General features: G+C 68.8%; 105 protein-coding genes and 8 tRNA genes (2 of these 113 running past the window's edge). 56 read left to right on the forward strand and 57 right to left on the reverse strand.

Annotated features, from left to right (window positions below; translation table 11 throughout):
• Window positions 1-155: the 5' portion of an aldehyde dehydrogenase gene (locus K0H49_RS03225; protein WP_219209702.1), read on the reverse strand. It extends 1,300 nt beyond the left edge of the window; only the first 155 of its 1,455 coding nucleotides appear in the window; it begins with the start codon at window positions 153-155; its stop codon lies beyond the left edge, outside the window.
• A gap of 283 nt (window positions 156-438) precedes the next feature.
• Between K0H49_RS03225 and K0H49_RS03230 the strand changes: the two genes are divergently transcribed.
• Window positions 439-1,284: an oxidoreductase gene (locus K0H49_RS03230; RefSeq protein WP_219209703.1), complete on the forward strand. Its 846-nt coding sequence runs from the start codon at window positions 439-441 to the stop codon at window positions 1,282-1,284.
• 76 nt (window positions 1,285-1,360) lie between these two features.
• On the forward strand, window positions 1,361-2,311 hold the full coding sequence (locus tag K0H49_RS03235; RefSeq protein WP_219209704.1) for a LysR family transcriptional regulator: 951 nt from the start codon (window positions 1,361-1,363) through the stop codon (window positions 2,309-2,311).
• Window positions 2,312-2,335: 24 nt separating this feature from the next.
• On the opposite strand, the gene K0H49_RS03240 is transcribed toward K0H49_RS03235, so the two are convergent.
• A complete protein-coding gene (locus K0H49_RS03240; RefSeq protein WP_219209705.1) occupies window positions 2,336-3,724 on the reverse strand; it encodes an L-serine ammonia-lyase in 1,389 nt (462 codons plus the stop codon).
• A 120-nt stretch (window positions 3,725-3,844) separates the two neighbouring features.
• On the opposite strand from K0H49_RS03240, the gene K0H49_RS03245 reads away from it, so the two are divergent.
• The gene (locus K0H49_RS03245; protein ID WP_219209706.1) at window positions 3,845-4,747 is read left to right on the forward strand and encodes a LysR family transcriptional regulator; all 903 of its coding nucleotides are present in this window, start codon (window positions 3,845-3,847) and stop codon (window positions 4,745-4,747) included.
• A 16-nt stretch (window positions 4,748-4,763) separates the two neighbouring features.
• Here the strand turns inward: K0H49_RS03245 and K0H49_RS03250 are convergent, their stop codons facing one another.
• The 5 genes from K0H49_RS03250 to hglS form a co-directional block, all read right to left on the reverse strand.
• The gene (locus K0H49_RS03250; RefSeq protein WP_219209707.1) at window positions 4,764-5,444 is read right to left on the reverse strand and encodes a Crp/Fnr family transcriptional regulator; all 681 of its coding nucleotides are present in this window, start codon (window positions 5,442-5,444) and stop codon (window positions 4,764-4,766) included.
• 87 nt (window positions 5,445-5,531) lie between these two features.
• Window positions 5,532-7,886, reverse strand: coding sequence for a DUF6351 family protein (locus tag K0H49_RS03255; RefSeq protein WP_219209708.1), 2,355 nt, complete (start codon window positions 7,884-7,886; stop codon window positions 5,532-5,534).
• A gap of 106 nt (window positions 7,887-7,992) precedes the next feature.
• Window positions 7,993-8,586 carry an amino acid synthesis family protein gene (locus tag K0H49_RS03260; RefSeq protein WP_374122300.1) on the reverse strand — a complete coding sequence of 198 codons (594 nt, stop codon included), beginning with the start codon at window positions 8,584-8,586 and terminating at the stop codon, window positions 7,993-7,995.
• 348 nt (window positions 8,587-8,934) lie between these two features.
• Window positions 8,935-10,143 (reverse strand): aminotransferase-like domain-containing protein, encoded by a 1,209-nt coding sequence (locus K0H49_RS03265; RefSeq protein ID WP_219209709.1) that lies wholly within the window; start codon window positions 10,141-10,143, stop codon window positions 8,935-8,937.
• A 5-nt stretch (window positions 10,144-10,148) separates the two neighbouring features.
• Window positions 10,149-11,501, reverse strand: coding sequence for a 2-oxoadipate dioxygenase/decarboxylase HglS (hglS, locus tag K0H49_RS03270; protein ID WP_219209710.1), 1,353 nt, complete (start codon window positions 11,499-11,501; stop codon window positions 10,149-10,151).
• A gap of 153 nt (window positions 11,502-11,654) precedes the next feature.
• On the opposite strand from hglS, the gene K0H49_RS03275 reads away from it, so the two are divergent.
• From K0H49_RS03275 to K0H49_RS03285, 3 genes are all read left to right on the forward strand, one after another.
• A complete protein-coding gene (locus tag K0H49_RS03275) occupies window positions 11,655-12,320 on the forward strand; it encodes an HAD family hydrolase (RefSeq protein WP_219209711.1) in 666 nt (221 codons plus the stop codon).
• A 365-nt stretch (window positions 12,321-12,685) separates the two neighbouring features.
• Entirely contained in the window at window positions 12,686-13,273 is a 588-nt protein-coding gene (locus K0H49_RS03280; RefSeq protein ID WP_219209712.1) for a phosphatase PAP2 family protein, read from the forward strand.
• Window positions 13,274-13,390: 117 nt separating this feature from the next.
• Window positions 13,391-13,855 (forward strand): winged helix-turn-helix transcriptional regulator, encoded by a 465-nt coding sequence (locus K0H49_RS03285; protein ID WP_219209713.1) that lies wholly within the window; start codon window positions 13,391-13,393, stop codon window positions 13,853-13,855.
• Window positions 13,856-13,876: 21 nt separating this feature from the next.
• Here K0H49_RS03285 and K0H49_RS03290 read toward each other — a convergent pair whose 3' ends face one another.
• Window positions 13,877-15,229 carry an aspartate aminotransferase family protein gene (locus K0H49_RS03290; protein ID WP_219209714.1) on the reverse strand — a complete coding sequence of 451 codons (1,353 nt, stop codon included), beginning with the start codon at window positions 15,227-15,229 and terminating at the stop codon, window positions 13,877-13,879.
• A 106-nt stretch (window positions 15,230-15,335) separates the two neighbouring features.
• On the opposite strand from K0H49_RS03290, the gene K0H49_RS03295 reads away from it, so the two are divergent.
• The gene (locus K0H49_RS03295) at window positions 15,336-16,277 is read left to right on the forward strand and encodes a LysR family transcriptional regulator (RefSeq protein WP_219209715.1); all 942 of its coding nucleotides are present in this window, start codon (window positions 15,336-15,338) and stop codon (window positions 16,275-16,277) included.
• Between the two features lie 18 nt (window positions 16,278-16,295).
• Here the strand turns inward: K0H49_RS03295 and alr are convergent, their stop codons facing one another.
• From alr to K0H49_RS03310, 3 genes are all read right to left on the reverse strand, one after another.
• Complete coding sequence (alr, locus tag K0H49_RS03300) at window positions 16,296-17,381, reverse strand: alanine racemase (protein ID WP_219209716.1); 1,086 nt, start codon at window positions 17,379-17,381, stop codon at window positions 16,296-16,298.
• The gene (locus tag K0H49_RS03305) at window positions 17,378-18,688 is read right to left on the reverse strand and encodes a D-amino acid dehydrogenase (RefSeq protein ID WP_219209717.1); all 1,311 of its coding nucleotides are present in this window, start codon (window positions 18,686-18,688) and stop codon (window positions 17,378-17,380) included. The genes alr and K0H49_RS03305 overlap by 4 nt, the downstream gene beginning before the upstream one ends.
• A 195-nt stretch (window positions 18,689-18,883) precedes the next feature.
• Window positions 18,884-19,813, reverse strand: coding sequence for a LysR family transcriptional regulator (locus K0H49_RS03310; RefSeq protein ID WP_219209718.1), 930 nt, complete (start codon window positions 19,811-19,813; stop codon window positions 18,884-18,886).
• A 108-nt stretch (window positions 19,814-19,921) separates the two neighbouring features.
• Here K0H49_RS03310 and mhpD point away from each other — a divergent pair, with 108 nt between their 5' ends.
• Genes mhpD through dmpG form a run of 8 tightly spaced genes read left to right on the forward strand, consistent with a single transcriptional unit; the run spans window position 19,922 to window position 26,185 of the window.
• Complete coding sequence (gene mhpD, locus K0H49_RS03315; RefSeq protein ID WP_219209719.1) at window positions 19,922-20,731, forward strand: 2-keto-4-pentenoate hydratase; 810 nt, start codon at window positions 19,922-19,924, stop codon at window positions 20,729-20,731.
• Entirely contained in the window at window positions 20,728-21,513 is a 786-nt protein-coding gene (locus K0H49_RS03320; RefSeq protein WP_219209720.1) for a 2-keto-4-pentenoate hydratase, read from the forward strand. Before mhpD ends, K0H49_RS03320 begins: the two co-directional genes overlap by 4 nt.
• A 42-nt stretch (window positions 21,514-21,555) precedes the next feature.
• Complete coding sequence (locus K0H49_RS03325; protein WP_219209721.1) at window positions 21,556-22,020, forward strand: carboxymuconolactone decarboxylase family protein; 465 nt, start codon at window positions 21,556-21,558, stop codon at window positions 22,018-22,020.
• Window positions 22,017-22,913 carry an amidohydrolase family protein gene (locus tag K0H49_RS03330; RefSeq protein WP_219209722.1) on the forward strand — a complete coding sequence of 299 codons (897 nt, stop codon included), beginning with the start codon at window positions 22,017-22,019 and terminating at the stop codon, window positions 22,911-22,913. Before K0H49_RS03325 ends, K0H49_RS03330 begins: the two co-directional genes overlap by 4 nt.
• 31 nt (window positions 22,914-22,944) lie before the next feature.
• Window positions 22,945-23,925 carry a Bug family tripartite tricarboxylate transporter substrate binding protein gene (locus K0H49_RS03335; protein WP_257624572.1) on the forward strand — a complete coding sequence of 327 codons (981 nt, stop codon included), beginning with the start codon at window positions 22,945-22,947 and terminating at the stop codon, window positions 23,923-23,925.
• Window positions 23,926-23,979: 54 nt separating this feature from the next.
• Window positions 23,980-24,204, forward strand: a complete 225-nt coding sequence (locus K0H49_RS03340) for a tautomerase family protein (protein ID WP_219209723.1) — start codon at window positions 23,980-23,982, stop codon at window positions 24,202-24,204.
• Window positions 24,201-25,160 (forward strand): acetaldehyde dehydrogenase (acetylating), encoded by a 960-nt coding sequence (locus K0H49_RS03345; protein ID WP_219209724.1) that lies wholly within the window; start codon window positions 24,201-24,203, stop codon window positions 25,158-25,160. Before K0H49_RS03340 ends, K0H49_RS03345 begins: the two co-directional genes overlap by 4 nt.
• Window positions 25,157-26,185, forward strand: coding sequence for a 4-hydroxy-2-oxovalerate aldolase (gene dmpG / locus K0H49_RS03350; RefSeq protein ID WP_219209725.1), 1,029 nt, complete (start codon window positions 25,157-25,159; stop codon window positions 26,183-26,185). Before K0H49_RS03345 ends, dmpG begins: the two co-directional genes overlap by 4 nt.
• Window positions 26,186-26,206: 21 nt before the next feature.
• Here the strand turns inward: dmpG and K0H49_RS03355 are convergent, their stop codons facing one another.
• On the reverse strand, window positions 26,207-26,860 hold the full coding sequence (locus K0H49_RS03355; RefSeq protein WP_219209726.1) for a GntR family transcriptional regulator: 654 nt from the start codon (window positions 26,858-26,860) through the stop codon (window positions 26,207-26,209).
• Between the two features lie 163 nt (window positions 26,861-27,023).
• Between K0H49_RS03355 and K0H49_RS03360 the strand changes: the two genes are divergently transcribed.
• From K0H49_RS03360 to K0H49_RS03410, 11 genes are all read left to right on the forward strand, one after another.
• Window positions 27,024-27,911, forward strand: coding sequence for an alpha/beta hydrolase (locus K0H49_RS03360; RefSeq protein ID WP_219209727.1), 888 nt, complete (start codon window positions 27,024-27,026; stop codon window positions 27,909-27,911).
• A gap of 33 nt (window positions 27,912-27,944) precedes the next feature.
• Window positions 27,945-29,495 carry an ABC transporter substrate-binding protein gene (locus tag K0H49_RS03365; RefSeq protein ID WP_219209728.1) on the forward strand — a complete coding sequence of 517 codons (1,551 nt, stop codon included), beginning with the start codon at window positions 27,945-27,947 and terminating at the stop codon, window positions 29,493-29,495.
• Window positions 29,496-29,526: 31 nt separating this feature from the next.
• A complete protein-coding gene (locus tag K0H49_RS03370; protein WP_183023807.1) occupies window positions 29,527-30,471 on the forward strand; it encodes an ABC transporter permease in 945 nt (314 codons plus the stop codon).
• Window positions 30,468-31,283, forward strand: coding sequence for an ABC transporter permease (locus tag K0H49_RS03375; RefSeq protein ID WP_219209729.1), 816 nt, complete (start codon window positions 30,468-30,470; stop codon window positions 31,281-31,283). Before K0H49_RS03370 ends, K0H49_RS03375 begins: the two co-directional genes overlap by 4 nt.
• Before the next feature lie 3 nt (window positions 31,284-31,286).
• Entirely contained in the window at window positions 31,287-32,912 is a 1,626-nt protein-coding gene (locus tag K0H49_RS03380; RefSeq protein WP_219209730.1) for an ABC transporter ATP-binding protein, read from the forward strand.
• Between the two features lie 27 nt (window positions 32,913-32,939).
• Window positions 32,940-33,377, forward strand: a complete 438-nt coding sequence (locus K0H49_RS03385; RefSeq protein ID WP_219209731.1) for a cytidine deaminase — start codon at window positions 32,940-32,942, stop codon at window positions 33,375-33,377.
• Window positions 33,378-33,408: 31 nt separating this feature from the next.
• Complete coding sequence (gene deoC, locus K0H49_RS03390; protein ID WP_219209732.1) at window positions 33,409-34,185, forward strand: deoxyribose-phosphate aldolase; 777 nt, start codon at window positions 33,409-33,411, stop codon at window positions 34,183-34,185.
• Complete coding sequence (gene deoA, locus K0H49_RS03395) at window positions 34,185-35,531, forward strand: thymidine phosphorylase (protein ID WP_219209733.1); 1,347 nt, start codon at window positions 34,185-34,187, stop codon at window positions 35,529-35,531. The genes deoC and deoA overlap by 1 nt, the downstream gene beginning before the upstream one ends.
• 4 nt (window positions 35,532-35,535) lie before the next feature.
• Entirely contained in the window at window positions 35,536-36,744 is a 1,209-nt protein-coding gene (locus K0H49_RS03400; protein WP_219209734.1) for a phosphopentomutase, read from the forward strand.
• Between the two features lie 117 nt (window positions 36,745-36,861).
• Window positions 36,862-37,095, forward strand: a complete 234-nt coding sequence (locus K0H49_RS03405) for a hypothetical protein (protein ID WP_219209735.1) — start codon at window positions 36,862-36,864, stop codon at window positions 37,093-37,095.
• A 7-nt stretch (window positions 37,096-37,102) separates the two neighbouring features.
• The gene (locus tag K0H49_RS03410) at window positions 37,103-37,825 is read left to right on the forward strand and encodes a GAF domain-containing protein (protein WP_219209736.1); all 723 of its coding nucleotides are present in this window, start codon (window positions 37,103-37,105) and stop codon (window positions 37,823-37,825) included.
• A 7-nt stretch (window positions 37,826-37,832) separates the two neighbouring features.
• Here the strand turns inward: K0H49_RS03410 and K0H49_RS03415 are convergent, their stop codons facing one another.
• The 3 genes from K0H49_RS03415 to K0H49_RS03425 all read right to left on the reverse strand — a co-directional run bounded on the left by K0H49_RS03415 (window position 37,833) and on the right by K0H49_RS03425 (window position 42,144).
• A complete protein-coding gene (locus tag K0H49_RS03415; protein WP_219209737.1) occupies window positions 37,833-39,425 on the reverse strand; it encodes an aldehyde dehydrogenase (NADP(+)) in 1,593 nt (530 codons plus the stop codon).
• A gap of 121 nt (window positions 39,426-39,546) precedes the next feature.
• Window positions 39,547-40,881: an MFS transporter gene (locus tag K0H49_RS03420; RefSeq protein WP_219209738.1), complete on the reverse strand. Its 1,335-nt coding sequence runs from the start codon at window positions 40,879-40,881 to the stop codon at window positions 39,547-39,549.
• 126 nt (window positions 40,882-41,007) lie between these two features.
• Complete coding sequence (locus K0H49_RS03425) at window positions 41,008-42,144, reverse strand: iron-containing alcohol dehydrogenase (protein ID WP_219209739.1); 1,137 nt, start codon at window positions 42,142-42,144, stop codon at window positions 41,008-41,010.
• A 140-nt stretch (window positions 42,145-42,284) separates the two neighbouring features.
• On the opposite strand from K0H49_RS03425, the gene K0H49_RS03430 reads away from it, so the two are divergent.
• Complete coding sequence (locus K0H49_RS03430; RefSeq protein ID WP_219209740.1) at window positions 42,285-43,214, forward strand: LysR family transcriptional regulator; 930 nt, start codon at window positions 42,285-42,287, stop codon at window positions 43,212-43,214.
• 124 nt (window positions 43,215-43,338) lie between these two features.
• Here the strand turns inward: K0H49_RS03430 and K0H49_RS03435 are convergent.
• The 11 genes from K0H49_RS03435 to K0H49_RS03485 all read right to left on the reverse strand — a co-directional run bounded on the left by K0H49_RS03435 (window position 43,339) and on the right by K0H49_RS03485 (window position 51,036).
• Window positions 43,339-43,415, reverse strand: a tRNA-Asp gene (locus K0H49_RS03435).
• Window positions 43,416-43,484: 69 nt separating this feature from the next.
• Window positions 43,485-43,560, reverse strand: a tRNA-Glu gene (locus tag K0H49_RS03440).
• A gap of 117 nt (window positions 43,561-43,677) precedes the next feature.
• Window positions 43,678-43,754 (reverse strand) — tRNA-Asp (locus K0H49_RS03445).
• A gap of 70 nt (window positions 43,755-43,824) precedes the next feature.
• Window positions 43,825-43,900: transfer RNA gene (locus K0H49_RS03450), tRNA-Glu, on the reverse strand.
• 62 nt (window positions 43,901-43,962) lie between these two features.
• A tRNA-Ala gene (locus K0H49_RS03455) sits at window positions 43,963-44,038 on the reverse strand.
• A gap of 36 nt (window positions 44,039-44,074) precedes the next feature.
• On the reverse strand, window positions 44,075-45,463 hold the full coding sequence (gene gltX / locus K0H49_RS03460) for a glutamate--tRNA ligase (protein ID WP_219209741.1): 1,389 nt from the start codon (window positions 45,461-45,463) through the stop codon (window positions 44,075-44,077).
• A gap of 7 nt (window positions 45,464-45,470) precedes the next feature.
• Window positions 45,471-46,688 carry an O-succinylhomoserine sulfhydrylase gene (locus tag K0H49_RS03465; protein ID WP_219209742.1) on the reverse strand — a complete coding sequence of 406 codons (1,218 nt, stop codon included), beginning with the start codon at window positions 46,686-46,688 and terminating at the stop codon, window positions 45,471-45,473.
• Window positions 46,689-46,702: 14 nt separating this feature from the next.
• The gene (gene purF / locus K0H49_RS03470) at window positions 46,703-48,205 is read right to left on the reverse strand and encodes an amidophosphoribosyltransferase (protein WP_219209743.1); all 1,503 of its coding nucleotides are present in this window, start codon (window positions 48,203-48,205) and stop codon (window positions 46,703-46,705) included.
• 15 nt (window positions 48,206-48,220) lie between these two features.
• Window positions 48,221-48,709, reverse strand: coding sequence for a CvpA family protein (locus K0H49_RS03475; RefSeq protein ID WP_219209744.1), 489 nt, complete (start codon window positions 48,707-48,709; stop codon window positions 48,221-48,223).
• Between the two features lie 15 nt (window positions 48,710-48,724).
• Window positions 48,725-49,597 carry an SPOR domain-containing protein gene (locus K0H49_RS03480; protein ID WP_219209745.1) on the reverse strand — a complete coding sequence of 291 codons (873 nt, stop codon included), beginning with the start codon at window positions 49,595-49,597 and terminating at the stop codon, window positions 48,725-48,727.
• A 62-nt stretch (window positions 49,598-49,659) separates the two neighbouring features.
• Complete coding sequence (locus K0H49_RS03485; RefSeq protein WP_257624573.1) at window positions 49,660-51,036, reverse strand: bifunctional folylpolyglutamate synthase/dihydrofolate synthase; 1,377 nt, start codon at window positions 51,034-51,036, stop codon at window positions 49,660-49,662.
• A 46-nt stretch (window positions 51,037-51,082) separates the two neighbouring features.
• On the opposite strand from K0H49_RS03485, the gene K0H49_RS03490 reads away from it, so the two are divergent.
• The 4 genes from K0H49_RS03490 to argG all read left to right on the forward strand — a co-directional run bounded on the left by K0H49_RS03490 (window position 51,083) and on the right by argG (window position 53,922).
• Complete coding sequence (locus K0H49_RS03490) at window positions 51,083-51,448, forward strand: ArsC family reductase (RefSeq protein WP_219209747.1); 366 nt, start codon at window positions 51,083-51,085, stop codon at window positions 51,446-51,448.
• A 71-nt stretch (window positions 51,449-51,519) separates the two neighbouring features.
• On the forward strand, window positions 51,520-52,113 hold the full coding sequence (locus K0H49_RS03495) for a hypothetical protein (RefSeq protein WP_219209748.1): 594 nt from the start codon (window positions 51,520-51,522) through the stop codon (window positions 52,111-52,113).
• 130 nt (window positions 52,114-52,243) lie between these two features.
• The gene (gene ppnP, locus K0H49_RS03500) at window positions 52,244-52,567 is read left to right on the forward strand and encodes a pyrimidine/purine nucleoside phosphorylase (RefSeq protein ID WP_219209749.1); all 324 of its coding nucleotides are present in this window, start codon (window positions 52,244-52,246) and stop codon (window positions 52,565-52,567) included.
• A 17-nt stretch (window positions 52,568-52,584) separates the two neighbouring features.
• Window positions 52,585-53,922, forward strand: a complete 1,338-nt coding sequence (gene argG, locus K0H49_RS03505; protein ID WP_219209750.1) for an argininosuccinate synthase — start codon at window positions 52,585-52,587, stop codon at window positions 53,920-53,922.
• A 59-nt stretch (window positions 53,923-53,981) separates the two neighbouring features.
• On the opposite strand, the gene K0H49_RS03510 is transcribed toward argG, so the two are convergent.
• The 3 genes from K0H49_RS03510 to murB are packed head-to-tail and all read right to left on the reverse strand — an operon-like array spanning window position 53,982 to window position 56,330.
• Complete coding sequence (locus K0H49_RS03510) at window positions 53,982-54,371, reverse strand: thiol-disulfide oxidoreductase DCC family protein (protein WP_219209751.1); 390 nt, start codon at window positions 54,369-54,371, stop codon at window positions 53,982-53,984.
• 47 nt (window positions 54,372-54,418) lie between these two features.
• Window positions 54,419-55,273, reverse strand: a complete 855-nt coding sequence (locus tag K0H49_RS03515; RefSeq protein ID WP_219209752.1) for a glycine-rich domain-containing protein — start codon at window positions 55,271-55,273, stop codon at window positions 54,419-54,421.
• A 4-nt stretch (window positions 55,274-55,277) separates the two neighbouring features.
• A complete protein-coding gene (gene murB, locus K0H49_RS03520; RefSeq protein ID WP_219209753.1) occupies window positions 55,278-56,330 on the reverse strand; it encodes a UDP-N-acetylmuramate dehydrogenase in 1,053 nt (350 codons plus the stop codon).
• Window positions 56,331-56,373: 43 nt separating this feature from the next.
• Here murB and K0H49_RS03525 point away from each other — a divergent pair, with 43 nt between their 5' ends.
• The gene (locus K0H49_RS03525) at window positions 56,374-56,859 is read left to right on the forward strand and encodes a YajQ family cyclic di-GMP-binding protein (protein WP_219209754.1); all 486 of its coding nucleotides are present in this window, start codon (window positions 56,374-56,376) and stop codon (window positions 56,857-56,859) included.
• 2 nt (window positions 56,860-56,861) lie between these two features.
• Window positions 56,862-57,515 (forward strand): retropepsin-like aspartic protease family protein, encoded by a 654-nt coding sequence (locus K0H49_RS03530; protein WP_219209755.1) that lies wholly within the window; start codon window positions 56,862-56,864, stop codon window positions 57,513-57,515.
• Here K0H49_RS03530 and K0H49_RS03535 read toward each other — a convergent pair.
• Window positions 57,512-58,474, reverse strand: a complete 963-nt coding sequence (locus tag K0H49_RS03535; RefSeq protein ID WP_219212996.1) for a LysR family transcriptional regulator — start codon at window positions 58,472-58,474, stop codon at window positions 57,512-57,514. The two genes, K0H49_RS03530 and K0H49_RS03535, sit on opposite strands and share 4 nt — an antisense overlap.
• A gap of 132 nt (window positions 58,475-58,606) precedes the next feature.
• On the opposite strand from K0H49_RS03535, the gene K0H49_RS03540 reads away from it, so the two are divergent.
• On the forward strand, window positions 58,607-59,953 hold the full coding sequence (locus K0H49_RS03540) for a DUF3100 domain-containing protein (RefSeq protein WP_219209756.1): 1,347 nt from the start codon (window positions 58,607-58,609) through the stop codon (window positions 59,951-59,953).
• A 19-nt stretch (window positions 59,954-59,972) separates the two neighbouring features.
• Window positions 59,973-61,151 carry a M20 aminoacylase family protein gene (locus K0H49_RS03545; RefSeq protein WP_219209757.1) on the forward strand — a complete coding sequence of 393 codons (1,179 nt, stop codon included), beginning with the start codon at window positions 59,973-59,975 and terminating at the stop codon, window positions 61,149-61,151.
• Between the two features lie 19 nt (window positions 61,152-61,170).
• Here the strand turns inward: K0H49_RS03545 and K0H49_RS03550 are convergent, their stop codons facing one another.
• Genes K0H49_RS03550 through K0H49_RS03565 form a run of 4 tightly spaced genes read right to left on the reverse strand, consistent with a single transcriptional unit; the run spans window position 61,171 to window position 63,778 of the window.
• Window positions 61,171-61,524: a RidA family protein gene (locus K0H49_RS03550; protein WP_307886026.1), complete on the reverse strand. Its 354-nt coding sequence runs from the start codon at window positions 61,522-61,524 to the stop codon at window positions 61,171-61,173.
• Between the two features lie 11 nt (window positions 61,525-61,535).
• A complete protein-coding gene (gene plsY / locus K0H49_RS03555; RefSeq protein ID WP_219209759.1) occupies window positions 61,536-62,165 on the reverse strand; it encodes a glycerol-3-phosphate 1-O-acyltransferase PlsY in 630 nt (209 codons plus the stop codon).
• A 51-nt stretch (window positions 62,166-62,216) separates the two neighbouring features.
• A complete protein-coding gene (locus K0H49_RS03560; RefSeq protein WP_219209760.1) occupies window positions 62,217-62,708 on the reverse strand; it encodes an aminoacyl-tRNA deacylase in 492 nt (163 codons plus the stop codon).
• Between the two features lie 2 nt (window positions 62,709-62,710).
• Window positions 62,711-63,778 (reverse strand): aldo/keto reductase, encoded by a 1,068-nt coding sequence (locus K0H49_RS03565; protein WP_219209761.1) that lies wholly within the window; start codon window positions 63,776-63,778, stop codon window positions 62,711-62,713.
• A gap of 121 nt (window positions 63,779-63,899) precedes the next feature.
• Between K0H49_RS03565 and K0H49_RS03570 the strand changes: the two genes are divergently transcribed.
• The gene (locus tag K0H49_RS03570) at window positions 63,900-64,238 is read left to right on the forward strand and encodes a hypothetical protein (RefSeq protein ID WP_219209762.1); all 339 of its coding nucleotides are present in this window, start codon (window positions 63,900-63,902) and stop codon (window positions 64,236-64,238) included.
• A gap of 24 nt (window positions 64,239-64,262) precedes the next feature.
• Here K0H49_RS03570 and K0H49_RS03575 read toward each other — a convergent pair whose 3' ends face one another.
• The 6 genes from K0H49_RS03575 to msuE all read right to left on the reverse strand — a co-directional run bounded on the left by K0H49_RS03575 (window position 64,263) and on the right by msuE (window position 71,322).
• On the reverse strand, window positions 64,263-65,351 hold the full coding sequence (locus K0H49_RS03575; protein WP_219209763.1) for an ABC transporter ATP-binding protein: 1,089 nt from the start codon (window positions 65,349-65,351) through the stop codon (window positions 64,263-64,265).
• On the reverse strand, window positions 65,348-67,069 hold the full coding sequence (locus K0H49_RS03580; protein WP_219212998.1) for an ABC transporter permease: 1,722 nt from the start codon (window positions 67,067-67,069) through the stop codon (window positions 65,348-65,350). The genes K0H49_RS03575 and K0H49_RS03580 overlap by 4 nt, the downstream gene beginning before the upstream one ends.
• A gap of 8 nt (window positions 67,070-67,077) precedes the next feature.
• Entirely contained in the window at window positions 67,078-68,406 is a 1,329-nt protein-coding gene (locus tag K0H49_RS03585) for an ABC transporter substrate-binding protein (protein WP_219209764.1), read from the reverse strand.
• 114 nt (window positions 68,407-68,520) lie between these two features.
• Window positions 68,521-69,558 carry a methionine synthase gene (locus K0H49_RS03590; protein ID WP_219209765.1) on the reverse strand — a complete coding sequence of 346 codons (1,038 nt, stop codon included), beginning with the start codon at window positions 69,556-69,558 and terminating at the stop codon, window positions 68,521-68,523.
• Window positions 69,559-69,711: 153 nt separating this feature from the next.
• Entirely contained in the window at window positions 69,712-70,695 is a 984-nt protein-coding gene (locus tag K0H49_RS03595; RefSeq protein WP_219209766.1) for a DUF1852 domain-containing protein, read from the reverse strand.
• Window positions 70,696-70,740: 45 nt separating this feature from the next.
• Window positions 70,741-71,322 carry an FMN reductase gene (gene msuE / locus K0H49_RS03600; RefSeq protein WP_219209767.1) on the reverse strand — a complete coding sequence of 194 codons (582 nt, stop codon included), beginning with the start codon at window positions 71,320-71,322 and terminating at the stop codon, window positions 70,741-70,743.
• Window positions 71,323-71,547: 225 nt separating this feature from the next.
• Here msuE and K0H49_RS03605 point away from each other — a divergent pair, with 225 nt between their 5' ends.
• From K0H49_RS03605 to K0H49_RS03665, 13 genes are all read left to right on the forward strand, one after another.
• The gene (locus K0H49_RS03605; RefSeq protein WP_219209768.1) at window positions 71,548-72,459 is read left to right on the forward strand and encodes an alpha/beta fold hydrolase; all 912 of its coding nucleotides are present in this window, start codon (window positions 71,548-71,550) and stop codon (window positions 72,457-72,459) included.
• A 112-nt stretch (window positions 72,460-72,571) separates the two neighbouring features.
• Window positions 72,572-76,078 carry a response regulator gene (locus tag K0H49_RS03610; protein WP_219209769.1) on the forward strand — a complete coding sequence of 1,169 codons (3,507 nt, stop codon included), beginning with the start codon at window positions 72,572-72,574 and terminating at the stop codon, window positions 76,076-76,078.
• A gap of 83 nt (window positions 76,079-76,161) precedes the next feature.
• A complete protein-coding gene (locus K0H49_RS03615; RefSeq protein ID WP_219213000.1) occupies window positions 76,162-76,944 on the forward strand; it encodes a CheR family methyltransferase in 783 nt (260 codons plus the stop codon).
• The gene (locus tag K0H49_RS03620) at window positions 76,941-77,540 is read left to right on the forward strand and encodes a chemotaxis protein CheB (protein ID WP_219209770.1); all 600 of its coding nucleotides are present in this window, start codon (window positions 76,941-76,943) and stop codon (window positions 77,538-77,540) included. Before K0H49_RS03615 ends, K0H49_RS03620 begins: the two co-directional genes overlap by 4 nt.
• Entirely contained in the window at window positions 77,530-78,735 is a 1,206-nt protein-coding gene (locus K0H49_RS03625) for a hybrid sensor histidine kinase/response regulator (protein WP_219209771.1), read from the forward strand. The genes K0H49_RS03620 and K0H49_RS03625 overlap by 11 nt, the downstream gene beginning before the upstream one ends.
• Before the next feature lie 68 nt (window positions 78,736-78,803).
• Complete coding sequence (locus tag K0H49_RS03630; protein WP_219209772.1) at window positions 78,804-79,313, forward strand: hypothetical protein; 510 nt, start codon at window positions 78,804-78,806, stop codon at window positions 79,311-79,313.
• 93 nt (window positions 79,314-79,406) lie between these two features.
• Window positions 79,407-80,511, forward strand: a protein-coding gene (prfB, locus tag K0H49_RS03635) for a peptide chain release factor 2 (RefSeq protein WP_219209773.1) whose coding sequence is annotated in 2 segments (ribosomal slippage) — window positions 79,407-79,487 and window positions 79,489-80,511 — 1,104 coding nt in all. Because the reading frame shifts where the segments join, the coding sequence is not laid out codon by codon here.
• Window positions 80,511-81,188, forward strand: a complete 678-nt coding sequence (locus K0H49_RS03640) for an HAD family hydrolase (RefSeq protein ID WP_219209774.1) — start codon at window positions 80,511-80,513, stop codon at window positions 81,186-81,188. The genes prfB and K0H49_RS03640 overlap by 1 nt, the downstream gene beginning before the upstream one ends.
• Window positions 81,172-83,865, forward strand: a complete 2,694-nt coding sequence (pepN, locus tag K0H49_RS03645) for an aminopeptidase N (RefSeq protein ID WP_219209775.1) — start codon at window positions 81,172-81,174, stop codon at window positions 83,863-83,865. The genes K0H49_RS03640 and pepN overlap by 17 nt, the downstream gene beginning before the upstream one ends.
• Window positions 83,866-83,881: 16 nt before the next feature.
• Window positions 83,882-84,892, forward strand: a complete 1,011-nt coding sequence (locus tag K0H49_RS03650) for a class 1 fructose-bisphosphatase (protein ID WP_219209776.1) — start codon at window positions 83,882-83,884, stop codon at window positions 84,890-84,892.
• A gap of 11 nt (window positions 84,893-84,903) precedes the next feature.
• Window positions 84,904-84,979: transfer RNA gene (locus K0H49_RS03655), tRNA-Thr, on the forward strand.
• A 301-nt stretch (window positions 84,980-85,280) separates the two neighbouring features.
• The gene (locus tag K0H49_RS03660; protein WP_219209777.1) at window positions 85,281-85,406 is read left to right on the forward strand and encodes a YHYH domain-containing protein; all 126 of its coding nucleotides are present in this window, start codon (window positions 85,281-85,283) and stop codon (window positions 85,404-85,406) included.
• A gap of 13 nt (window positions 85,407-85,419) precedes the next feature.
• Window positions 85,420-85,626 (forward strand): hypothetical protein, encoded by a 207-nt coding sequence (locus tag K0H49_RS03665; protein ID WP_219209778.1) that lies wholly within the window; start codon window positions 85,420-85,422, stop codon window positions 85,624-85,626.
• Window positions 85,627-85,829: 203 nt separating this feature from the next.
• Here K0H49_RS03665 and K0H49_RS03670 read toward each other — a convergent pair.
• The 6 genes from K0H49_RS03670 to K0H49_RS03695 form a co-directional block, all read right to left on the reverse strand.
• Window positions 85,830-85,905: transfer RNA gene (locus K0H49_RS03670), tRNA-His, on the reverse strand.
• A gap of 28 nt (window positions 85,906-85,933) precedes the next feature.
• Window positions 85,934-87,838 (reverse strand): SurA N-terminal domain-containing protein, encoded by a 1,905-nt coding sequence (locus tag K0H49_RS03675; RefSeq protein ID WP_219209779.1) that lies wholly within the window; start codon window positions 87,836-87,838, stop codon window positions 85,934-85,936.
• A 378-nt stretch (window positions 87,839-88,216) separates the two neighbouring features.
• Window positions 88,217-88,292, reverse strand: a tRNA-Val gene (locus K0H49_RS03680).
• A 25-nt stretch (window positions 88,293-88,317) separates the two neighbouring features.
• Window positions 88,318-88,590, reverse strand: coding sequence for an HU family DNA-binding protein (locus K0H49_RS03685; protein ID WP_183023946.1), 273 nt, complete (start codon window positions 88,588-88,590; stop codon window positions 88,318-88,320).
• 312 nt (window positions 88,591-88,902) lie between these two features.
• Entirely contained in the window at window positions 88,903-89,988 is a 1,086-nt protein-coding gene (locus tag K0H49_RS03690) for a tartrate dehydrogenase (protein ID WP_219209780.1), read from the reverse strand.
• 2 nt (window positions 89,989-89,990) lie between these two features.
• On the reverse strand, window positions 89,991-90,905 hold the full coding sequence (locus K0H49_RS03695; protein WP_219209781.1) for an alpha/beta fold hydrolase: 915 nt from the start codon (window positions 90,903-90,905) through the stop codon (window positions 89,991-89,993).
• 74 nt (window positions 90,906-90,979) lie between these two features.
• On the opposite strand from K0H49_RS03695, the gene K0H49_RS03700 reads away from it, so the two are divergent.
• Window positions 90,980-91,906 (forward strand): LysR family transcriptional regulator, encoded by a 927-nt coding sequence (locus tag K0H49_RS03700; protein ID WP_219209782.1) that lies wholly within the window; start codon window positions 90,980-90,982, stop codon window positions 91,904-91,906.
• Here K0H49_RS03700 and K0H49_RS03705 read toward each other — a convergent pair whose 3' ends face one another.
• The 3 genes from K0H49_RS03705 to uvrC are packed head-to-tail and all read right to left on the reverse strand — an operon-like array spanning window position 91,907 to window position 95,365.
• On the reverse strand, window positions 91,907-92,806 hold the full coding sequence (locus K0H49_RS03705; protein ID WP_219209783.1) for a DMT family transporter: 900 nt from the start codon (window positions 92,804-92,806) through the stop codon (window positions 91,907-91,909).
• Complete coding sequence (pgsA, locus tag K0H49_RS03710; RefSeq protein ID WP_219209784.1) at window positions 92,803-93,369, reverse strand: CDP-diacylglycerol--glycerol-3-phosphate 3-phosphatidyltransferase; 567 nt, start codon at window positions 93,367-93,369, stop codon at window positions 92,803-92,805. Before pgsA ends, K0H49_RS03705 begins: the two co-directional genes overlap by 4 nt.
• 46 nt (window positions 93,370-93,415) lie before the next feature.
• The gene (gene uvrC, locus K0H49_RS03715; protein ID WP_219209785.1) at window positions 93,416-95,365 is read right to left on the reverse strand and encodes an excinuclease ABC subunit UvrC; all 1,950 of its coding nucleotides are present in this window, start codon (window positions 95,363-95,365) and stop codon (window positions 93,416-93,418) included.
• A gap of 170 nt (window positions 95,366-95,535) precedes the next feature.
• Here uvrC and K0H49_RS03720 point away from each other — a divergent pair, with 170 nt between their 5' ends.
• The gene (locus K0H49_RS03720) at window positions 95,536-97,560 is read left to right on the forward strand and encodes a gamma-glutamyltransferase family protein (RefSeq protein ID WP_219209786.1); all 2,025 of its coding nucleotides are present in this window, start codon (window positions 95,536-95,538) and stop codon (window positions 97,558-97,560) included.
• Between the two features lie 85 nt (window positions 97,561-97,645).
• The gene (gene earP / locus K0H49_RS03725) at window positions 97,646-98,746 is read left to right on the forward strand and encodes an elongation factor P maturation arginine rhamnosyltransferase EarP (RefSeq protein WP_219209787.1); all 1,101 of its coding nucleotides are present in this window, start codon (window positions 97,646-97,648) and stop codon (window positions 98,744-98,746) included.
• On the opposite strand, the gene K0H49_RS03730 is transcribed toward earP, so the two are convergent.
• Window positions 98,743-99,519 carry a fumarylacetoacetate hydrolase family protein gene (locus tag K0H49_RS03730; protein WP_219209788.1) on the reverse strand — a complete coding sequence of 259 codons (777 nt, stop codon included), beginning with the start codon at window positions 99,517-99,519 and terminating at the stop codon, window positions 98,743-98,745. The two genes, earP and K0H49_RS03730, sit on opposite strands and share 4 nt — an antisense overlap.
• Window positions 99,520-99,695: 176 nt before the next feature.
• On the opposite strand from K0H49_RS03730, the gene efp reads away from it, so the two are divergent.
• From efp to K0H49_RS03750, 4 genes are all read left to right on the forward strand, one after another.
• Window positions 99,696-100,250, forward strand: coding sequence for an elongation factor P (gene efp, locus K0H49_RS03735; protein WP_219209789.1), 555 nt, complete (start codon window positions 99,696-99,698; stop codon window positions 100,248-100,250).
• Between the two features lie 319 nt (window positions 100,251-100,569).
• Window positions 100,570-101,697, forward strand: coding sequence for a YncE family protein (locus K0H49_RS03740; protein WP_257624575.1), 1,128 nt, complete (start codon window positions 100,570-100,572; stop codon window positions 101,695-101,697).
• 38 nt (window positions 101,698-101,735) lie between these two features.
• A complete protein-coding gene (locus K0H49_RS03745; protein WP_219209790.1) occupies window positions 101,736-102,833 on the forward strand; it encodes a YncE family protein in 1,098 nt (365 codons plus the stop codon).
• Window positions 102,834-102,929: 96 nt separating this feature from the next.
• A complete protein-coding gene (locus K0H49_RS03750) occupies window positions 102,930-103,796 on the forward strand; it encodes an LOG family protein (protein ID WP_219209791.1) in 867 nt (288 codons plus the stop codon).
• 12 nt (window positions 103,797-103,808) lie between these two features.
• Here K0H49_RS03750 and K0H49_RS03755 read toward each other — a convergent pair whose 3' ends face one another.
• The 7 genes from K0H49_RS03755 to K0H49_RS03785 form a co-directional block, all read right to left on the reverse strand.
• Complete coding sequence (locus tag K0H49_RS03755; RefSeq protein ID WP_257624576.1) at window positions 103,809-104,456, reverse strand: TetR/AcrR family transcriptional regulator; 648 nt, start codon at window positions 104,454-104,456, stop codon at window positions 103,809-103,811.
• 31 nt (window positions 104,457-104,487) lie between these two features.
• On the reverse strand, window positions 104,488-104,943 hold the full coding sequence (locus K0H49_RS03760; protein ID WP_219209792.1) for a hypothetical protein: 456 nt from the start codon (window positions 104,941-104,943) through the stop codon (window positions 104,488-104,490).
• Between the two features lie 82 nt (window positions 104,944-105,025).
• Window positions 105,026-106,555, reverse strand: coding sequence for an MFS transporter (locus K0H49_RS03765; protein WP_219209793.1), 1,530 nt, complete (start codon window positions 106,553-106,555; stop codon window positions 105,026-105,028).
• Between the two features lie 109 nt (window positions 106,556-106,664).
• Window positions 106,665-107,828, reverse strand: a complete 1,164-nt coding sequence (locus K0H49_RS03770; protein WP_219209794.1) for an MFS transporter — start codon at window positions 107,826-107,828, stop codon at window positions 106,665-106,667.
• On the reverse strand, window positions 107,825-109,156 hold the full coding sequence (gene rmuC / locus K0H49_RS03775) for a DNA recombination protein RmuC (protein WP_219213005.1): 1,332 nt from the start codon (window positions 109,154-109,156) through the stop codon (window positions 107,825-107,827). Before rmuC ends, K0H49_RS03770 begins: the two co-directional genes overlap by 4 nt.
• Window positions 109,157-109,201: 45 nt before the next feature.
• Window positions 109,202-110,197 (reverse strand): 2-hydroxyacid dehydrogenase, encoded by a 996-nt coding sequence (locus K0H49_RS03780; protein WP_219209795.1) that lies wholly within the window; start codon window positions 110,195-110,197, stop codon window positions 109,202-109,204.
• Between the two features lie 20 nt (window positions 110,198-110,217).
• On the reverse strand, window positions 110,218-111,345 hold the 3' portion of the coding sequence (locus K0H49_RS03785; RefSeq protein ID WP_374122347.1) for a sodium:proton antiporter. 267 nt of this gene lie beyond the right edge of the window; only the last 1,128 of its 1,395 coding nucleotides appear in the window; the start codon falls outside the window, past its right edge — the gene reads right to left on this strand; its stop codon occupies window positions 110,218-110,220.

Raw genomic sequence — 111,345 nt, forward strand, 5'->3', positions numbered from 1 at the left:
TGCACCGCACGGTCGACGTCGGCCCGGCTCGCGCCACCGATCATCCCGTTGGAACGGCCGGTGGCCGGGTTGATGGATTCGAAGGCCTGGCCCTCGCCCACGGTCCAGGTCGAACCGATCAGGAAGGGCCGCACCGGCCCGTTGTCTCCGCGCATGGAATCTCTCCTTTGAAGGTGTGGAATCGGGGTTCGGTCGCATCCGATGTCGGCCCGATGCTAAGGACTTCACCGTGCATCCGGCAGCCATCGATTCCAAGGAGTGGAATCGTTTCGAAGCCGATCCGGCACTGCGGCGACCGAGGCACAGCAGAACACGGGGGGTTGCCCGGCACTTGTTAGCGCGGCTGCAAACCCTTGTGCCCGCCATGCGCTTCCCCGGGGCGCGCGACCGGCCTAAGCTCGCCTCTCCGGTTCCCTGCCCCCCGCCAAAGGCCCCTCCATGAACGCCCCCCTCTCCAAGCTCTTCTTCATCACCGGCGTCTCGTCCGGCTTCGGCCGCGCCTTCGCCGAGGCCGCGCTCGGCGCCGGCCACCGCGTCGTCGGCACCGTGCGCAACGACGCGGCGCGCACGCCCTTCGAGGCCCTGGGCCCGGGCCGCGCGTTCGCCCGGATCCTCGACGTGACCGATGCCGCCGCGGTCGGCACGGTGGTCGCCGAGGTCGAGCGCGACATCGGCGCGATCGACGTGCTGATCAACAACGCGGGCTACGGCCACGAGGGCCTGATCGAGGAGTCGACGCTCGACCAGCTGCGCGACCAGTTCGAGGTCAACGTGTTCGGCGCCGTGGCCATGATCCAGGCCGTGCTGCCCGGCATGCGCCAGCGCCGCGCGGGCCACATCCTCAACGTGACCTCGATGGGCGGCATCATCACGATGCCCGGCCTCGGCATCTACCACGGCAGCAAGTTCGCGCTCGAAGGCATCTCCGAGGCGCTGGGCAAGGAGGTCAAGGACTTCGGCATCCACGTGACGGCGGTGGAACCGGGCGGCTTCCGCACCGACTGGGCCGGGCGTTCGATGGTCCGGGTCGAGCGCTCGATCCCCGACTACGACGCGGTCTTCGAGCCGGTCCGCGCGACTCGCCAGGCGCGCAGCGGCAAGCAGGCGGGCGACCCGGCCAAGGCCGCGCAGGCAATCCTCCAGCTGGTCGCCGCCGAGCACCCTCCCGCCCACCTGCTGCTGGGCACCGACGCGCTGCGCATGGTGCGCGAGAAGCTCGCCAGCCTGAACGCCGAGATCGACGCCTGGGAATCGGTCTCGGCCTCGACCGACTTCACGTCCTGAGCGGGGCGGCCGGCGCCGCCTGCCGCTGTGCCGTTGCAGCGGCCCTTAAACTGGCCTGCGCCCCACAGGAGCCGCCATGCGCCAGGAAGACCTCGACGGATTGATCGCCTTTGTCACGGCGGCGGAAGAGCAAGGCTTTTCCGCCGCCGCCGTGCGCCTGGGCGTCACGCCCTCGGCGGTCAGCCAGGCGATCCGCAACCTCGAGCAGCGCCTGGGGCTGACGCTGTTCAACCGCACCACCCGCAGCGTGCGCCTGACCGAGATCGGCGCGCGCTACCTCGAGCGCGTGCGGCCGGCGATCGCGGACCTGACGGCCGCCTCGGTCGAGCTGGGCCAGGAAGCCGAGCACCCCAGCGGCCTGCTGCGCCTGAACGTGCCGCGCGCGGCCTACACCATCGTGCTGCAGCCGATCCTGCGGCGCTTCCTCGAACGCTATCCGCAGGTGCGCATCGAGATCCGCATCGAGAGCCAGCTGGTGGACGTGATCGGCCAGGGCTTCGACGCCGGCATCCGCTTCGGCGACCTGGTGGAGAAGGACATGATCGCGCTGAAGATCGGCCCGCCCATCGTGGCCCATGTGATCGCCTCGCCCGAGTACCTCGCGCGGCGCGGCACGCCGGCGCATCCGCAGGACCTGCTCGACCACGACTGCATCTGCTTTCGCCACGTGACGACCGGGCAGATCGAACGCTGGCTGTTCGAGCAGGACGGCGAGGCGATCGCGCTCGCCGTGAGCGGGCGCCTGACCCTCAACGATTCGTCGGCCCTGGTGCAGGCCGCGCTCGACGGCAACGGCATCGCCTACATGATCAACGGCTACATCGAGCCGCTGATCGCGCAGGGCCGGCTGGTCCGGCTGCTGGCCGACTGGAGCCCGCCGCTGGCCGGACTCGCGCTCTATTACCCGGACCGCCGCCGCGTGCCCGCCAAGCTGCGTGCGCTGATCGACTTCCTGCGCACCGAGCTGGCGCAGGCCGAGGTTCAGCCGCCGCCGGAGACGCTGCGGGCCCTGCCTGTGCCCGGATGACGCCGGCGGCATCGGCAACGAAGCTCAGCACTCCACGATGTTCACCGCCAGCCCGCCGCGCGAGGTTTCCTTGTACTTGGTCATCATGTCGGCGCCGGTCTCGCGCATGGTCTTGATCACCTGGTCGAGGCTCACGTGGTGCACGCCGTCGCCGTGCAGCGCCATGCGCGCCGCATTGATGGCCTTGACCGAGGCCACGGCGTTGCGCTCGATGCAGGGGATCTGCACCAGCCCGCCCACCGGGTCGCAGGTCAGGCCCAGGTGGTGCTCCATGCCGATCTCGGCGGCGTTCTCCACCTGCTCGGGGCTGCCACCCAGCACAGCGCACAAGCCGGCCGCGGCCATCGAACAGGCCACGCCGACCTCGCCCTGGCACCCCACCTCGGCGCCGGAGATCGAGGCGTTCTCCTTGTAGAGCAGGCCGATGGCCGCGGCGGTCAGCAGGAAGTCGACGACGCCGCGCTCGCTGGCACCGGGCACGAAGCGCATGTAGTAGTGCAGCACCGCGGGCACGATGCCGGCCGCGCCGTTGGTGGGCGCGGTCACCACGCGTCCGCCCGCGGCGTTCTCCTCGTTCACCGCCAATGCGAAGACGTTGACCCAGTCGATGACCGTGAGCGGGTCCACCATCGCCGCGCGGATGTCGCCGAGCCGCCGCGTCAACGCTGCGGCCCGGCGCCGGACGCGGAAGGGCCCAGGCAGCACGCCGTCGGTGCGGCAGCCGCGTTCGACGCAGGCCTGCATCACCTGCCAGATCCGCAGCAGGCCGGCCTCGGTCTCGGCGTCGGTGCGCCAATGGCGCTCGTTGCGCCGCATCACGTCGCCGATGCTGCAGCCGTGCTGCGCGGTCAGCCGGAGCAGGTCGGCACCACTGTGAAAAGGCATCTCGAGGATCTCCGTGTCCGGCGCGATCACCTTCTGCCGCGAGCCGTCGCCGGCCACCGTCTCGCTCACGACGAAGCCGCCGCCCACCGAGTAGTAGGTCTTCTCCAGCAGGCATTGCCCGTCGCCGTCGAAGGCCGTGAAGCGCATGCCGTTGGGATGGAAGGGCAGCGCCTTCAGGCCATAGAGCAGCAGGTCGGTCGTCTCGTCGAGCGCGATCGCATGGACGCCACCCAGGCGCAGTGACCCGCAGGTACGGATGTCGGCCAGCAAGGCGGGCACCGCATCCACGTCGATGGTGTCGGGCTCGTGGCCGGCCAGGCCCAGCAGCACGGCCACGTCGGTGCCGTGGCCCTTGCCGGTAGCGCCCAGCGAGCCGAACATCTCCGACACCACGCGGCGCGCAGCGCCCAGCAGGTGCGCGTCTTCCAGCGCCTTGGTGAACAGTCGCGCGGCCCGCATCGGTCCCACGGTGTGCGAGCTCGAAGGCCCGATGCCGATCTTGAAGAGGTCGAAGACGCTGACGGCCAAGGAGGGATCCTTTCTGGGGAGGTGTTGAAACGACGCGATCCTAGGGCGGCTTTCAGATCAGCACCATTGATCATTTCTTTGGATATATTCAATAAATTCTTAACGATTGACAGGCACGCCATGGACCTCGCACGACTCAAGGCGCTTCGGGAGCTCTCGACCCGCCACACCATGACGGCGGTGGCCGATGTGCTGTGCCTGACGCCGTCCGCGGTCTCGCAGCAGCTGGCCCAGCTCGAGGCCGAGGTCGGCGTGCCGCTGACCGAGCGGCGTGGCCGGGGCGTGAAGCTCACGCACGCGGGCGAGGTGCTGGTGGGCCATGTCGAACGCGTGCTCACCGTGCTGGACGAGGCGAAGTCCGAGCTGGCGCAGATCCGCCAGGAGATCGCGGGCACCTTGCGCGTGGCGGCCTTCGCCACGGCCGCGGCCGCACTGCTGCCGCCCGTGATCCAGGCGCTGCGCGCGGCCTACCCGCGGCTGCAGATCACGCTGGTCGAGATGGAGCCCGCCGAAGGGCTTGCCGCGTTGGGTTCGTGGAGCACCGACATCGCGATCGTCGACGACCTCGGCGGTCGCCTGGCCCGCGGCGGCCAGACGGTGAAGCACGTGCCGCTGATCGACGACGAGCTGCACGTCATCCTGGCCACCGGGCACCGGCTGGCGCGCAAGAAGACGCTGGGGCTGGCCGAACTCAGGGACGAGGAATGGGCGCTCGATTCGGCGAGCAGCGTGTACGGCGAGTTCGTGCTGGGCCTGTGCCGCCGCGCGGGCTACACGCCGCGCGTGAGCGCCGAGTGCCTGGGCTCCGAGATCATCGCGGCCATGGTGAGTTCGGGCTGCGCCATCTCCATCATTCCGGGCCTGCGCCTGGGCCAGATGCGCGGCAGCTTCGCCGCGGTGCCCTTGCGACCCCGCATCCACCGCCACATCTCGGTGGCGTTCCGCCAGGGCGAGCGCACCCACCCGGCGATCCGCGTGTTCGTCGAGCAGCTGCTGCGCACGGCGAAGTCCTTGCCGCCCTGAACGGGGCCGCAGCGCGTCAGGGGTAGCGGGCCAGCGCCTGCCGGTCGGTCACGGTGATGTAGCCGTAGCCGCGCTGGATCAGCCCCGCCGATGCCAGCTCGGTCAGCGCGGTGTTCACGCGCTGGCGCGACACGCCGACCAGCAGGCCCAGCTCTTCCTGGTTGATGCGCAGGGTGGCGTCGGTGTTGGGATAGAGCACGGGATGGAACAGGCTGGAGATGCCGCGGGCCACGCGCGCCGTGGGTTCGAGCAGCCGGTCGAACTTCACCATCGCGATGAACTGGCCGAGGCGCTCGTTCAAGTGCGACAGCATGAAGTGATTGAAGGGGATGCTGCGCTCGAGCAGCCAGGAGAAGGTGCCGCGCGGCAGGTGCACCGTGACCGTCGGGCGCGTGGCCATGATCTCGTACTTGCGGTGCTCGGGCTTGAGCAGCGAGCCCTCCCCGATCCAGCCGCCGGCCGCCACGCCGGTGAACATCACCAGCCGGCCGTCGGCGGTGGTGTCCTGCACGCGCAGGAAGCCTTCGAGCACGCCGATCCAGCTGTCGGCGATCTCGTCGCGCTGGCACACCGAAGCGTGCGTCTCGTGGTGCTTGACGTAGAGCGAGTCGAAGGCCTTGCTGCACTCCGCGTGGGTCAGCGCGCGCGGCCAGATGCAGCGTTCGAAGAAAGGACGGAGTTCCCGGGGAGGCGGCATGGGACAACGTGTTCGACGTGGGGTGGGCGGCGGACCGCGATCGGCTGAATGTAGAGCACCGGCGCTTGCGCGCCGATGCTCACCTTCTCAGAACGATGTCGAGGTCGGCACCGCGGGCAACGGCTGCCCGCCCGGCCCGGCGCGGAAGCTCGTGGGTGCCCAGGCGGTCTGGCCCACGCCCGGCTTGTTCCAGTCGCACACGCCGTCGGTGAACACCGCGCGCAGTCGCGTCTGCTGCCCGGACGTGAAGGGGGCGCCGCCGTAATCGGCGGAGGCGAAGTCCAGCGGCTTGAGCTGGCACTTGAAGACGTCCTCCGACAGCGGGCCGCCCGACACGATGCGCGGCGATTCGTAGGGCTTGACTGCGCAGGCCGCACTGCCGAAGCCCACGTCCACCAGTTCGGCATCGGTCGTCCCGGCCGTCGCGATGCAGAAGTCCACCGCATCGCGGGGCTTGTTGCGCAGCACCTTGGCCGGCCTGGCGTCTGCCGACTTGTCCTGCTCGATGGCCGCGAGCCAGCGGTCCATGGCGCGGAAAGCCTTGCGGCCCAGGGCCGTCCCGTCGCCGTAGTAGGACGCACTGCCGAACATCACGTGGTTGCCGTGGCCACCATTGGCCGCATCGAGCCGCGCACGCTGCGAGTACGAGCGCCAGGCCATGTGGATGTCGGGTCCCATCTCCGGGCGCAGGTCGATGATCGGCACCTGCGCGAGGTTCTGGCCGACGCTCACCAGGCCGCTTTTGTAGAAGGGAACCATCGCCGTCGGCGACACCCGGGCCCGCGGCGCGGGGATCGTCGGCGCGAGGGCCGAGCCGCCCGACCAGACCATGTCGAGGTCGTAGCTGCCCACACCTTCGTTGAGCGCGACGAATTCCTCGGGCGTGATCGCGCCGGCCTGCAGCGCCTTCAAGCCGTACTGGACGCCCGCGTTGTCGTAGGGCAGGTTGGGCTTCACGGTGCGGTCGGTGTCGGTGACGGTGCCGATCACCGGCGTCAGCACGTCGTGGATCGAGCAGCGCACGCCGGTCGGCCGCAGGCGGGGGTCGTAGACGATGCCCGCGGGGAAGCCGCTGCCGCAGTTGTCGGGCAGCTTCGGATCCTGCGGATTGATGAAGCTCAGGGACCAGATGAAGCAATGGACGGGGCTCGGGTGGCCGTTCACCGCGGCGCGCGCCGTGTCGCTCAAGGCCGAGCCCGCGGGCGTGGTGTAGTAGTGGGTGAGCATGCCGCACTCGCGCGTCTCCATCCAGGTGCTCACCGCATCGGGATAGCTGACGCCGGTCTGCAGGCCGTCGAGCAGGCCGGGCATCACCGAGGCCGGCACGGTCTGCATCATCGAGCCGCCCGAGCCGCCGTCGCTCATGGTGTAGCGCACCTCGCCGTAGGTGTCGATCAGGTGCTCCTTCACCATCATGATGTTCTCGGTCGCGAGCACTTCGTTGTTGTTGTCCTGGTGGTTGGTGAGCTGCGAGTTCACCGTCGCGAAGCCCGCGCGCAATGCGTTGTCGTCGAAGATCGCATTGCCCGGCTGCTGCTGGAAGCGGTTGCCCGAGGCCGAGGCGCCCATCTTCCAGAGCAGCTTGCCGTTCCAGCCCTTCTGCGGCGCCCAGGGTGTCCAGGGCTGCGCCGGATCGAACCAGGTCGCGATCTGGTACATGCCGCGGCCCATGGTGCCGAGTTCCACGCGCAGCAGCGCCTTGACGGTGTCGCCGCGGTCGTTGGTGAAGTCGGCGATGTCGGCGTCCTTGGGCCGCGCGTTGGCGGCATAGGGCAGCAGGCAGGCATTGGGGTCGCCGACCGTGAAGGTGCAGGCCGAGCCTTCCTTGGCCTTGGGCTGGTAGTAGTAGCTGTATTGGGTCGGTGCATTGCAGTCCGCATCGACAGCGTCGGCGTCCAGCCCGCTCAAGCGCGTGGTGGCGGTGCCCGAGAGGTTGGTGCCCGCCGGCGAGACCGTGGCGGGGCTGCCCGTGCGCGTGGCGCACACCCAGGGCTGGATCGGCGCACCGGCGAAGATGTTGCCGCCGCGCGAGAAGTTGGTGATCGTCAGGCGCGCACCAGCGGCCTTGCCCTTGACCGTGGCGGTCAGCAGGTTCTCGCCGCTGCGCAGGCCGGTCAGCAGACCCATCACGCGGCCGTTGTCGCGCGCGGCGAAGGCGCCGGTCACGTCCGAGCCGTTGAGGTCGAGCCGCACATCGGCCGCCGCCAAGCCCGTGGGCAGCACGACCTCCACCAGCGCGTCGCCGTCGCTGATCATGTCGGCGCGGTTCGACAAGGTCTTGAGCACCAGCGGCCCGCTCGCGACCGGCGGCGTGCCGCCACCACCACCCGTGGTCGGAGGCGGCGCGGTATCGCCGCCTCCGCTGCCGCCGCAACCGACCAACAGTCCCGCGGCGACGGCCGCGGCCGTCGCATGGAAGATGAATCTCGACTGAACTCGCATGGCTTGTCTCCGTTTTTTTGTGAAAGCCAGCGAATGCTAGGACTGCACCTCCGATGAGTTTGTGGCGGTGACGACAATTGGCAGGACGCCTTCGTCGGGACTAACCCTAGCGCTGTCCATCCCCTACTGAAATCTCCTCCGCCCTCAATCCGCCCACGCGTGCATGGATGCGCCCGCCATCCGACATCACCAGCGCGAACAGGATCTCGTCGGGCCGCGGCGCGTCCTGGATGCCGATCTCGGCCGAGGAAAAATGGCTGCGCACATAGGCCGCATGCACGTGGTGCAGCGGGACCATCAGGCGATAGCCCGTGCCCGCCACGGCCTTGACCGAAGGCACGATGGCCTGGGGCGCGCCCAGCGCTTCGCGCATCGCCCAGCCGCCCGCTTCGTGCCAGACCGCGCCGTGCTCCATCTCGCCGTTGACGCCCACGATCGCGGCCTTGCCGTAGGCCTCGACCCGGTCCTTGCCCAGCGTGGCGGCCAGTTCCTGCGCCAGACTGGCGCCCAATGGCTTGAGCGCCTCCATGAACGCGAGCAGTTCGGGCTCGAAGCGGCCTGCATAGGGATTGCGCACCACTGCACAGGCCGCCGCGACCCGGACCGGACGGCCCGCGGGCGGCCCGCCTTCATGGAAGATGGTTTCGATCTGAAGGCTGCGCTTGCGCAGTTGGATGGTGGGCAGGAGGGTCGAAGACATGGCATCGAGCCTAGGCCGGCGACACCCGTGCGAACAGCATCAGTGGCCGCGCCAAAAACCGACGCAGAACCAACCGCCGGGCGTCTTCATTCCAGTTTTCTCGAATTAACCCAACGACATTCAACTTTTGTGTATAATTCGGGTTGCCCAAGGTTGCATTGGGCTTGCCCTGCAGGCAGCGCCGAATCTCACGGCGGTACGTCGATACAGAACGCTCACGACGAGAAAAACTACAGAGTGTTCCTGCATGTGAATGTGCCGTAACGTGGGTCGCGTAAGAGCCCACGACCAATCTCCCGCAAAAAAGCCGCCCCTCGAGGCGGCTTTTTCGTGGGCGCTGCAGAAGGCTCAGCGGCCGGCGCGGTCGAAGGCCTGGGCCAGGCGCGCGACGCCTTCGGAGATCTGCGGCACGTCCGGCGCGGCATAGGTCAGGCGCATGCAGTGCGGATCGGCCTCGGCCGCGAAGAAGGCCCGGCCCGGCACGAACAGCACACCCGCCTCGACCGCGGCCTCGAACAGGCGCTGGGGATCGATCGACGGCGCGGTGCGCAACCACACGAACATGCCGCCCGCCGGCTCGACGAAGGTCACGCGCGAACCGAGCCGCTCGCGCAGCGCGCCGACCATGTGCCGCATGCGCCGTCCGTACTCGGCACGCATGGCGGCGATGGCCGCATCGGCGCTGCCGCCGGCCAGGTACTCGGCGGCGATGGCCTGCGCCAGCGACGAGGTGCAAAGGTCGGCGGTCTGCTTGGCGATCGCGCAGCGGCGCAGCACCTCGGGCGGCGCGACCATCCAGCCGATGCGCAGGGCCGGCGCCACGGTCTTCGACAGGCTCGACAGGTACAGCACCGGGTTGCGCGCGGGCGCCAGCGCACGCGCGGTCTCGAACAGCGTGGCCGGCGTGCCGGCGCCGAAGTCGAGCGCGCCGTAGGGGTCGTCTTCCACGATCAGGAAGCCGTGGCGGATGGCCAGCTGCACCAGCGCCTCGCGCCGCGCGGCCGGCAGCAGCGTGCCGCCGGGGTTCGAGAAGTTGGGCACGGTGTAGAGCAGCTTCGGGCGGCGCGCCGGCGGCGTGTCGGCCAGCAAGGCTTCGAGTGCATCGACCTGCAGGCCCTGTTCGTCGGCGGGCACCTGCACGATGCGCGCCTGCGCGAGCTTCAGCGCCTGCAGCGTGGCCGGGTAGGTGGGCGACTCGACGTACACCGCATCGCCGGGCTCGATCAGCACGCGCACGAGCAGGTCGAAGGCCTGCTGCGAGCCCGTGGTCACGATCAGTTCCTCGCTGGCGCAATGGACGCCGCGCGCCGCGCTCAGCTGCTGCAGCGCTTCGCGCAACGCCGGCAGACCCTCGGTCGCGCTGTACTGCAACGATGCGCCGGGCCGGGCCAACGCGCGCAGGCTGGCGTCCTGCAAGCCGGCCTGGTCGAACAGGCCGGCCGACGGGTAGCCGCCGGCCAGCGAGATCATCCCGGGCCGGCTCAGGTACGGAAAGAGCTCGCGGATCGGAGAGCCGGCCGGATCGGCGAAGGGCACGGCAAAGGGAATGGGGCGCATGGGCGTCACGCGACCAGCGCCGCGCGCACGTTGGCGATGGAGCGCTGCTCGGCTTCTTCGTAGAGCGCGATCTCGTCGTGCACCGCGCAGCCCAGCGCGCGCTCGAACTCGGCCCGGCTGCCGGGTGCGTCGTAGGTCGGGCCGCTGGCATCGCCGAGGTTCGAGCGGAAGATGCCGGCCGCGCTCACGGGCAGGAAGTCCTCGTAGGTGATCGGCTCGGCCTGCACGATGCCGCGCGCCATCAGTTCATCGATCGACTGCGACGCCGCATCCGCATCGCCCGCGGCCACGGCCCGGTAGCGGAAGAAGGCCAGGCCCGTGCGCCGCATCGCATCGAGATCGTCGGGAAAGGCCTCGAAGGCGCGCACCAGCCGCTCGGCGTAGGGCGCGGCGACATCGCCGTCGCGCGCCTCGTTGAGCAGCCGGTTGTAGAGCGCGCGGCCGGCGCGGGTGAGCGCGGCGCCGCGCTGCTCGATCTCGCCGAAGCGCGCGGTGTGGGCGCCGCTGGCGCCCTCGGCACCCGCGAAGGCGATCGGTTCCTCCAGCGCCTTGAAGCTGGTCTGGCGCAGCAGGATCGGATGGCGCCGCGTCGGCGGCCCCTCGATCAGCGCCTTGGCACCGATGCCGCGGCGCGGCATCTCGGCCTGCGCCGCATCGATGTCGAGCGTGCGCGGCGTCAGGTGGTTGATGTGCGGACCGCGGAAGCACACGACGTCGGCCACCAGGCGGTGCGAGGCGAGCAGGTGCTCGTAGGTCGCGGCGTCCACCGTCGCGTCGCCGTGCCAGCGGAAGGTGTCGAGCAACGCCGGCACGAAGGCCGCGGCCTGCTCGGCATCCAGGCCGCCCTGGGCCTCGGCCCGCTGCAGCAGTTCCAGCGCCCGCGGCGTGAAGATGCGCCGGCGCCCGAGGATGGCCGCGGCCGCTTCACGCAAGGCCGGGTCCTCGATCAGCGGCAGGCGCAGCAGCGAGGTGAAGACACGAAAGGGATTGGCCGCGAGCGCGGCGTCGGACACGGGCCGGAAGGCCGTCGAATGCACCGGCACGCCGGCTTCGGCCAGGTCGTAGTAGCCCACGGGCGCCATGCCCATCACGGCGAACATGCGGGCGATCAGCGCCAGCTCTTCTTCGGTGCCCACGCGGATCGCGCCGTGGCGCTCCTGGTCGAGGCGCGCGATCTGGTCGCCGGCCGCCAGCGCCTCGCGCAGTGCCGGATCGGCCGCCAGCGCCTTGGCATTGATGTCGGCCACCAGCTCCATGAGCACGCCGTACTGCGGCACCTCGAGACGGTACATCGCCGACAGCGCGGCGGAGAAATCGGAGCGGATCGCGTCCGGGGAGAGCAGGGTTCGGGCTTGCATCGAAGGGGCTTGGTTCGGGGGGCCGTCCGGGCGCCGGCCATTCCGTGCGCTCATGATCGGATGGGATGGCTGGGCCAGGGAGAAGAAGGCATCGTAGGTAGCTACACGCAGACGCGCAAACGACAATATGGAAGGACTTCATCTGATTTCAGAATGACCTTCGCGCCCTCCCCTACCCCGCTCCACACGCCTGTGCACGCGCCGCAGCGCATCGTCGCCGCCTTCGATTTCGACGGCACCATCACCACCACCGACAGCCTGCGCGACTTCGTGCGCCAGACCGTGGGCGATGCGCGCTTTGCCCTCGCGGTGCTTCGCGCATTGCCGTGGCTTGCCGGCCTGAAGCTGGGCCTGTGCGACCGGGCCCAGGCGAAGGCGCGCTTCCTGGGCGCCGCGATGGGCGAGGTCTCGAGGGATGAACTGCAACGCGCTGCCCGACGCTACGCCGGTGCCGAGCTGCGCGCGCTGGTCCGCCCCGAAATGGTCGAACGGATCCGGGCCCATCAGCGCCTGGGCCACACGCTGGTACTCGTCAGTGCATCGCCTGCGCTCTATCTCGCGCACTGGGCCGCGGACATGGGTTTCGACGCCGTGCTCGCCACCGAGCTGGCATTTCCGGACGGCCGCTTCAGAGGCCAGCTGGCATCGCCCAACTGCTGGGGGCCGGAGAAGGTGCGGCGCCTGCAGCAATGGCTAGGAGACGATCGGCCCGCACGGCTGTTCGCGTACGGCGACAGCCGGGGCGACCAGGAGATGCTCGCGCTCGCCGACCACCGGTGGCTGCGCGGAGACGGCCCGATGCCGCCCCTGGAAGCCTGATGGCGTCCGGGGGGATGTGCGCAGGCGCACCAAGACAAAGCCCTAACCTGAACGACTCGTTCATGCAAGACAAACAGGCCTCTTCTAGAATTCGCCTGTGAAAATTTCAAACTTTCGTCGCCATCCCGCAACGCTTTTCTGCAGTGCTGGCCGGAAAGACGAATCCACCGACCTCGGCATCCCTCGGAAGCCTAACGCCACACGCCGCCGCCTGCGCCTCGTGTACGACTCCTGACGATCCCTGCGACGCCACGGCCCCACCTGACTCCCGCTCCCAAGGCTTCCATCGTGATTTCCCTCCCCAGGCGCGCCCGCCGCGCGGGGCGCTTGTGCGCGCACGGCGCCCGCCCGACGACCACCGCGTCATGAGCGCGCTCAACATCCAATGCCTGCAATGGATGGCGGCCGGCGACGAGCCCGCCGCCTGGCCGCTCTTCATCGCCTGGCTGTCGGCCCTCTGGGGCGCCTGGGCCTGCGCCGCGGCGCTGGCCTGGGTCGCATGGAAGCGCCGTCCCGAGCGCGGCTATCTCGCCACCGTCGTGGCCGGTGCGATCCTGGCCTCACTGCTGTCCCATGCGATCGCGGCCCACTTCGACGTGCCGCGCCCCTTCGTGGCGGGATGGGTCCCGGCGTACATCAGCCACCGTGCCAGCGCGGCCACGCCGAGCACGCATGCGACGGTGATGTTCTTCATCGCCTTCGCCCTGCTCTTTCGCGAGGGCCTGCGCCGACTGGGCGGCGCCATGCTCGCACTGGCCTGCATCGTGGGCTGGGCCCGCATCTACGTCGGGGTGCACTTCCCGCTGGACATCCTGGCGGGCATCACGCTCGCCGCGGCGCAGGCCGGATTGCTGTCGCTGGCCTGGAAGCAGTTCCTGCCCGCGTCCGAGGCCGTGGAGTCGCAGCCCGGACAGCGGCGGCACATCGCATCGACCTTTGCGGCATTGCCCTGATCGCCCATCAATCAGCTTAGTAAATTCGCAAAAAACCAGTCGATTTCATTGTGCTTTCGGTCTTTTGCGTGAAGAATTCCTGTCGCGCCATTCAGGGCGTTCAACCAGGCGACAACGATGGAACTGGACCGCACCGACCGGAAGATTCTCGACATCCTCCAGCGCGAGGGCCGCATCGCGATGACCGAGCTCGCGCAACGCATCGGCCTGTCGACCTCGCCCTGCTCCGAGCGCGTCAAGCGCATGGAACGCGAGGGCGTGATCACCGGCTACCACGCGCAGCTGTCGCCGCAGGCGCTGGGCAAGACGCTGCTGGTGTTCGTCGAGATCAAGCTGGCCTCGAAGTCGGGCGAGGTCTTCGACAAGGTGCGCCAGGAACTGCTGCACGTGCCCGACGTGCAGGAGTGCCACCTGGTCTCTGGCGATTTCGACTACCTGGTCAAGGCGCGGCTGGGCGGCATGGACGAGTACCGCAGCCTGCTCGGCGACATCCTCAAGAAGCTGCCGGTCGCGGCCCAGTCGCACTCCTACGTGGTGATGGAAGAGATCAAGGAAAGCATGGCACTGCGCATGGACCGCTGAGCGGCCCGCACGCAGCCCTGTTCAGGCCGTCTCGGCCAACGCCTCGCCCAGGGCGTTGACCAGCCGGTCGATCTCGGCCTTCTCGGTGACGAAGGCCGGCGCCAGCTGGACCGTGTCGCCGCCGCTGCGCACATAGAAGCCCTTGCGCCAGCACGCCATCGCGACCTCGAAGGGCCGGCGCGCGGGTTCGCCCGGCAGCGCCGCCAGCGTGATGCCCGCGGCCAGGCCGTAGTTGCGGATGTCCGTCACGTGCCGCAGACCCTTGAGGCTGTGGACCGCTTCCTCGAAGTACGGTGCCAGCGTCTTCACGCGGCCGATCATGTCCTCGGACTTCAGCACCTCGAGCGCCGCCACACCGGCCGCGCAGGCCACCGGGTGCGCCGAGTAGGTGTAGCCGTGCGCGAACTCGACCATGTAGTCGGGGCCGCCCGCGTCCATGAAGGTCTGGTAGATCTCGTCCTTGGCGACCACCGCGCCCAGCGGCTGCGCGCCGTTGGTGACCTGCTTGGCGATGTTCATGATGTCGGGCACCACGCCGAAGGCCTCGGCGCCCGTCATCGCGCCGCAGCGGCCGAAGCCGGTGATGACTTCGTCGAAGATCAGCAGGATGTCGTGCGCCGTGCAGATGTCGCGCAGGCGCTGCAGGTAGCCCTGCGGCGGCACCACCACGCCGGCCGAGCCGGACATCGGCTCGACGATCACCGCCGCGATGTTCGAGGCGTCGTGCAGCGCGATCAGGTCGAGCAGGCGGTCGGCGAGTTCGGCCCCCTGCGTGGGCATGCCGCGCGTGAAGGCCTGGCCGGGCAGCAGCGTGTGCGGCAGGTGGTCGGCCTCGATGCCGGCGCCGAAGACCTTGCGGTTGCCGCCGATACCGCCCACCGACAGGCCGCCGTAGTTCACGCCGTGGTAGCCCTTCTCGCGGCCGATCAGCCGCGTCTTGCTGGCCTTGCCCTTGGCGCGCCAGTAGGCGCGTGCCATCTTGAGCGAGGTGTCGGCCGCGTCGGAGCCGGAGTTGGTGAAGAACACGCGGTCCAGCCCGGCCGGCGTGAGCTCCTTGATCCTGTTGGCCAGCTCGAAAGCCAGCGGATGGCCGAACTGGAAGGCCGGCGCGTAGTCGAGCTTGGCGATCTGCCGGCTCACGGCCTCGGTGATCTCGGGACGGCCATGGCCCAGGCCGGTGCACCACAGGCCCGACAGGCCGTCGAACACCTTGCGGCCGTCGCTGTCGGTGAAGTAGGTGCCCTTGGCCTCCACGATCATCCGCGGGTCGGCCTTGAAGTGGCGGTTGCCGGTGTAGGGCATCCAGTAGGCGTCGAGCGAGGCGGCATCGGTGCGCTGCGGCGAGGCGGAGGAAGCGACAGTGGAAATGGACATCGGACGACCCGCGGCGCACGCGGCTCAGGTGGGTGGAGAGACCGCGATTCTTGGTCTTCGCATCACCGGTGAAAATGACGCGATATCCACGTTTACTTGCCGATCCATGAAAGTAAGTACCCAACCCAAATCGCGCGCCCTGCTCGGCCAATTGAGCGACATGGACCTGCGCCTGCTGCGGGTGTTCAAGACCGTCGTCGAATGCGGCGGCATGACCGCGGCCGAGCTAGAGCTCAACATCGGCGCCTCCACCGTGAGCCGCCACGTCAAGGACCTCGAGACGCGGCTGGCGATGGTGCTGTGCCGGCGCGGCCGGGCCGGCTTCGCACTCACCTCCGAGGGCCAGCAGGTCTACGAGCAGACGCTGCGGCTGCTGGCCTCGGTCGATGCCTTCCGCAACAGCATCGACGACATCCACCAGCGCCTGGGCGGCCAGCTCGACGTGGCGGTGTTCGACAAGACCGCGACCAACCCGCAGGCCCGGCTGGGCGAGGCCGTGGCGCGCTTCCGCGCGGCCGCGCCGGGCGTGCGCCTGTCGCTGCACGTGGCGAGCATCAACGCCATCGAGCGCGGCGTGATCGACGGCCGCTTCCAGGTCGGCGTCATCCCCTCGCACCGCAGTTCCGAGAGCCTGGCCTATGCCGACCTGTTCGGCGAGACCATGCTGCTCTATTGCGGACAACAGCATCCGCTGTTCACCGCGTCACACACCGGCCTGACCTGGGCCAAGTTGAGGACCCACGCCTTTGCGGGCCTGGGCTACCACTCGCCCAACATGGAACTCAGCCACCGCGCCGAGCTGCCACGCAAGGCCACGGGCTTCGACCAGGAGTCGATCGCCACACTGATCCTCTCGGGCGAGTTCCTGGGCTTCCTGCCCAACCACTATGCCGAGGCCTTCGAGCAGCGCGGCCTGATGCGCGCGATCGCGCCCAAGCGCTTCCACTACGCCTGCCAGTTCGTCAGCCTGGTGCGCAAGTCACCCGCACCCTCGCGCGCCACGCAGATGTTCGCCGAGTGCCTGGTCGCGGCGCATGCGCCGGCCTGAGGGCCGGCGCTGCTTCTTCTATTCGTAGGCGACCGGCACGCGCTTGAGGTTGCACAGCAGCTCGTAGGCGATGGTGCCCGCGCGCCGCGCCACCTCGTTGATCTCGACCTGCGCGCCCCACAGCTCGACCCGGCTGCCGATGCCGGCCTCGGGCCGTGTGCTCAGGTCGACCGTCAGCATGTCCATCGAGACCCGGCCGATGAGCCGCGTGACGATGCCGTCGACCGCCACCGGCGTGCCGGTGCCGGCCAGGCGCGGATAGCCGTCGGCATAGCCCGCGGCCACCAGGCCCACGCGCGTGGGTGCGTCGGCCACGAAGGTGGCGCCGTAGCCCAGCGCGTCGCCGGGTTGCAGCGTGCGCACCGCGAAGACCTGGCTCTCGAAGTGCATCACCGGCCGCAGCGGCTGCGCGCGCCCGTCCCCCTCTGCGCGCCAGGCCGGCGGCATCGGGTCCGCGCCGTAGAGGCAGATGCCGGGCCGCGCCCAGTCGCGCCGGGCCCCGGGCCAGCCGAGGATGCCGGCCGAGTTGCTCAGGCTGCGATCGCCGGGCAGATCGCGGGTCGCGGCATCGAAGGCCGAGAGCTGGCGCGCCGTCATGTCGCGGCCCGGCTCGTCGGCCTGCGCCAGGTGCGTCATCAGCACGATGTCCGAGACCTTCCCACTGGCGCGCAAGCGCGCATGGGCGGCCGGCATGTCGACCAGCGCGAAGCCGGCCCGGCCCATGCCGGAGTCGGCCTTGAGCCAGACCTGCAGCGTGCCCGGATGCGGATCGGCCTCGATCATGCGCAGCTGGGCCTCGTGGTGCACGACGGTCCAGAGGTCCAGCGCATGCGCCGCCGCCAGCTCGTCGGCGTCGAACAGACCCTCGAGCACGAGGATCGGTGCACGGATGCCGGCCGAACGCAGGGTCACGGCCTCTTCGAGGAAGGCGACCGCGAAGCCGTCGGCCTGCCCTTCCAGCGCCTGCGCGCAGCGCACGGACCCATGGCCATAGGCGTTGGCCTTGACCACCGCCAGCGCGCGCCCGCCATGCAGCCGGCGCACCAGCGCGTAGTTGTGGCGCAGCGCACCGAGGTCGATGCGCGCACGGGACGGCCGAGTCATGCCGACGCCGGGGTCGAGGCGGCCGAGGGCTGCAGTGCGCGATGGCGCGCGCCTTCGCTCGCGTAGCGGTCGATGCCCAGGCCGCTGCTGCTGATCTCGGGGCGCCGGCCGGTCACCATGTCGGCGATCAGCCTGGCCGAGCCGCAAGCCATGGTCCAGCCCAGGGTGCCGTGGCCGGTGTTGAGGAACAGGTTCGGGTATTTCGTCGCGCCGATCACCGGCGTGCTGTCGGGCGTCATGGGCCGCAGGCCGGTCCAGAAGCTCGCCGCCGCCACGTCGCCGCCGGGGAACAGGTCCTTGACCACCAGCTCGAGCGTTGCACGGCGCCGCGGATCGAGCCGCAGGTCGAAGCCGCCGAGCTCGGCCATGCCGCCCACGCGGATGCGGTCGTCGAAGCGCGTGACCGCGATCTTGTAGGTCTCGTCCAGCACGGTCGACTGCGGCGCGAAGGCCGGATCGACCAGCGGCACGGTCAGCGAATAGCCCTTGACCGGGTAGACCGGCAGGTCGATGTCGACCGACTGCAGAAAGCTGCGCGAGTAGCTGCCGAAGGCCAGCACGAAGCGGTCGGCCCTCAACACCTCGGCGCCCACGCGCACGCCGGTGATGCGGCCGCCTTCGGTGACCAGCCCGTCGACCGACTGGCCGAAACGGAAGTCCACGCCCAGGTCGCGCGAGAGTTCGCACAGCGCGGTGGTGAAGCGGTGGCAGTCGCCGGTTTCGTCCTTGGGCAGGCGCAGCCCGCCCGCGAGCCGGTCGCGCGCCTGGGCCAGGCTGGGCTCGACCGCTGCGAGCTGGTCGGCGCGCAGCAACTCGTAGGGCACATTGCATTCCTCGAGCACCGCGATGTCGCGCTGCACCGCATCGACCTGCGCCTGCGTGCGGAACAGCTGCAGCGTGCCGCCGGTGCGCTGCTCGTACTGGATGCCGGTGTCGGCGCGCAGCTGCTGCAGGCAGGCCCGGCTGTACTCGGCCACGCGCATCATGCGTTCCTTGTTGACCGCATAGCGCTCGGGCGAACAGTGGCGCAGCATCTGCGCCATCCACTGCAGCTGGAACAGGCTGCCGTCGAGCCGGATCGCGAGCGGCGCATGCTTCTGGAACATCCACTTCATGGCTTTCAGCGGGATGCCCGGCGCGGCCCAGGGTGTGGAGTAGCCGGGCGAGACCTGGCCCGCGTTGGCGAAGCTGGTTTCCAGCGCCGGCCCCGGCTGCCGGTCGAGCAGCGTGACTTCGGCGCCCGACTTCGCGAGGTAGTAGGCGCTGCTGATTCCAATGACGCCGCCGCCGAGGACGATGACTTTCATGACGAGACCCTGTGTGTGATCGGTGAAGTGATCCCACAAATTTAGGGCGGGAGGCCCCGCAAGTTCGATCGAACTTCGGGCCTCTTGCAGTGAATCTTGCTGGCGCGCCCCGGCAAATTCGTCGCCGGGAGTGAAAGACCCGGCGCCGGCCTCAGAGCGCCTACGGGATGACGAACGGCAGGCAACCGCGGCCCGTCAACGCGTCGCCGACGCGCGCGGCGCAACGGACCGCTGCATGCTGCTCTTGCGGTACACATCGACCACATCGAGAAAAGCCAGCAGCACCGGCGAGCGGTCGTCGCGGCGGTAGAGGCAGCTCAGTTCCACGTCGTTGAGGTCGCTGGCGCGCAGCGGCCGGTACACCATGTTGGGCAGGCGCAGGTTCATCGCGGGCTCGGTCGTGATGCAGACGCCGAAGCCGGCCGAGACCAGCGCCACGCAGGTCAGCACGTCCTCCACCTCCTGCTCCACCCGCAGGCGCAGCTTGGCGCGCTGGAAGGCCGCGGTGACGGCCTGCGCCAGGCCCGCGATGGGCAGGTTGGGGTAGAGGATCATGGGCTGGTCCTCGAGGTCGCGCAGCGACACGGTCTTGCGCGCGCACAGCGGATGGCCCTCGTAGAGGCCGACCACCAGCTTCTCGCGCCGCACCGGCTCGACCGCGATGTCGGGGGCCTCGGGCACCAGCCGGTTGAAGCCCACCGTGATGCGCCGCTCGCGCAGCGCCTCGAGCTGCTCGATCTTGCTCATGGTGTGCAGGCCGATCTGCACGTCGGGCCGCTGCGCATGGAAGCGCGCGAGCAGCTGTGGAATCACGCTGAGCACGCTGGCGGTGAAGATGCCGATCTCGATCTTGCCGCCCAGGCCGCGGGCCGCGCGCAGGGTGCGCTCCTCGGCCAGGCGGGCCAGCGACAGCACGTTGGGCACCTCCTCCAGCAGCGCTTGGCCGGCGACGGTCAGGTCCACGCCCTTGGGGGTGCGCACGAACAGCGCAACGCCCATGCCCTCCTCCAGCGCGCGGATCTGGCGCGTGAGCGGCGGCTGGGTCATGTGCAGCTTCTCGGCCGCGCGCGAGAAGTTCCGCTCTTCGGCGAGCGCGAGGAAAAGGCGCATCTGTCGCAGGTCCATGGGTTCTCCTGTTCAATACCCAAAGGGTATCAAACTCGAAAAAATCGGTATTTGACCGTATCGAAGGTGCTGCGGATGATCAGTCCCCAACAAGGAGACCTCGATCCCATGACACCCCAGCAACACCTGCAGGCCGCGGCCGCGCTGCGCGACGCGGCGCGCACCGGCCGCTTCATCGCGCCGCTGCGCGAACAGTTCACCGACATCACCGGGGACGATGCCTACGCCATCCAGAAGATCAACACCGAACTGCGCGTGCAGCAGGAAGGCCGGCGCGTCGTCGGCTGCAAGATCGGCCTGACCTCGCGCGTGGTGCAGCAGCAGCTCGGCGTCGACCAGCCCGACTTCGGCGTGCTGTTCGACGACATGGTCTATGGCGACGGCGAACCGGTGCCCGCCGAGGTGCTGCACCAGCCCAAGGTCGAGGCCGAGATCGCCTTCGTGCTCGGCCGCGACCTCGACATGGCGCTGCCCGGCCACACCGACCTGATCCGCGCCATCGACTACGCGCTGCCTGCCATCGAGATCGTCGGCAGCCGCATCGCGGCCTGGAACATCAAGTTCGTCGACACCGTCGCGGACAACGCCTCGGCCGGCGCCTACGTGCTCGGCACCACGCCGCGCAAGCTGGCCGACTTCGACCTGCGCCTGGCCGGCATGGCCATGCTGCGGCGCGGCGAGCCGGTGTCGACCGGCGCCGGCGCGGCCTGCCTGGGCCATCCCCTCAATGCCGTGGTGTGGCTGGCCCGCACCATGGCCCGGCTGGGCGCACCGCTGCGCGCGGGCGACCTGGTGCTTTCGGGCGCGCTCGGCCCGATGGTGGCCGTGGCGCCAGGCGACATCTTCGAGACCCACATCAACGGCCTGGGCAGCGTGCGCGCGGCCTTCGCGGCAGCCCCTGGCGGAGACAAGGCATGAACGACACCACGACCCCTTCCATCGAACACTTCGCCGAGCTGCTCGACAGCTGCGCGCGCGAGGCCCGAGAGCTGCCGCAGATCGATCCCGAGAACCGCCTGGGCCTGGAAGAGGCCTATGCCATCCAGGCCGCGTCGATCCGGCGCCGCATCGCGCGCGGCGAACGCCGCGTGGGCGTGAAGATGGGCTTCACCAGCCGCGCCAAGATGCTCCAGATGGGGCTGTCGGACGTGATCTGGGGCCGGCTCACCTCCAGCATGCAGGTGGAGGAAGGCACGGCCATCGACTTCTCGCGCTTCGTGCATCCGCGCTGCGAACCCGAGCTGGCCTTCGTGCTCAAGAAGCCGCTGGCAGGCGACGTCACGGGGCCGGAGGCACTGGCCGCGGTCGAGGCCATCGCACCCGCGCTGGAGATCATCGATTCGCGCTACCAGGACTTCAAGTTCACGCTGCCCGAGGTGATCGCCGACAACGCCTCGTCGAGCGCCTTCGTGATCGGCCCCTGGAGCGATCCGCGCCGGGTGGACTTCGGCAACCTCGGCCTCACGCTGAACATCGACGGCCGCGTGGCGCAGGTGGGCTCCACCGCCGCGCTGCTGGGCCACCCGCTGCGTTCGCTGGTGGCGGCCGCGCGGCTCTCGGCCGCGGCCGGCGAGCCGCTGCAGGCCGGCTGGATCGTGATGGCCGGCGGCGCCACGCCGGCCGAATGGATCCACCCGGGACAGTACGTCTCGATCGAGATGGAGCGGCTCGGCCAGGCCGGCTTCCACCTGAAGGGCTGAGGCCGCCTTTCTTTCGCCCCACAACACCAGGAGACAGACACCATGAGTTCCACCCCCGCCAAGCCCTTCGACCCTTCGGTGATCGAGCGCGTCATCGGCCCCTACCTCGAGGGCCAGCAAAGCCCCGAGGAACGCGGCCAGGTCTACCGCGACCTGCTGGGCTACGTGCCGCCGCGCATCCAGTCGCGCTTCCATGTCACGGGCGCGCTGGACCCGAAGATGCTCGACCTGCAGGAGCAGATGCGCACGCACGCGATGTACACCGACGTGCTCGACCCCAAGACCGTGCAGCTGATGCTGTTCGGCATGCTGCTGATGGACATGAACGACGCGGCCACCACGCACGGCCTGGCGGCACGCCGCGCCGGCGCGGGCTGGGCCGAACTGCAGGCGGTCATCAGCCTGTGCTTCCTGTTCCGCGGCCTGCCCGCGGCCAACCGCGGCGCCGACATCCTGGCCGATCTCGCCCAGCGCGAGGACGCCGCCTCGAAGGCCGCCGCAGCGTGAGCACGCCCACCACCGCGGGCGTTGCGGCACCGCCGTGCCCGGGCCCGGACCGCAACCTCCGCCAGCCGCGCTTCACGCTGCCGCGCGGCGCCGTCGACACGCATGCGCATGTCTTCGGTCCGCAGGCGCGCTACCCCTTCTCGCCCGAGCGCAGCTACACGCCGGAAGACTGCACGGTCGACCAGTACCGGACGCTGCTCGACACGCTGGGCATCGACCGCTGCGTGCTGGTGCAGGGCGGCGCGCACGGCACCGACAACCGCGCCACGCTCGATGCGATCGAGGCGCTCGGCGTGCGCGCCCGCGGCGTGGCGGTGATCCGGCCCGGCCTCTCGCCCGCGGCGCTGCAGGCGCTGCACGACGGCGGCATGCGCGGCTGCCGCATCTCGACCGTGGTGCGCGGCGGCGCGAACTTCGAGCATCTCGAAGCGCTGGCCGAGGCCACACACGCACTGGGGTGGCACCTGGTGCTGCACCTGCGGCACTCGGCCGAGCTGACGGCGCTCGCCCCGCGCCTGCGCGCCCTGCCCAACCCCTTCGTGCTCGACCACCTGGGCCATGTGCTGGGCAGCGAGGGCACGCAGAGCGAAGGCTTCGCGGCCGTGATGGACCTGCTGGCCACAGACCGCTGCTGGGTCAAGCTGGCCAGCCTCTACCGCTCGTCCTCGCTGCCCTACCCGCACCCCGACATGCTGCCGATGGTGCACGCGGTCGCGCGGGCCCGGCCCGACCGGCTGCTGTGGGGCACCAACTGGCCGCACCCGATCCATGCAGGGCCGATGCCCAACGACGCCGACACCGTCGACCTGATCCCGCTCTGGGTCCCCGATCCCGAGGTGCAGCAGCAGATGCTGGTGCGCAACCCGGCACGGCTGTACGGCTTCGACGACTGACCCCCCAACAGAAGACAACTGGAACAGAACAATGAAGACAAACCCGATTCGACACCTCGCCCGCCTGCTGGCCTGCGGCACGCTGATGGCCTTCGCCACGGCCGGCATGGCACAGAACTTCCCGAGCCGCCCGATCACCATCGTGGTCCCGTTCCCGCCGGGCGGCACGACCGACATCCTGGCGCGCGCCGTGGCCGAAGGCATGGGCCGCGAGCTCAAGCAGACGGTGATCGTCGACAACCGGCCCGGCGCCGGCGGCAACGTGGGCACCGAGGTGGTGGTGCGCGCCAAGCCCGACGGCTACACGCTGCTGGTCAGCACCGCGGGCCCGCTGAGCATCAACCAGCATCTCTACAAGCGCCAGGGCTACGACCCGGTCAAGGACCTGTCGCCGATCGGCATGCTGGCCTCGGTGCCGATCGTGCTGGTAACGAACCCCGCGCAGCCCTACAAGACGGTGGCCGAGTTCATCGCCTACGCCAAGTCGCATCCGGGCAAGCTCTCGTACGGCTCGCAGGGCAACGGCACCACCAGCCACCTCACGATGGAACTGCTCAAGTCGCAGGCCGGCCTCGACCTGGTGCACGTGCCCTACCGCGGCAGTTCGCCGGCGGCCAACGACCTCATGGGCGGCGCGATCCAGGTGATGTTCGACAACTCGCCCTCGACCCTGCCCTTCGTCGAGTCGGGCCGCATGCGCGGCCTGGGCGTGGCGACGGCGCAGCCGGTGGCGGCGATCAAGGGCCTGCCGGCCATCGCCGAGACCGTGAAGGGCTTCGAGTCCGTCGCCTGGTTCGCCATCGTCGGCCCGGCCGCCCTGCCCGCCGACGTGCTGCACAAGCTCAATGCGGCGGTCAACACCACGCTCAAGCGGCCCGACCTGGTGCAGCGCTTCGCGGCCACCGGCGTGGAACTGACCGGCGGCGAGCCCAAGGCACTGGCCAGCTTCATGCAGGCCGAGAGCATCAAGTGGGGCAAGGTGGTGCAGTCCGCCGGCGTGAGCCTCGACTGACCCGCCTCGCCTTCCCCGCCCCAGAAATTTCATCACCATCCACAAGGGAAACCCATGCCCATCGTCCACATCCAGATGCTCGAGGGGCGCGACGCCGCCACCGTGAGCCAATGCCTGCGGGAGGTCGCGCGCGTCGTGCACCAGACGCTCAGCGCGCCGCTGGAGACCATCCGCGTCGTCGCCACCGAGGTGCCGCGCACCCACTGGGCCATCGGCGACCGCACACGCAGCGACATCGAGGCCGAGAAGAAGGCGGCCAAAGCGGAGCCCGCATCGTGAGCGCCCGGCTCAAGGTCGCGATCATCGGCCCCGGCAACATCGGGACCGACCTGATGATCAAGGTGATGCGCAACAGCCAGCACCTGGAGATGGGCGCGATGGTCGGCGTGGACCCGGCCTCGGAAGGCCTGCAGCGCGCTGCCCGCCTGGGCGTGGCGACCACGGCTCAGGGCCTGGACGGCCTGCTCGCGCTCGACATCTTCCCCGACATCGACATCGTCTTCGACGCCACCTCGGCCGGCGCGCATGCCCGCCACAACGAGGTGCTGCAGCAGCACGGCGTGCAGGTGATCGACCTGACGCCCGCGGCCATCGGCCCCTACGTGATCCCGGCCATCAACCTCGAGGCCGAGAACGCCAGCAACATGAACATGGTGACCTGCGGCGGGCAGGCGACGATCCCGATCGTGGCGGCCGTCTCGCGCGTGGCCAAGGTCTACTACGGCGAGATCGTGGCCTCGATCTCCAGCAAGTCCGCCGGCCCGGGCACGCGCGCCAACATCGACGAGTTCACCGAGACCACGCGCGCCGCGATCGAGAAGCTGGGCGGCGCACAGCGCGGCAAGGCCATCATCGTGCTGAACCCGGCCGAGCCGCCGTTGATCATGCGCGACACGGTGTTCGTTCTCTCGGAGCCCGCCGACCAAGCCGCGGTGGAACGCAGCATCGAACAGATGGTGGCGAGCGTGCAGGCCTATGTGCCGGGCTACCGCCTGAAGCAGCGCGTGCAGTTCGATGTGGTGCCGCCCGAGGCGCCGCTCAACATCCCCGGCCTGGGCCTGCGCCACGGCCTCAAGACCTCGGTGTTCCTCGAAGTCGAGGGCGCCGCCCACTACCTGCCCGCGTACGCCGGCAACCTCGACATCATGACCTCGGCCGCTCTGGCCTGCGCCGACATGATGGCCCGGCGCCGCATCGCCGCCGGCATCGCGCGCGGCCTGAAGGAAGCAGCATGACCGCCAAGAAACTCTACATCTCCGACGTGACGCTGCGCGACGGCAGCCACGCCATCCGCCACCAGTACAGCCTGGCCAATGTGCGCGCCATCGCGGCCGCGCTCGACGCCGCCGGCGTCGACAGCCTCGAGGTCGCGCACGGCGACGGCCTGGAAGGCTCCAGCTTCAACTACGGCTTCGGCGCCCACACCGACGTGGAGTGGATCGCCGCCGCGGCCGAGAGCGTGCAGCACGCGAAGATCGCGACCCTGCTGCTGCCCGGCATCGGCACCACGCACGACCTGCGCAATGCCTACGACGCCGGCGCGCGCGTGGTGCGCGTGGCGACCCACTGCACCGAAGCCGACGTCTCGCGCCAGCACCTGGAGTACGCGCGCGAACTGGGCATGGACCCGGTGGGCTTCCTGATGATGAGCCACATGACCACGCCGCAGAAGCTGGCCGAGCAGGCCAGGCTGATGGAAAGCTACGGCGCCACCTGCGTCTACGTGGTCGACTCCGGCGGCGCGCTGGGCATGCAGGACGTGCGGGAGCGCTTCCGCGCCTTCAAGGAGGTGCTCAAGCCCGAGACCGCCACCGGCATCCATGCGCACCATAACCTGAGCCTGGGCGTGGCCAATTCCATCGTGGCCGTCGAGGAAGGCTGCGACCGCATCGATGCCAGCCTGGCCGGCATGGGCGCGGGCGCGGGCAACGCGCCGCTGGAGGTCTTCATCGCCGCGGCCGCGCGCCTGGGCTGGAACCACGGCTGCGATCTCTACCGCCTGATGGACGCGGCCGACGACCTGGTGCGCCCGCTGCAGGACCGTCCGGTGCGCGTGGACCGCGAGACGCTGGCGCTGGGCTATGCCGGCGTGTACTCGAGCTTCCTGCGCCATGCGGAGGCCGCGGCGCAGAAGTACGGCCTCAAGACCGTGGACATCCTGGTCGAGTTGGGCCGGCGCAAGATGGTCGGCGGCCAGGAGGACATGATCGTCGACGTGGCGCTGGACCTGCTCAAGCCGCAGGCCGCAGCACACGCCTGACACGGGGCGCCGCCGGCGCCCTCACCCCGCGCGCTTCGAATCGGGCTGCAGGATGTGCAGCCCGATCAGCCGCGTGAGTTCCGCGGCATCGCGTGCCGCGATCGCGTCGACCATCTGGAAATGCTCCTCGGCCGAGCGTTCGATGCGCGCCTGGGTCCACCACTGGACCACCGGCGTGGTCGGGATGTTGCCGCGCACGTCCAGCGCCAGCTTCGCCAGTTCGCGGTTCGGGCAGAGCTCCGTGAGCCGCACATGGAAGTCGCGGTTGGCCGTGAACTTCTGCGCCGCGTCGCCGTCGCGGATGCAGGCCGCGAAGCGCGTCGCCAGCGCGCGCAGGTCGGCGATGTCGGCCTCGGTCGCGGCCGCGACGATGCCGGGCGCGGTCGCGCTCTCCAGCACCACGCGCACCTCCACCAGTTCGCGGTGGCGTGCTTCGTCGATCACCGCCACATAGAAACCGCGGTCGGGAATGCGCTGCACCACCCCCTTGACCGCCAGCTTCTCCAGCGCCCGGCGCACGTCCGCGCGCGAGCAGCCGTAGCGCTGCTCGAGGTCCACCTGCTTGAGCCAGGTGCCGTTCGTGAGCCGCCCCGCGGCGATGTCCGAGGTGATGGCGTCGGCGACGGCGTCCGCCCCCTTGGGCGCTTCCTTGATGTCTTGGGTCTGGGTGTTCATGGCCATTCGTGGTGCACGCGCGCGGCGGCCGGCGCGCCAAGCATAGCGGCGCGGCATGGCACCGTTCCTGCGTCACGATCTGCGTGGCGTGCCGGCGCCGAAACAGGTTGCGGAGCCCGATTCAAGTCCATAGAATTCGCTCCATCAATTTTTGGATCTAATTTTGGATCACCAATTCTATCCCCCCGCCCGCGGCGATGCAGCGCCCCTGGTCTTCGGCTACTACGACCTGGGCGCCACCACGGTGTATGCGGCCTCGGCCGATCCCCGCTTCCACTACTGCCTCTACGTGCCGCCGGGCTACCAGGCGGGCGCGACGCCGGCCGAGATCCTGGTCGTGGTCCATGGCAGCCCGCGCACCTTCATGGACTTCCGGGACCAGTTCGCCGACTTCGCCGAGGCGCAGCAGGTGGTGGTGGTCTGCCCGCTGTTCCCCGTGGGGCTGGGCGACGACGCCAAGGGCGACGACTACAAGTACCTGAGCCAGGGCGGCATCCGCTACGACGAGGTGCTGCTGGGCATCGTCGAGGACGTGCGGCGGCGCTACGCGCTGGCCGCGCCGACCTTCGGCCTGTTCGGCTTCTCGGGCGGCGCGCAGTTCGCCAACCGCTTCCTGCTGCTGCAGCCGCAACACCTGTGGGCCGCGTCGCTGGGCGCGCCGGGCTCGGTCACGCTGGTCGACGACGGCCAGGACTGGTGGGTCGGCACGCGCGACATCGCCGCCTGCTTCGGCCGCCCGCTGGACCGCGCGGCCCTGCGCCAGGTGCCGGTGCAGCTGCTGGTGGGCGCCGAGGACCTCGACGGCCGCGAGATCACGCACCGCGAGGGCGGCCGCTTCTGGATGGCCGGCGCCAACCAGGCCGGCGCCTCGCGGCCCGAGCGGCTGGAGACGCTGCGGCGCTCGCTGGTGGCGGCCGGCCTCGCGGTGGCGCACGAGGTCATCGCAGGCGCGGGCCACGATGCGGCACCGGCCATCCGGCATGCCAAGCCCTACCTGGCCGAACAGCTCGCGCGGCACCGCGCGGCGACCCTGGCCACGACGACGCCCTGAAGCCATGCCCCTCACCCCTTCAACGGACCGACGATGAAACCCCTGCTCCTCACCACTGCGTTGCTGCTCGCGCTGCCGGCCGTCGGCACGGCCGTCGCCGCCACCCGCATCACCGTCGCGCTGCCGGCGGACATCCGCAGCACCAACCCCGGCGTCAACCGCGATGACAACACCGACGGCGTGATCGCGAACGTCGTCGAGGGCCTGGTCGGCTACGGCGAGGGCGGCGACGTCAAGCCGCTGCTGGCGCGCTCGGTCACGGTCTCGCCCGACGGCCTGAGCTACACCTTCAAGCTGCGCACCGACGTGCGCTTCCACAACGGCGAGAAGCTCACGTCGGCCGATGCGCTGTGGAGCTGGCAGCGCTACATGGACCCGAAGACCGAGTGGCGCTGCCTGGCCGAGTTCGACGGCCGCAACGACCTCAAGGTGACATCGGCCGAAGCGCCCGACGCGCAGACCTTCGTGCTGCGCATCAACCGCCGCAGCGCGCTGCTGCTCGACACGCTGGCGCGCACCGACTGCGGCATGACCGCCATCCTGCACAAGGCCTCGGTCAAGCCCGACGGCAGCTGGGACCGCCCGATCGGCACCGGCCCCTACCAGCTCACCGACTGGAAGCGCGGCCGCGGCGTGACGCTCACGCGCTTCGAGGGCTACACCTCGCCCGAAGGAACCAAGGCCGACGGCTACGTGGGCCTCAAGACGCCCAGCGTCGACCAGGTCGAGTTCCAGGTGATCCCCGATGCGGCCACGGTCAAGCTGGCGGTGGCGGCGCGCTCGATCGACATCGCGCAGCTGCTGTCCTCCGACGTGGCCGAGACCCGCGGCAACCCGCTGCTGGTGACCATGCCCGAGCCCGACTCGTCCAAGCACGTGCTGCTGTTTCAGACCCGCGACCCGCTGATGTCGGACCCGAAGTTCCGCCGTGCGGTGGCCGCCGCGCTCGACTACAAGCAGCTGGTCGACGTCGCCAGCGACGGGCTGTCCAAGCCCAACAACTCGGCGGTGTTCGAGCGCTCGGTCTACATGGATGCGGTGCAGCGCAAGGGCTTCAAGACCGACCTCGCGCTGGCCAAGGCGCTGCTCAAGGAGAGCAGCTACAAGGGCCAGACGATCAAGCTGGTGGCCAACAAGCGCGCGCCGATGCCCAGCTTCCAGGTCGCGCTCGTGACCCAGGCCATGCTGCAGGCCGTGGGCATCAAGGTCGAGATCGAGGTGCTCGAATGGGCCACCCAGCTCGACCGCTACAACGCGGGCAACTACCAGATGATGTCCTTCTCCTACTCCGGCCGGCTGGACCCGGCGCTGAGCTACGAGCAGTTCGTGGGCGACAAGGCGCGCCAGCCGCGCAAGGTCTGGGACAACCCCGAGGCGCTGGCGATGATCGAGGGCGCCAAGGTGGTGAGCGACCCGGCCGAGCGGCGCAAGATCTTCGACCGGCTGCACGAGCTCTCGCTGGTCGACGTGCCGCTGATCACGCTCTACAACGGCCTGACGGTCTGGGTCCGCGCCAAGCGCGTGAGCGGCTTCAGCCCGTGGGAAGGCAAGCCGCGGCTGTGGACCGCGCGCGTGGGGACCTGAGCATGCGGCCCCGTACCGAGGACCCCTCAAGATGATGCGTTTCGTCTCCCGCCGGCTCGCCACCGCGCTGCCCACGCTGTTCATCAGCGCGGTCGCGGTGTTCTTCCTGATCCGCCTGATCCCGGGCGACCCGGCCGCGCTGATGCTCGGCGACCAGGCCGACGCCGCCAGCCTGGCCGACCTGCGCCATCGCCTGGGCCTGGACCTGGGCCTGGCCGCGCAGTTCGGGCGCTGGCTGCTGCAGGTGCTGCAGGGCGACCTCGGCGCCTCCATCCGCACCGGCGAGCCGGTGCTGCCGCTGGTGCTCGAGCATTTCGTGGTGAGCGCGCGCATCGTGTTCATCGCGGTCGCGCTGGCGGCCGCGATCGCCGTGCCCGCGGGCATGCTCGCGGCCTGGCGCCAGAACGGCAAGCTCGACATCGGGCTGGTCGGCACCGCCACCGTGCTGCTGTCCATCCCCAGCTTCTGGCTCGGCCTGATGCTGCTCTACGTCTTCGGCCTCAAGCTGGGCTGGCTGCCGGTGGTGGGCTACGTGGCCTTCGCCGAAGACCCGGTGGCCGCGGCGGTCTACATCGTGCTGCCCATCGCCACGCTGGTGCTGCACGAGACCGGCATCCTGATCCGCATGGCGCGCGCCAGCACGCTCGAGGTGCTGCGCCTCGACTACATCACGCATGCCCGCGCCAAGGGCCTGTCCGAATCGGTGGTGCTCTGGCGCCATGCCTTCCGCAATGCCTTCGGCCCGACCTGGACCCTGATCGGCCTGGTGCTGGGCAACCTGCTCGGCGGCATCGCGGTGGTGGAAACCGTCTTCACCATCCCCGGCCTGGGCCGCCTGCTCGTCGACTCGATCTTCGGGCGCGACTACCCCGTGATCCAGGGCTGCCTTCTGTTCGTTGCCTTCGTCTACATCATGATCAATCTCGTGGTCGACCTCTGCTATCCCTTCTTCGACCCGCGGGTGGGCGAGGAATGAAAGCCGTCCCCCTCAACGCCGCGATCGGCGCCACGCTCGTGGGCCTGCTGGTCGCCACCGCCGTGACCGGGCTCTTCTGGACCCCCTTCGATCCGCTGGCCATCGGCTACACCGGCCGCCTCGCCGCGCCCGGCGCCGCGCACTGGCTGGGCACCGACGAGTTCGGGCGCGACGTGCTCAGCCGGCTGATGACGGCCGCCGCCACCAGCACCCGCATCAGCCTGCTCACCGTGATGCTGGCCGTGTGCCTGGGCACGGTGGCGGGCGTGCTCGCCGGCTACCTGCGCGGCTGGACCGACCGCGTGCTGATGGCCTTCAACGATGCGCTGCTGGCCTTCCCCGGCATCCTGCTCGCGCTCGGACTGCTGGCCGTGTTCGGCGCCAGCGAATACGGCATCGTGGTCGCGCTGGGCATCGCCTACGCGCCCTCGGTGGCGCGCATCGTGCGCGGCGCGGTGCTGTCGCTGCGCGAGCGCGACTACGTGGCCGCCTCGCGCGTGATGGGCAACTCGGAGCTCTACACCGTGGCGCGCCACATCCTGCCGAACTGCATCGCGCCGCTGATCGTGCTCGCGACCTCGATGTTCGGCTGGGCGCTGCTGGCCGAGAGCGCACTGAGCTTCCTCGGCCTGGGCGTGCCGCCGCCCGCGCCGACCTGGGGCAACATGCTGGCCGCGAGCCGGCCCTTCATCGCCAACGCCGCCTGGCTCGCCGTGCTGCCGGGCCTGTGCATCTCGCTCACCCTGCTGGGCATCAATCTGCTGGGAGACGCGGTGCGCGACCGACTCGATCCCCACATGCGGGGCGCCTGAGCCATGAACAGCCCCGCATTGCTCGAGGTCCGCGACCTCGCCCTCGCCCTGCGCAACGGCACGCCGCTGGTGCACGGGATCGGCTTCGAGGTCCGGCCCGGCGAGATCGTCGGCATCGTCGGCGAATCCGGCAGCGGCAAGACGCTGGCGGCGCGCTCCGTCATGGGCCTGGCGCCGCCGGCCATCCAGCGCACCGGCGGCGCGATCCGCTTCGAAGGCCAGGACATCACGCAGCTCGCGCCCGCGGCGCTGCGCAAGCTGCGCGGCGCGCGCATGGGCATGGTGTTCCAGGAACCCATGACCTCGCTCAACCCGTCGATGCCCATCGGCCGGCAGCTCGACGAGGGCCTGGCGCTGCACACGCGGCTCACGCCGGCCGAGCGCCGGGCGCGCATCCTGGAGATGCTGGCGCGCGTGCGCATCGACGACCCGGTCGGCGCGCTCGCAGCCTACCCGCACCGCTTCTCCGGCGGCATGCGCCAGCGCATCATGCTGGCCTCGGCCATGCTGCTGCGCCCCGCGCTGCTGATCGCCGACGAGCCGACCACCGCGCTCGACGCCATCGTGCAGCGCGACGTGCTGGAGCTGATGGTCGGGCTCACGCGCGAGCACGGCACCGCCGTGCTGATGATCAGCCACGACCTGCCGATGATCGCGCGCTACACCGACCGCATCGTCGTGATGCACCACGGCCGCATCGTCGAGCAGGGGCCGACGGCCGCGCTGGTGACGGCGCCGCAGGAGCCCTACACGCGCAAGCTGCTGGCCGCCATGCCGCAGCGCGGCGCCACCCGCGCGCCCAGTGCCGCGCCGCCGGTCCTCGAGGTCGACGGCCTGGTCGTGGACTACCCCGGCAGCGGCGGCCTGTTCACGAAACGCGAGCCGCGCCGCGCGCTGCACGGCATCGACCTGCGCGTGGGCGCGGGCGAGGTGGTGGCGCTGGTCGGCGGCTCGGGCTCGGGCAAGACCACGCTGGGCCGGACCATCGCCGGCCTGATCCGGCCGACCGCCGGCAGCCTGCGCTTCGAGGGCAAGCCGATCGTGCCGGGCGGCGACGGCTGGGCGCGCTACCGCGCGCAGTGCCAGATGGTGTTCCAGGACCCGGTCTCCTCGCTCGACCCGCGCATGACGGTGGCGGCGCTGATCGGCGAGGCGCTGCGCACGGTGCCGGGCCTGACGCCCGCCGCAAAACAGGCGCGCATCGCCGAGGTGCTGGACGAGGTCGCGCTGTCCGCCGACGTCGCGCAGCGCTATGCGCACGAGCTCTCGGGCGGCCAGCGCCAGCGCGTGGCGATCGCGCGCGCGGTGGTGCGCCGGCCGGCCTTCATCGTGGCCGACGAGCCGGTCTCGGCGCTCGACGTCACGGTGCGCGCCCAGATCCTCACGCTGTTCGCGCAGCTGCAGTCGCGCCACGGCTTCTCCTGCCTGTTCATCAGCCACGACCTGGGCGTGGTCGAGCAGATCGCCGACCGCGTGGTCGTGATGCGCCAGGGCGCGATCGTAGAGGCCGGCCTGCGCGACCAGGTCTTCGACCGCCCCGCCGACGCCTACACGCAGGAACTGCTCGGCGCCGTGCCGCGGCTGCACACCGCGCTGGCCCAGCGCGTGCTGGCCGACCAAGCGGCCTGACCCCGATCCTCCCTTCCGCCTACGCCCATGCCCGACATCCCTTCCTTCCTGACCGAAGACCTGCAGGCGCAACTGCAGGCCGCGGCCCGCGACGCCCAGGCCCGCGCCTACGCGCCCTATTCACGCTTCCAGGTCGGTGCCGCCGTGCTCGACGAGCAGGGCTGCATCCATGCGGGCTGCAACGTCGAGAACGCGGCCTATCCCGAAGGCACCTGTGCCGAAGCCGGCGCGATCGCCGCGATGGTGCTGGCCGGCGGCACGCGCGTGCGGGCCGTGCTGGTGCTGGGCGAGGGCGCGGCGCCGGTCACGCCCTGCGGCGGCTGCCGCCAGAAGCTGCGCGAATTCGCCGACGGCGCGACGCCGGTGCTGGTGGCCGATCGCCAGCGCCTGCGCGCGCACTTCACGCTGTCCGAACTGCTGCCCGCCAGCTTCGGCCCCGACCACCTGGCTCGGCCCGACGCCTGAGCGCGCGCCCTCTTCCCACCTCAAGGATTCCATGACCCCGCCACTCGACCCGGGCACCGCCGCGCGCATCGCGCTGGCCTGCCTCGACCTCACCAGCCTCAACGACGCCGACACCGAGGCCGACATCGAGCGCCTCTGCCGCCGCGCCCAGGGGCCGCACGGCCCCACGGCCGCGGTCTGCGTCTGGCCGCGCTTCGTGGCGCAGGCGCGGCGCCTGCTGCCTGAGCACATCGCCGTGGCGGCGGTGGCCAACTTCCCGGCCGGCGGCACCGACCTCGCGCGCGCGGTCGAGGACACGCGGGCCGTCGTCGCGGCCGGCGGCAACGAGGTCGACGTCGTGCTGCCCTACGCCGCGCTGCGCGCGGGCGACGAAGCCGCCGTGCGCGCGCTGCTGGACGCGGTGCGCGCGGCCGCGCCGTCGCTCACGCTCAAGGTGATCCTCGAGACCGGTGTGCTGGCCGACGAAGCGCTGATCGCCCGCGCCTCGACGCTGTCGATCGCGGCCGGCGCCGACTTCCTCAAGACCAGCACCGGCAAGACGCCGGTGAGCGCCACGCCGGCGGCCGCCCAGGCCATGCTGGCCTGCATCGCCTCGACACCCGCGGCACGCCCGGTCGGCTTCAAGGCCTCGGGCGGCGTGCGCACCGTGGCCGACGCCGCGATCTACATCGCGCTGCAGTCGCAGCTGCTGGGCGCCGAGAGCCTGGTGCCGCGGCGCTTGCGCATCGGCGCCAGCAGCCTGCTCGACGACATCGAGGCGGTGCTGGACGGCCGCGGCAGCGCGGTGATGCCGAAGGGCGGCTACTGATGGGCGCGCAGGCCACCCCGCCGCCCGCGCTGGCGCAGGAGATCATCCGCATCAAGCGCGACGGCCAGGCGCTGGCACAGGCCGAGATCGAGGCCTTTGTCCAGGGCCTGGTCGATGCCTCGTGGAGCGAATCGCAGGCGGCGGCGCTGGCGATGGCGATCTACCTCAAGGGCATGACGCCGGCGGAGACAGTCGCGCTGACGCACGCGATGGCGCGCTCGGGCGAGATGCTGAGCTGGGCCGATGCGCAGCTGCCCGGGCCGATCCTCGACAAGCATTCCACCGGCGGCGTGGGCGACAAGGTCAGCCTGCCGCTGGCACCGATCGTCGCGGCCTGCGGCGGCTACGTGCCGATGATCTCCGGGCGTGGCCTGGGCCACACCGGCGGCACGCTGGACAAGCTCGACAGCATCCCGGGCTACCGCAGCACGCCGCCGGTCGAGCAGCTGCGCGCGGCCCTGCAATCGGCCGGCTGCGCGATCGTCGGGCAGACGGCCAGGCTGGCACCGGCCGATCGCACGCTCTATGCGATCCGCGACGTGACCGCGACGGTCGAGTCGCTGCCGCTGATCACCGCCAGCATCCTCTCGAAGAAGCTGGCGGCCGGCCTGCACGGGCTGGTGATGGACGTGAAGACCGGCAACGGCGCCTTCGCTGCCGAGCGCGCGCAGGCCCAGGCGCTCGCGCAGTCGCTGGTCGGCGTGGCCCAGGGCGCGGGCCTGCCGACGCGGGCCTGGATCACCGACATGAACCAGGTGCTGGGCCACAGCTGCGGCAATGCGCTGGAAGTGCACGAGGCCGTGGCCCTGCTGCGCGGCGAGCCCTGCGAGCCGCGCCTGCGGGAGATCACGCGCATGCTGGGCGCGGAGATGCTGCTGCTCGGCCGGCTCGCGTCAAGCACCGACGAGGCGCTCGCGCGCATCGACGCCGCCCTGGCCAGCGGCCAGGCGCTGGAGCGCTTCGCGCGCATGGTGCGCGCGCTCGGCGGGCCGGCCGACTTCGTCGAACGGCCCGGCCACTACCTGCCCGCCGCGCCCGAACAGCAGGTGGTGCGGGCCGCGCACGACGGCTGGGTGGCGCGCATGCACACGCGCGAGATCGGCCTGCGGGTGATCGACCTGGGCGGCGGCCGGCGCCAGGCTTCGGACCGCGTCGATCCGCGCGTCGGCTTCTCCGAGATCGCGCCGATCGGCCGCCAGGTCGCGCGCGGCGAGGTGCTGGCGCGCGTGCACGCGGCCACGCCCGACGCAGCCGAGGCAGCCGCGACCGCGCTCGCCCGGCTGATCGAGGTCGACGAGGCGCCGGTGGCACCCCGGCCCGTGATGCTCCAGCGTTCGGCGGACTGAGGCCATGGCACGCGCATTGGTGATCGTGCTCGATTCGCTGGGCCTGGGTGCCACGCCGGACGCGCCGGACTTCGGCGACAGCGGCGCGAACACGCTGGGCCACATCGCGCGGTGGTGCGCCGACGCCGGCCGGCCGCTGCGGCTGCCGACCTTGTCGAAGCTCGGCTTTCCGCAGGCGGCCCACGCCGCGAGCGGCCACTGGCCGGCCGGCCTGGCCGTGCACCCGGCGCCCGACGGCGCCTTCGGTGCCGCCTGCGAACGCAGCCGCGGCAAGGACACGCCCAGCGGCCACTGGGAGCTCATGGGCTGTCCGGTCGAATTCGACTGGGGCTACTTCCCGGCGCCGGCCGAAGCCGGAGCCCCGGTGTTCCCGGCCGACCTGATGCGGCGCTGGTACCGCGCCTGCGGCTTCGAGGGCAGCCTCTGCAACGGGCATGCGAGCGGCACCGAGGTGCTCGCGGTCTTCGGCGATGCGCACGTCGCCACCGGCCTGCCGATCTGCTACACGAGCAGCGACAGCGTGTTCCAGGTCGCGGCCCACGAAGCGCACTTCGGGCGCGAGCGCCTGTACCGGATCTGCGAGATCGCCAAGCCGCTGTTCGACGAGCTCGGCATCGCCCGCGTGATCGCGCGCCCCTTCGACGGCGCCGCGGGCCGCTACCGCCGCACGGGCGGGCGCCACGACTACACCACGCCGCCGCCCGGCCCGACGCTGCTCGACGCGCTGGTGGCGTCGGGCCGCGAGGTGCATGGCGTGGGCAAGATCCGCGACATCTTCGCCGGCCGCGGCGTCACGCACCACCATCCGGCCGACGGCAATGCCGCGCTGTGCGAGGCGACGCTGGAGGCGCTCGAGGCCTGCGCCGACGGCGGGCTGGTGTTCACCAACCTGGTGGACTTCGACATGCTCTACGGCCACCGGCGCGACGTGGCCGGCTACGCCGATGCGCTCGAGGCCTTCGACGCCTTCCTGCCCCGGCTGCTGGCAAGGCTGCAGCCCGACGACCTGCTGGCCCTGACGGCCGACCATGGCTGCGACCCGACCTGGCCCGGCAGCGACCACACCCGCGAGCAGGTGCCGCTGATCTTCTGCGGCGCGTCGGTGCCGCGGGCGCTGGCGCTCGGGCAGCGGACCAGCTTTGCCGACCTGGGGCAGACCGTGGCCGCGCACCTCGCGGTGCCGGCGCTTGCGTCGGGCCTGCGCTGCTGGTAACGCACGTCAGCCACCGCATCGCGGCCGACGCGAGTATCCTTCTCCCTGCGGGCCCCCGAGACGCTCTTCCAGCGCTTCGTTCTGGCCCGGCAAGACCGTCCGTCCCTGGAGCCCCGCATGAAATTCGTGATCATTCCCGAGTTGCGAGATCGTTGGTCCTGGGAACTGCGCAACGCGGAAGGTGACGCGATCTCCAGAAGCGCCACCAGCTATGGCGCACGCGTCCAGGTCGAGCACGCGATCCAGGCGCTGCGGCGCGGCGTCGCCAACGCACGGGTGATGGGGTCGACCGGTGCGAGGCTCGACGAGTTCGCACCAGGGCCGCTGCCGAACGAGCGCACATCGAAATGACCTCGGCATGCGCGTAGTCGTCTCTCTCGATGCCTTCGGCCGCTGGCGATGGGAGTTGCACGGTCCCGAAGGACTGCACATCGCCGAGAGTTGCGGCACCTTCGCCACCTATTCGCTCGCGGTGCTCAATGCCGACGAGGTCTGCCGCTGCATACCCGACGCCCCCATCGAGGTCGAAGTCCTGCCGAGCCGCATCGCCGCCGGTCCGACCACGCGCATGACCGAGGCCTTCGCGCAGGTCTGCAGCGCGCTGAGAAAGCAGGGACTCGACGCGGCGCTGGCGGTGCTCAATCGACCGCTGGCCCATCGCTACAGCGCTGTCTACTGGATGCCGGATGCACAGCGGCTGGTGAATGTCGGCTTCTTCGACAAGCAGGGAGACGCCGTGCCGTCGAACCTGCAAACCGTGGCCTACAACCAGAGTTTCTGCCAGTTCGCGATCCGGGATGGGCAATTCAGGACCGAGAACTCCTCGTGCGACGCGCGGCTGGACGGCAACATCTACCAGGGCGTGATGAACTCCTATCACGCGGTGCCGATGGTCTCGATGCAAGGCCAGGTGCTTGGCACGATCTGCCACTTCGACACGGCCGCGCGCGCACTGGCCGATGAGGACTTCGAACTGCTTCGCCTCGTGGCCGAGGTGTTCGTGCACTGTCTGCCCAAACCCTCCCCGGCCGTGGCCGCGGTGCCGCCGCTGGCGCCGACGACCGGTCCGGGCCCGGGCTAGTCGCGCCTCAGCCCCCGGCCGCCTGGCTCGGCGCGCCCTCGACCAATCGCCAGAGCTTCAGCGGATTGGCGCTTTGCACCGCCTCGGGACGCAGCGCGTCCGGCAGGTCCTGGTAGCAGACCGGGCGCAGGAAGCGGTCGATCGCACTGGCACCCACCGAGGTGTACATGGCGTTCGAGGTCGCCGGGAACGGGCCGCCGTGCACCATCGCATGGCACACCTCGACCCCGGTCGGGAATCCGTTGGCCAGGATGCGTCCGCATTTGCGCTCGAGCACCGGCAGCAGCGTGCGGGCCGCGTCATGGTCCGCCTCGTCCAGCAGCAGGGTCGCGGTGAGCTGGCCTTCCAGCCGCTTGGCCACCTGCACCAGCTCGTCGAGGCTGCGCGCCTTCACGATCACGGACGCGGGCCCGAACATCTCCGACTGCAGCGCTTCGCTTTGCAGCAGATGCTGCGCATCGGTCACGTAGAGCGCGGCCTGCGCGGCATGGGCCTGGTCTCCCGCCTCGGCGCCCACACCCACGGGCGCTCCCGCTTCGGCCTGCACCTGTGCGCGCGCGCTTTCATAGGCCGCATGGATGCCGGGGGTCAGCATCGTCTGTGCAGGCTTCGCGCCCAGGGCCGCGGCCGCGGCGTCCACAAACCGTTCCAGGTCCGGGCCGTCGATGGCAAGCACCAGCCCGGGGTTGGTGCAGAACTGCCCCGCGCCCAGTGCCAGCGAATCGACGAAGCCCTGGGCCAGCGCCTGCGTGCGCGAGGCGAGCGCATGGGGCAGCACGAAGACCGGGTTGATGCTGCTCATCTCCGCATAGACCGGGATCGGTTCGCGGCGGCTGTTGGCGGTTCGCACCAGCGCGAGGCCGCCCTGGCGCGAGCCGGTGAAGCCCACGGCCTTGATCTCGGGATGCGCGACCAGCGCCTCGCCGATCTCGCGGCCGGCGCCGATCAGCAGCGAGAACACGCCCTCGGGCATGCCCTGCTGCCGCGCGGCCTTCTGGATCGCGCGCCCCACCATTTCCGAAGTGCCCAGGTGCGCGCTGTGCGCCTTGACGATCACCGGCGCACCCGCGGCCAGCGCCGAGGCCGTGTCGCCACCCGCCACGGAGAAGGCCAGGGGAAAGTTGCTCGCGCCGAACACCGCCACCGGCCCGAGCGGGATCTTGGCCAGGCGCAGGTCGGCGCGCGGCAGCGGCTGGCGCTGGGGCTGCGCCGGATCGATGACGGCGCCCAGGAAATGGCCGTCACGGACGACCTGGGCGAACAGTCGCAGCTGGCCCGTGGTGCGACCGCGCTCACCGGTCAGCCGCGCAAGGGGGAGGCCGCTTTCGGCATGGGCCCGCTCGAGCAGCGCATCGCCCAGCGCCATGATCTCGTCGGCGATCGCTTCGAGGAAGGCCGCGCGCCGCGCCAGCGGCAGCAGCCGGTAGGCGTCGAACGCGTCGGCCGCCAATGTCGCGGCGCGGTCCACGTCCTCGCGACTGCCGAAGCCGAAATCCGGCTCGGCGATGGGGGCGTTCAGCGCGGGGTTGAAAGCTTGCTGGCTGCCGGCGCGGCCGCGCACCGCGGCCTGACCGATGAGCATTTCTCCAGTGATCTGCATGTGAAAACTCCGTGGGATGAAACAGGTGGGGAAAAAAGGTTCGCCCCCGCATGGCGTGCGGGCGGAGGACCGGGATGTCGGGGGAACAGGCGCACCGCGCCTGTGCCTGTGGTTGAGGGAATCAGTCGTCCAGCGGCAGACCGCTGCGATCCTTGGCCACGCCCACCGCGACGATGGACACCAGCGCGCAGGCCGCCAGGAAGATCACCACGGGCACGTAGCTGCCGCTGAAGTAGGCGATCAGCGCCGTGGCGATCAAGGGCATCGGGCCGCCGACCAGCGCGGCACCGATCTGGTAGCCCAGCGACATGCCCGTGTAGCGGATGGCCGGCGGGAAGGCCTCGGCCAGCAGCGTGCCGATCATGGCGCCGTAGCTGGCCCAGATCACGCCCAGGCCCACGCCGACGGCCAGCGCCGCGGCCCAGACCGACTTCTGGTCCAGCAGCCAGAAGTACGGAAAGATCCACAGCAGGAAGGCCACGCTGCCGCCGATGAAGACCTTCTTGCGGCCGATCCGGTCCGACAGATGGCCGAAGAACAGCATGCAGGGGAAGGCGAGCAGCGCGCACACCAGCACGATGTTGAGAATGGTCGAGCGCGCGAAGCCGTGGTCCATCATGTAGGAGATGGTGAAGGTGGCGTAGAGGAAGAAGGTCGAGGTCTCGACCACCTTGGCGCCGATGGCGATCAGCACTTCGCGCCAGTGATGCTGCAGCGTCTCCTTGAGCGGAATGCGGGCGCTGCTGCGCGTGGCCTGGATCTTCTTGAACGACGGCGTCTCGCCCACGGCGTTGCGGATCCACATGCCGACCATCACCAGCACGATGGAGCCCACGAAGGGAATGCGCCAGCCCCACGCCAGGAAGGCTTCCTCGCTCATGCTCGCGCTCAGCAGCGAGGTGATGATGTTGCCCAGCGCGAGCCCCAGCACGGCGCCGGTCTGCGGCACGGCGCCATAGAAGCCGCGCTTGTGGCGCGGCGAGTACTCCACCGCCAGCAGCACGCCGCCGCCCCACTCGCCGCCCAGCGCCAGGCCCTGCATCAAGCGCAGCAAGGTCAGCAGCACGGGCGCCAGCAGGCCGATCTGCGCGTAGTTGGGCAAGAGCCCCATCAGCACGGTCGACACGCCCATCATCGAGAGCGTCATCGCCAGCGTCTTCTTGCGACCGATGCGGTCGCCGATGTGCGAGAAGATCACGCCCCCGATGGGCCGGATCAGGAAGGCCAGCGCGAAGGTGGCGAGCGCCATCATCTGGCTCACCAGTGCGTTGTCGCTGGGGAAGAACTGCTTCGCGAAGATGATGGACGACATCGTTCCGTAGAGGAAGTAGTCGTACCACTCGATGGTGCTGCCCACGGCACTGCCGAGCAGCGCGCGTCGGCGCTCGGCCTCGGGGACCAGGGTTTCCTTGTCGTGGGCGGCGGTGCCCAGGTTGTCGAGAGGGGTGCTGCTCATGTCTCCACCGTCAATTGGTTTGGCTGTTGCTGCCGATGCGGTTCATCGGTCGAAGAAAAGCCCGCCGGCCGCCGCGAAGCGAACACGGCGGGCGGGCCTGGGGGGCTTGGGGTCCGGAGGTCCGGACTACATGGACTGGCGCAGCATCTCGACGTAATCGGCGGCGCTGGCTTCACGCGGGTTGGTGCGGTGGCTGTGGTCGGCCAGCGCGCCCTGCACGATCTGCGCGAACATGTCTTCGGTCACGCCCAGCTCCGAGAGGCCCGTGGGCAGGTTCAGCGCCCGCGACTTGGTGACCAGCGCCTCTTCCACCGAGACCGATCCGGCCAGGCCCATCACCTGGGACAGGCGCGCGATCTTGTCCTCGCGCACCACCGATTCGGCACCACGGTTGAAGCGGATCACCGCCGGCAGCAGGATCGCGTTGAGCGTGCCGTGGTGCAGCCTTGGATTGATGCCGCCCAGCGAATGGCTCAGGCTGTGCACGCAACCCAGCCCCTTCTGGAAGGCCAATGCGCCCTGCAGTGACGCGCTCATCATGTTCAGCCGCGCGTCGAGGTCGGAGGGCTGGCTCACGGCCCCTTCGATGTGGCGCCAGGCGCGCCACAGGCCGTCGAGTGCAATGCCGTCCGCGGGCGGATTGAAGGCCGGCGCCAGGAAGGTCTCGATGCAGTGCGCGATCGCGTCCATGCCGGTGGCCGCGGTCAGCCCGGCCGGCAGCGCCAGCGTGAGTTCAGGATCGCAGATCGCGACCTTGGGGATCACATGCGGCGAGATGATGCCGACCTTGCGCCCGTCGTCGAGGATGATGATCGCGCCGCGCCCCACTTCGCTGCCCGTGCCGGCGGTGGTCGGCACCGCGACGATAGGCAGCGTGGCGGCCGTGATCTTGAGCGCACCGCCTTCGATCAGCGCGAACTGGCGCAGCGGGCCGTCGTGGCGCGCAGCCACGGCCACGGCCTTGGCCAGGTCGATCGAGGAGCCGCCGCCCACGGCCACGATGCCGTTGCAGTCCGCACGCTGGAGGGCTTCCACGCCGGCGCGCACCGCCGATTCGGACGGGTTGGGGGGTGTGCCATCGAACACCGCCAGATCCGCGTGGCCCAGCGTGGCGGCCACCTTGTCGATGATGCCGACGGCGCGCACGCCCTTGTCGGTCACGATCAAAGGATTTGTAATACCCAACCTGTCGCAAACCTCTTTCAGTTCGACAAGTGATCCCGCACCGAAGCGGATCTCGGTCACGTAGTTGATGAGTGCCATTTTTCCTCTGTCTGCAAACGCCTCACGGCTGTGAGAAGACCGCGAGTCTATGAACGGACAAGGCGCTCGTACACTGACGGCTTTCCATAGCGATATAACTTCTATTCATAGTGAACAGCGCACCCAGTTTGAATTCCGTGATGTCGCGGCTGCATGCCAAGCAGCTTCGGCTGCTCATCGCGATCGAGGAAAGCGGCTCCCTGCTGGGCGCCGCCGACAAGGTCGGCCTGACGCAACCCGGCGCGAGCAAGGCGCTGAGCGAGCTGGAAGCGACCTTGAAGGTGACGCTGTTCAAGCGCACCAACCGCGGCCTGATTCCGACCGAGGCCGGCCAATGCGCGCTTCGCTTCGCGCGCCTCATCCAGTCCGACATCGACAAGCTGCGCTTCGAGCTGGAGGCCATCGCCAGCGGCGCCGGCGGACACCTGGCGATCGGCACCATCATGGGCGCCGCCCCGCTGCTGTCCGACGCGGTGTCCAGCCTGCTCAAGCAGCAGCCGCACATGTCGGTGGAAATCGTGGAGGACACCAGCGAGACGCTGCTCGGCCTGATCGAGCGCGGGCGGCTCGACGCGGCGATCTGCCGCTCGTCCGTGAGCCGCAACCCGGGCGTCTACGAGGCGCTGTTCGTGAAGGACGAGACGCTTTCGGTGATTGCCAACGTGCGCCATCCGGCCATGGGCGCCGAGGCGGTCGAACTCCGGGAATTGCAGGACAGCCGCTGGGTGGTCTACCGCGCGCACATGCCCATGCGCAGGTTGCTCGAGCGCGAGTTCCACGAAGCGCAGCTCAACTTTCCGCAGCACCTCATCGAAACGACCTCGGCGCTGACCACCCTCACCCTGCTGGGACGCAACACCGACCTGGTGGCGCTGGTCTCGGACGACGTCGCCAACTACTTCTGCCACAACGGTCTCGTGGGGACCCTTGCGCTCAAGCTCAGGTCCCGCAGCGAGCCCTACGAGTTGGTGCTGAGGAAAGGAGTGCCCAGAAGTCCGGCGCTGGTGCTGCTGATGAAGGCGCTCGAGCCGCCACCGAACCCGCGGGCCGGCGAGGTCTTGCCTGCTTAGCGACGACGGCGGGGACCGCACACCCCGCCAGGATCAGATGTTTGACCACGAACATTTTTTCAGGACCTGCGCGCCCAAAACAAAAAAGGGTTAGCAGACATGCATCTGCTAACCCTTATCGATATGGCGGAGCGGACGGGACTCGAACCCGCGACCCCCGGCGTGACAGGCCGGTATTCTAACCAACTGAACTACCACTCCTGGTAGACAACGTTCGCTCCTTGCGGAGCCGAGTGCTGACGACTCGTACCTGCTTCACTTGCGTGAAACTGGCGACCCTACGGGGATTCGAACCCCGGTAGCCACCGTGAAAGGGTGGTGTCCTAGGCCTCTAGACGATAGGGTCGAAAAACCTGGGGAACCGCGCTGCGATCAGCGTTTGTCCTTTGCTCTTGCGAGACTTCTTTGGCCCAAAAAAATACCCACTTGCAGTGGGTACTTCCGAGGCGAACCTCGTGAACCTTGGCGGAGCGGACGGGACTCGAACCCGCGACCCCCGGCGTGACAGGCCGGTATTCTAACCAACTGAACTACCACTCCTGGTAGACAACGTTCACTCCTTGCGGAGCCGAGTGCTGACAACTCGTTGCCTGCTTCACTTGCGTGAAACTGGCGACCCTACGGGGATTCGAACCCCGGTAGCCACCGTGAAAGGGTGGTGTCCTAGGCCTCTAGACGATAGGGTCAAAACCTTAGGAACCGTGCTGAGATCAGCACTTATCTTCTTCAAACACTCTCGACACTTTAATGGTGGAGGTAAACGGGATCGAACCGATGACCTCTTGCATGCCATGCAAGCGCTCTCCCAGCTGAGCTATACCCCCGTGTGGGTGTCGAGCCTCGAATTATAGCCCGAAAAATCAGGCCTTTTTCAGACGTTCGATAACTTTTTCGCGGGAAAAAATTTCGATCACTGAATCGAGGGACGGTGTCTGCGATGTTCCCATCACAAGCACTCGTACTGGCATCGCCAACACCGGCATTTTCAATGCATGTGCGGCGAGAACTTCCTTAATCATAGCTGCGATTGAGGCCCGATCCCAGGCGACAGTCATCAATTTTTCAACGAGTGTGGCGATCGCTGGCTTCACCGCATCGGTGAGGTGCTGCGCGCGGTCGGCGTCGCTCACTTCGATGTCGGCATAGAAGGCCGAAGCCCAGTCGGCGAGCGCCACAGTGGTCTCGCAACGGTCCTTGAACAGCGTGCAAATCGCGCTCAGTCGCGCATCCGACGCGATGCCGCGTTTCTGCAGCTGCGCCGCCACCAGCGGCGCGAGTTCGTCGCCGGTCTTCGCCTTGATGTACTGCGCGTTGACCCAGGCGAGCTTGGCCGCATCCCACTGCGCGGGGCTCTTCGACAGGTGCGAGCCGTCGAACCAGCTCACCATCTGCTCGCGCGTGAAGAGTTCGTCGTCGCCGTGGCTCCAGCCCAGGCGCGCGAGGTAGTTCAGCATCGCCTCGGGCAGGTAGCCGTTCTCTTCGTAGGCCGTGACGCTCACCGCGCCGCGGCGCTTCGACAGCTTCTGGCCGTCGTCGCCCAGGATCACCGGCACGTGGCCGAAGGCCGGCAGCGCCGCACCCAGCGCGCGGAAGATGTTGATTTGCCACGGCGTGTTGTTGATGTGCTCGTCGCCGCGGAACACGTGCGTGATGGCCATGTCCCAGTCGTCGACCACCACCGCGAAGTTGTAGGTCGGCACACCGTCGGGCCGCAGGATGATCAGGTCGTCGATCTCGCGGTTGTTGATGGTGATCTCGCCCTTGACCAGGTCGTTCCAGGTCACGTCGCCTTCGGGCGGATTGCAGAAGCGCACCACCGGCGGCACGCCTTCGGGCACGGGCGGCAGCACCTTGCCGGGCTCGGGGCGCCAGCGACGGTCGTACAGCGTCTTCTCGTTGCGCGCACGTTGCGCTTCGCGCATCTCGTCGAGCTCGGCCGGCGAGCAGTAGCAGTGGTAGGCCTTGCCCTCGGCGATCAGCTTCGCGACGACTTCGCGGTAGCGCTCGAGGCGCTGCATCTGGTAGATCGGGCCTTCGTCGTAGTCCAGGCCCAGCCAGTGCATCGAGGCCAGGATCTGGTCGGTCGAGTCCTGCGTGGAACGGGCCACATCGGTGTCTTCGATGCGCAGCACGAACTCGCCGCCGTGGTGGCGGGCATAGGCCCACGAATAGAGCGCGGTACGGGCCGTGCCCAGGTGGAGGAAGCCGGTGGGCGACGGTGCGATGCGGGTTCTAACTTTGCCGGTCATGTCGTTCTCAGGAATTCAGGGTGCTCAGGCCACGCTGCAGGTCGGCCGTGATGTCGTCGATGTATTCGAGGCCGACCGCGAGGCGGATCAGCCCCTGGCCGATGCCTGCAGCCTGGCGCTGCGCCTCGGTGAGCCGGCCGTGCGAGGTCGTGCCGGGGTGCGTGATGATGGTCTTGGTGTCGCCCAGGTTGGTGGCGATGCTCACCACCCGCGTGCTGTTGATCACGTGGAAGGCGTTGGTGCGCGCGGCTTCCGGGTCGTCGCCGACCACGTCGAAGGACACCACCGCCCCGCCCTGCCCCGACTGCTGGCGCATGGCGAGCGCGTGCTGCGCATGCGATGCGAGACCGGGGTAGTAGACACGTGCGATGCCGGGCTGCTGCTCGAGCCACTGCGCCACGGCCAGCGCGTTGGCGCATTGCGCCTTCATGCGGATGCCCAGCGTTTCCATGCCCTTGAGCACGACCCACGCGTTGAACGGCGACAGCGCCATGCCGGCGGTGCGGACCACCGGGCCGAACACGTCGACGATGAGCTTCGAGGGTCCGCAGATCGCGCCGGCCATCACGCGGCCCTGGCCGTCGAGGTACTTGGTGCCCGAATGGATCACGAGGTCGGCGCCCAGTTCGGTCGGGCGCTGCAGGATCGGCGTGCAGAAGCAGTTGTCGACCGCCAGCAGCGCGCCGGCGCCATGCGCCAGATCGGCCAGTGCCCGGATGTCGCAGACCTCGGTCAGCGGATTGGTCGGCGTCTCGGCGAACAGCAGTTTCGTGTGGGGCTTGAGCGCCGCGCGCCATTCGGCGACGTCGGTCTGCGAGACGAAGGTGGTCTCGACGCCGAACTTGGCGAACTCCTTGCCGAACAGGTTCAGCGTGGAGCCGAACACCGAGCGCGAGCAGATCACGTGGTCGCCGGCCTTGAGCAGGCCCATGCACATCATCAGGATCGCACCCATGCCGGTCGAGGCGCCGATCGCGGCCTCGGTGCCTTCGAGCGCGGCCAGCCGCTGCTCGAAGCTGGCCACCGTGGGGTTGGAGGTGCGCGAGTAGGTGAAGCCGGCCTCGGTGCCCGCAAAGCGGCGCATCGAGGTTTCGGCGTCGGGCTGCACGAAGCCGCTGGTCAGGAACAGGGCTTCGGAATGCTCGCCGTGCTGGCTCGGCGCCAGGCCGGTGCGCAGCGCGAGCGTGTCGCGGTGCAGGCCTTCGGGCAGGGTGCGATCGGTCACGGGGGGCCTCTTGTTCAGCTCGGATTGGGCAGCGCCAGGCGCGACGAGTCTTCCTCGGTTTCCTCGACGCGCGGACGGTTGCCGTTCATGCGGCTGATCGCGTCGGCATCGATGTCGCCCGTGACGTAGACGCCGTCGAAGCAGGAGGCATCGAAGCCGTCGAGCTTGGGGTTGAGCGAACCGATGGCGCGCTTCATGGCATCGACGTCCTGGTAGATCAGCGCGTCGCAGCCGATCAGCTCGCGGATCTGCTCGACGGTGCGGTCGTGCGCCACGAGTTCGTCCTTGGTCGGCATGTCGATGCCGTAGACGTTGGGGTAGCGCACGGGCGGCGCCGCGCTGGCCAGGTAGACCTTGCGGGCGCCGGCATCGCGCGCCATCTGCACGATCTCGCGGCTGGTGGTACCGCGCACGATCGAGTCGTCGACCAGCAGCACGTTGCGGCCCTTGAATTCGCTCGCGATCACGTTGAGCTTCTGGCGCACCGACTTCTTGCGCACGCCCTGCCCCGGCATGATGAAGGTGCGGCCCACGTAGCGGTTCTTCACGAAGCCTTCGCGGTAGGGCACACCCAGCAGATGCGCCAGCTGCGTCGCGCTCGGGCGGCTCGATTCGGGGATCGGGATGATCACGTCGATCTCGTTGGGCGGCACGGTCGAGACCACGCGCTTGGCCAGCGTCTCGCCCAGGTTCAGGCGCGCCTGGTAGACCGAGATGCCATCGAGCACCGAGTCCGGACGCGCGAGGTAGACGAATTCGAAGATGCAGGGATTCAGCGTCGGTGCCTCGGCGCACTGCATCGAATGCACCTTGCCCTCGAGGTCGATGAACACCGCCTCGCCGGGCGCGATGTTGCGCTCGAACACATGGCCCGAGCCTTCGAGCGCCACCGATTCGCTGGCGATCATGACGGTACCGTCGGCAGGGTTGCGGCCCATCGCCAGCGGGCGGATGCCGTACGGGTCGCGGAAGGCCAGCAGGCCGTGGCCGGCGATCAGCGACACCACGGCGTAAGAGCCGCGCAGGCGCTTGTGCATGCTCTTGACGGCCTCGAAGATCTCGGCCGGGTTCAGCGGCACGCCGCGCGAGGAGCGCTCGAGCTCGTGCGCCAGCACGTTGAGCAGCACTTCGGAGTCGCTCTCGGTGTTGGTGTGGCGGTGGTCGGTCGAGAACAGCTCCGCACGCAAGGCGTGGGCATTGGTCAGGTTGCCGTTGTGCACCAGCACCAGGCCGAAGGGCGCGTTCACGTAGAAGGGCTGGGCCTCTTCTTCGCTGTAGGCGTTGCCCGCGGTCGGGTAGCGCACCTGGCCCAGGCCCACGTTGCCGGGCAGCGCGCGCATGTTGCGGGTGCGGAACACGTCGCGCACCATGCCTTTGGCCTTCTGCATGAAGAACTTGCGTTCCAGCAGCGTGACGATGCCGGCCGCATCCTGGCCGCGATGCTGCAACAGCAGCAGCGCGTCATAGAGCAGCTGATTGACGGGCGCGTTGCTGACAACGCCGACGATTCCACACATGGGACTTTTTCCTTCTCAGGGCAGGTAACTGGCCAACTTCTCTGGCAGTGCAGGCTTCAACCCCTGCAACGCCGCATCCAGGACGACTGCGCTGTGCGATTCGCGCCACCAGGCGCTGTCGCTCAACGTCAGCAAATGAACAACCACCGCCATCGCCAGCAGCGCCACCGCGCCGCGCGCCAGCCCGAAGGCCGCGCCGAGCAGGCGGTCGACCGGGCGCAGCCCCACGGCGGCGATCAGCTTGCGCGTCACCGAGGCCACGAGGCCCACGGCGAAGGCCGCCGCCACGAACAGCAGCACGAAGGCCAGCGCATAGCGCCACGAAGCCTCCGGGTCGCCGTCGATGGGCAGCCAAGCCGCCAAGTCCGCCGCAAACCATTGCGCGCAGAAGAAGGCGACCACCCAGCCGGCCAGCGATATCACTTCGAACACCAGCCCGCGCACCAGGCCGAACATCAACGACACCGCGAGCAGCGCGACGGCGATCCAGTCGAGCAGGGCCACGTCGGCGCGCGGTGACTACAAGCTGAGGACGGCCGCGGGCAAGGACAAGCCCTTGACGCGACCCGCCGCGCGCTCCGCCTCGGCGCGCGAGGCGAAGGGACCGACCCGCACACGCGTGCGTTCGCCGTCGGGGGTCTTCGCGACATGGGTGTAGGTCTTGAGTCCGGCCTTCTCCAGCTTCTGGCGCACCTCGCGCGCCTTCTCGGCCTCGGCGAAGGCACCGACCTGCACGACGAAGCGTCCGTCGTCGTCGGTGGCTGCGGCGGGCTTGACCGCCGCGGCGGCAGCAGCGGCCGGCGGCTTGCCGTCGAGCAGCGCGCGGGCACGGGCGCCATCGTCGGCCGGCGGCTTGGCGGCCACCGCGGGCTTGGGCTCGGGCTTCGGCTCGTGCCGGACCTCGGGTTTGGGCTCGGGCTTCGGTTTGGCTTCGGGCTTGGGCTCCGGCCGGGTCTCGGCTGGCGGCGCAGCCGTCACGGGCCTGTCGGCCGGCAGTTCGCGGCCATCGGCCGTCTCGGTGATGACGCCGTTGGACGAGCCGCTGTTGCTGGCCACGCGGGTGCGGTTGTCGGGGGCCGGCGCCGCCGGAGCAGGTGCTGGTGCTGGCGCCTGGGCAACGGGGGCGGCGGGCGCCACCGGTGCCGGCAGCGGCGCGACCTTGTTGCGGTCGGGAATCTCGATGGGGATGTCGACCGCCACCGGACGCGGCTGGGTGTCGAACAGCAGCGGGAAGCCGATCACGCCGACCAGCACCAGCACCGCGGCGCCCAGCAGCCGGTGGCGTGCGCGGCGCCGCATGGCGTCCACGCTTTCGGCCGGGGCCGCCGCCACGCTGGCGTTGCGCCCTTCATTGGCGGGTTGGCCACGTGAGCGGAACTTGAAAAACGCCATGAGTTCGATCCCTGATGAGAGCAGCGCGGTGTGTGGTTGCGAAGGGCCCGGACACCCGCCGATCAGGCGCCTGAGAGCAGGTGTTTGGCCTGCAGGCGGGGCGTCCCGTGCGCGAGCACGCCACCCACCGTGAAGAACGATCCGAAGACCACGATTCTATCAGTGGGGTTTGCGGCATCGATGGCCGCCTGCAGCGCCGCCATGGGCTCCGCGTGCACGCTGCCGCTCGCGTCCTTGCGTGTGTTCTGGGCCTGCCACCGGGCCAGCAGGTCGGCCGCGGACGCGGCGCGCGGCGTGGGCAGGTCGGTGAAGTACCAGCGGTCGATCAGTGGGCCGATGCGCGCCAACATCGGCGCCAGGTCCTTGTCGGCCATCACACCGAAAACGGCATGGGTGGTCGGGGAGAAACCCATGGCATCGAGGTTCTCGGCCAGCGCGGCCACCGCGTGGGCGTTGTGGGCCACGTCGAGCACCAGCGTGGGCTCGCCCGGCACGATCTGGAAGCGGCCGGGCAGCTCGACCATCGCCAGGCCGGTGCGCACCGCCTGGGCGGTGATCGGCAGCCGCTGGCGCAACGCTTCGAGCGCGGCCAGCACGCCGGCCGCGTTCAGCAACTGGTTGGCACCGCGCAGCGCGGGGTAGGCCAGGCCGCTGTAGCGCCGGGAAAACTGGACAGCCCCCGGCTGCTGCGCAGCCACCCCCCGCGGGGGTGCGCCTTCGCCTTGGGGCGGCCCGGCGGCTGCGGCGCGGCCGCTCCAGCCCCACTGCTGCTTGTCTCCCGAGACATTGAAGTCGTGGCCGAAGCGCCACAGGTCGGCACCGATGGCCTGCGCATGGTCGATCACGCTTTGCGGTGGCACCGGGTCGCTCACGATGGCCGGACGGCCGGGCCGCAGGATGCCGGCCTTCTCGAAGCCGATGCTCTCGCGGTCGGGACCGAGGTATTCCATGTGGTCGAGGTCGATGCTGGTGATCACCGCGCAGTCGGCGTCGATGATGTTCACCGCGTCGAGCCGCCCGCCCAGGCCGACCTCGAGGATCGCCACGTCCGACTGGCTCGCGGCCATGCAGCGCAGGATGGCCAGCGTGGTGAGTTCGAAATAGGTCAGCGGGATCTCGGCGCGCGTCTGTTCCACGGCCTCGAAGTGCGGCACCAGTTCGGCGCCGTCGATGGCCTCGCCGTTCAGCCGCAGCCGTTCCTCGAAGCGCACCAGGTGCGGCGAGGTGAAGACGGCGGTGCGGTAGCCCGCGTGGCGCAGGATCGATTCCAGCATCGCGCAGGTCGAGCCCTTGCCGTTGGTGCCGGCCACGGTGATCACCGGGCAATCGAAGGCCAGGCCCAGTCGCTGGGCCACGGCGCGGATGCGCTCCAGCCCGAGTTCGATGGTCTTGGGGTGCTGTTGCTCGGCGTGCGCGAGCCAGTCGGCGAGGGTTTTCATGGAGGCCGGGATTGTCGCCGACCTGCCGCATGGGCATGATCCCGCCATGACAACAACCCTCTACGGCATTCCGAACTGCGACACCGTCAAGCGCGCCCGCGCCTGGCTCGACACCCACGGCGTGGGCTATCGCTTCCACGATTTCAAGAAGGACGGCGTGCCCGAAGCCGAACTCGACCGCTGGCTGCAGGCGCCTGGTTGGGAAGCGCTGGTCAACCGCCGCGGCACCACCTGGCGCAAGCTCGACGACGACACCCGGGCCGCGGTGGTCGATGCGGCCTCGGCGCGCACGGTGCTGCTGGCGAACCCGAGCCTGATCAAGCGGCCCGTGGTGCACTGGGCCGGCCGGCCCGATGTCACAACCGGTTTCGATGCCGAGGGCTGGGCCGCCCTGGCCAAGACGGACAATTGAACCCGGCCGCGCCGATTGCATCCAACCGGACCGAATGGGGGCCGTCCGCTCCCTTGTTGAAGGAGATTGCCATGCGCAACAAACTGTTTTCACCCGCTTCCGCTGCCGTGCTCGGCCTGTCGCTGGCGGCGGCCCTGGCCAGTGGGGGCGCATGGGCGCAGACCTCCCTGTCGTCCCAGCCCTCGCAGCAGGTCCAGGCCCGCGTGATCTCCGCCACCCAGGTCACCGACGCCCAGGGGCGCCCGGGCTACGACGTGGCCTACGAATACCAGGGGCGTCGCTACACCACCCACACCGACAGCCATCCCGGCGCCACGATCCCGATCGAAGTCAATGCCTACGGCGTCGCCGCACTGCCGACGTCCCCGCAATCGCCAGGCGAATACGCGACACAGGCCCCCGGCGGCTCGCCCTGGGACGGCGTGGTGCCCGAGCAGGGCATGGTCGTCTCGGGCGGCGGTGCGGCACCGGCGCCGGTGTACTACACGCCGCCGGTCGTCTACTCGGCGCCGGTCTATGCCCCCGCGCCGGTCTATGTGGCGCCGGCCTATGGGTATGGCTACGGCGGCTATGGCTACGCGCCCTATGCCTATCCCCCGATCGGCCTGTCGCTGAACCTCGGCTATTCGCGTGGCTGGGGCGGCGGGCGCGGCCGCTGGCGCTGAGCGCGTCCGGGCACGCGGGCCGCAAGCCCTAAAATCGCTGGCTTTTCCACCGGGACGACAATCGCTCGCTGCACGCGGCGGGCCTTCGCCCCTTTTTCCAGCCCGAGCGCGCCAGCGCCCTGCCCTTCACATGACCATCAACGAATCCCTCAGCTGCACTGCGGTCGCGACCAAGGCCAACGTCTATTTCGACGGCAAGTGCGTGAGCCACAACCTCACGTTGGCCGACGGCACGAAGAAGTCGGTCGGCGTGATCCTTCCCGCCACGCTCACCTTCAATACCGGCGCGCCCGAGATCATGGAAGGCACGTCGGGCCGCTGCGAGTACCTGCTGTCGGGCAGCAGCGAATGGGTCGCTTCGGGTGCGGGCGAGCAGTTCAGCGTGCCGGGCAACTCCAGCTTCCAGATCCGCGTGAGCGGCGAGCCCTACAGCTACATCTGCCACTTCGGCTGAACCGCGGACCTCAAGACATGTCGACCATCCTGCAAAACGTTCCCGCCGGCCAGAAGGTCGGCATCGCCTTCTCCGGCGGCCTCGACACCAGCGCCGCGCTGCACTGGATGCGCAACAAGGGCGCGATCCCCTATGCGTACACCGCCAACCTCGGCCAGCCCGACGAGCCCGACTACGAAGAGATCCCGCGCAAGGCGATGCAGTACGGCGCCGAGCTGGCCCGCCTGATCGACTGCCGCAGCCAGCTGGCCGCCGAAGGCCTCGCCGCCCTGCAGGCCGGCGCCTTCCACGTGACCACCGCGGGCGTGACCTACTTCAACACCACGCCGCTGGGCCGCGCGGTCACCGGCACCATGCTGGTGTCGGCCATGAAGGAAGACGACGTCCACATCTGGGGCGACGGCAGCACCTACAAGGGCAACGACATCGAGCGCTTCTACCGCTACGGCCTGCTCACCAACCCCTCGCTCAAGATCTACAAGCCCTGGCTCGACCAGCTGTTCATCGACGAGCTGGGCGGACGCGCCGAGATGTCGGCCTTCATGACGGCCGCGGGCTTCGGCTACAAGATGTCGGCCGAGAAGGCCTACTCGACCGACTCCAACATGCTGGGCGCCACGCACGAGGCCAAGGACCTCGAGCACCTGGACAGCGGCATGAAGATCGTGAACCCGATCATGGGCGTCGCGTTCTGGAAGGACGAAGTCGAAGTCAAGCGCGAAGAGGTCACGGTGCGCTTCGAGGAAGGCCGCCCGGTCGCCCTCAATGGCCGCGAGTACCCCGACCTGGTCGAGCTGATCCTCGAGGCCAACCGCATCGGCGGCCGCCACGGCCTGGGCATGAGCGACCAGATCGAGAACCGGATCATCGAGGCCAAGAGCCGCGGCATCTACGAGGCCCCGGGCCTGGCGCTGCTGTTCATCGCCTACGAGCGCCTGGTCACCGGCATCCACAACGAGGACACCATCGAGCAGTACCGCGACAGCGGCCGCAAGCTCGGTCGCCTGCTCTACCAGGGCCGCTGGTTCGACCCGCAGGCCATCATGCTGCGCGAAGCCGCCCAGCGCTGGGTGGCGCGCGCCATCACCGGCGAAGTCACGGTCGAACTGCGCCGCGGCAACGACTACTCGATCCTCAACACCGTGTCGTCCAACCTGACCTACAAGCCCGAGCGGCTGAGCATGGAAAAGGTCGAAGGCGCGTTCTCGCCGGCCGACCGCATCGGCCAGCTGACGATGCGCAACCTGGACATCATCGACACGCGCGACAAGCTGGCCATCTACACCAAGACCGGCCTGCTCTCGCAAGGCAGCGGCGCCTCGCTGCCGAAGCTGACGAACGACGGCGACAAGTAATCGCTTGCAGCCCCCAAGAAAAAACCACCGCGAGGTGGTTTTTTTTCGGGTCTGTCGGCTCAGTCGAGAAAGCGCTGCGCGTGGTCGGCCGGCGGCATCAGGCAGGTCTCGCTGCGGCCGAACCAGCGGTAGCGGTGGCGCGCCAGCACGTGGTAGAGCGCATCGCGCAGCGGCGCGGGCACCGCCCACGCGGCCCAGGCCAGCCGCCAGGGCCAGCCCAGTGCATGCAGCACGCGCAGGATGGCGGCGGTCTGCTGCCAGATGCGCTCGCCGTCGACCAGCAGCAGCGTCTGCAGGCCATCGACCTGCAGGCCGGCGCGCGCCAGCAGCGCCTGGCCGTTCGCGCCCTGGATCGAGGCGAAACGCAGCACGCCGCGCCGGTCGTGGCGCAACAGGAAGCGCACCCAGCCGTCGCACAGCAGGCACTGCGCATCGAAGACGACGGTCATGCGAGCGCCCTCGTGCCTGTCCGATGGCGCCGTGGCCGTGGCCGTGCTCAATCGCCGCCTCCCCCACCGCCGCAGCCGCCGCCACCGCAGCCCGAACCGCTGTCGCTGCTGCCGCTGTCGCTGGCACCGCCGCCATCGCTCGAGCCACCACCGTCGCTGCCGCTGCCACTGCTGCTCGATTCACTGCCGCCGAAACCGCCGGCATCGCCCGAGCCTGAACCCGAGTGGCCGAAGTCGCTGCCGCAATGGGCGCCCGAGGACGAAGCCCGGTCGATGGCGCCGCAGTCGGGCACGTAGCTGAAGCCGCCCGCGACCGCGAACTTGGCGTCGAGCGCGAACAGCAGCGGCAGCCGGCTTGGCTGGCGCGGATCGATGCTCTCTTCCTTGCAAGCCCAGTACCAGCTGCGGCGCAGGCCGTCGTTGCGCTGGGCACTGCGGCCCAGCACCTCGGCGGGCGTGTGGTGCAGCATGCCGCCGAAGGCGGAGCGGCACCACTGGGCATAGGCCTCGGTATGAAGGATGAACTCGTGCCAGGCCGCGTCGACCACCTTCGAGGGCATGCCGACGAACTTGCGGTCGCTGCGCAGGTGCGCCATGAAGAACTGGCGCAGGCCGCGCAGCACCAGTTCGGCATCGCGCTGCTGCAGCTGCGGGTAGGCCGCGCGCAGCTTGCCGACCAGGAAGGGCGGCAGCCGCGCCTCGCGCACGAACTGCCGGCGCGCGCTGGCCTGCCAGGCCTTGAAGGCCGCGTTGAGCAGGAAGCAGACCACCAGGCCCGCCACCAGCACACCGACGCTCTGCGTGGCGGCCCCGGCCACGATGGCCACGTACCAGATCAGCCAACGCGCCCACTGCAGCGCCGCGATGCGCTTGCGGAAATTGAGCGACGAAAGCGCCGTCACGCCGTCACACGACGACCGGCTCGGGCTCGAGCCGGATGCCGAAGCGCTCGTAGACGCTGGTCTGGATCGCCTTGGCCAGGGTCATGACCTCGCCGCCGGTCACCGGGTCCTCGCGACCGCCGCGGTTGACCAGCACCAGCGCCTGCCGCTCATAGACGCCGGCGTTGCCGACCGACTTGCCCTTCCAGCCGCAGGCGTCGATGAGCCAGCCGGCCGCCAGCTTGATGCTGCCGTCGTCCATCGGGTAGTGCACGATCTTCGGGTCGCGCGCGATGATGTCGGCGCACTGCTCGGGTGTCACCGTCGGGTTCTTGAAGAAGCTGCCGGCGTTGCCCAGCACGCGCCAGTCGGGCAGCTTGGCCCGGCGGACCGCGCAGACCCAGTCGAAGACGTCCTTGGCGTCGGGCGTGAAGTTGCCCGTTTCTTCCATCTTGCGTTCGAGGTCGAGGTAGCCGACCACCGCCTTCCAGGGCTTGGGCAGGCGGAAGCGCACGCGCGTGATCAGCGCGCGCCCGGCCAGGCCGAAGTCGTTGCCGCCGCTGGCCACATGCTTGAACACCGAATCGCGGTAGCCGAAGGCGCACTGGGCCGCGTCGAGCGTGAAGGCGCGGCCGGTTTCCAGGTCGATCGCGTCGAGCGACTCGAAGCGGTCCTGCAGCTCGATGCCGTAGGCGCCGATGTTCTGCACCGGGGCACCGCCCACGGTGCCGGGGATCATCGCGAGGTTCTCGAGGCCGGGGAAGCCGCTCTCCACCGTCCACTGCACCATGTCGTGCCAGACCTCGCCGGCGCCGGCCTCGACGATCCAGGCGCGGTCGTTTTCCTCGACCAGGCGCAGCCCGCGGATCTCGACCTTGAGCACCAGCGGCTTGACGTCGCCGGTCAGCACGATGTTGCTGCCGCCGCCGAGCACGAATTTGGGCGCGTCGCGCCAGGCCGCATCGGCGCGCAAGGCGGCCACGTCCGCCTCGCTGGCGATGCGGACCAGATGCTGCGCACGCGCGACGATGCCGAAGCTGTTGTACGGCTGCAGCGGGACGTTGGACTCCACGATCATGGGAGAATTGTCGCATTCACGTTGAGCCATCCGAGGAGCCTGCATGCCGTCATTCGACACCGTCTGCGAACCGAACCTGCCCGAAGTCAAGAATGCCGTCGAAAACACGGCCAAGGAGATCGGCACGCGCTTCGATTTCAAGGGAACGGCCGCCGCCGTCGAACTGAAGGACAAGGAGATCACGATGATCGGCGACGCCGAGTTCCAGCTGGTCCAGGTCGAGGACATCCTGCGCGCCAAGCTGACCAAGCGCAGCGTCGACGTGCGTTTCCTCGACAAGGGCGACGTGCAGAAGATCGGCGGCGACAAGGTCAAGCAGGTCATCAAGGTCAAGAGCGGCATCGAGACCGAGACTTCCAAGAAGATTCAGCGCCTGATCAAGGACAGCAAGCTCAAGGTGCAGGCCGCGATCCAGGGCGACGCGGTGCGCGTGACCGGCGCCAAGCGCGACGATCTGCAGGCGGCCATGGCGCTGATCAAGAAGGACGTGCCGGACATGCCGCTGACCTTCAACAACTTCCGCGACTGACCATGTCCGCGCCCCGGCTGGGCATCGTGGCCGTGCTCGCCCTGTGCGCGGGCGGGGCCTTGGCGCAGTCGAACTCGGTCATGCTGACCGGCACCATCGGCAGCCGCGCGATCCTGGTGGTCAACGGCGGTGCGCCCAAGACGGTCGCGGTGGGCGAGAAATACCAGAACGTCCGCCTCGTGTCGCTGCAGGACGGCCAGGCGGTGATCGAATCGGCCGGCCAGCGCCTGACGCTGCGCATGGACACGCCGGTGAGCGTGGGCGCCAGCGGCGGGGGCGGCGGCAACGGCTCGCGCATCGTGCTCAATGCCGACAGCCGCGGCCATTTCATGAGCGCGGGCACGATCAACGGGCGCAGCGTCAGCTTCATGCTCGACACCGGCGCCACCACGGTGGCGATGTCGTCCGCCGATGCGGTGCGCATCGGCCTGGATTTCCAGAAGGGCACGCCCGTGCAGATCAACACCGCCAACGGCGTCGTGCAGGGCTACCGGATGCGGCTCGATTCGGTGCGCGTGGGCGACGTGGAAGTGCGCGACATCGACGCCATCGTCTCGCAGCAGTCCATGCCCTGGGTGCTGCTGGGCAACAGCTTCATCGGCCGCTTCTCGATGCGGCGCGACGCCGAGCAGATGGTGCTCGAGCGCCGCTTCTAAGGCTTGCGCCGGGCCGCGGGGCGATCGCCCACCGCGGCGGCACCGGGCCCCAGGGTGCCGGCCATGTCGCGCACGATCACGCCCAGCAGCGTCGTGGCCGCGGGCGACAGCACCCGCCCATGGCGTGACACCACCTGGCTGCGGCCCTGGTTCAGCAGCGGATTCTTCATCGGCAACGCGATCAGCTCCGGCGTGTCCAGGTGCGCGGGCAGGGACAGGCGCGTGCCCAGCGCGTAGCCCAGTCCCGCGGCCGCGAAGTGCCCGATGGCGCCGAAGGACGAGGTGGTCAGCAAGGTGTTCAGCCGCACGCCCTCGCTGATCTCGGCCGCTTCGACATGCTGGCGGATGCCGAAGCTGCGATGGAGCATCGCCCCCGGGTAGGGCAACAGGTCGGACAGCGTCAGCGGCCGGCCGATCCGCGCCAGCGGATGCGAGGCCAGCACCAGCGTCTGGATCGGATGCGCGTGCACATGGTGCGAGCGCAGGCGCTCGTCCTGGTGCGGCAGGAACAGCAGCCCGATGTGTGCGCGCTCCTCGACCACCCGCTGCAGGATCTCGTCGCTGCTGCCCACGTCGAGGTTCACGCTGATCTTCGGATGCGAGGCCATGAAGCTGCGCAGGCTGTGGCGCATCAGCCAGTCGACGAAGCCTTCGCCCACGATCAGGTCCACATGGCCGCGCTCGACCTTGCGGATGCTGTCCATCTGCGCCATCAGGCTCTGCTTCTGGTTGTGCTGGCGCCGCACATAGCCCGCGAGCAGCAGGCCGGCATCGGTCGGCACCACGCCGCGCCCGCGGCGCTCGAACAGCCGCATGCCGCATTCGTCCTCGAGGATGCCGATCGCCCGGCTCACCGCCGACGGGTCCATGTCCAGCGCCTCGGCCGCGCCCCGGACCGAGCCGCTCTCGATCACCTGCATGAAGTAGCGCATGCGGCGCGCCTCGAGCTTGTCGTCCATGGTGTTCATGCCCCAAGTGTTGCATTGAATGCAACAAAAATCCGCATCCCAAGCCATTGATGCATGAAGTCTCTTGCCGGAGACTCGCGGTCGCTTTCACCGGACGACCCTTCTCACCCCCCTCCCAACACCATGACCTCCGCCCGTGCGGCCGCAATGCCGGCCCCTCCCGTCGCCGTCGCCGGCCGCGGCAAACTCAAGCTCCTCGTCGTCACGCTGGCCGTGGTGGCGCTGGCCGAATGGATCGGACCGGCCCAGTTCAAGCTGGGACCGGGCCGGATCGTGCTGTTGCCGATGCTGTGGGCGCTGCTGCTCGCCGCGGCCCTCGGCCTCGCCGAGCGCCGGGTCCCGGCGCCGCTGCGGATCGGCCACAGCCTGCAGACCTGCGCGGGCGGCCTGCTCAACGCCGGCCTGCTGCTGTTCGTGGTCAAGCTGGGCCTGACGGTCGGGGCCTTCCTGCCGCAGGTGCGCCAGGCCGGCTGGGCGCTGCTGTTCCAGGAGTTCGGCCATGCCTTCGGCACGCTGGCGCTGGGCCTGCCGCTGGCGCTGCTGCTGGGCATCAAGCGCGAGGCCGTGGGCGCCACCTTCTCGGTGGGCCGCGAGGGCAACCTGGTGATCATCGGCGAGAAGTACGGCATGCAGTCGCCCGAGGGCCGCGGCGTGCTGGCCGAGTACATCACCGGTACCGTGCTGGGCGCGCTGTTCATCGCGGTGCTCGCGGGCTTCATCACCAGCCTGAACATCTTCGATCCGCGCTCGCTGGCCATGGGCGCCGGCGTGGGCTCGGGCAGCATGATGGCGGCGGCCATGGGCGCGATCGCCGCGCAGCAGCCCGCCGCACAGGTGCCGCAGCTCACCGCCATCGCCGCCGCCGCGAACCTGATCACGATGGTGGTCGGCTTCTACTTCACGCTCTTCCTTTCGCTGCCGGCCTGTTCCTGGCTCTACGGCAAGCTCGAACCCGTGCTCGGCCGCTTCTCGAAGCGCCAGGGCACCGACGTCGGCGCGGTGCCGGGCGCGGGCGGCGCGGGCGGCGTGGTCGCCCATGAATTGCCGCTGGCAGACAGCGTGCTGGCCTGGTTGCTGATGGCCGCGGCCGTCGTCGTGGGCAATGCGCTGTCGTACCAGGTGGCGCCGCTGGACTCGCTGATCGGCATGGCGATCGTCGTCGCGATCGTCGCGGCGGTCGACCTGCTCAAGCGCGCCGTGCCCAGGCTGCCGCTGGTGCTCGTGCTCTCGGTGCTCGCGACGCTGGTCGGCGTGCCAGGCCTGCTGCCCTTCTCCGACGCGGTGATCGCGCTGACGGCCAAGCTCAACTTCATGGCCTTCACGACGCCTGTGCTGGCGCTGGCCGGCTTCTCGGTGGCCAAGGACCTGCCGATCTTCCGGCAACTCGGCTGGCGCATCGTCGTGGTCTCACTGACCGCGACGGCCGGCACCTTCCTGGGTGCCACGCTGATCGCCGAGCTTTTCCACTGATCCGGAGCACAGAAAAACCATGTACCGCGACACCGACACCCCCATCGCCGAAGACACCCGCGCCCGCATGATCGCCTGGCGGCGCGACATCCACGCCCATCCCGAGACCGCCTTCGAGGAACACCGCACCGCCAACGTCGTGGCGCAGGCCCTGGCGCTGATGGGGCTGCCCGTGCACCGCGGCCTGGCCGGCACCGGCGTGGTGGCCACGCTCACCAACGGCGACGGCCCGCGCATCGCGCTGCGCGCCGACCTCGACGCGCTGAACATGCAGGAGCTGGGTGCCGCGCCGCATGCCTCGCGCTGCGCCGGCAAGATGCACGCCTGCGGGCACGACGGCCACACGGCGATGCTGCTGGGCGCGGCCGAACACCTGGCGCGCCACAAGCCCTTTCGCGGCACCGTGCATTTCGTGTTCCAGCCCGGCGAGGAGAACGAGGGCGGCGGCCGCGTGATGGTCGAGCAGGGCCTGTTCGACCTGTTCCCGGCCGACGCCGTGTACGGCATGCACAACTTCCCGGGCCTGCCACGCGGCCGGTTCGCACTTCGCACCGGCACGATGACGGCCTACCTCGACACCTTCGAGATCGTCATCACCGGCAAGGGCGCGCACGGTGCGATGCCCGAAACGGGCATCGATTCCATCGTCGTCGCCGCGCAGCTGGTGAACGCGCTGCAGACCATCGTGAGCCGGCGCACCGGTGCCACCGATGCGGCCGTCGTCAGCGTGACGCAGATCCACGGCGGCGACACCTGGAACGTGCTGCCCGAAACCGTGCTGCTGCGCGGCACGGTGCGCACGCTCGACGCGAAGATCCAGGACCGCACCGAGGCCGCGATGCGGGAGATCTGCGCCGGGGTCGGGCAGACGCACGGCGCGAAGATCGGCATCGACTACCGGCGCGGCTACCCCGGCGTGGTGAACACGCCCGACGAAACCGCCGCCGCGGTGGCCGCCGCCGCCAGCCTGGTGGGCGAGGCGCAGGTGCACACCGACATGGCGCCCGCGATGGGCTCGGAGGATTTCGCCTTCATGCTGCAGCAGCGGCCCGGTGCCTACATCGGCATCGGTGCCGGCGAAGGCGAGAACGATCCGCCGGTGCACAACCCCTACTACGACTTCAACGACGCGATCCTGCCGCTGGGCGCGGCGTATTGGGTGGCACTCGTGAAGCGGCAACTGCCCGCCGCCGGCTGAGCGCGGCCTCGCGCAGCCTTCAGCGCTGCGCCGCCGTCACCACCACTTCGATCTTGTAGCCCGGGTTCGCCAGCGGCGCCTGCACAGTGGCGCGCGGCGGCGTGTGGCCGGCCGGTACCCAGGCGTCCCACACCTCGTTCATCGCACCGATCTCGGAGATGTCGGTCAGGAAGATCTGCGTCATCAGGATGCAGGTCTTGTCGCTGCCGGCCTCGGCCAGCAGGCGGTCGATCATGGCCAGCACCTGCGCGGTCTGGCCGCGGATGTCCTGCGTGGTGTCGTCGGGCACCTGGCCCGCGAGGTACACGGTGCCGTTGTGCACCGCCATTTCGCTCAGCCGTGCACCGACGTGGAAGCGTTGAAGTTCTGCCATGGTCATTTCTTTCAGGTTTTGGCGCCGAGCCTGGACTCGGTGCCGGCCGCGAGGCGGCGGATGTTCTCGCGGTGGCGCCACACCAGCAGCAGGCTGATGGCGATCAGCACCAGCAGCACCGTGCGATCGAGCGGCCAGACGATGCCGCCGCCGATCAGGTAGAAGGCCGGGGCGAAGAAGGCCGCCACCAGCGAAGCGAGGGAAGAGTAGCGGAAGAAGAAGGCAATGATCAGCCAGGTCAGGCCCGTCGACAGGCCGAGCAGCCAGTCGATGCCCAGCAGCGCACCGGCTGCAGTCGCCACGCCCTTGCCGCCCTTGAAGCCGAAGAAGACCGGGTAGAGATGGCCCAAAAACGCGGCCAGTCCGGCCAGCGCCGCTGTGCCCAGGCCCATGTCGAAGTCGGGCCCGAACCAGCGGATCAGCGCCACCGGCAGCCAGCTCTTGAGCGCGTCCAGCACCAGCGTGGCCAGTGCCGCCGCCTTGTTGCCCGAACGCAGCACGTTGGTGGCGCCGGGGTTGCCGCTGCCGTAGCTGCGCGGGTCGGCCATGCCGAGCGCGCGGCTCACGATCACGGCAAAGGACAGCGAACCCAACAGGTACGAAAGGACGATCGCGATGAACGAGGGCAGATGAAAGCTCAAGGGTTGTCTCCGTGTCGGCGCTTCGGGGGAAGCGCCCGGGCGTGGGGCGGCCTATTCTGCCAGCGCGCACTGCACCGGCTTGGCGCCGAGCAGCGCGACGCACACCTGCGGGTCGAGCCCGATCAGGTAGCCGCGCCGGCCGCCGTTGATGGCGATGCGCGGCAGCTCGAGGATGGTCGATTCGATGTACACCGGCATCGCCCGCTTTGCGCCGAAGGGCGAGGTGCCGCCCACCATGTAGCCGCTGTGGCGCTGGGCCACCTCGGGCTTGCAGGGCTCGACCGACTTGGCGCCGATCTGGCGCGCCAGGTTCTTGGTCGAGACCGTGCGGTTGCCGTGCATCAGCACGATCAGCGGCTTCGCATCCTGGTCCTGCATCACCAGCGTCTTGACCACGGTGAAGGGGTCGAAGCCCAGCACCTCGGCGCTGTGCTGGGCGCCGCCGTGCTCGAGGTACTCGTAGGGGTGTTCGGTGAAGGCGACGCCGTTGGCGCGCAGCAGCTGCGTCGCGGGCGTCTCGCTCACATGCGCCTTCTTCGCCATGCTCAGATGGCTGGGTCGCGGATCTCCCAGCGGATCTTGTCGATCTCCGCCAGCACCTCGGGCGACAGCGTGGTGCCGTAGGCGTCGAGGTCCTCGTCGAGCTGGGCCACCGAGGTCACGCCGATGATGGTGCTCGCGACCTGCCACTTGGTGTAGCAGAAGGCCAGCGCCATCTGCGCGGGCGTCAGCCCATGGTCGCGCGCGAGCTGGTTGTAGCGGCGCGCGGCCTTCAAGGCGTCGGCCCGGCCCCAGCGCTGCTTGCGCACCGATTCGTAGCTGGCGATGCGCGCGCCCTTGGGCGCGTCCGGCCCGTCGGTGCCGCTCTGGTCGTACTTGCCGGTCAGCAGGCCGAAGGCCAGCGGCGAATAGGCCAGCAGCGAGACGTCCAGGCGGTGCATGGTTTCGTCCAGGCCGTTCTCGAGCGCGCGGCTCACCAGGCAGTAGACGTTCTGCACCGTCGCCACGCGCGGCAGGCCGTGCTGCTCGGCCAGGCGCACGAACTCATGGACGCCGTACGGGGTTTCGTTCGACAGGCCGATCTCGCGCACCTTGCCGGCCTTGACCAGGCCGCCCAGCGCCTCGAGTTGCGCATGGATCGAGGTGGCCGAGCTCTCCTTGGCCGGGTCGTAGTACATGCTGCCGAAGGCCGGCACGTGGCGCTCGGGCCAGTGGATCTGGTAGAGATCGATGACGTCGGTCTGCAGGCGTTTCAGGCTGGCATCGCACGAGGCCACGATGTCGGCCGCCGTCATGCCGCCGCCCTCGCGCACCCAGGGCATGCCGCGCGACGGGCCGGCGACCTTGGTGGCCAGCGTGATCTTCTGGCGCAGGCCGGGGTGCTTGGCGAACCAGTCGCCAAGGATGGTCTCGGTGGCGCCAAAGGTTTCCTTGCGCGCCGGGACCGCGTACATCTCGGCCGTGTCGAGGAAATCGATGCCGCGCTCCAGCGCGCGGTCGAGGATGGTGTGGGCGGTGGCGGCATCGACCTGCTCGCCGAAGGTCATGGTGCCGAGGCAGATGGGGGTGACGCGCAGGTCGCTGCGCCCGAGAGTGACTTGGGGAAGATTCATGGAACGAATGCTACCGTCAGCTTCTGCTTCGCGTCGGCGGACCCGTGCACGCCCGACCCAGACGCGTGGCCGTACCCGCGCCGGCCAAGGGCGATGCGCGCGGCATCGGTACAGTCACGGCATGCGCGATGTCCGAACCCGCCTGCGTGTCCTGGCGCTGCCCCTGTGCGTGGCGGTCCCGCTCGGCGTCGCGGTGATTCTCAATGCCCTCGTCCGCCCCTTCCTGGCCGAGGGACTGCACGGCAGGCTGGTGCGACCGCCCGGCTCCGTGCGCGGCGGCGACCGCTGGTGGGAATTCGACGCCGCCACCCGCGCCGACCATCCCGTGCTGACCGGCTTCCTGCACCTGTCGGACGGTGCGATCGGGATGGCCGCCCTGGGTCTGGCGGTGCTCGCCGTCATGGGCCTGTGGATCGTCGAGCGATCGCGATCGCGGCGGCGCGGCACGGCCAGCCGCTGACGAACCCGTCCGCTTGCGGCCGCCTCAGGTCGACAGGAAGCGCACCTGCGCCGGGTCGATGCCCAGCCGCACCGCGGTCCCGGGTTGCAGCACCGGCTCGCCGGCGTAGTGCACCTCGTCGGCCACCAGCGACACCCGGCCCACCCGCATCTTGTAGCGCGAGACCTCGCCCAGGAACTCGGTGCTCTCGACCGTGCCGTCGAGCCAGAGCCGGGCCGCATCGCCCGGCGTGCCGGCCGCGCGGATGTGCACCTGGTGCGGACGGAAGGCGATCGCGGTCGCGCCATCCGGCGGCACGGCATCGGCGGCCTGCGGCAGCCGCAGCTCGCCCACGCCCTCGGCCTGGAAGCACAGCGCCCCGCCTTCGCGCCCGGTCACGCGGCCCTCGAGCAGGTTGGCCGTGCCGACGAAGCCCGCCACGAAGCGGTTGACCGGAAAGTCGAACAGGCCGGTGGCCGGCCCGACCTGCTGCAGCACGCCCTTGTCGAGCACCGCCATGCGGTCGGCCGTGGTCATGGCCTCCTCCTGGTCGTGGGTGACGAAGATGGTGGTCAGGCCCAGCGTGCGCTGCAGGTGCTTGAGTTCGTCGCGCATCTGCACGCGCAGGTTCTTGTCGAGGTTCGACAGCGGCTCGTCGAGCAGCAGCAGCTTGGGCTCGATCACGATGGTGCGCGCCAGCGCCACGCGCTGCTGCTGGCCGCCCGAGAGCTGCCCCGGCCGGCGCTTGGCATAGTCGGCCAGGCCGACCAGTTCGAGCGCCGCACCGACCTTGCGCTTGATCGCATCGCGCGACTCGCGCCGCTCGACCAGCCCGAAGGCCACGTTGTCCCAGACCGTCATGTGCGGCCACAGCGCGTAGCTCTGGAACACCATGCCGATGTTGCGCGCGTGCGGCCGGATATGCGTGATGTCCTGCCCGTCGACCAGCAGCTCGCCGCGCTGGTGCTGGTTGAAGCCCGCGATCAGCCGCAGCAGGGTCGACTTGCCCGAGCCCGAGGGCCCGAGCAGCGCGAAGAATTCGCCGGGCTCGATCTTCAGGTTGATGTCGCGCAGCACTTCGGTCGGGCCGTAGCTCAGGCTGATGTGGCGCGCCTCGAGGGAGACCTTGTTCATGGTGTCGTGGCCCTTTCAGGCGTTCGGGTGCGTTCGGCGAAGCGGTGCGAGGCCCAGGTGCCCAGGCCGACCACCACCACCGCGAGCACGCCCAGCGCGGCCCCGGGTCCGCGGCCCGAGGCGCTCTGCATGTAGAGGTAGATGCCGTAGCTCATCGGCGCCTGCGTCTCCGACGAGGTGAGCAGCAGCGTGGCCGACAGCTCGACCGCTGCGGTGATGAAGGAAGTGACGAAGCCCGCCAGCATGCCGCCGACCATCAGCGGCACCATCACGCGGCGCACCGTGCGCCAGCGCGTGGCGCCCAGGCTCTGCGCGGCCTCCTCGAGCGAGATGTGCACCTGCTGCAGGGCCGCCATGCAGGAGCGCAGCGCATAGGGCAGGCGGCGCACCGCATAGGCCAGCATGATCAGCACCGAGCTCGTGACCACCGGCGAATCGGTGAAGGGCAGGTTCACGCCGCGGAACAGCCGCAGGTAGCCGATCGCCAGCACCAGGCCCGGGATGGCCAGCGCGGCCGAGGCCAGGTAGTCGAGCCAGCGCCGCGCGGGCAGCGTGGTGCGCAGGATCAGGTAGGCGATGGCGGTGCCGATCAGCACGTCGAGCCCGGCCGCCAGCACGCAGTAGAGCAGCGTGTTGCCGATCATCTGGCGCGAGTTCTCGAACACGCTCGCGTAGTGCTCGAGCGTGTAGGCATCGGGCAGCACCGAGAAGCTCCAGACCTTGGCGAAGGACATCAGCAGGATGCCCAGGTGCGGCGCCAGCACGATGCACAGCACCAGCGCGATCCAGCCGTAGGCCAGCACCGATTCCCAGCCGCCCAGGCGGCGCCGCTGCAGCGAGCCGCCGCCCTTCTGCAGGGTCGCGTAGTCCTTGCCCTTCATCACCCGCGCGGCCATCCACAGCGCGAGGATCGAGAAGCCGATCATCAGCACGCTGGTCACGTAGCCCAGCGGATCGTCGATGCCGACCGAGGTGATGCGCAGGTAGGCCTGCGGCGCCAGCATGTTGGTCACGCCCATCACCAGCGGCGTGCCCAGGTCGTCGAAGACCTTGACGAAGACCAGCGCCGCGCCGGCCAGGAAGCCGGGCATGGCGAGCGGAAAGATGATCCGGCGGAACAGCCGGAAGCCGCGCGCGCCCAGGTTCATCGCCGATTCCTCCATCGCGCCGTCGATATTGCGCATCGAGGCCACGAGGTTGAGCAGGATGAAGGGGAAGTAGTGGATGCTTTCGACGAAGGTCACGCCGACCAGGCCGTCCATGATCGGGATCTTGAAGCCGAGGTACTGGTCCATCAGCAGGTTCACCGAGCCGTTGCGGCCGAAGATCAGCTGCAGCGCCACCGCCCCGACGAAGGGCGGCATGATCAGCGGCAGCACGCCCAGCGTCTGGATCAGCAGCGCGCCGCGGAACTCGAAGCGCACCGTGAGGTAGGCCAGCGGCACCGCAATCAGCGAGGCGAAGAACACGCTCGCGAGCGCCACCACCAGGCTGTTGAAGAAGGACTCGCGGAAGATGCTCTGGCCGAAGAAGTTCGCGAAGTGGCCGAGCGTGAAGCCGCCGCCCTCGTCGACGAAGGCGGTGAACACCACCAGCGCCACCGGGATCAGCAGGAAGGCCAGCAGAAACGCGAGCACCGCGACCGCCAGCGTCCAGGCGCCCCAGCCTGCGCCGGCACGCCGCACCGCTGGGCGCGCCAGCGGCGGCGCCCCCCACATCGGCGCGCTCACTTGACGAGCGCGGCCGCCTGGTTGGCCAGTTCGGTGGCCCGGGCGTAGTTGGCCTTGGCCTTGGTGGCCCAGAGCTCTTCCTGGCCGGTGAGCTGCTTGGAGACCGCGACATCACGCCGGCTCTTGCGGAACAGCTCGAGGAACTGCTCGTTCTTCACCATCTCCTGGCCGACCAGCGGCGCATAGGCGTAGCCACGGGCCTGCTTCAGCAGTTCGGCGGCCTGCGGATTCGGCTTGGCCTTCTGCTTCCTGTCGGCATCGTGGATCGCCTTGGTCGCGGCCTGCAGTTCCTTGAGCCTGAAGGTCACCATCTGGTCGAACATGCTCACCACCACCTGGTAGCGCGACTCCGACAGCTCGGAGTCGAACTGCACCTTGGCCTTCTTCGCCACCGCCTGGATGTCGGGGTAGCCGGCCGGCACCTTGAGGTCGGCATAGGGCAGCACCGGCAGCCGGCTGATCTTGGGGTCGAACAGGATCTGCTGGCCCTCTTTCGACAGCGTGAAGGCGATGAACTTCTTGGCCTCGTCGACGTTCTTCGCGCCCGTGACCAGGCCGATGTTCGCCGGCACCACGGCCGTCACGCTGGGGTAGGCGAACTCGACCGGGAAGCCCGAGTACTTGCCCGCCAGGCCGAAGAAGTCGATCACCAGCCCGATGCCGTACTGGCCGCTGTTCACGCCGTCGGGCACGCCGAAGCTGCGGTCGGTCACGGCCGCGCAGTTGCCCATGATCTCGAGCAGCTGCGTCCAGCCGCGCTCCCAGCCCTCGCCCTGCAGCAGCGTCTCGACCGTGAGGTGGGTGGTGCCCGAGCGCGAGGGCGAGGAGATCGCGACGTGGCCGAAGTACTCGGGCTTCGCGAGGTCGCTCCACTCGCGCGGCGCGGCCAGCTTGTTGGCCTGCAGGTAGCGGGTGTTCCACATCATCCCGTAGCCCGCCAGCGCCTGGCCGTAGTAGAGGCCCTTGGGGTCGTTGATGGGGTAGTTGCCGATCTTCGCCGGCACATGCGGGTTCTTGACTTCGGGCGCGGCCGTGAGCAGCTTGTCGCGCGCCAGCACCTCGAAGGCGTCGGGCGCCGAGGCCCACATCACGTCGGGCCGCTGGCCCGCGGGCAGCTCCTTGATGTAGGCGATCGAGGCCGTGGTGTTCTTGTTGAGCACCTCGATCTTCACGCCGGCGTTGGCCGCCTCGAAGGCCTTCTTGTAGGCATCGGTGAGCTCCTTGGGGAAGGAGGTGATCACGGTCACGGTGCCGGCCTCGGCCGCACCGGACAGCACGACGAGGCAGGCGGTCGCCACGCTGGAAAGAACTCTCTTGAGGGGCATGCGCTGGGTCTCCTTTGAAGGCCCACTGTAGGTCGACCCTCCGCGCGCCATGAGAGGTTTATCCCTTGGATCGTCCGTTCACCTGCGCTCGATTCCGCAACGACCGGGTGGGCCTCAGGCCGCGCCCAACCGCTCCTTGGCCAGCTTCGTGCCTGCTGCCAGCGCCTGCAGCTTGCGCCACGCAACATCCCGCGCCATGGGCGCCAGGCCGCAATTCGTGCACGGGAACAGCCGCTCCTTCGGCACGAACGCCAGCGCCCGGCCGATGGTGTCGGCCACTTCCTCGGGGGTCTCGACCACGTCGCTGGCCACATCGATCACGCCGACCATCACGTCCTTGCCGGCCAGCAGCTTCATCAGGTCCGGCGGCACATGGGAGTGGATGCACTCCAGGCTCACCTGATCGATGCGGCTCTTGGCAAGCGCGGGGAACACCGCCTCGTACTGGCGCCACTCGTCGCCCAGGGAGCTCTTCCAGTCCGTGTTGGCCTTGATGCCGTAGCCGTAGCAGATATGCACCGCCGTCGTACAGGTCAGGCCCTGCGCCGCGCGCTCGAGCGCCTGCACGCCCCAGTCGGCGGCGTCCTTCATGTAGACGTTGAAGGCGGGCTCATCGAACTGGATGATGTCGACGCCGTCGGCCTGCAGTGCCAGGGCCTCCTGGTTGAGCAACTCGGCGAAGGCGAAGGCCATCTTGATCCGTCCCTCGGCATTGCCGCCGTAGAAGCGGTCGGCCACCGTGTCGACGATGGTCATCGGGCCGGGCAAGGTGAACTTCAGCTTCTTCTTCGTGTGCGCGCGCGCCAGCTGTGCCTCGAAGGCATGCACGCGGCCTTTCAGGCGCAGGGCCGAGACCACCTGCGGCACCATCGCGTCGTAGCGGTTGTCGCGGATGCCCATCTTCACCTTGTGCTCGAAGTCGATGCCCTCGACCTGCTCGAGGAAGCCGTGCACGAAGTGCTGTCGCGATTGCTCGCCGTCGCACACGATGTCCAGGCCTGCGTCTTCCTGGGCCTTGATCCACAGCAGGGTCGCGTCGGCCTTGGCCTGGCGAAGCGCATCGCCTTCAGCCCTCCACTGAGGCCAGAGCTTGTGGGTTTCGGCCAGCCAGGCTGGCTTCGGCAGGCTGCCGGCGATGGAGGTTTCAAACATCCGAGAATTCCTTTGAAGCAAAGATGGGGGGTGGCAAGCGTTATACAGCGGCATTCGCCCCGGCGAGCCGGGTCAACGAGATGCCGGAAGAAGAGCGCTGTTCGGCTTTGGCGATCGTCTCTTCATGAAGAATGGCCGGTTTATTCTTGCGGATCAGAGCGCGACATCGGCGGCCCATTGATCAAGGACGTTCTTGTACGGCTTGATGAAGTGTTCCTCCGCGAACTTCCCCTGCTTGACAGCCAGCTGGCTGCGTTCTTCCCGGTCATAGACGATCTGCGTCAACGAATAATCCTGGTTCTTCAGGCTCGGTTGATAGAGCGTCCCCGCTGCAGAATTGGCGTTGTAGATCTCGGGACGATAGATCCTCTGAAAGGTTTCCATCGTGCTGATGGTGCCGATCAACTCGAGATTCGTGTAGTCGCCCAGCAGGTCGCCCTGGGCGTAGAAAGCCAAGGGTGCCATGCCATTCGGAGGCATGAAAAAGCGGACCTGCATCCCCATCTTGGCGAAGTACCGGTCGGTCGAGGACAGTTCATCCTGTCGATACTCGACGCCCAGCACGGGGTGCTGGTTTCCGCTGCGTTTATAGGTCTTGCTGGTCGAGGCGCTGATGCAGATTACAGGCGGCTTGTGGAAGCGCTCCCTATAGGTGCTCGAGTTGGCGAATTGCCTGAACAACTTGCCATGCAGGTCGCCAAAATCGTCCGGCGTGCCGAATTCCGCTCGATCGACGTTGTACCCCGGAAGCAGGACACTGAAGTCGTAATCGCGCACGTAGGAGGAGAAGTTGTTGCCCACGATGCCGTCGATGCGCCTGTTCGTCTTCCTGTCGAGAATGCAGGTCTTCAGTATCTCGATCAACGGAAATACATCGGTGGGACTGCTGGCATCGATGCCCATCTCGACGGAGATGATCTCGAGTTCGACGGCGTAGCGATCTCCCGTCGGATTGTCCCAATGCGCCAACTCATTGAAGCGGTTGTCGATCATCCTCAGCGTGTTGCGCAGATTCTGCTGCCTGCTCTTTCCCCGGGCCAGGTTGGCAAAGTTGGTGGTCAGGCGCGTGCTGTCCGACGGGTGATAGTTTTCATCGAAAAGAATGCTCTTGAGGTGAAAGACGAGTTCTTTGTTCATTGCGATCCAGTGACCTGATGTTTGAGAGAAAAGACGGTTCCTGCTTCAGGCCGCCACCACGTCCTCGGCCCGAGCGGGCCTGGCATGGCGCGTCGATTCGACCCACGGCAGTGCCCGTTGGACCGCCAGCCTGGCCCGCTCGATGAGGGCCTTGTCCTGCAGGCGGTAATCGACGAAATCCTTGTCGGTCGCGTAGACACCCAGCGGCAAGGTGCGCGCCTGGAAGAAGCTGAACAGCGGCCGCAACTGGTGGTCGATCACCAGCGCATGGCGCTCGCTGCCACCGGTGGCGGCCAGCAGCACGGGCTTGTCGATCAGGGCGTCCTGATGGATGAAATCGAAGAAGTGCTTGAACAGTCCCGTGTAGGCACCGCGGAAGACCGGCGTCGCCACCACCAGGACGTCGGCTTGCTCGACCGCCACAAGTTCCCGCTCCACCGCGTCGGGCAGCTGGGCGCGCCACAGCGCACCGGCAAGCCGCGGTGCGAGCGGGCCCAGTTCGACCAGGCGCTGTTCGCACGGGCCTTCGCCGGCGAACAGGTCCAGCAGGTGCTCTGCCAGGGCGGCCGACCGCGAGGGGCGTTGCAGCCCGCCGGAAACTGCGACGAGACGGAGTGGAGGTGTCATTTCTTCTTTCATCTGGCGCTCATGAGCCTGGGATGCGCGGATGGTAGGGAGGCGGATCGATGAAGTAAAATGGTTTTAATTCACCCATTCATGAACTTCATTCATGCGATTACCGGAGTGAACGGGCCACCCGGCATCGCTGCGCTGCCGACGTCGACAGCCAAGGCGATGCAGATGACGCGCAGGCGTCCGCGCGCCGCGGGTGGCTTGCCTATCATCGAAGCGATGTACCCAGCCCTCCGCATCCCCCGCAGCGAATTCGTCCCCGTGCGCCATCTGCGCTACCACGTGCGCCAGTGGGGCACGCCCTCCCCGGCCCGCCCGCCGCTCGTGCTGCTGCACGGCTGGATGGACGTGGCCGCCTCGTGGCAGTTCGTGGTGGATGCGATGGCCGAAGAACGACACATCGTCGCGCCCGACTGGCGCGGCTTCGGCCTGACCGATGGCGGCGAGGTCGACAACTACTGGATGCCCGACTACCTGGCCGACCTCGACTGGCTGCTCGACCATTTCGCGGGCGACACGCCGGTCGACCTGGTGGGCCACAGCATGGGCGGCAACCTCGCGATGCAGTACGGCGGCATCCGGCCGCAGCGGGTGCGCCGGCTGGTCAACCTCGAGGGCTTCGGCATGCCGCTGCTGCAGCCCGAGCAGGCGCCCGCGCGCTACGGCAAGTGGATCGACGAACTCAAGCGCCTGCACCGCGGCGAGATGGACCTGCAGGGCTATGCCGATGTGCAGGGCGTGGCGCGGCGGCTGATGAAGACCAACCCGCGGCTGTCGCAGGACAAGGCGGACTGGCTGGCCAGCCACTGGGCGGCGCCGCAGTTGCAGGCCGACGGCAGCACGCGCTGGCAGATCCTCGGCACCGCGGCGCACAAGGTGATCAACGCCAACATCTTCCGCGTGGACGAGGCGCTGGCCCTCTATGGCGCCATCGCCGCGCCGGTGCTGGCGGTCGAGGCCTCGGACGACAGCCTGGCGCGCTGGGGCGGACGCTACACCCTGGCCGAGTACCACGAGCGGTTGAAGTCGGTGCCGGACGCGCGCGTGGTCGCGGTGCAGGACGCCGGCCACATGCTGCACCACGACCAGCCGCAGCAGGTGGCGCAGCTGATCGAAGACTTCCTGCGCTGAGCGCGCGGCCGGGGGTCGCCCGCGGGCGCCGGCCGGATTCAGGGTCTTATCCGACACGCAGGCCCAGCGTTCGCGGGCAGACTTCATGGGTTTTGCTCTTTTTGCGCCCCCCATGACCACCAACGCCGCGACCGCCATCGATCCCCGGGACTTCCAGCGCCTGCTGAGCCGCAACGTGAAGCTTCCGCTGATCGGCGGCGTGCTCGGCGCCGTGGTCTTCGTCGGGCTGATCTTCTATCTGCTGTCGGTGATCTCCTGGGTCGAGCACACCGACCGCGTGACGCGCGACGCCAGCGAGATGCAGCGCCTGACCATCGACCTCGAGACCGGCATGCGCGGCTTCCTGCTCACCGGCGACCAGACCTTCCTGCAGCCCAACGAGAGCGCCCAGCCGCGGCTCGCCACCGGCATGGTGGCCCTGCGCCAGCTGGTCGCGGACAACCCCGCGCAGGTCGACCGGCTCGACCGCATCATCACCCTGCAGACCGCCTGGAACCAGTTCGCGACCGAGATGATCGCGCTGCGGCGCGCCGGCGGCGACTACGAGGCGGCCATTCGACAGGGGCGCGGCAAGCGGCTGACGGACGACATCCGCACCGGTTTCAACAACTTCATGAACGTCGAGCAGAGCCTGCGCTTCCAGCGCAACAGCGAGGCCAACACCACGGCGCTGGCGATCGTCGGCCTGTTCGTCTTCTTCACGCTCACGCTCACCGGCCTGCTCGCCTTCTTCGGACGGCGCCAGCTGGTCGCACTGTCGGAAGGCTACGACACGGTGCTGCAGAAGCAGGCCACGCATGCCGAGGCGCTGCAGCGCCAGGCCTGGCTGCGCGGCGCCCAGACCGAACTCACGGGCGAACTGGTGGGCGAGCTCAGCGCACAGGAAATGGGCCGCAAGGTGCTGGGCTTCTTCGCCCACCAGCTGGGCAGCAGCGTGGGCGCGATGTACGTGCGCGAGCGCAACGGCGACCTGCGCCGCGTGGCCAGCTACGGCTTCTCGCCTGAGGCCGACGCCTCGCCGCAGGTCTTCGCCGCCGGCCAGGGCCTGGTCGGCCAGGCGGCCTCGGAGCGGCGGCTCACGGTGGTCGAGCCGGTCGCGGCCGACTACCTGCGCATCAACTCCGGTTTGGGCGACATGGCGCCGCGCGCGGCCGTGCTGATGCCGGTCAGCCACAACGGCTTCGTCAACGGCGTGATCGAGCTCGGCCTGCTGCGCGCCCCCGAGGAGCGCCTGACCGAACTGCTCGACCTGGTGGCCGGCAACATCGGCAGCTCGGTGGCCTCGGTGCGCTACCGCGAGCAGCTGCAGGACGCGCTGGCCGAAACCCAGCAACTCAACGAGGAACTGCAGGTGCAGCAGGAAGAACTGCGCACCGCCAACGAGGAACTCGAGGAACAGTCGCGCGCGCTGCGCGCCTCGCAGGCCACGCTGGAAAATCAGCAGGCCGAGCTCGAGCAGACCAACAGCCAGCTGTCGGAACGCACCGAGGCGCTCGACCTGCGCAATGCGGCGCTGCGCCGGGTGCAGAACGACCTGGAGGAGCGCGCGCAGGAACTGCAGCGCGCGAGCCGCTACAAGTCGGAGTTCCTGGCCAACATGTCGCACGAGCTGCGCACGCCTCTCAACAGCGCGCTGATCCTGTCCAAGCTGCTGGGCGACAACCCGCAGGGCAACCTGACGGCCGAGCAGGTCAAGTTCGCCGAGTCGATCCATTCCTCGGGCAACGATCTGCTGGTGCTGATCAACGACATCCTCGACATCGCCAAGGTCGAGGCCGGCAAGCTCGAACTGGTGTCCGAGGAGGTGCCGCTGGCGCGCCTGGCCGACAGCCTCTCGATGACCTTCACGCCACTGGCCCGGCAGAAGCAGCTGAGCTTCCGGCTCGCGGTGCAGGCCGACGCGCCCGAGCTGCTGGTGACCGACCGCCAGCGCGTCGAGCAGATCCTCAAGAACCTGCTGTCGAACGCGCTCAAGTTCACCGACCAGGGCGAGGTCTCGCTGACCGTGTCCGGCGCGCCCGGCGGCGGCGCGCGCTTCGCGGTCAGGGATTCGGGCATCGGCATCCCGGCGGACCAGCAGGAAGTGATCTTCGAGGCCTTCCGCCAGGCCGACGGCACCACCAGCCGGCGCTATGGCGGGACCGGGCTGGGGCTGTCGATCTCGCGCGACCTCACCGCGCTGCTCGGCGGCCATCTCTCGGTCCAGAGCACGCCAGGCCAGGGCAGCACCTTCACGCTCGAACTGCCGGCAACGGCTCCGATCGTGTCGTCCTCCGGCGAACGTCAGCCATCCTCGGCGCCCTCGTTGTCGCCCGCCCCGGCGCAGCGCCTCTACGTCGCGCCGCCGCCGCCCATGCCGATCGCCTCGGACACCGTGCCGGCCCCGCTCATCGCCCAGTTCGAGGACGACCGCGCGCTGCCGCGCGACAGTGCGCGCCGCGTGCTCGTGATCGAGGACGAGCCGCAGTTCGCCCACATCCTCTACGACCTGGCGCACGAACTGGGCTATCGCTGCCTGGTGGCCCACGGCGCCGCCGACGGCTTCAGCCTCGCGATCCAGTTCGTGCCCGACGCCATCCTGCTCGACATGCGCCTGCCCGACGCGCCGGGACTGAACGTGCTGCAGCGGCTCAAGGACGACCCGCACACCCGCCACATCCCGGTGCACATCGTCTCGGCGCAGGACCACAGCTCCGAGACCGCGATGCACATGGGCGCCATCGGCTACGCGCTCAAGCCGGCCTCGCGCGAACAGCTCAAGCAGGTGTTCCAGAAGCTCGAGGACAAGCTCACGCAGAAGCTCAAGACCGTGCTGCTGGTGGAAGACGACGCGCTGCAACGCGAGGCCGTGGTCCGGCTGATCGGCGACGAGGACGTGGCCATCACCGCCGTGGCCACGGGCGAGGAGGCCATGGTGCTGCTGCGCAGCCGCATCTTCGACTGCATGATCACCGACCTGCGCCTGCCCGACATGCAGGGCAGCGAGCTGCTCAAGCGCATGGCGACCGAGGAGATCTGCTCCTTCCCGCCGGTGATCGTCTACACCGGGCGCAACCTCACGCGCGACGAAGAGGCCGAGCTGCTGCGCTACTCGCGCTCGATCATCATCAAGGGCGCGCGCTCGCCCGAGCGGCTGCTCGACGAGGTCACGCTGTTCCTGCACAAGGTCGAGGCCGACCTGTCGACCGAGCGCCAGAACATGCTCAAGACCGCGCGCGGGCGCGACCGCGTGTTCGAAGGCCGGCGCATCCTGCTGGTGGACGACGACGTGCGCAACATCTTCGCGCTCACCAGCGCGCTGGAACAGCGCGGTGCGTTGGTCGAGATCGGCCGCAACGGCCGCGAGGCCCTGGAGAAGCTCGACCTGGTGGCCGATATCGACCTGGTGCTGATGGACGTGATGATGCCGGAGATGGACGGCCTCGAAGCCACGCGCCGGCTGCGCCAGGACCCGCGCTTCGCCAAGCTGCCGGTGATCGCCGTCACCGCCAAGGCCATGAAGGACGACCAGGAGCAGTGCATGGCCGCCGGTGCCAGCGACTACCTGGCCAAGCCGGTCGACCTGGACCGCCTGTTCTCGCTGCTGCGCGTGTGGATGCCGCGCATGGAGCGCATGTGAGTCCGCTGACGCCCTCGGACGGCCTGCGGCAGCCAAAGCCGCTGACGCCGCCCAGCGACATCGAGATCGAATTGCGGCTGCTGATGGAGGCCATCTACCTCAAGTACAGCTACGACTTCCGCGACTACACCGGCGCCTCGCAGAAGCGCCGCGTGCTGTATGCGCTCGATCAGTTCAAGCTGCCCAGCGTCTCGGCGCTGCAGGACCTGGTGCTGCACGATGCTTCGGCGTTCGCGCGCCTGCTGCAGTTCCTCACGATCCCGGTCAGCGAGATGTTCCGCGACCCGGGCTACTTCCTGGCCCTGCGCCAGCAGGTGATCCCGGTGCTCCACACCTACCCTTCGGTCAAGGTCTGGGTGGCGGGCTGCAGCACCGGCGAGGAAGCCTGGTCGCTGGCCATCCTGCTGCGCGAGGAAGGGCTGCTGGAACGCACGCAGATCTATGCCACCGACATCAACCCGCTGTCGCTCGACAAGGCGCGCCAGGGCATCTTCCCGATGGAAGCGGTGCGCAACTACACCGCCAACTACCAGCGCGCGGGCGGTCGCCAGGCCTTTTCGGACTACTACACCGCAGCCTACGACGCCGCGCGCTTCGACCCCTCGCTGTGCACCAACACGATCTTCGCCGACCACAGCCTGGCGACCGACAGCGTGTTCGCCGAGACGCATCTGGTCTCGTGCCGCAACGTGCTGATCTATTTCAACCGCGCGCTGCAGGACCGGGCCTTCGGCCTGTTCCACGAGTCGCTGTGCCATCGCGGCTTCCTCGGCCTGGGCGCCAAGGAGAGCATCGACTTCTCGGCCTACGCCGACCGCTTCGACGACCTGGTGCGGTCGGAGCGTATCTACCGCAAGGCCACATGAAAAGGCCGGCCCCGCCCCTGCGCCGCGTCGATGCCGTGGTGATCGGCACCTCGGCCGGCGGCGTGGACGCGCTCGCCACGCTGCTGCGTGACCTGCCCCTGCCCTGGCATCTGCCGCTGGTGGTCGTGATCCATCTGCCGCAACACCGCGACAGCCGGCTGGCCGACGTGTTCCGCCAGCGCCTGTCGATTCCGGTGCAGGAAGCCGAGGACAAGGCGCCGGTGGCCCCAGGCACGCTCTACTTCGCACCGCCCAGCTACCACCTGTCGATCGAGCGCGAGCGCGTGTTCTCGCTGAGCTGCGAACCACCGGTGCTATGGTCACGTCCTTCGATCGACCTGCTGATGCAATCCGCGGCCGATGCCTACGGCCCGACGCTGGCCGGCCTGCTGCTGACCGGCGCCAACCCCGACGGCGCCGAAGGCCTTCGCAAGATCCAGCAGGCCGGTGGCCTGACTGCGGTGCAAGACCCGGACGAAGCCGAGGTCGACACCATGCCCCGGGCCGCGCTGGCGCTGCTCACTCCCGACCGCATACTGCCGCTGCGCGGTCTGCACACCCTGCTGGTGGAACTGAATGCTCTTCATGCCGATTGATGTCGAAAGCAAGCTGCTGATCGTCGACGACCTGCCCGAGAACCTGCTCGCGCTGGACGCGCTCATCCGCGGCCGGGGCCGCTCGGTGTTCCAGGCCACCTCGGCCGAAGCGGCGCTGGCGCTGATGCTGGAGCACGAGTTCGCGCTGGCCATCCTCGACGTGCAGATGCCGGGCATGAACGGCTTCGAGCTGGCCGAGCTGATGCGCGGCACCGAGCGCACGCGCCACATCCCGATCATCTTCGTGAGTGCCGCGGGCCGCGAGATGAACTACGCCTTCAAGGGCTACGAGAGCGGTGCCGTCGACTTCCTGCAGAAGCCGCTGGACGCCCATGTGGTGGCCAGCAAGGTCAACGTCTTCGTGGACCTGCACCGCCATCGCAAGGCGCTCAAGCACGAGATGGAGGCGCTGGCCGAGGCGCACCGCGAGCAGGCGGCGCTGGTCGACAAGCTGCAGGTCGCGCAGGGCGACCTGGAACGCGCGGTGCGCATGCGCGACGACTTCATGTCGATGGTCTCGCACGAGCTGCGCACGCCGCTCAACACGCTCTACCTCGAGACGCAGGTGCGCAAGCTGCACCTGGGCAAAGGCAACATGGCGCCCTTCGCGGTCGACAAGCTGCCGGCCATGATCGAGCGCGACCAGCGCCAGATCCAGAACATGGTGCGGCTGATCGACGACATGCTCGACGTCTCGCGCCTGCGCAGCGGTTCGCTGTCGATCCGGCCCAAGCCCTTCGACCTGGCGCAGCTCGCGCAGCGCGTGGTGGAGAGCCTGGTGAACCAGGCCGAGGCCGTGGGCTCGACCATCCACCTGGACGCGCAGGGCCCCATCGAAGGCCTGTGGGACGAGTTCCGCATCGAACAGGTGCTGACCAACCTGCTGACCAACGCGTTGCGCTACGGTCGCGGAAGCCCGGTGGCGGTCACGGTGCACCTGCTCGGCGAGCAGGCACAGATGACGGTGCGCGACCACGGCATCGGCATCGCGGCCGCGGACCACGACCGGATCTTCGAACAGTTCGAGCGCACCGACGACAGCCGCAAACACGCGGCCGGCCTGGGACTGGGCCTGTACATCACGCGCGAGATCGTGCTCGCGCACGGCGGCGGCATCGATCTGGAGAGCGCACCCGGCGAAGGCGCACTGTTCCGCGTGACGCTGCCATTGCAAGCGCCCACCCCGGGAAACTGAAGGAAAACTGAACGAGCGCTTCAGGTCGCGACGGTAGGATTCCCCTATTAAAAAAAGGAGGTTTCCTCATGCAGAAACACTGCGGCTTGCACCTTGCCGCGATCGCCACGATGGCACTCGCCGGATCGTTCCACCTGAATGCGCTCGCGCAGACCGCCGAGCCACCGCCTCGCAGCGAAGGCCGATGGGAACTGTCCTTCTCGCCCTACACCCACCACTGGCATCACGACGACGAACACAAGAACGTCGCGCTGATCGCCATCGAGCGCTTCCAGCCCGACAACGCCCTCTGGGGCGCCGCGCTGTTCAGCAACTCCTTCGGCCAGACCTCGGGCTACGTCTACTACGGCCATCAATGGGACGGCGTCTTCGGCCAGCCCGCGCTCTACACCAAGCTCAGCGCCGGCGTGATCTACGGCTACCGCGGCAAGTACAAGGACAAGGTGCCCTACAACCACGGCGGCTTCTCGCCCGCGATCATCCCGGCCGTCGGCTACCGCCTGACCCCGGTCGACGCGGTACAGGTGGCGATCCTGGGCACGGCCGGCGTGATGTTCTCCTACAGCCGACGCTTCTGAACGGGCTCATTCTCGGGCGGGCCCCGGGGGCATGAGAAAATGTCGGGTTGCGCCTGGCTCCCGCCGGGCCACCTCTTTTTTTCAGGACACCCCATGGACGCAGAACAAATCAACCAGATCGAAGCCAACCTTGCGGACCTGAGCGTGCGCACGGTCGATTTACGGAGGTATCTTTGACTACGATGCCAAATCCGAACGCCTGAGGACGGTCAACGCATCGCTCGAGGATCCGACGGTCTGGAACGACCCGAAGAAGGCCCAGGAACTGGGCCGCGAGAAGAAATCGCTCGACGGCGTGGTCGTCACGCTCGACCGCCTCACCAGCGGCCTGGCCGACAACACCGAGCTGTTCGAGATGTCGAAGGCCGACGGCGACCTGGACGGCCTGCAGGCCATCGCCGATGACGCCGCCACGCTCGAAGCCGACATCAAGCAGCTCGAATTCCGCCGGATGTTCAACAACCCGGCCGATCCGCTGAACTGCTTCGTCGACATCCAGGCCGGCGCCGGCGGCACCGAGGCCTGCGACTGGGCCAGCATGCTGCTGCGCCAGTACCTGAAGTACGCCGAGCGCAAGGGTTTCAAGACGCAGATCGAGGACGAGACCCCGGGCGACACCGCAGGCATCAAGGGCGCGACCATCAAGGTCGAAGGCGACTACGCCTTCGGCCTGCTGCGCACCGAGACCGGCGTGCACCGCCTGGTGCGCAAGTCGCCCTTCGACTCCTCGGGCGGCCGTCACACCAGCTTCGCGTCGATCTTCGTGTACCCCGAAGTGGACGACTCGATCGAGATCGAGATCAACCCCTCCGACGTGCGCACCGACACCTTCCGTGCCAGCGGCGCGGGCGGCCAGCACATCAACAAGACCGACTCGGCCGTGCGGCTCACGCACATCCCCACCGGCATCGTGGTGCAGTGCCAGGACGGCCGAAGCCAGCACAGCAACCGCGACGTGGCGTGGAAGCGCCTGCGTTCGCGGCTCTACGACTTCGAACTGCGCAAGCAGCAGGAAGCGCAGCAGAAGCTGGAAGACACCAAGACCGACGTGGGCTGGGGCCACCAGATCCGCAGCTACGTGCTGGACAACAGCCGCATCAAGGACCTGCGCACCAACGTCGAGGTCTCGGCCACGCAGAAGGTGCTCGACGGCGACCTCGACGTGTTCATCGAAGCCTCGCTCAAGCAAGGCGTCTGATGGCCCGCACGGACGCGCTCATCTTCGACATGGACGGCACCATGGTCGACTCCATGCCCTGGCACGCCAAGGCCTGGATCGAGTTCGCGCGCCGGCGCGGGCTCGCGCTCGACGTGCCCGACCTGATGCGCCGCACCACCGGCCGCAACGCCTTCGAATGCGCCTGCGAGCTGATGGAACGCGAGGTGAGCGCCGCCGAGAGCGACGCGATCACGCACGAGAAGGAAACCATCTACCGCGAGCTGTTCGGCGCGGTGTTCGCCGAAGTCGCGGGCTTCAATGCCTTCGCCAGGGCGGCGGCGGCGCAAGGCCTGAAGATCGCGGTCGGCACTGCGGGCGACCGCCACAACGTCGCCTTCGTGATGGAACGCCTGCGCATGGACCCGCTGCCGCTGGCCATCGTGGGCGGCGACGAGGGCTTCACCGGCAAGCCCACGCCGGCCATCTTCCTCGAGGCCGCGCGCCGCATCGGCGTTGCGCCCGAACACTGCATCGTGTTCGAGGACGCCCCCTTCGGCATCGAAGCCGCACGCCGCGCCGGCATGCGTGCCGTGGCCGTGTGCACCACCCACAGCGCGGCCGAACTGGCCGGCCCGCACGTGATCGCCGCCGTGCGCGACTACGAAGAACTTGCCCTTTCGAATTTCCTGGAGACACTCGATGCTGCAACTGCGTGATGGACAAGAACAGCCGCTGGCGATCCGCCGCGAAGACTATGCCGCGCCCGCCTGGTGGATCGACACCGTCGACCTGACCTTCGACCTGGACCCGGCCAAGACGCGCGTGCTCAACCGCATGCGCCTGCGCCGCAACCCCGAGCTGCCGGCCGGACCGCTGCGCCTGGACGGCGACGAGCTCAACCTGGCGCGCGTGCTGGTCGACGGCCAGGGCGCGTCCTTCCGCATGGAAGACGACCAGCTGGTCATCGACAACCTGCCCGACAGCTTCGAGCTGGAGATCTTCACCACCTGCTGCCCGGTGAAGAACACCAAGCTCATGGGCCTGTTCGTGAGCGAGAACACCTTCTTCACGCAATGCGAGGCCGAGGGCTTCCGCCGCATCACCTACTTCCTCGACCGTCCCGACGTGATGGCGAGCTACACCGTGACGCTGCGCGCCGACAAGGCCGCCTACCCGGTGCTGCTGTCGAACGGCAACCTGACCGACAGCGGCGAGCTGCCCGAGGGCCGCCACTTCGCCAAATGGGTCGACCCCTTCCGCAAGCCCAGCTACCTGTTCGCGCTGGTCGCGGGCAAGCTGGTGGCGCGCGAGCAGCGCATCATCACCCGCGCCGGCAAGGAACACCTGCTGCAGGTCTACGTGCGTGCAGGCGACCTCGACAAGACCGAGCACGCGATGAACTCGCTGGTGCACTCGATCCTCTGGGACGAGACCCGCTTCGGCCTGCCGCTGGACCTGGACCGCTTCATGATCGTCGCCACCAGCGACTTCAACATGGGCGCGATGGAGAACAAGGGCCTCAACATCTTCAACACGAAGTACGTGCTGGCCAGCCAGGCCACCGCCACCGATGCCGACTACGGCAACATCGAGAGCGTGGTCGGCCACGAGTACTTCCACAACTGGTCGGGCGACCGCGTGACCTGCCGCGACTGGTTCCAGCTCTCGCTCAAGGAAGGCCTCACGGTGTTCCGCGACCAGGAGTTCAGCATGGACCTGTGCGCCGATGCGTCGGCGCGCGCGGTCAAGCGCATCGAGGACGTGCGGGTGCTGCGCACCGCGCAGTTCCCCGAGGACGCCGGCCCGATGGCGCACCCGGTGCGCCCCGACAGCTACATCGAGATCAGCAACTTCTACACCGTCACCATCTACGAGAAGGGTGCGGAGGTGGTGCGCATGATGCAGACGCTGGTCGGCCGCAAGGGCTTCGAGTCGGGCATCACGCTGTACTTCCAGCGCCACGACGGCCAGGCCGTGACCTGCGACGATTTCGCGCAGGCCGTCGCCGATGCCAACCCGGATTCGGAACTGGCCCGCCTGCTGCCACAGTTCAAGCGCTGGTACGGCCAGGCCGGCACGCCGCGGCTTGCGGCCAGCGGCCATTACGACGCCGAGGCACGCAGCTACACGCTGCGCTTCGCACAGAGCTGCCTGCCCACGCCGGGCCAGGCGCTCAAGCTGCCCTTCGTGATTCCTGTGAACCTGGGCCTGCTGGCCACCGACGGCCGCGAACTGCCGCTGCAGCTCGAGGGCGAGGCGCAGGCCGCGCACGGCACCCGCACGCTGGTGCTGACCGAAGCCGAACAGCAGTTCACCTTCCACGGCCTCGACGCGGAACCCGTGCCCTCGATCCTGCGCGGCTTCAGCGCGCCGGTGATCCTGGACTTCGGCTACACCGACGCCCAGCTGCTCACGCTGCTGGCCAACGACCTCGATCCCTTCAACCGGTGGGAAGCGGGCCAGCGGCTGGCGCTGCGCAGCGCGATCCGTGCGATTGGCGGCGCCGCCGAGGCCGGCGCGCCGGTGCTCGACGCCGCCTACATCGACGCCATGCGCGCGGTGCTGCGCGACGCCAAGCTCGATGCCGCCTTCAAGGAACTGGTGCTCACCCTGCCCTCGGAGACCTACATCGCCGAGCAGCTCGAGGTCGTCGATCCGCAGCGCATCCACACGGTGCGCGAAGCCATGCGCGCGCAGCTGGCCACGGCGCTGTTCGCCGAATGGGAACAGGCCTACGAACAGAACCACGACACCGGCGCCTACACGCCCGACCCGCTGTCGGCCGGGCGCCGTGCGCTGGCCGGCATGGCGCTGACCTCGCTGTGCATCGCCGCGCGCGAATCGAACGACACGGTGTGGCCAGGCAAGACGCTGCAGCGCTTCAAGGACGCGGGCAACATGACCGACCGCTTCAACGCGCTGTCGGCCCTGGTGTCCTCGGGCCACGCGCTGGCTGCTCCGGCCCTGGCGCGCTTCCATGCGCTGTTCAAGGACGAGGCGCTGGTCATCGACAAATGGTTCTCGCTGCAGGCCGGCGCGCCAGACCGCGGCGGCCACGTGCTGCCGCTGGTCAAGCAGCTGATGAAGCACCCCGACTTCTCCCTCAAGAACCCCAACCGCGCGCGCAGCGTGATCTTCAGTTTTTGCAGCGCCAACCCCGGCGCCTTCCACCGCAGCGACGCCGCGGGCTACGTGTTCTGGTCAGACCGCGTGATCGAGCTCGATGCGCTCAACCCGCAGGTTGCGGCGCGCCTGGCGCGCGGCCTCGACCGCTGGAGCAAGCTGGCCGAACCCTACCGCAGCGCCGCCCGCGAAGCCCTCGCGCGCGTGGCTGCGCGTCCCGACCTGAGCAAGGACACACAGGAAGTCGTCCACCGCGCCCTCGCCGACTGATCTCCAAGGAACCTCCATGGCACAACAGAAAATTTCTCTCACCCGCTACCTGGTCGAGCAGCAACGCGCCGACGGCCTCATCCCCGGCCAGCTCCGGCTGCTGCTCGAAGTCGTGGCTCGCGCCTGCAAGAGCATCAGCATGGCCGTCAACAAGGGCGACCTGGGCGGCGTGCTCGGCACCGCCGACAGCGAGAACGTCCAGGGCGAGGTCCAGAAGAAGCTGGACATCATCGCCAACGAGGTGCTGATCGAAGCCAACGAATGGGGCGGTCACCTGGCCGCCATGGCCAGCGAGGAGATGGACAGCATCTACGTGGTGCCCAACCGCTACCCGCAAGGCGAATACCTGCTGCTGTTCGATCCCCTCGACGGCTCGAGCAACATCGACGTCAACGTGAGCATCGGCACCATCTTCAGCGTGCTGAAGAAGCCCGACGACCACCCGGGCGTGCAGGAAGCCGACTTCCTGCAGGCCGGCGCCAAGCAGGTCGCGGCCGGCTACTGCATCTACGGCCCGCAGACCACGCTGGTGCTGACCGTCGGCGACGGCGTGGCGATGTTCACGCTCGACCGCGAACAGGGTTCCTTCGTGCTGACCAAGGAGAACATCCAGATCCCGGCCGACACCAAGGAATTCGCGATCAACATGAGCAACCAGCGCCACTGGGACGAACCGGTGAAGCGCTACATCGATGAATGCCTGGCCGGCAGCGAAGGCCCGCGCGGCAAGGACTTCAACATGCGCTGGATCGCGAGCATGGTCACCGACGTGCACCGCATCCTGATGCGCGGCGGCATCTTCATGTACCCCTGGGACAAGCGCGAACCGGGCAAGCCCGGCAAGCTGCGCCTGATGTACGAGGCCAACCCCATGAGCTGGCTGGTCGAACAGGCCGGCGGCATGGCCACCAACGGCCGCGAACGCATCCTCGACCTGCAGCCGGGCAAGCTGCATGAGCGCGTCAGCGTGGTTTTGGGTTCAAAAAATGAGGTCGAGCGCGTCACCCGGTACCACGACCCGCTATAATCGAAGGCTTAGCCGGTGTAGCTCAGTCGGTAGAGCAGCTCATTCGTAATGAGAAGGTCGGGTGTTCGATTCATCTCTCCGGCACCAAACGCAGAAAGCCCGTTGTCCTCTGGACAACGGGCTTTTTTGTTGTGGCCGCAGCCTGCGCGCTGATCGTGGTGGCGCCCAGAGCACGCCTTGTCGCGGTGCTCGGCACCGCACCCCACCTACTGCCCCCCCCCTCGGACGGCACATGGCGGGAAGCGAAGGATGAGGCCGACACCCCTCCCATGTCGAGGCACCTGGGGCCAAGCGCGCAATAGGTCACGGCGCTACACGCTAACCCCTACGACACATTTAGTTTCAATCGTCAAACTCCTGCTGCCCAAGCCCGGGCGAGGAGAACCCCATGAAGAAGATCGCTTTCGCGTGTGTCTCGCTGCTCATCTGCTGCAGCGCCCTTTCGCACTCCGGCGGCACCGACAAGAACGGCTGCCATCACGACCGCAAGAACGGAACCTACCACTGCCATTGATCGGAGCACGCACATGACCACATCACTGATCGCCCTCCTGCTCAGCGTCTCCGGCAGCCTGACCGCCGCACCGCTCGACACATCCCTTCTCCAGCGCCTCGTGACTTCGTCGGGTATTTCAGCGCCGGCCGTCGAGGCCGCCAATCGCACAGGCAGCCGACGCGTTGGCGGGTCCGGGCGAAGTGGCAAGGGCGGCCGGTACGTCGGCGGACGCAGGTAGTCGGATCTCGCACGTCAAGCCCTCGGCGTACGCAGCCCGCGAACGGCCCTGGAGGCATGGCAAAGGAGCCGCAGCATTGAGGCCCCGAGTGGGCCAAACCCATGCCGGGTCGCGGCGTACAGCCATCAGACGGCTGTCGCTTCTTCTCACGACCCCAGAAACAGAAAAAGGCACCGAGGTGCCTTTTTCATTTCGAGATTTTTTGGGGTGGCTGATGGGACTCGAACCCACGACGACCAGAATCACAATCTGGGACTCTACCAGCTGAGCTACAGCCACCGCAGAGCCTTCTATTGTAGCAACAAAATCAGCGTGCGGAAGCCTCGGCAGGCTGAGGCACCAGGATTTCTGCCTTGAAGCGCGCCTTGAGCAGGTCGTAGTACGCCAGGTTCTCGGCGGCTGTCACGACCTGGACGAACTGGGCATTCTCCTGCTTGGCACCGTCGGGCGTGGGCGCCACGCGCGCCACGTCCTTGACGACGCGCATCACGGCATAGCCTTCGGCGCCCAGATCGACACCCACCAGCGCGGGCAGACGGGTGGCATCGGCACGCAGCGCGGCCTCGACCACCAGCGGCGACTGCGACTGCGCATCGAGGCGCGACAGCGTGAGCGGCGCGCCGAGTGCGGCGCTGGCCGGGGTGGCCTGCCAGGCGGCGAGCTTGGCTTCGCCTTCGGCCTTGGCCAGCGCGGCGGCGCGCTGGGCGACCAGCTGCGTGCGCACCGTTTCCTTGACTTCGGCCAGCGGCATCGCGTGGGCGGCCTCGTATTTGACGACCCGGCCCGACGCCAGCTGGTTGGGGCCGATCTCGATGGCTTCGGTGTTGTGCTTGCGGGACAGCGAATCGGCCGCGAACAGCGCCGACAGGAAGTTGGTGCTGGCCAGCGGGCCGGTGGCGCCGGGCTGCGGCGTGCGGGCCACGTTGGCGGCCGTGCGGATCGTCAGCTTGAGCTTGTCGGCGGCGGGCTGCAGGCTGTCGGGCTGCTGGTAGACCGTGTCGGTGAAGGTCTCGGCGGCCTTGGCGAACTCCTGCGTGGCCTGCTGGCCGCGCACTTCGTTCTCGATCGTGGCACGTGCCTGCTCGAAAGGCTGCAGCACGCCCGGCTTGATGTCCTTGAGCTGGATGATGTGGTAGCCGAACTCGGTCTCGACGACGTTGCTGATCTCGCCCTTCTTGAGCGCGAACATCGCATCTTCGAAAGGCTTGACCATCGCGCCGCGCGTGACGAAGTCGAGGTCGCCGCCCTTCTCCGCCGAGCCCGGGTCCTGCGAGTTCTTGCGTGCCACGTCGGCAAAGGTGTCGGGCGCCTTCTTCACCTGGGCCAGCAGCTGCTCGGCCTTGGCGCGCGCCGCTTCGCGCTCGGACTTCGAGGCGCTCGCGGGTGCGGTGATCAGGATGTGGCTGGCGCGGCGTTCCTCGGGCGTGCCGAAGCGGGCGCTGTTCTGTTCGTAGTAGCTCTTGAGGTCGGCGTCGGTCACGGCGATGTTCTTCTTCGCCGCATCGAGGTCGAGCACCAGGTACTCGACGCTGGCCTGCTCGGGCGCCTGGAACTGCGCCGCATGGTCCTTGTAGAAGGCCTCGATGTCGGCATCGCTGACCGTGACCTTGGCCTTGAAGTCCACCGGGTTGAAGCGCGCCAGTTGCACCTCGCGGCGATCGTAGAAGGCATTGAAGGTGGCTTGCGCCTGCGCGGGCGTCGTGAAGGCCGTGCCGGACACGCCCAGCAGCACCTGTTGCGTGGCCAGGTCGGAGCGCACCGCGGCTTCGTACTGTTCCGGCGTGCGGCCGGTGGCCATCATGAAGCGCTCGCGGTCGAACTTGCCGTCGGCGGTGCGGAACGAGGCCAGGCTGGTGTCTTCGGCGAACAGGCGGGCGAGCCGGTCTTCGGAGACGGTCATGTTCGACTTGGTGGCCGCGACGGCCAGCACACGGTCGCGCACCATGCGTTCGAGCGTGGCGTAGCGTGCCGCATCCGAATCGAGCACGGCGGCCTCGACGTTGGGCATCTGGCGGCGGATGCGGTCGACCTCGTTGCGATGCTGCTGGTCCCACTCGGGACGGGTGATGTCATGACCGTCGACGCGCGCCACCTTCTCGCCCTTCTGGTCGCCCTGGTAGCGGTCGACGCCGAACAGCACGAAGGACGGAATGATCAGCAAGAACAAGAAGCCCATGACGATCTTGTTGTACCTGCGGAAGAACTCAAACATGCTTGAAGACTCTCTGTGACGAATGCCGGAAGGCAAAACAAAAAGGCGAACATCTGTTCGCCTGGTTGCCGGGTGGTGAACGCCGAAGGCCTCGCGCCGCGGCTGGCTCCTTGCGAGGGAGCTGGCAAGCTCCACGAATCCATGACTCAGCGAAGCGGCCGACCAGCGTTGCGAACTGCCTGACGGGGCCTGCCCATTTTATCAGCATGGTCCGGCACCCCGCGATCAGCCTCGGTGCGCGCAGCGGTTTAAGCGCGGACGATGCATCGAAGGCGGGGCATTCCGCCGCCTGCAGGCAAGGGAAGCAAAGGGCCGGCACCAAAGAAAAAGGGCCCGGAACGCTCCGGGCCCTTTCACATGGATTCACGCACAAACGGGTGGTGGGTGCTGACGGGCTCGAACCGCCGACCTGCGCCGTGTAAAGGCGACGCTCTACCAACTGAGCTAAGCACCCCCGTTGTGCAGCGAAGGATTGTCTCTCAGTTCAGCGCGTCTTTCAGTGCCTTGCCCGGACGAAACTTCGGAATTTTTGCAGCCTTGATCTTGATGGCTTCACCGGTGCGCGGGTTGCGACCCGTGCGTGCGGCACGCTTGCCCACCGCGAAAGTACCGAAACCGACGAGCGACACGGAGTTGCCCTTCTTGAGCGTTGTACGAATGGCGCCGATGGTGGACTCGAGTGCGCGCGTGGCAGCGGCTTTGGAGATGTCGGCGTTTTTTGCGATGTGCTCAATCAGTTCGGTCTTGTTCACGAGGGCCCCTCAAAGGAAAAGTGGATCGGTTTTCATCAGATGCACGGCCGGCTCGCGACGGAACACTCGGCGACGGATACGCAGGCGAATCTGACGTGTCGGCAGCGGACCGCCGATGATGATTACAACCACAGGGCTACGGGGTGTCAATAAGTCACGCGCCCGCGCTGCCCTGCGGGGACGGCGATTCTAGGGCCTGTTCACCCTGTTTCCGGGGATCGCGTGGGATGAATCAGACGCTGGATGCAAGGCGCAGGCGCGCAGCAAGGCTTGTGCCTTGCTGCGCGGGCGACGCCGAGGCGGGCCCTGAAATCAGAGCGCTTCGGCGATCGCCCGGCCCAGGTCCGAGGTGCCGGCCGTGCCGCCGATGTCGGCCGTGCGCGGTGCGCCGCTGCCGGGTGCGAGCACCTTCTCGATGGCGCCCAGGATCGCGTCGTGCGCATCCTTGTGGCCCAGGAACTCGAGCATCATCGCGCCGCACCAGATCTGGCCGATCGGGTTGGCGATGCCCTTGCCCGCGATGTCGGGCGCCGAGCCGTGCACCGGCTCGAACAGCGAGGGCGTGGTGCGCTCGGGGTTGAGGTTGGCGCTGGGCGCGATGCCGATGGTGCCGGTGCAGGCCGGGCCGAGATCGGACAGGATGTCGCCGAACAGGTTGCTCGCCACCACCACGTCGAAGAAGTCGGGGCGCTGCACGAAGTGCGCGGTCAGGATGTCGATGTGGAACTTGTCGAGCGTGATGCCCGGGTAGTTCTTGGCCATCGCGGCCACGCGCTCGTCCCAGTAGGGCATGGTGATCGAGATGCCGTTGGACTTGGTGGCGCTGGTCAGGTGCTTCTTGGGCCGCGACTGCGCAAGTTCGAAGGCGAACTTGAGCACGCGGTCGACGCCGATGCGCGACATCACGGTCTCCTGCACCACGATCTCGCGCGACGTGCCTTCGTACATCCGGCCGCCGATGCTCGAGTACTCGCCTTCGGTGTTCTCGCGCACGATGTACATGTCGATCTCGCCGGGCTGGCGCGGCGTGCCGTCGCGGCGCACCACGGGCGCAACGATGCCGGGCATCAGGCGCGCGGGGCGCAGGTTGATGTACTGGTCGAACTCGCGGCGGAACAGCAGCAGCGAGCCCCACAGCGAGACGTGGTCGGCGATCTTCTCGGGCCAGCCGACCGCACCGAAATAGATGGCGTCGTGGCCGCCGATCTGGTCCTTCCAGTTGTCGGGCAGCATCTTGCCGTGCTTCTCGCAATAGTCCCAGCTCGAGAAATCGAAGTGGTCGAACTTGAGGTTGATGCCGAACTTGCGCGAAGCCGCGTCGAGCACGCGCAGGCCCTCGGGCATGGTTTCCTTGCCGATGCCGTCGCCGGCGATGACTGCGATGCGATGGGTGCTCATGGTCAGATGTCCTTGGAAGAAGAAGAGTTGTCGTCTCTGGATTTTTGAAAGAAGGTCAGCGCCTCGCGCACCAGCGCGTCGGGGGCTTCCTCGGGAAGGTAGTGGCCGCAGGGCAGCGTGCCGCCCGACACGTCGTCGGCGACCTCGCGCCACAGCGCCAGCACGTCGAAGCATTTTCCGACCACGCCGTGTTCGCCCCACAGCACGCGCAGCGGCTGGGTCAGGCGGCGGCCGGCGGCGATGTCTTCGCGGTCGTGCACCAGGTCGATCGAGGCCGAGGCGCGGTAGTCCTCGCACACCGCCTCGGCCGTGCCGGGCAGCGCCGCGCAGCGTTCGTATTCGGCCAGGGCCTCGGGCGCGAAGGGCGCCAGGCCCGCATGCCGGCCGCCCATCACGCTGCGCACGTAGCGCGCCGGGTCGGAAGACAGCAGGGCTTCGGGCAGCGGCGGCGGCTGGATCAGGAAGAACCAGTGCCAGTAGGCGCGCGCAAAAGCCTCGGAGGTGTTCGCATACATGGCCAGCGTGGGTGCGATGTCCAGCAGCAGCAGCCGCTCGACCGCGGCCGGATGGTCGGCCGCCAGCCGATGCGCCACGCGCGCGCCGCGGTCGTGGGCCAGCACCTGGAAGCGATCGAAGCCGTGATGCCGCATCACGGCCACGGCATCGCGCGCCATCTCGCGCTTGCTGTACGCGAGGTGCTCGGCGTCGGCCGCGGGCCGGCCCGAATCGCCGTAGCCGCGCAGGTCCATCAGCACCACCGTGAAATGCGACGCCAGCGCGGGCGCCACGCGATGCCAGATCGCATGCGTTTGCGGATGGCCGTGCAGCAACAGCAGCGCCGGGCCGCTGCCGCCGATGCGGCCGTGCAGCGCGACGCCGTCGCGTTGCAGATCGAAGGGGGTGAAGTCTTTGAACACGCGTCGATTGTGCGTTGCCCTCCCCCGCGCTTCAAGCAACAATCATCGAATTGATTATTTCCCTTGAGGCTTGAATGGAACGCGCCGACCTCGAACTCGTGACCACCGTGCGGCACCGCGGCAGCCTGGCCGCAGCGGCCGCGGCGCTGGGTGTGGCGCCCTCGGTGGTTACCAAGCGGCTGGCCGCGCTCGAGGGCCGGCTGGGACAGCGCCTGTTCGAGCGCACCACCCGGCGGCTCAACCTCACGGCCGAGGGCGAGGCCGTGTGCCTGCACGCCGACCGGCTGCTCGAGGGTTTCGCCGCGCTCGAGGCCGAGCTCAGCGAGCGCCAGAGCGCGCTGCGCGGCCGGCTGCGCATCGCCGCCACGCTGGGTTTCGGCCGGCGCTGGGTCGGGCCGGCGCTGGCCGAATTCCAGCAGCGCCATCCCGGGCTGCAGATCGACCTGCAACTCAGCGAGCAATTGCCCGACCTGGGCGTCGACGGCTACGACGGCGCGCTGTGGCTGTGGTCGGTGCAGGGCGCGCACAGCGCACACTGGATCTCGCGCCGGCTCGCGCGCAACCAGCGCATCCTGGTTGCGTCGCCGGCCTACCTGTCGGCCCACGGCACGCCGCGTGCCCTGGAGGAACTCGCGGCGCATGCCTGCCTGATCGTGCGCGAAAACACCGAGGCCCAGGGCGCGGGCCGGGAGCACTGGGCGCTCAAGCACGACAAGGAGAGCACCCTGTCGCGCGTGCGCGTGCAGGGGCCGCTGTCGAGCAACTCGGGCGAAATGGTGCGCGACTGGTGCCTGGCCGGCCGCGGCATCATGCTGCGCAGCCTCTGGGACATCGCGCCCCAGCTCGCGAGCGGCGAACTGGTGCGGGTGCTGCCGCACCACGCGATGCCCGACGCCGACATCCACTGGATCGCGCCCTGGCGGCCCAAGACGCCGCGCCGCGTGCGGCTGCTGATCGACTTCCTGGCCGAGCAGTTCCGCAGCGAGCCCTGGAAGCCCTAGCTAGGCGCCAGCCGAAGCCTTGCCCTCGCGCACCACCAGCCCCACACCCAGCGCCGTGACCGCGGTGCCGAGCAGCGTCAGCGCCGTGATCTGTTCGGAGAACAGCAGCCAGGCCATGAGCGCGGTGGTGGGCGGCACCAGATACAGCAGGCTGGTGACCGCCGCCGCCGTGCCGCGCTGGATCAGGATGTAGAACAGCGAACTGCCGCCCAGCGACAGGGCGAACACCGACCAGGCCATGGCGCCGCCCGAGTACAGGTTCCACTGGATCGGTGCCGTCTCCAGCCAGGCAAAGGGCAGCGTGAACAGCAGCGCCGCGCAGAATTGCACCAGGCTCGCGCTGCGCACGTCGCAGGGCGCGACGAAACGCTTCTGGTACAGCGTGCCGACCGTGATCGAAGCCAGCGCCGCGAGCGCCAGGCTCACCGTCAGCAGGCTGACCTCGCCGCTGTCGCCGAACTTGCGCGACACCACCATCACCAGGCCCGCGAAACCCAGCAACAGGCCGGCCCACTGCCGCCGCGTGACCGCCCCGCCGCGCATCGACAGCCAGATCCCGGTGAGCACCGGCTGCAAACCGACCATCAGCGCGACCAGCCCGGCTCCCATGCCCGCATGCACCGCAGCCCACACGCCCGCCAGATACCCCGCCTGCACCAGCACGCCGGTCACGGCCAGATGTCCCCATTGCCGGCGCGTGGCCGGCAGCGCGATGCGCGCCACGCCCACCCACACGGCAAAGCACAGGATCGACAGCGCATAGCGCACCGCGAGGAACTTGAGGGGCGGCGCATAGGGCATGCCGTAGCGCGCGACGATGAAGCCGGTGCTCCAGATCAGCACGAACACACCCGGCAGGAAACGCAGCCAGCCCGCCGTACGGGCTGCCGCCGCGGTCATTTGGTGCGGGCCCGGATCTCGGGGATGGCCTTCTGCAGGTAGTACACCATCGACCAGACGGTGAGCACGGCCGACACCCAGATCAGCCACTGGCCCCAGAGACCGGTGTCGATGAAGCCGAACAGATGGCCGTCGAACAGCAGGAAGGGAATGGCCACCATCTGGACCACGGTCTTGACCTTGCCCAGCATGTGCACCGCGACGCTCTTGGCGGCGCCGATCTGCGCCATCCATTCGCGCAAGGCGGAAATGGCGATCTCGCGGCCGATGATGATCAGCGCCACGAACACGTCGGCGCGCTGCAGGTGCACCAGCACCAGCAAGGAGGCGCAGACCAGGAACTTGTCGGCCACCGGGTCGAGGAAGGCGCCGAAGGCCGAGGTCTGGTTGAGCTTGCGCGCCAGGAAGCCGTCGAGCCAGTCGGTGGCGGCGAACACGATGAACATCACCGTGGCGATGAGATTGCGCATCGGCTCGGCGATGGGCAGATAGAACACGCCCACGATCAACGGGATCGCGATGATCCGCGTCCAGGTCATGATCGTCGGGAGGGTCCAGAACATGCCGCGATTGTGCATGACGCGAACGGATGTCATCGAGGCCGATCCATCAGTGCAGCGCCCGGTAGATTTCCTCGGCCAGATCGGAGGCGATGCCCTCGACCGACGCGATGTCCTCCACGCTCGCCGCCGCCACGCCGCGGATGCCGCCGAAGCGTTGCAGCAGGCGGGCCCGGCGCTTGGGGCCGATGCCCGGGATGTCCTCGAGCTGGCTGCCGCCCACCCGCACCTTGGCGCGCTTGGCGCGCATGCCGGTGATGGCGAAGCGGTGCGCCTCGTCGCGGATCTGTGCCACCAGCATCAACGCGGCCGAGTCCTTGCCGAGATAGACCTTCTCGCGGCCGTCGGCGAACACCAGTTCCTCGAGCCCGACCTTGCGGCCCTCGCCCTTTTCCACGCCGACGATCAGCGACAGCGGCAGGCCCAGTTCGCTGAACACCTCGCGCGCCATCGACACCTGGCCCTTGCCGCCGTCGACCAGCACCAGGTCGGGCATGCGCGCGGCGCGCGTGGCCGGCGGCGCGTCGCTGCCCGCGCCATCGGCATCGCCGGGCGTGGGTGCGTCGGTCTCGGCCGCCATGGCCTCGGCCAGCTTGGCATAACGGCGATGCAGCACCTGGCGCATCGCCGCGTAGTCGTCGCCCGGCGTGATGCCCTCGATGTTGTAGCGGCGGTATTCGCGGTTCTGCATCGCATGGTGCTCGAACACCACGCAAGAGGCCTGCGTCGCTTCGCCGGCCGTGTGCGAGATGTCGAAGCACTCGACGCGGAAGCTGTCGAGATCGTCCGGCGCAAGCTCCAGCGCGTCGGCCATCGCACGGGTGCGGGCCTGCTGCGAGCCCTCCTCGGCCAGCAGCCGCGCGAGCTGCAGGTCGGCGTTGGTCTGGGCCATCTCGAGCCAGTGGCGGCGCTGCTCGCGCGGCTGGAACACGGCCGTGACGCGCACGCCGGCCTGCTGCGAGATCGCCTCGACCAGCTCGCGGCTCACGGACTGGCTCAGCACCAGCGTGGCCGGCACCGGCACGTCGATGTAGTGCTGGGCGATGAAGGCCTCGAGCACCTGCACCTCGATCGGCTCGGAGGCAGCCGATTCGTCGTCCAGTTCCCCCAGATGGATCTGGGCCGCATCCTCGACGTGCACCGGGAAATAGGCCCGGTCGCCCAGGTGCCGGCCGCCGCGCACCATCGCGAGGTTCACGCAGGCCTTGCCGCCCTGCACCTTGACCGCCAGGATGTCGACGTCCTTGTCGGAGGCGATCTCGATCGACTGCTGATGCAGCACGCGCGAGATGGCCGACATCTGGTTGCGCAGCTCGGCCGCCTGCTCGAACTCGAGCTTCTCGGCATGCGTGGTCATGCGCTGCTCGAGCTTCGACAGCACGAGCTGGGTGTCGCCCATCAGAAAAGCCTCGGCGCTGGCCACGTCCTGCGCATAGGCCTCGGGCCCGATGTGGCCGACGCAGGGCGCGCTGCAGCGCTTGATCTGGTAGAGCAGGCAGGGTCGCGTGCGGTTGGCGTAGACCGTGTCCTCGCAGGTGCGCAGCTTGAAGACCTTCTGCAACAGCTGGATCGACTCCTTGACCGCCCAAGCGCTGGGGTACGGACCGAAGAAACGGTGCTTGCGGTCGGTCGCGCCGCGGTAGTAGGCCAGGCGCGGGAAGGTGTGCGCCGCGATCTTCAGGTAGGGGTAGCTCTTGTCGTCGCGGAACAGGATGTTGTAGCGCGGCTTGAGCGTCTTGATCAGGTTGTTCTCGAGCAGCAGCGCCTCGGCCTCGGAGCGCACCACGGTGGTCTCCATGCGCACGATCTTGGAGATCATGTGGCCGATGCGGGTGCCGCCGTGGCTCTTCTGGAAATAGTTGGCGACCCGCTTCTTCAGGTTGCGGGCCTTGCCCACATACAGCACAGCGCCGGCCGCGTCGAAATAGCGGTAGACACCCGGCAACTGCGGCAGGGCCGCGACTTCGCTGAGGAGTTGATCGGAGTGCACGTCGGACATGGCGGCTATTGTGGCTTGCAGAAAAAACCGTCGCCGCCGCAAGTCGGGACCTCCCCGCTGTGCCACGGGTGAAAAGCTGGGGCAAGATCGAAGGGTTGGCACGACACGTGCTCAACGAAGAAGTCGCGTCATGCGACTTTTGCCTTTCTAGAAATCCCAAAAAAATAGCAATGAAGAAAAATCAACCCTGGTGGATCCTCACACCGATCGCCCTGTCGCTCTCGCTCTTCGGATGCGGTGGCAGCGACAACAACAACGGCGCCCCGCCTGTCGTCACCCCGCCGACCACTGTCACGCCCCCGGTCGCGGTCGACAACAGCTGCCTCACGACCAACCCCGGCACCACGCCCGTGGTGGTCGGCTCCGGCGACCCCGGTGACCCGGCCGCGCCCGAACAAGCCTCCGGCTATGTGATCGGCCACAAGCTGGTCACGGCCAAGAGCTACATGGTGGTGGCCAACCACCCGCTGGCCACCAAGGCCGGCTGCGACGTCCTCAAGGCCGGCGGCAGCGCTGCCGACGCGGCGATCGCGGTGCAGGCCGTGCTCGGGCTGGTCGAACCCCAGTCGAGCAGCCTGGCCGGCGGCGCCTTCATGCTCTATTACGACGCGAAGACCAACAAGGTCCAGGCCTACGACGGCCGCGAGACGGCCCCGGCGGCCGCCACGGGCGACTACCTGCGCTACATCGACGCGGCCAACCAGACCACGCCGGTGCCCAGTGCCCGCGCCAGCGGCCGCTCCATCGGCACGCCCGGCGTGATGCGCATGCTCGAGATGGCACACGGCGACCACGGCAAGCTGGCCTGGAAGGACCTGTTCGGCGAAGGCACGCGGCTCGCGACCGACGGCTTCAAGATCGGGGGGCGCATGGCCGCGGCCATCGCGGGATCGGCAACGAGCCTCAAGCGCGACGCCGAGGCCACCGCCTATTTCCTCGACGCGGCCGGCAACGCCAAGCCGCTGGGTGCCACGCTGACCAACCCGGCCTACGCCGCGGTGCTCAAGGCCATCGCGACCCAGGGCGCCGACGCGATGTACACCGGCAAGATCGCCGAGGACATCGTCGCCAAGATCCGCATCACGCAAGCCGTCGATGGCACGGCCATCACGCCCGGCCTGACCACGCTGGACGACCTGAAGAACTACCAGGCCAAGCGCCGCGAGCCGGTTTGCGCGACCTACCGCGCCTACTACATCTGCAGCATGTCGCCGCCGTCCTCGGGTGGCATCGGCGTGCTGTCGTCCCTGGGCATCCTGGAAAACTTCGACCTCAAGGCGCAGACCCCGACCAGCATCGACCTCGAAGGCGGCAAGCCCACGGTGATGGGCGTGCACCTGGTGTCCGAAGCCGAGCGCCTGGCCTATGCCGACCGTGACAAGTACGTGGCCGACACCGACTTCGTGCCCCTGCCGGGCAACAGCCCCGACACGCTGATCAACAAGACCTACATGCGCGCGCGCGCCAAACTGATCGACCCCACCAAGTCGATGGGCGTGGCGCAGCCGGGTGACTTCGGCGTGCTGCCCCAGGGGATTGACACGACCGTCGAGCATGGCACGACGCACTACTCGATCGTCGACAAGGAAGGCAACGTGGTCACCATGACGACCACGGTGGAATCCACGCTCGGTTCGTACCACATGAGCCACGGCATCATGCTGAACAACCAGCTGACCGACTTCAGTAAGGATCCGACCGACGACCTCGGCGCCCCGATGGCCAACCGCGTCCAGCCCGGCAAGCGCCCGCGCAGCACGATGGCACCCACGATGGTGTTCAACGGCACCGGTCCTGGCGACTTCCTGATGGCCACCGGTTCGCCCGGCGGCGGCACGATCATCCAGTACGTGGTCAAGACCGTGGTCGGCGCCCTCGACTGGGGCCTCGATGCACAGCAGGCGACCTCGCTGGTCGATTTCGGTGCAACGAACTCCACCACGACCTCGGTGGGCGGTGAGCACCCGAACATCATCAAGACGCCCCTGGGCAACGGCAAAGATGATGGCGGCGCCAACGACCCACTGGTGCTTGGCCTCACCGCGCTCGGTCACAAGGTCTCGACCGGCGCGCAATCCAGCGGCATCAGCACCATCATCCGCGTCAAGGACAAGACAGGCAGCGGCTCGGTGCTGACCGGCGGCGCCGACCCGCGCCGTGAAGGCATCGTGCTGGGCGACGTCGTCACGCCCTGACAGCGCGCCGCACCCGGTGCGGCAATGCGCTAGGCTCCCGCGATCGACAGGCCGCGGGGGCCTTTTTCATTTGCGGGCCGACTTCATGCGCTGGGACATCTTCTGCCGGGTCATCGACAACCACGGCGACCTCGGGGTCTGCTGGCGGCTCGCGCGCCAGCTGGCCGCGCGCAGTGAAAGCGCGCGCCTGTGGGTCGACGACGGCCGTGCGCTGGCCTGGATGGCGCCGGACGGATGCGCGGGCGTCGAGGTGATCGACTGGTCGGATGCCGAAGCGGTCGAGGCGGCCGCACGGGCGGCCCCGCCCGATGTGCTCATCGAGGCCTTCGGCTGCGAGCCGGCGCCGGCACTGATCGCACGCCACGCCGAACACGCGCGCACGCCCGGCTTTCGCGGCGCCTGGATCAACCTCGAATACCTGTCGGCCGAACCCTATGTCGAGCGACTCCACACCCTGCCCTCCTCGGTGTTCCGCGGACCGGGCGCAGGCCTGACCAAACGCTTCTTCTACCCCGGCTTCAGCCCCCGCACCGGCGGCCTGCTGCGCGAGCCTGCGCTGGCGGCGCGCCAGGCCGGCTTCGACCGCGCGGCATGGCTGGCTTCGCAGCGCATCGATTGGCAAGGCGAACGGTTGGTCTCGCTGTTCTGCTACGAGCCGTCACGGCTCGCTGCGCTGCTGGAGCAATGGGCCGCAGGCGATGCGCCGGTGCGCCTGCTGGTCACGGCCGGTCGCGCGGCGCAGGCCGTGCGTGCGGCGCTGAACCTGTCAGCGGAGGCCTCCGCTGCAACATCGGGACGTCTGTCGATCCACTTCCTGCCGCTGCTCACACAAGACGACTTCGACGCGCTGCTGTGGAGCTGCGACCTCAATTTCGTGCGCGGCGAGGATTCGCTGGTGCGCGCACTCTGGGCCGGCCGGCCCTTCGTCTGGCAGATCTACCCGCAGGACGACGACGCGCACCACGTCAAGCTCAACGCCTTTCTCGATGCGGTCGAGGCGCCGCCCAGCCAGCGCGCGTTTCACCACGCCTGGAACGACACGAACGATGCCGATCCATCGGCGCCGGACGCGGCCACGCTCGACGACTGGGCCCGGGCCGCGCAACGCGCGCGTGAAGCGCAACAGGCCCAGGACGACCTGCTGACGCAGCTGATGCGCTTCGTCGACGCCCTGCCCCGCCCCTAGACCAGGGTCAGCGTCGCTTCGCCGATCTCCTCGAAGGCCGCGTGCACCACGGCCGGCCCTTCGAGCCAGACCATGCCGCACCACGAACCGGTCGTCAGCACGCTGCCGGCCGGCAGCCGGTCATGGCGCGCCACGCCATGCTGCAGCCATTGCGGCGCCATCCACATCGGGTCGCCGCAGGGGTGCGCGCCCTGGTAGCGCCCGACCTGCACGCCGTCGACGGTGAGCGTGGCGACCTGCTGCTGCCAGTCGATGGCCTGCATCGGCCGCCAGTCGCCCAGCACCAGCGCGCCGTTGGACTGCAGGTCGGCCATGCGCAGCGGCGCCGGCGCGTGCTCGCCGCCCTGCCAGCGGTAGTCGACCAGTTCGATGGACACGGCCATGGCGTCGAACAGCGCGACCGGATCGTGGACCGCACGGGCCGCCAGGTCGACCGCCGAAACGTCGCGCGCCAGGCGGAACGCGACTTCGATCTCGATGCCCAGGCGATGGAAGTCGGCGACCGCGAGACGGCCCGGCGACGGGCGCACCCAGACGGGGGGCAGCCGGGCGAACGCGGCGACCGAGGTCGGCGTCGGACCGCCGCCCTTCCAGGCACCGGGCGCATCGGGCGCGTCGGCCCAGCCCAGTTCGGCGGCCACGCGCTCCTGCACGGTGTTGATGTCTTGCGACGTCAGCGCCGTGTCTTTCCAAGGGGTCTCGTCGGCGGCGATGCCGCTGCGACGGGCCGCGACGAGCGCGGCGGCGATGTCGTTGAGGGTGTCGTTTTGCACCCCGCGAGTCTGCCCGAAATAGGCGGTCTTCGTGAAAACCGCTAAAATCAGCGGCTCTCCAAAATTTGCCGCCGCTGTCCAACTGCGAATGTTCAAGTCCGCAGCATTGCAATCCCTGATTGCAAATAGCTTCGACGGCCTGCCGCAACCCTGCGGCCAACCAGCCAGACAACGTTATGAAAATCGCTCAAGAAATCCGCGCCGGCAACGTGATCATGCACGGCAAGGACCCGATGGTCGTCCTCAAGACCGAATACAGCCGTGGCGGCCGCAACTCGGCCACCGTGCGCATGAAGCTCAAGAGCCTGGTCGCGAACTTCAACACCGAACAGGTGTTCAAGGCCGACGACAAGATCGAGCAGATCGTGCTCGAGAAGAAGGAGTGCACCTACTCCTACTTCGCCGACCCGCTGTATGTCTGCATGGACACCGAGTACAACCAGTACGAAGTCGAAGCCGAGAACATGGGCGACGCCCTGAACTACCTCGAAGACGGCATGTCGCTCGAAGTGGTGTTCTACGACGAGAAGGCCATCTCGGTCGAACTGCCGACCAGCGTCGAGCGCGAGATCACCTGGACCGAACCCGCCGTCAAGGGCGACACCTCGGGCAAGGTGCTCAAGCCTGCCAAGATCTCGACCGGCTTCGAAGTGCCCGTGCCGCTGTTCGTGTCGCAAGGCGACAAGATCGAAATCGACACCCGCACCGGCGAATACCGCAAGCGCGTCTAAAGAGAAACGGGGCCCTCCGGGCCTTTGTTCCGCACATCCCCAAGGGCTCCGCAAGGAGCCCTTGTCGTTTGTGCACCGGCCTGCTCCCCGAGGCTGCCCCTGCGTGCCGCGCAGGCAGCGCGGCCCTCCCTCATTTGTCATCGGTTTGTGTCGCCGGTGCCGCGCGCGCCTGCCGGTCGTCGCGACCGCTTCCAAAGCGTGATGGATTTGCAGGCCGACGGCCTCCTTGTCGTCGGCGGGACGTTTCACGGCTTCGATGCGCTCCTACCATCGCCGCCGCTTGCACCGTCCTCCAACGCACTCCAAAAAGGTTGCTTTCATGCCATCGCTTCACATCGACCACGGCCGGCGTTCTTCGCGCCGGCTTTCCCTTCTGCGTACCTTGCTCATGGGCCTGTGCCTCGCGGCCGGCCTGGCCCAGGCCCAGCCCCCTGCGCCGGTCGGTCCGCCCGGCAGGCTTTACCTGCCCGAAGTGGCGAACAACACGATCGCGGTGATCGACACCGCCACGGCGAAGATCACCGAACGCATCCCGGTGTCGTTCCCCGCCTCGCGCCCCGCGGTGATGGCCGCCACGCTCGACGGCAGCAAGATCTACGTCGACAACTTCGGCCTGGTTCCCGCCACCATTTCGGTGATCGACCGCAAGAGCGGCGGCGTGAAAACGGTGCCGGTCGAAAGCACACCGCTGGGCGCCTTCACCTCGCAGGACGGCAGCGAGATCTACCTGCCCGAGGTCGGCTTCGTGGTCGAGGTCGTGAGCACCAAGACCGACGCCGTGGTGCGCCGGCTGCGCTTCGCGGACATCCCCGTGTCCTCGATCAGCGGGCCCGACGGCAAGCTGTACGTGGGCTTCCAGTCGGGCCTGCTGGGCGTCTACGACCCGCTCACCGGCGCCGAGATCAAGAGGCCCATCTGGAGCGGCGGCCTCGGCCCCTTCTGGTTCAGCTTCACCGCCGACGGCAGGAAACTCTATGTCGACACGGTCAACCAGATCGGCGTGATCGACGTCGCGAACTGGATGCTGACCAAGACCCTCAGCACCAACAGCAGCGGCGTCTACCGGCCCAGCGATCCCGGCGCCTTCGTCTCCACCCTGTCGCCCGACGGCACGAAGCTCTACGTCACGGTGTTCGGCGACACCGGCCTGCGCGTGCTGGACCTGGCCACCGACAAGATCACCAAGATCATCCCCACCACCGGCTCCACCACCAGCGTGATGTTCAGCGCCGACGGCACGCGCGGCTACATCAGCGACCTCGGCCCCAGCTCGGCGAAGTTCAAGGGGCCGCTGGGCGAGGTGGTGCTGTTCGGCAACCTCGTGACCCTGGGCCTGCTGGGCCCGGGACAGGTGATCGTGTTCGACCCCAAGACCGACCAGACGGTGGGCGCGCCGATCCCGACCCAGGCCGGGCCGGGCGTTCCGGCCTGGGTTCCGCTGCTCTGAGCGGCGTCGCGAGACGAACCGCCACAGGCGTCATGACCATGAACACCCATCCATCCTCGACACGATGGCCGCGCGCCGTCGTCACCCTTCTGATGGCCGCAGCGCTGTTGCCCATCGCACGGCTCGCCGTCGCCGATCCGTTGGCACCGGCGGCCGTTGCGCGCCATCTCGGCTATGTGCCGGTCTCCGGCGAGGGCGCGGTCTACGTGATCGACACGGCCACCCAGACCTTGCTGAAGAAGATCCCCGACGTCGGCTCGCACCCCACCGTGCTGCGCATGCTGCCGGACCGCTCGAAGATCTACGTCGACAACTTCGGGCCGGAGCGTGGCGAGATCTCGGTCATCGACACGCTCACCGACACCGTGGTCAAGAAGATTCCCACCCACGGCCTGCCCTTCGCCTCGATACAGCTCGCACCCGACGGCCGCTTCCTGTACGTGCCCACCTCGGCCTCGCTGATGCAGGTGATCGACACCCGAAGCGATCGGGTGGTGCGCAGCTTCGCCCTGCCGGGGTCGCCCATCGCGATCGAGGTCGGCCCCGACGGCCAGCGCCTCTACGTGTTCTTTTCGGACAACACGGTGGCCCCGTTCGACGCGCAGACCGGTGCCCAGCTTCGGCCTCGCCTGCCGGTGCAGGGCGTAGGGCCGGACTGGGGTGCGCTGAGCGCCGACGGCCGCAAGCTCTATGCGATGAACGAGTTGAGCGACAGCATCTCGGTGATCGACACCCAGGCCTGGGCGGTCGTCAAGAACCTGCCGCTGCCGCCGGGCAGCGCGCCGGTCTCGGGCACGCTCACGCCCGATGGCAGCCAGCTGTATGTGTGCAACATCGGCACCCGCGACATCTCGATCATCGACACGCGCACCGACACCCTCGTCAAGGTGGTCCCGACGCAGCATGCGCCCGTGGTCGTGGGCTTCAGCGCGGACGGCCGGCGCGCCTACCTGAGCGACCTGGGCGCCGCCTCCGCGGCTTTCTCCGCCCCGCTGGGCGGCACGATCGGGCTGGCCTTCTTCTCGTTCCTGCCAGGCCTGCCGGGCCACGTCGTGACCTACGACACGCGCAGCCACCAGCCGATCGGCCGCCCGGTGGTCACCGGCACCGGACCGATCGTCGGCGTCTACGACTGAGCGCGCGTCACCTCAGGCGCATGCAGGGTCTTGTGCGGGCCTTGCAGGGCGCCAATGGCGAGGCTGCACAATCGGATGCTTCTCGCTCGACTCACCATGACCAACACCACACACGACCTCCACGACAAGCGACTGGCCGACGCCTGGGCCACGCTGCAGGCGCATTCGGACAAGGGCTTGCCGCTGGACCGCGACCCTTCGCGCCTGGCCTTCGCCGACCCCGAGTTCCTGCTGCGCCGCGAGACGCGCGGGCTGCGCATGCAGCTGGAACTCATGAAGCCCGACCTGCAGATGCGCGAGCACGGCATCGAGAACACGGTGGTGGTGTTCGGCAGCGCGCGCTTCCGCAGCGAGGAAGAGTCGGCCACGCTGATCGCCCAGGCCGAAGCCGCCGGCAATGCCGAGGCCGCCGCACGCTGGCGCAAGCTGGCGCGCAACTCTCACTACTACGAGGAGGCGCGCGCCTTCGGCAAGCTGGTGGCGCAGTACAGCGCCGACAAGGAGCCCGAGGACAAGCTGTTCATCTGCACCGGCGGCGGCCCGGGCATCATGCAGGCGGCCAACCGCGGCTCGCACGAAGGTGGCGGCCTCAACATCGGCCTGGCGATCGCGCTGCCGATGGAAGAAGAACCCAACCCCTACGTCACGCCGGCGCTGAGCTTCAAGTTCCACTACTTCGCCATCCGCAAGATGCACTTCATGATGCGGGCGAAGGCACTGGTGGCCTTCCCCGGCGGCTTCGGCACGCTCGACGAGCTGTTCGAGGTGGTGACGCTGGTGCAGACCCGCAAGTCCAAGGCGGTGCCGATCGTGCTGTTCGGCTCCGAGTACTGGAAGCGCCTGATCGACTTCGACTTCCTGGTGGACGAAGGCGTGATCTCGCCGCAGGACATCGACCTGTTCCGCTACGTCGACACGCCCGAAGACGCCTGGGCCGCCGTCAAGCGCTTCTACGCACTCTGATCGCGCCGCGCCTCAGGCGTCGACGTCGTCGGCGTCGGGGCGCAGCGCCTGCTCGAAGAAGCGCGTGAGCGCACGCGCACGCCGGCGCCGGTCGGCCAGCGGATCGGCCGCCGGCCCCATGGCCACCGCATCGTCGGCCACGCCGTGCAATGCGTTGAAGAGGATCACGGCCGTCAGGGTCGCATCCTCCACATCCCACACGCCCGCCGCGTCACCGCGCCGGAGCAGCCCCACCAGTTGCGTGATGACCGCGTTGTCGTTGCGCATGCGCCGGTCCTCGGGCCGGTACTCGTGGAACACCACGTCGTGCAGCGCGACGTTGTCGAGGTAGATCTCGAGCCCGGTCGCCACCCAGGCCTTGAGCCGGGCCCGGTGGTTGTCGGCGCGGTGCCGGTCCATCGCCTCCTGCAGGCGCGCGCAGAAGTTGTCGACGAAGCGCTGCTGCAGCGCGCCGAGCATCGCCTCCTTGGACGGGAAGTACAGGTAGAAGGTGCCCTTGGCCACCTGCGCACCGGCCGCGATGTCGTCGATGCTGGTGCTTGCGATGCCCTTGGCGATGAACAGCCGCTCGGCCGCATCCATCAGCGCCAGGGCGCGGGTCTCGGGGGCCTTGGTGCGGCGGCGCGGCGCGGCCTCGGCGTCGTCGGGGATCGGGTTCATGGCCATCTCGCCTTGGGTCACGCCGACGTTTTCAACCGACGCTCGCGGCCATGCGCGCCGTCCCGATGGCCTCGCGCACGGCCCGCAGGTCGAAGCGCAGCCCGCGCGGCGTCATCACGCGCTCGTCGATCCACGCCAGCGCATCGTCGGTGTCGGCAAAGGTGCCGGCGGGCACGCCGAAGAGTTTCTCCACATTCATCTTGCGCATCCTCTCGTACTGGTCGGCGGGCACCACGCTGGCCATGCCCATCACGTGGCGGCGGATGTCGGCGCCGCGCGCCTGCAGCCACTGCTTCGCATTCTGGGCGCTGCCTTCGGGATGCACCAGCGCCTCGGCGTCGGCGAACACGCGCAGGGACACGAAGGGCTCGCCGCGGTCGAGCCAGCGGTTCCAGTCGTCGGTGAAGGCCTGCATGCCCTCGAGGGTCTGCAGTCCGGACGAGACGCTGATGACGAGCGGCCACTGGCCGAGGTCGTGATGGATCATGGAGAACTCCTGGGAAAGAATCGAACGAAGGCGTGCGCCGAGGCGCACCGGGACCAGCGCGGCGGGCATGGGAAGCAAGGCCTCAGGCGCGGGCCGGCTGCACGGCGCGGCGCGGCCTGACGCTCACCAGCAGCCCCGCCGCCAGCAGCCCGGCCAGCCCGGCGCAGGCCATGGCGGCCTGGAAGCCACCGGCGAGCGCGCCGGCCAGAAGCTGGTGGGCCGTGGCCGCGTCGAGCGAAGCCAGCGCGCCCAGGTCATGGCGGCCGACCGCGGCCACCGCCGCCTGCTGCGCATCGCGCAACCCCGCCTGCGCGAGCGCGTCAGCAAGCAGGGCCGTGGCGCGCGTGCTCATCAGCGTGCCGAGCAGCGCGATGCCGATCAGCATGCCGGCCTGGCGCAGCGCATTCGTGGTGGCCGAGGCCATGCCCGAACGCTGCGCCGGCACCGAGGCCATCACGGCCGTGCTCGTGGCCGGCACCGCCAGGCCCGACCCCGCGCCGAGGAACACGAAGAGCAGCGCCAGCCAGGGGTACGGCGTGTCGGCGGAGAACAGCGTCAGCAGCAGCATCGTGGCGCCGATGAGCCCGTAGCCCGCGACCATCAGCGTGTGCACCGCATACCGCCGGGCCAGGCGGCCGAACTGCGAAGCCACCAGCCCGGTCGCGACGAACTGCGGCACCAGCCGCCAGCCGGTCTCGCTGGGCGACAGGCCCTGCACCTGCTGCAGGAACAGCGAGAAGAAGAACAGGCTGGCATACGACGAGAAGCCCAGCACGAACGATGCGAAGTTGGTGACCGAGAAACGCGCATCGCGGAACAGCGCGAGCGGCAGCAGCGGCCGTTCGACGCGCGCCTCCACCACCAGGAACAGCGCCAGCCCGACGGCGGCGGCCACCAGCGCGGTCGCGGCCTGCGCCGAGCCCCAGCCGTGCTCGCCGGCCGCGATCAGGCCGTAGGTCAGCGCACCGAGCCACAGCACGCTGAGCACCTGCCCCGCCGGGTCGAGCGCCGCATGCTCTGGATGGGCGCTCTCACGGATGCCCCAGAGCCCGAGGCCCACGGTCAGAAGGCCGATCGGCAGGTTGACGAGGAAGATGCTCTGCCAGCCCGCATGGTCCACCAGCACCCCGCCCAGCAGCGGCCCGAGGATCAGCGACAGCGCGGTGAACGAGGACCAGCCGCCGATCACCCGCGCCCGGGCCGCGGGCTCGGGGAAGGCATGGGCCAGTAGCGACAGCGCGCCCGGAATCATCAGGGCGCCGGCCACGCCCTGCACGGCCCGCCCGGCCAGCAGCATGGGCAGGCTGCCGGCCAGCGCGCACATCGCGGAGCCGAGGGTGAACACCCCCACGCCGAGCAGCCAGGCGCGCTTGCGGCCGTAGCGGTCGCCCAGCGGGCCGGCCAACAGCATGAACGCCGACAGGCACAGCGCGTAGATGTCGATCACCCACTGCAGGCCGGCGAGGTCGGTGGAGAGCGCGCGCTGCAGCGTGGGCAGCGCGACGTTGACGATGCTCACGTCGAGCGTGGCGATGAAGCTGCCGAGGTACACGGCCGCGACGAGCGCGAGGCGCCGGCGCGGATCGGTGGCCGGCGGGGAAAGCGGGTCCATGGACGCCTTCAAGTCATTGAGGAAGGCGCCGATACTGACTTCAAGTCAGTATCCTGTCAATCAAATGAGAATTGATCGCATTTGAAACGTGGTTTTCGGGGCGCGGACGTCAGAGCTTCAGCCCCCAGGTCGCGCGCGCCCCGACCACCAGCACACCGCCCACCACCCAGAACACGCCGGTGATGCCGATCAGCGCGCCGAGCGAGCCGAACAGCATGGGCATGGCCACGCTCGAGGCGTTGATGGTCATCAGGCGCAGGCCCAGCGCCTCGCCGTGGCGTGCGTGCGGCGTGATCTGGTGCAGCATGCTCATCACCATCGGCTGCACCGCCCCCAGCGCGAAGCCGAGCATCACCGAGCACAGGCCCATGGTCCAGGGCGACTCGAGCAGCGGATAGACCGAGAACACGGCCGCCGTGACCAACGTGGACGTCAGGATCACGCTGCGCTCCGAGGCGCGCGAGGCGATCAGTGGCAGCACCACGCGGATGAAGGCCGCGGCGATCGCGAAGGCGCCGAGGATCGAGCCGATCACCGAAGCGCTGATGCCGCGCTCGTGCCCCAGCACCGGCAGCACGAAGGCATGCACGTCCCAGCTCGAGGACTGCAGCCAGTTGACGAACAGCAGGCGCCTGAACATCGGCTCGCGCAGCAGGTCCCAGGCGCGCGTGGGCACGGCGCCCGCGGCAGCGACCACCAGCGGCGGCTCGTCGGCGCCGCGCGCCAGCATCCAGCACAGGATCGGCAGCACCGCCATCACGCCGAAGCAGATGCGGAAGGCCATCAGGTCGGCCGGCGCGAGCCCGGCGTGGTCGATCAGCATGCCGGCCAGGAAGGGCCCGACGAAGTTGGCCGCGGCCGGCGCGATGGCCAGCCAGCTGAACACGCGCTTGAGTTGCGTCGAGTCGGTGGCCGAGCGCCCCACGTGGCGCTGCAGCGCGATGACCGTCGCACCCGTGGCGCCGCCGGTCAGCAGGGCCGCGAGGCACATCACCGGGAAGACCGGAAAGACCACCACCAGCCCCGCACCCAGCGAGGCCGCGATGACCGAGAACCAGAGCGGCCGCTTGAAACCGTAGCGGTCGGCGAAGCGCCCCGCGGGCAGCGCCAGGAACACCTGGGTGAGCGCGAACAGCGCGATCAGCACGCCGACCGCCGCCGCGCTGTAGCCCTGCTGCAGCGCCAGCAGCGGCGTGGCCAGCCGCATGCCCGCCATGGTGGCGTGCAGGCAGACCTGGGCCCCGATGACGCGCAGGAGTTCGGCGCCTTTCACGGCGTGCCGTCGCCGTCGGTGTCGGCCGTGCCCGGCAGCAGCACCTGCGACTGCGCCTCGGGCAGGGCCTCGACCTTGCGCAGCGCCAGGCGCATCTGCTTGGCGCGCGTGTCGGCCTTGTCGAGCGTGTCGGAGGCCTTGGCCACCTGCTCCTTGATGCGCGCGACCCATTCGCCGTAGCGCTCGAACTCGGTCTTGACCGCGCCCAGCACCTTCCACACCTCGGAGGCCTGGTGCTCCAGCGCCAGCGTGCGAAAGCCCATGTGCAGGCTGTTGAGCATGGCCAGCAAGGTGGTCGGGCCGGCCAGCGTCACACGGTGCTGGCGCTGGATCGCGTCCATCAGGCCGGGCCGGCGCAGCACCTCGGCGTAGAGGCTCTCGACCGGCAGGAACAGGATCGCGAAGTCGGTGGTGTGCGGCGCCGCGAGGTAGTTCTCGGCGATCGACTTGGCTTCGGTGCGGATGCGGGCCTCGAGCGCCTTGGCCGCGAGTTCGGCACCGGCGGCATCGGCGCGCTCGTGGGCGTCGATCAGGCGTTCGTAGTCGTCGCGCGGGAACTTGGCGTCGATGGGCAGCCAGACCGGCGCCCCGTCCTCGCCGCGCCCCGGAAAACGGATCGCGAAGTCGACGCGCTGGCCGCTGCGCGGCTTGGTCTCAACCTGCTTGGCGTACTGGTCGGGCGTGAGCACCTGTTCCAGCAAGGCCTCGAGCTGGACCTCGCCGAAGATGCCGCGCGTTTTCACGTTGGTCAGCACGCGCTGCAGGCTGCCCACGCCGACGGCCAGCGTCTGCATCTCGCCCAGGCCCTTGTGCACCTGGTCGAGCCGGTCGGCCACCTGCTTGAAGCTCTCGCCGAGCCGCGCCTCCAGCGTGGTCTGCAGTTTCTCGTCGACCGTCTGGCGCATCTCGTCGAGCTTGGCGGCATTGCTCTGCTGCAGTTGCGCGAGCTGCGTTTCCATGGTCGTGCGGACTTCGGCGAGACGGCGTGCGTTCGATTCGGACAGCCCCTGCAGCTGCGTGCTGAGCGTGTCGGCCAGCGTCTTCTGCAGCAGGGTGAGCTGCTGCGCGAAGGCGTCGATCTGCGCGTTCTGCGTGCGCGTCGCCTCGGCCCCCTGCTGCACCAGCGCGGCCTGGAAGCTGGCGAAGTTCTGGCCCAGCTCCTGCCGCGTGCCGCGCGCGGATTCGCCGATCTCCTGGCGCAATCCGCGTTCGGTGCGTTCATGGCCGGCGGCGAGCGCAGCCGCCAGTTCGGCATGGTGATCGGCCGCCGGGCGTCGCAGCAGCAGCACCACCAGCAGGATGAAGTTCAAGGCCACCAGGGCCAGCAGGATCCAGAGTCCGGTTTCGGCAGTCGGCACGTGGGGGTGCCTCGCTTACTTGCTGGCGGCGATGGCGGGCGCGACGGGAACGATCGGCGTCAGCGGCCCCTTGCCGCCCAGGAAGGAGATCAGGTTGTCGGCGGCCAGGTTGGCCATGGCCAGGCGCGTGGGGATGGTCGCGCTCGCGATGTGCGGCGTGAGCACCACGTTGGGCACGGTGAGCAGGTCGGGGTGCACCGAGGGCTCGCCCTCGAACACGTCCAGGCCGGCGGCCGAGATGGTGCGTTCGCGCAGCGCCGCGGCCAGCGCGGCGTCGTCCACGATGCCACCGCGCGCGATGTTGATCAGCGTGGCGGTGGGCTTCATCTGGCGCAGTTCGGCGGCGCCGATCGCATGGTGCGAGGACGGCGAATAGGGCAGCACCAGCACCAGGTGGTCGGCCGACTTGAGCAGCTCTTCCTTGCTCACGTAGTCGGCCTTGAGTTCGGCCTCGATGCCGGCGTCGAGCCGCGAGCGGTTGTGATAGATCACCTTCATGCCGAAGCCCAGCGCCCCGCGCCGCGCGATGCCCTGGCCGATGCGGCCCATGCCCAGGATGCCCAGCGTGCTGCCGTGCACGTCGGAGCCGGCGAACATGTCGTAGCGCCAGGTCTTCCACTCGCCGCGGCGCAGGAAATGCTCGCTCTCGGTCACGCGGCGCGCGGTGGCCATCAGCAGCGCGAAGCCGAAGTCGGCGGTGGTCTCGGTCAGCACGTCGGGCGCGTTGGTGGCCATCACGCCGTGGCGCGTCATGGCCTCGATGTCGAAGTTGTTGTAGCCCACCGCCATGTTGGCGCAGATCTTGAGTTCGGGGCAGCCGGCCAGCACCGCCGCATCGATCTTGACGCCGCCGGTGGTGAACGCGCCCTGCTTGCCCTGCAGCCGACGCACCAGTTCCTCGCCCTGCCATTCGACATCGTCCGTGTTGGCCTCCACCTCGAAGTGGAGCTTGAGCTTCTCGAGGATCTCGGGGAACACGGCGCGGGTGACGAGGATATGGGGCTTGAGCATCGGTCGGGACTCCTGGAAGGTCAGCGGAAGAAAATGAAGGTGACGAGGACGAACAGCGGCAGCAGGCACACGCCCGACCACGCCATGTAGCCGAAGAAGCTCGGCATGCGCACGCCGCGGTCTTCGGCGATGGCCTTGACCATCAGGTTGGGCGCGTTGCCGATGTAGGTGTTGGCGCCCATGAACACCGCACCGGCGGACACCGCCGCCAGCGTGCTGGCGTAGGTGGTCATCAAGGCCACCGGGTCGCCACCGGCGGTGTTGAAGAACACCAGGTAGGTCGGTGCGTTGTCCAGGAAGGAACTCAGTGCGCCCGTGGCCCAGAAGTACATCGCCGGATCGGGCTGGCCGTCGGCGCGCGTGACGGCGGCCACCACCGCGCCGAAAGGCCCGTTCGCGCCGGCCTTGAGCATCGCGATCACCGGCACGATGGTCAGGAAGATGCCGGCGAAGAGCTTGGCCACTTCGGCCATCGGCGCCCAGCCGAACTGGTTGGCGGCATGCACCGCGCGCGGCGTGATCCTGAGCGACAGCAGCGTCAGCGCCACCAGCCCGGCATCGCGCAGCAGCCCGGGCAGACCGACCGGCGTGCCGTAGACGTCGAAAGCAACGGGCGATTTCCAGGTGCCGCTCATGAGCACCAGCGCGACCACGCCGCCGAGCAGCCAGAAGTTGACCGCGCCGTCGAAGCCGATGCGCCGCGTGTCCGGGGTGGGGTCGACCGGCAGCACGCCTTCCTTGCGGTAGAAGTGGCGGTCGATCAGCCAGAACATCGCCAGCAGCACCGCGGTCACGAACAGCGTCTCGGGCAGGATGTTGCGCGCCGTCCAGAAGAAGTCGACGCCCTTGAGGAAGCCCAGGAACAGCGGCGGATCGCCCAGCGGCGTGAGCGAGCCGCCGATGTTGGACACGATGAAGATGAAGAACACCACCACGTGTGCGCGCTGCGCGCGGTTGTCGTTGGCGCGGATCAGCGGACGGATCAGCAGCATCGATGCGCCGGTGGTGCCCATGAAGCTCGCCAGCACCGCGCCGAGCGCGAGGATCGCGACGTTGAGGCCGGGCGCGCCCCGCAGGTTGCCGCGGATGTGGATGCCGCCGGCCACCGTATAGAGCGCGGTGAGCAGCAGGATGAAGGGCACGTACTC

It is taken from the genome of Variovorax boronicumulans, from assembly GCF_019352895.1.
Classification (GTDB): domain Bacteria; phylum Pseudomonadota; class Gammaproteobacteria; order Burkholderiales; family Burkholderiaceae_C; genus Variovorax; species Variovorax boronicumulans_A.

Coding starts and splice junctions, on each gene's coding strand:
- K0H49_RS03780 (WP_219209795.1), bottom strand. CDS start 110,197: ATGCTCAAGCCCCATATCCTCGTCACCCGCGCCGTGTTCCCCGAGATC.
- K0H49_RS03410 (WP_219209736.1), top strand. CDS start 37,103: ATGCGCGTAGTCGTCTCTCTCGATGCCTTCGGCCGCTGGCGATGGGAG.
- ppnP (WP_219209749.1), top strand. CDS start 52,244: ATGACCATCAACGAATCCCTCAGCTGCACTGCGGTCGCGACCAAGGCC.
- K0H49_RS03625 (WP_219209771.1), top strand. CDS start 77,530: ATGCCGATTGATGTCGAAAGCAAGCTGCTGATCGTCGACGACCTGCCC.
- K0H49_RS03260 (WP_374122300.1), bottom strand. CDS start 8,586: ATGTCTTCGACCCTCCTGCCCACCATCCAACTGCGCAAGCGCAGCCTT.
- K0H49_RS03255 (WP_219209708.1), bottom strand. CDS start 7,886: ATGCGAGTTCAGTCGAGATTCATCTTCCATGCGACGGCCGCGGCCGTC.
- K0H49_RS03420 (WP_219209738.1), bottom strand. CDS start 40,881: ATGAGCAGCACCCCTCTCGACAACCTGGGCACCGCCGCCCACGACAAG.
- K0H49_RS03620 (WP_219209770.1), top strand. CDS start 76,941: ATGAAAAGGCCGGCCCCGCCCCTGCGCCGCGTCGATGCCGTGGTGATC.
- K0H49_RS03425 (WP_219209739.1), bottom strand. CDS start 42,144: ATGGCACTCATCAACTACGTGACCGAGATCCGCTTCGGTGCGGGATCA.
- K0H49_RS03430 (WP_219209740.1), top strand. CDS start 42,285: ATGTCGCGGCTGCATGCCAAGCAGCTTCGGCTGCTCATCGCGATCGAG.
- K0H49_RS03650 (WP_219209776.1), top strand. CDS start 83,882: ATGGCACAACAGAAAATTTCTCTCACCCGCTACCTGGTCGAGCAGCAA.
- pgsA (WP_219209784.1), bottom strand. CDS start 93,369: ATGTTCTGGACCCTCCCGACGATCATGACCTGGACGCGGATCATCGCG.
- K0H49_RS03760 (WP_219209792.1), bottom strand. CDS start 104,943: ATGATCCATCACGACCTCGGCCAGTGGCCGCTCGTCATCAGCGTCTCG.
- K0H49_RS03610 (WP_219209769.1), top strand. CDS start 72,572: ATGACCACCAACGCCGCGACCGCCATCGATCCCCGGGACTTCCAGCGC.
- efp (WP_219209789.1), top strand. CDS start 99,696: ATGAAAATCGCTCAAGAAATCCGCGCCGGCAACGTGATCATGCACGGC.
- earP (WP_219209787.1), top strand. CDS start 97,646: ATGCGCTGGGACATCTTCTGCCGGGTCATCGACAACCACGGCGACCTC.
- K0H49_RS03745 (WP_219209790.1), top strand. CDS start 101,736: ATGAACACCCATCCATCCTCGACACGATGGCCGCGCGCCGTCGTCACC.
- K0H49_RS03295 (WP_219209715.1), top strand. CDS start 15,336: ATGAAAGTAAGTACCCAACCCAAATCGCGCGCCCTGCTCGGCCAATTG.
- pepN (WP_219209775.1), top strand. CDS start 81,172: ATGCTGCAACTGCGTGATGGACAAGAACAGCCGCTGGCGATCCGCCGC.
- K0H49_RS03490 (WP_219209747.1), top strand. CDS start 51,083: ATGACAACAACCCTCTACGGCATTCCGAACTGCGACACCGTCAAGCGC.
- K0H49_RS03720 (WP_219209786.1), top strand. CDS start 95,536: ATGAAGAAAAATCAACCCTGGTGGATCCTCACACCGATCGCCCTGTCG.
- K0H49_RS03290 (WP_219209714.1), bottom strand. CDS start 15,229: ATGTCCATTTCCACTGTCGCTTCCTCCGCCTCGCCGCAGCGCACCGAT.
- K0H49_RS03320 (WP_219209720.1), top strand. CDS start 20,728: ATGAACGACACCACGACCCCTTCCATCGAACACTTCGCCGAGCTGCTC.
- K0H49_RS03700 (WP_219209782.1), top strand. CDS start 90,980: ATGGAACGCGCCGACCTCGAACTCGTGACCACCGTGCGGCACCGCGGC.
- K0H49_RS03640 (WP_219209774.1), top strand. CDS start 80,511: ATGGCCCGCACGGACGCGCTCATCTTCGACATGGACGGCACCATGGTC.
- argG (WP_219209750.1), top strand. CDS start 52,585: ATGTCGACCATCCTGCAAAACGTTCCCGCCGGCCAGAAGGTCGGCATC.
- K0H49_RS03480 (WP_219209745.1), bottom strand. CDS start 49,597: ATGGCGTTTTTCAAGTTCCGCTCACGTGGCCAACCCGCCAATGAAGGG.
- K0H49_RS03285 (WP_219209713.1), top strand. CDS start 13,391: ATGGAACTGGACCGCACCGACCGGAAGATTCTCGACATCCTCCAGCGC.
- K0H49_RS03675 (WP_219209779.1), bottom strand. CDS start 87,838: ATGTTTGAGTTCTTCCGCAGGTACAACAAGATCGTCATGGGCTTCTTG.
- gltX (WP_219209741.1), bottom strand. CDS start 45,463: ATGACCGGCAAAGTTAGAACCCGCATCGCACCGTCGCCCACCGGCTTC.
- K0H49_RS03525 (WP_219209754.1), top strand. CDS start 56,374: ATGCCGTCATTCGACACCGTCTGCGAACCGAACCTGCCCGAAGTCAAG.
- K0H49_RS03580 (WP_219212998.1), bottom strand. CDS start 67,069: ATGTGGGGGGCGCCGCCGCTGGCGCGCCCAGCGGTGCGGCGTGCCGGC.
- K0H49_RS03405 (WP_219209735.1), top strand. CDS start 36,862: ATGAAATTCGTGATCATTCCCGAGTTGCGAGATCGTTGGTCCTGGGAA.
- mhpD (WP_219209719.1), top strand. CDS start 19,922: ATGACACCCCAGCAACACCTGCAGGCCGCGGCCGCGCTGCGCGACGCG.
- K0H49_RS03495 (WP_219209748.1), top strand. CDS start 51,520: ATGCGCAACAAACTGTTTTCACCCGCTTCCGCTGCCGTGCTCGGCCTG.
- K0H49_RS03540 (WP_219209756.1), top strand. CDS start 58,607: ATGACCTCCGCCCGTGCGGCCGCAATGCCGGCCCCTCCCGTCGCCGTC.
- K0H49_RS03400 (WP_219209734.1), top strand. CDS start 35,536: ATGGCACGCGCATTGGTGATCGTGCTCGATTCGCTGGGCCTGGGTGCC.
- K0H49_RS03560 (WP_219209760.1), bottom strand. CDS start 62,708: ATGGCGAAGAAGGCGCATGTGAGCGAGACGCCCGCGACGCAGCTGCTG.
- K0H49_RS03380 (WP_219209730.1), top strand. CDS start 31,287: ATGAACAGCCCCGCATTGCTCGAGGTCCGCGACCTCGCCCTCGCCCTG.
- K0H49_RS03340 (WP_219209723.1), top strand. CDS start 23,980: ATGCCCATCGTCCACATCCAGATGCTCGAGGGGCGCGACGCCGCCACC.
- K0H49_RS03375 (WP_219209729.1), top strand. CDS start 30,468: ATGAAAGCCGTCCCCCTCAACGCCGCGATCGGCGCCACGCTCGTGGGC.
- K0H49_RS03595 (WP_219209766.1), bottom strand. CDS start 70,695: ATGAACAAAGAACTCGTCTTTCACCTCAAGAGCATTCTTTTCGATGAA.
- msuE (WP_219209767.1), bottom strand. CDS start 71,322: ATGACACCTCCACTCCGTCTCGTCGCAGTTTCCGGCGGGCTGCAACGC.
- K0H49_RS03665 (WP_219209778.1), top strand. CDS start 85,420: ATGACCACATCACTGATCGCCCTCCTGCTCAGCGTCTCCGGCAGCCTG.
- K0H49_RS03585 (WP_219209764.1), bottom strand. CDS start 68,406: ATGCCCCTCAAGAGAGTTCTTTCCAGCGTGGCGACCGCCTGCCTCGTC.
- K0H49_RS03310 (WP_219209718.1), bottom strand. CDS start 19,813: ATGGACCTGCGACAGATGCGCCTTTTCCTCGCGCTCGCCGAAGAGCGG.
- K0H49_RS03545 (WP_219209757.1), top strand. CDS start 59,973: ATGTACCGCGACACCGACACCCCCATCGCCGAAGACACCCGCGCCCGC.
- K0H49_RS03615 (WP_219213000.1), top strand. CDS start 76,162: ATGGAGGCCATCTACCTCAAGTACAGCTACGACTTCCGCGACTACACC.
- K0H49_RS03265 (WP_219209709.1), bottom strand. CDS start 10,143: ATGCGCCCCATTCCCTTTGCCGTGCCCTTCGCCGATCCGGCCGGCTCT.
- K0H49_RS03355 (WP_219209726.1), bottom strand. CDS start 26,860: ATGAACACCCAGACCCAAGACATCAAGGAAGCGCCCAAGGGGGCGGAC.
- K0H49_RS03605 (WP_219209768.1), top strand. CDS start 71,548: ATGTACCCAGCCCTCCGCATCCCCCGCAGCGAATTCGTCCCCGTGCGC.
- K0H49_RS03535 (WP_219212996.1), bottom strand. CDS start 58,474: ATGGACGACAAGCTCGAGGCGCGCCGCATGCGCTACTTCATGCAGGTG.
- K0H49_RS03335 (WP_257624572.1), top strand. CDS start 22,945: ATGAAGACAAACCCGATTCGACACCTCGCCCGCCTGCTGGCCTGCGGC.
- uvrC (WP_219209785.1), bottom strand. CDS start 95,365: ATGTCCGACGTGCACTCCGATCAACTCCTCAGCGAAGTCGCGGCCCTG.
- K0H49_RS03485 (WP_257624573.1), bottom strand. CDS start 51,036: ATGAAAACCCTCGCCGACTGGCTCGCGCACGCCGAGCAACAGCACCCC.
- dmpG (WP_219209725.1), top strand. CDS start 25,157: ATGACCGCCAAGAAACTCTACATCTCCGACGTGACGCTGCGCGACGGC.
- K0H49_RS03280 (WP_219209712.1), top strand. CDS start 12,686: ATGAGCGCGCTCAACATCCAATGCCTGCAATGGATGGCGGCCGGCGAC.
- murB (WP_219209753.1), bottom strand. CDS start 56,330: ATGATCGTGGAGTCCAACGTCCCGCTGCAGCCGTACAACAGCTTCGGC.
- K0H49_RS03230 (WP_219209703.1), top strand. CDS start 439: ATGAACGCCCCCCTCTCCAAGCTCTTCTTCATCACCGGCGTCTCGTCC.
- alr (WP_219209716.1), bottom strand. CDS start 17,381: ATGACTCGGCCGTCCCGTGCGCGCATCGACCTCGGTGCGCTGCGCCAC.
- K0H49_RS03510 (WP_219209751.1), bottom strand. CDS start 54,371: ATGACCGTCGTCTTCGATGCGCAGTGCCTGCTGTGCGACGGCTGGGTG.
- K0H49_RS03765 (WP_219209793.1), bottom strand. CDS start 106,555: ATGGACCCGCTTTCCCCGCCGGCCACCGATCCGCGCCGGCGCCTCGCG.
- hglS (WP_219209710.1), bottom strand. CDS start 11,501: ATGCAAGCCCGAACCCTGCTCTCCCCGGACGCGATCCGCTCCGATTTC.
- K0H49_RS03570 (WP_219209762.1), top strand. CDS start 63,900: ATGCGCGATGTCCGAACCCGCCTGCGTGTCCTGGCGCTGCCCCTGTGC.
- K0H49_RS03385 (WP_219209731.1), top strand. CDS start 32,940: ATGCCCGACATCCCTTCCTTCCTGACCGAAGACCTGCAGGCGCAACTG.
- K0H49_RS03245 (WP_219209706.1), top strand. CDS start 3,845: ATGGACCTCGCACGACTCAAGGCGCTTCGGGAGCTCTCGACCCGCCAC.
- K0H49_RS03565 (WP_219209761.1), bottom strand. CDS start 63,778: ATGAATCTTCCCCAAGTCACTCTCGGGCGCAGCGACCTGCGCGTCACC.
- K0H49_RS03755 (WP_257624576.1), bottom strand. CDS start 104,456: ATGAACCCGATCCCCGACGACGCCGAGGCCGCGCCGCGCCGCCGCACC.
- K0H49_RS03575 (WP_219209763.1), bottom strand. CDS start 65,351: ATGAACAAGGTCTCCCTCGAGGCGCGCCACATCAGCCTGAGCTACGGC.
- deoA (WP_219209733.1), top strand. CDS start 34,185: ATGGGCGCGCAGGCCACCCCGCCGCCCGCGCTGGCGCAGGAGATCATC.
- K0H49_RS03415 (WP_219209737.1), bottom strand. CDS start 39,425: ATGCAGATCACTGGAGAAATGCTCATCGGTCAGGCCGCGGTGCGCGGC.
- K0H49_RS03690 (WP_219209780.1), bottom strand. CDS start 89,988: ATGAGCACCCATCGCATCGCAGTCATCGCCGGCGACGGCATCGGCAAG.
- K0H49_RS03660 (WP_219209777.1), top strand. CDS start 85,281: ATGAAGAAGATCGCTTTCGCGTGTGTCTCGCTGCTCATCTGCTGCAGC.
- K0H49_RS03235 (WP_219209704.1), top strand. CDS start 1,361: ATGCGCCAGGAAGACCTCGACGGATTGATCGCCTTTGTCACGGCGGCG.
- K0H49_RS03305 (WP_219209717.1), bottom strand. CDS start 18,688: ATGAAAGTCATCGTCCTCGGCGGCGGCGTCATTGGAATCAGCAGCGCC.
- deoC (WP_219209732.1), top strand. CDS start 33,409: ATGACCCCGCCACTCGACCCGGGCACCGCCGCGCGCATCGCGCTGGCC.
- K0H49_RS03550 (WP_307886026.1), bottom strand. CDS start 61,524: ATGGCAGAACTTCAACGCTTCCACGTCGGTGCACGGCTGAGCGAAATG.
- K0H49_RS03250 (WP_219209707.1), bottom strand. CDS start 5,444: ATGCCGCCTCCCCGGGAACTCCGTCCTTTCTTCGAACGCTGCATCTGG.
- K0H49_RS03370 (WP_183023807.1), top strand. CDS start 29,527: ATGATGCGTTTCGTCTCCCGCCGGCTCGCCACCGCGCTGCCCACGCTG.
- K0H49_RS03275 (WP_219209711.1), top strand. CDS start 11,655: ATGACCTTCGCGCCCTCCCCTACCCCGCTCCACACGCCTGTGCACGCG.
- K0H49_RS03530 (WP_219209755.1), top strand. CDS start 56,862: ATGTCCGCGCCCCGGCTGGGCATCGTGGCCGTGCTCGCCCTGTGCGCG.
- purF (WP_219209743.1), bottom strand. CDS start 48,205: ATGTGTGGAATCGTCGGCGTTGTCAGCAACGCGCCCGTCAATCAGCTG.
- K0H49_RS03705 (WP_219209783.1), bottom strand. CDS start 92,806: ATGACCGCGGCGGCAGCCCGTACGGCGGGCTGGCTGCGTTTCCTGCCG.
- K0H49_RS03365 (WP_219209728.1), top strand. CDS start 27,945: ATGAAACCCCTGCTCCTCACCACTGCGTTGCTGCTCGCGCTGCCGGCC.
- K0H49_RS03740 (WP_257624575.1), top strand. CDS start 100,570: ATGCCATCGCTTCACATCGACCACGGCCGGCGTTCTTCGCGCCGGCTT.
- K0H49_RS03750 (WP_219209791.1), top strand. CDS start 102,930: ATGACCAACACCACACACGACCTCCACGACAAGCGACTGGCCGACGCC.
- K0H49_RS03325 (WP_219209721.1), top strand. CDS start 21,556: ATGAGTTCCACCCCCGCCAAGCCCTTCGACCCTTCGGTGATCGAGCGC.
- K0H49_RS03630 (WP_219209772.1), top strand. CDS start 78,804: ATGCAGAAACACTGCGGCTTGCACCTTGCCGCGATCGCCACGATGGCA.
- K0H49_RS03590 (WP_219209765.1), bottom strand. CDS start 69,558: ATGTTTGAAACCTCCATCGCCGGCAGCCTGCCGAAGCCAGCCTGGCTG.